The sequence below is a fragment of the Dysgonomonas sp. GY617 genome (assembly GCF_015233815.1).
Taxonomy (GTDB): Bacteria; Bacteroidota; Bacteroidia; order Bacteroidales; family Dysgonomonadaceae; genus Dysgonomonas_A.
In genome coordinates this window covers 230,687-334,200 of sequence record NZ_JADCLR010000023.1, presented here as the reverse complement: position 1 = coordinate 334,200, position 103,514 = coordinate 230,687, and the positions used below count along the sequence as shown (strand labels likewise).

Annotated in this window: 87 protein-coding genes and 1 tRNA gene (1 of these 88 cut by a window edge); 38 read left to right on the top strand and 50 right to left on the bottom strand. The window is 35.6% G+C overall.

Annotated elements, in window-relative coordinates; translation table 11 throughout:
• Positions 1-449 precede the first annotated feature (449 nt).
• The gene (locus tag IR022_RS14220) at positions 450-1,709 is read left to right on the top strand and encodes a Gfo/Idh/MocA family protein (protein ID WP_194204204.1); all 1,260 of its coding nucleotides are present in this window, start codon (positions 450-452) and stop codon (positions 1,707-1,709) included.
• 83 nt (positions 1,710-1,792) lie between these two features.
• Here the strand turns inward: IR022_RS14220 and IR022_RS14215 are convergent, their stop codons facing one another.
• The gene (locus IR022_RS14215) at positions 1,793-2,500 is read right to left on the bottom strand and encodes a hypothetical protein (protein ID WP_050711197.1); all 708 of its coding nucleotides are present in this window, start codon (positions 2,498-2,500) and stop codon (positions 1,793-1,795) included.
• 2,378 nt (positions 2,501-4,878) lie between these two features.
• Between IR022_RS14215 and IR022_RS14210 the strand changes: the two genes are divergently transcribed.
• The 13 genes from IR022_RS14210 to IR022_RS14150 all read left to right on the top strand — a co-directional run bounded on the left by IR022_RS14210 (position 4,879) and on the right by IR022_RS14150 (position 25,315).
• Positions 4,879-8,397 (top strand): SusC/RagA family TonB-linked outer membrane protein, encoded by a 3,519-nt coding sequence (locus tag IR022_RS14210; RefSeq protein ID WP_242053260.1) that lies wholly within the window; start codon positions 4,879-4,881, stop codon positions 8,395-8,397.
• 18 nt (positions 8,398-8,415) lie between these two features.
• On the top strand, positions 8,416-10,293 hold the full coding sequence (locus IR022_RS14205; protein WP_194204203.1) for a RagB/SusD family nutrient uptake outer membrane protein: 1,878 nt from the start codon (positions 8,416-8,418) through the stop codon (positions 10,291-10,293).
• Positions 10,294-10,407: 114 nt separating this feature from the next.
• Positions 10,408-11,892, top strand: coding sequence for a glycoside hydrolase family 10 protein (locus tag IR022_RS14200; protein ID WP_194204202.1), 1,485 nt, complete (start codon positions 10,408-10,410; stop codon positions 11,890-11,892).
• A 38-nt stretch (positions 11,893-11,930) separates the two neighbouring features.
• Positions 11,931-13,100 (top strand): exo-beta-N-acetylmuramidase NamZ domain-containing protein, encoded by a 1,170-nt coding sequence (locus tag IR022_RS14195; protein ID WP_194204201.1) that lies wholly within the window; start codon positions 11,931-11,933, stop codon positions 13,098-13,100.
• A 118-nt stretch (positions 13,101-13,218) separates the two neighbouring features.
• Complete coding sequence (locus IR022_RS14190; RefSeq protein ID WP_194204200.1) at positions 13,219-14,679, top strand: sodium:solute symporter; 1,461 nt, start codon at positions 13,219-13,221, stop codon at positions 14,677-14,679.
• Between the two features lie 71 nt (positions 14,680-14,750).
• A complete protein-coding gene (locus IR022_RS14185) occupies positions 14,751-16,211 on the top strand; it encodes a glycosyltransferase family 2 protein (RefSeq protein WP_194204199.1) in 1,461 nt (486 codons plus the stop codon).
• Positions 16,212-16,297: 86 nt separating this feature from the next.
• A complete protein-coding gene (locus IR022_RS14180) occupies positions 16,298-17,248 on the top strand; it encodes a DUF4922 domain-containing protein (protein WP_194204198.1) in 951 nt (316 codons plus the stop codon).
• Between the two features lie 26 nt (positions 17,249-17,274).
• Positions 17,275-19,149 (top strand): MFS transporter, encoded by a 1,875-nt coding sequence (locus tag IR022_RS20385; RefSeq protein WP_194204197.1) that lies wholly within the window; start codon positions 17,275-17,277, stop codon positions 19,147-19,149.
• Between the two features lie 17 nt (positions 19,150-19,166).
• On the top strand, positions 19,167-20,402 hold the full coding sequence (locus tag IR022_RS14170) for an exo-beta-N-acetylmuramidase NamZ domain-containing protein (protein ID WP_194204196.1): 1,236 nt from the start codon (positions 19,167-19,169) through the stop codon (positions 20,400-20,402).
• Positions 20,403-20,465: 63 nt separating this feature from the next.
• Positions 20,466-21,635, top strand: coding sequence for an acyltransferase family protein (locus IR022_RS14165; RefSeq protein WP_050711087.1), 1,170 nt, complete (start codon positions 20,466-20,468; stop codon positions 21,633-21,635).
• A complete protein-coding gene (locus tag IR022_RS14160) occupies positions 21,632-22,483 on the top strand; it encodes an ATPase (RefSeq protein WP_194204195.1) in 852 nt (283 codons plus the stop codon). Before IR022_RS14165 ends, IR022_RS14160 begins: the two co-directional genes overlap by 4 nt.
• A 105-nt stretch (positions 22,484-22,588) precedes the next feature.
• Positions 22,589-23,407 carry an N-acetylmuramic acid 6-phosphate etherase gene (murQ, locus tag IR022_RS14155; RefSeq protein WP_194204194.1) on the top strand — a complete coding sequence of 273 codons (819 nt, stop codon included), beginning with the start codon at positions 22,589-22,591 and terminating at the stop codon, positions 23,405-23,407.
• A gap of 66 nt (positions 23,408-23,473) precedes the next feature.
• The gene (locus IR022_RS14150) at positions 23,474-25,315 is read left to right on the top strand and encodes a PQQ-binding-like beta-propeller repeat protein (RefSeq protein ID WP_194204193.1); all 1,842 of its coding nucleotides are present in this window, start codon (positions 23,474-23,476) and stop codon (positions 25,313-25,315) included.
• A gap of 172 nt (positions 25,316-25,487) precedes the next feature.
• On the opposite strand, the gene IR022_RS14145 is transcribed toward IR022_RS14150, so the two are convergent.
• From IR022_RS14145 to IR022_RS14060, 18 genes are all read right to left on the bottom strand, one after another.
• A complete protein-coding gene (locus IR022_RS14145; RefSeq protein ID WP_050711200.1) occupies positions 25,488-26,675 on the bottom strand; it encodes a cation:dicarboxylate symporter family transporter in 1,188 nt (395 codons plus the stop codon).
• A gap of 85 nt (positions 26,676-26,760) precedes the next feature.
• The gene (locus IR022_RS14140) at positions 26,761-28,380 is read right to left on the bottom strand and encodes a RagB/SusD family nutrient uptake outer membrane protein (protein ID WP_194204192.1); all 1,620 of its coding nucleotides are present in this window, start codon (positions 28,378-28,380) and stop codon (positions 26,761-26,763) included.
• Positions 28,381-28,448: 68 nt separating this feature from the next.
• Positions 28,449-31,562: a SusC/RagA family TonB-linked outer membrane protein gene (locus IR022_RS14135; protein ID WP_194204191.1), complete on the bottom strand. Its 3,114-nt coding sequence runs from the start codon at positions 31,560-31,562 to the stop codon at positions 28,449-28,451.
• 708 nt (positions 31,563-32,270) lie between these two features.
• Positions 32,271-32,341, bottom strand: a tRNA-Cys gene (locus tag IR022_RS14130).
• Positions 32,342-32,429: 88 nt separating this feature from the next.
• The gene (gene hisB, locus IR022_RS14125; protein ID WP_194204190.1) at positions 32,430-33,545 is read right to left on the bottom strand and encodes a bifunctional histidinol-phosphatase/imidazoleglycerol-phosphate dehydratase HisB; all 1,116 of its coding nucleotides are present in this window, start codon (positions 33,543-33,545) and stop codon (positions 32,430-32,432) included.
• Positions 33,546-33,641: 96 nt separating this feature from the next.
• Complete coding sequence (locus IR022_RS14120) at positions 33,642-34,484, bottom strand: SPFH domain-containing protein (RefSeq protein WP_194204189.1); 843 nt, start codon at positions 34,482-34,484, stop codon at positions 33,642-33,644.
• A gap of 1 nt (position 34,485) precedes the next feature.
• Positions 34,486-35,517 carry a histidinol-phosphate transaminase gene (hisC, locus tag IR022_RS14115; RefSeq protein WP_194204188.1) on the bottom strand — a complete coding sequence of 344 codons (1,032 nt, stop codon included), beginning with the start codon at positions 35,515-35,517 and terminating at the stop codon, positions 34,486-34,488.
• Between the two features lie 38 nt (positions 35,518-35,555).
• A complete protein-coding gene (locus IR022_RS14110; RefSeq protein WP_050708729.1) occupies positions 35,556-36,134 on the bottom strand; it encodes a DJ-1/PfpI family protein in 579 nt (192 codons plus the stop codon).
• Positions 36,135-36,287: 153 nt separating this feature from the next.
• Positions 36,288-36,737 carry a hypothetical protein gene (locus IR022_RS14105; protein ID WP_194204187.1) on the bottom strand — a complete coding sequence of 150 codons (450 nt, stop codon included), beginning with the start codon at positions 36,735-36,737 and terminating at the stop codon, positions 36,288-36,290.
• A gap of 5 nt (positions 36,738-36,742) precedes the next feature.
• Positions 36,743-37,180, bottom strand: a complete 438-nt coding sequence (locus IR022_RS14100) for a GNAT family N-acetyltransferase (RefSeq protein ID WP_199330317.1) — start codon at positions 37,178-37,180, stop codon at positions 36,743-36,745.
• Positions 37,180-38,457, bottom strand: coding sequence for a histidinol dehydrogenase (gene hisD, locus IR022_RS14095; protein WP_194204186.1), 1,278 nt, complete (start codon positions 38,455-38,457; stop codon positions 37,180-37,182). Before hisD ends, IR022_RS14100 begins: the two co-directional genes overlap by 1 nt.
• A 32-nt stretch (positions 38,458-38,489) precedes the next feature.
• Positions 38,490-39,017: a GNAT family N-acetyltransferase gene (locus IR022_RS14090; protein WP_194204185.1), complete on the bottom strand. Its 528-nt coding sequence runs from the start codon at positions 39,015-39,017 to the stop codon at positions 38,490-38,492.
• The gene (locus IR022_RS14085) at positions 39,014-39,484 is read right to left on the bottom strand and encodes a hypothetical protein (protein ID WP_050708724.1); all 471 of its coding nucleotides are present in this window, start codon (positions 39,482-39,484) and stop codon (positions 39,014-39,016) included. The genes IR022_RS14090 and IR022_RS14085 overlap by 4 nt, the downstream gene beginning before the upstream one ends.
• An 11-nt stretch (positions 39,485-39,495) precedes the next feature.
• A complete protein-coding gene (hisG, locus tag IR022_RS14080; RefSeq protein WP_194204184.1) occupies positions 39,496-40,347 on the bottom strand; it encodes an ATP phosphoribosyltransferase in 852 nt (283 codons plus the stop codon).
• Positions 40,348-40,563: 216 nt separating this feature from the next.
• Positions 40,564-41,031 (bottom strand): hypothetical protein, encoded by a 468-nt coding sequence (locus IR022_RS14075; RefSeq protein WP_050708722.1) that lies wholly within the window; start codon positions 41,029-41,031, stop codon positions 40,564-40,566.
• A gap of 15 nt (positions 41,032-41,046) precedes the next feature.
• Complete coding sequence (locus IR022_RS14070; protein ID WP_050708721.1) at positions 41,047-41,397, bottom strand: hypothetical protein; 351 nt, start codon at positions 41,395-41,397, stop codon at positions 41,047-41,049.
• 48 nt (positions 41,398-41,445) lie between these two features.
• Positions 41,446-41,997 (bottom strand): RNA polymerase sigma factor, encoded by a 552-nt coding sequence (locus IR022_RS14065; protein WP_050708720.1) that lies wholly within the window; start codon positions 41,995-41,997, stop codon positions 41,446-41,448.
• 112 nt (positions 41,998-42,109) lie between these two features.
• The gene (locus IR022_RS14060; RefSeq protein ID WP_050708719.1) at positions 42,110-43,147 is read right to left on the bottom strand and encodes a tetratricopeptide repeat protein; all 1,038 of its coding nucleotides are present in this window, start codon (positions 43,145-43,147) and stop codon (positions 42,110-42,112) included.
• A 268-nt stretch (positions 43,148-43,415) separates the two neighbouring features.
• On the opposite strand from IR022_RS14060, the gene serS reads away from it, so the two are divergent.
• The 5 genes from serS (at position 43,416) to IR022_RS14035 (ending at position 47,708) form a co-directional block, all read left to right on the top strand.
• Entirely contained in the window at positions 43,416-44,687 is a 1,272-nt protein-coding gene (serS, locus tag IR022_RS14055; RefSeq protein ID WP_194204183.1) for a serine--tRNA ligase, read from the top strand.
• 54 nt (positions 44,688-44,741) lie between these two features.
• Complete coding sequence (locus IR022_RS14050; RefSeq protein ID WP_194204182.1) at positions 44,742-45,152, top strand: lipocalin-like domain-containing protein; 411 nt, start codon at positions 44,742-44,744, stop codon at positions 45,150-45,152.
• A gap of 108 nt (positions 45,153-45,260) precedes the next feature.
• The gene (locus IR022_RS14045; RefSeq protein WP_050708716.1) at positions 45,261-45,782 is read left to right on the top strand and encodes an SPOR domain-containing protein; all 522 of its coding nucleotides are present in this window, start codon (positions 45,261-45,263) and stop codon (positions 45,780-45,782) included.
• Positions 45,783-46,034: 252 nt separating this feature from the next.
• On the top strand, positions 46,035-46,796 hold the full coding sequence (locus IR022_RS14040; RefSeq protein WP_194204181.1) for an MBL fold metallo-hydrolase: 762 nt from the start codon (positions 46,035-46,037) through the stop codon (positions 46,794-46,796).
• A gap of 123 nt (positions 46,797-46,919) precedes the next feature.
• Positions 46,920-47,708, top strand: coding sequence for an aspartate dehydrogenase domain-containing protein (locus IR022_RS14035; protein WP_194204180.1), 789 nt, complete (start codon positions 46,920-46,922; stop codon positions 47,706-47,708).
• Between the two features lie 102 nt (positions 47,709-47,810).
• On the opposite strand, the gene IR022_RS14030 is transcribed toward IR022_RS14035, so the two are convergent.
• The 18 genes from IR022_RS14030 to lepA form a co-directional block, all read right to left on the bottom strand.
• On the bottom strand, positions 47,811-48,506 hold the full coding sequence (locus IR022_RS14030) for a YjjG family noncanonical pyrimidine nucleotidase (RefSeq protein WP_050708713.1): 696 nt from the start codon (positions 48,504-48,506) through the stop codon (positions 47,811-47,813).
• A 200-nt stretch (positions 48,507-48,706) separates the two neighbouring features.
• Positions 48,707-49,579 (bottom strand): hypothetical protein, encoded by an 873-nt coding sequence (locus tag IR022_RS14025; RefSeq protein WP_050708712.1) that lies wholly within the window; start codon positions 49,577-49,579, stop codon positions 48,707-48,709.
• A 109-nt stretch (positions 49,580-49,688) separates the two neighbouring features.
• Entirely contained in the window at positions 49,689-50,369 is a 681-nt protein-coding gene (gene rsmI, locus IR022_RS14020; RefSeq protein ID WP_050708711.1) for a 16S rRNA (cytidine(1402)-2'-O)-methyltransferase, read from the bottom strand.
• Between the two features lie 5 nt (positions 50,370-50,374).
• Positions 50,375-51,625, bottom strand: coding sequence for a nucleoside permease (locus IR022_RS14015; RefSeq protein ID WP_050708710.1), 1,251 nt, complete (start codon positions 51,623-51,625; stop codon positions 50,375-50,377).
• Positions 51,626-51,752: 127 nt separating this feature from the next.
• A complete protein-coding gene (locus tag IR022_RS14010) occupies positions 51,753-52,772 on the bottom strand; it encodes an endonuclease/exonuclease/phosphatase family protein (protein WP_194204179.1) in 1,020 nt (339 codons plus the stop codon).
• A 198-nt stretch (positions 52,773-52,970) separates the two neighbouring features.
• Positions 52,971-54,221: an aminotransferase class V-fold PLP-dependent enzyme gene (locus IR022_RS14005; RefSeq protein WP_194204178.1), complete on the bottom strand. Its 1,251-nt coding sequence runs from the start codon at positions 54,219-54,221 to the stop codon at positions 52,971-52,973.
• A gap of 62 nt (positions 54,222-54,283) precedes the next feature.
• Positions 54,284-55,624, bottom strand: a complete 1,341-nt coding sequence (gene sufD / locus IR022_RS14000) for a Fe-S cluster assembly protein SufD (protein WP_194204177.1) — start codon at positions 55,622-55,624, stop codon at positions 54,284-54,286.
• A gap of 101 nt (positions 55,625-55,725) precedes the next feature.
• Entirely contained in the window at positions 55,726-56,487 is a 762-nt protein-coding gene (gene sufC, locus IR022_RS13995) for a Fe-S cluster assembly ATPase SufC (RefSeq protein ID WP_050708707.1), read from the bottom strand.
• 214 nt (positions 56,488-56,701) lie between these two features.
• Positions 56,702-57,469, bottom strand: coding sequence for an exodeoxyribonuclease III (locus IR022_RS13990; protein ID WP_194204176.1), 768 nt, complete (start codon positions 57,467-57,469; stop codon positions 56,702-56,704).
• Positions 57,470-57,517: 48 nt separating this feature from the next.
• Positions 57,518-58,291, bottom strand: coding sequence for an ABC transporter ATP-binding protein (locus IR022_RS13985; RefSeq protein WP_050708705.1), 774 nt, complete (start codon positions 58,289-58,291; stop codon positions 57,518-57,520).
• Positions 58,288-59,037, bottom strand: coding sequence for an MlaE family ABC transporter permease (locus IR022_RS13980; protein WP_050708704.1), 750 nt, complete (start codon positions 59,035-59,037; stop codon positions 58,288-58,290). Before IR022_RS13980 ends, IR022_RS13985 begins: the two co-directional genes overlap by 4 nt.
• A gap of 235 nt (positions 59,038-59,272) precedes the next feature.
• A complete protein-coding gene (locus IR022_RS13975) occupies positions 59,273-59,962 on the bottom strand; it encodes an EcsC family protein (protein WP_194204175.1) in 690 nt (229 codons plus the stop codon).
• Positions 59,963-60,265: 303 nt separating this feature from the next.
• The gene (locus IR022_RS13970) at positions 60,266-61,627 is read right to left on the bottom strand and encodes a glycoside hydrolase family 28 protein (protein ID WP_194204174.1); all 1,362 of its coding nucleotides are present in this window, start codon (positions 61,625-61,627) and stop codon (positions 60,266-60,268) included.
• Between the two features lie 46 nt (positions 61,628-61,673).
• Positions 61,674-62,063, bottom strand: coding sequence for a VOC family protein (locus IR022_RS13965; RefSeq protein WP_194204173.1), 390 nt, complete (start codon positions 62,061-62,063; stop codon positions 61,674-61,676).
• A gap of 269 nt (positions 62,064-62,332) precedes the next feature.
• On the bottom strand, positions 62,333-64,225 hold the full coding sequence (gene speA, locus IR022_RS13960; RefSeq protein WP_050708701.1) for a biosynthetic arginine decarboxylase: 1,893 nt from the start codon (positions 64,223-64,225) through the stop codon (positions 62,333-62,335).
• Between the two features lie 124 nt (positions 64,226-64,349).
• Positions 64,350-64,856, bottom strand: coding sequence for a flavin reductase (locus IR022_RS13955; RefSeq protein WP_194204172.1), 507 nt, complete (start codon positions 64,854-64,856; stop codon positions 64,350-64,352).
• 20 nt (positions 64,857-64,876) lie between these two features.
• Entirely contained in the window at positions 64,877-65,539 is a 663-nt protein-coding gene (locus IR022_RS13950; RefSeq protein WP_242053258.1) for a GDSL-type esterase/lipase family protein, read from the bottom strand.
• Positions 65,540-65,607: 68 nt separating this feature from the next.
• Positions 65,608-67,395, bottom strand: a complete 1,788-nt coding sequence (lepA, locus tag IR022_RS13945) for a translation elongation factor 4 (RefSeq protein WP_050708699.1) — start codon at positions 67,393-67,395, stop codon at positions 65,608-65,610.
• Positions 67,396-67,814: 419 nt separating this feature from the next.
• Between lepA and IR022_RS13940 the strand changes: the two genes are divergently transcribed.
• The 4 genes from IR022_RS13940 (at position 67,815) to IR022_RS13925 (ending at position 71,704) form a co-directional block, all read left to right on the top strand.
• Complete coding sequence (locus IR022_RS13940) at positions 67,815-68,444, top strand: YhcH/YjgK/YiaL family protein (RefSeq protein ID WP_194204171.1); 630 nt, start codon at positions 67,815-67,817, stop codon at positions 68,442-68,444.
• A gap of 176 nt (positions 68,445-68,620) precedes the next feature.
• Positions 68,621-69,397: an energy transducer TonB gene (locus tag IR022_RS13935; RefSeq protein WP_194204170.1), complete on the top strand. Its 777-nt coding sequence runs from the start codon at positions 68,621-68,623 to the stop codon at positions 69,395-69,397.
• A 38-nt stretch (positions 69,398-69,435) separates the two neighbouring features.
• Entirely contained in the window at positions 69,436-70,518 is a 1,083-nt protein-coding gene (locus IR022_RS13930; RefSeq protein WP_194204169.1) for a hypothetical protein, read from the top strand.
• A gap of 70 nt (positions 70,519-70,588) precedes the next feature.
• On the top strand, positions 70,589-71,704 hold the full coding sequence (locus tag IR022_RS13925; RefSeq protein WP_194204168.1) for a TlpA family protein disulfide reductase: 1,116 nt from the start codon (positions 70,589-70,591) through the stop codon (positions 71,702-71,704).
• A gap of 100 nt (positions 71,705-71,804) precedes the next feature.
• Here the strand turns inward: IR022_RS13925 and udk are convergent, their stop codons facing one another.
• Together udk and IR022_RS13915 are read right to left on the bottom strand one after the other, a co-directional pair.
• Positions 71,805-72,413 carry a uridine kinase gene (gene udk, locus IR022_RS13920; RefSeq protein WP_194204167.1) on the bottom strand — a complete coding sequence of 203 codons (609 nt, stop codon included), beginning with the start codon at positions 72,411-72,413 and terminating at the stop codon, positions 71,805-71,807.
• 81 nt (positions 72,414-72,494) lie between these two features.
• On the bottom strand, positions 72,495-73,079 hold the full coding sequence (locus IR022_RS13915; protein ID WP_194204166.1) for a DUF4294 domain-containing protein: 585 nt from the start codon (positions 73,077-73,079) through the stop codon (positions 72,495-72,497).
• Positions 73,080-73,360: 281 nt separating this feature from the next.
• On the opposite strand from IR022_RS13915, the gene IR022_RS13910 reads away from it, so the two are divergent.
• The 7 genes from IR022_RS13910 (at position 73,361) to IR022_RS13880 (ending at position 80,334) form a co-directional block, all read left to right on the top strand.
• Entirely contained in the window at positions 73,361-73,945 is a 585-nt protein-coding gene (locus IR022_RS13910; protein WP_194204165.1) for a YceD family protein, read from the top strand.
• Positions 73,946-73,988: 43 nt separating this feature from the next.
• Positions 73,989-74,174, top strand: a complete 186-nt coding sequence (gene rpmF / locus IR022_RS13905; RefSeq protein WP_082204055.1) for a 50S ribosomal protein L32 — start codon at positions 73,989-73,991, stop codon at positions 74,172-74,174.
• A gap of 63 nt (positions 74,175-74,237) precedes the next feature.
• Entirely contained in the window at positions 74,238-75,230 is a 993-nt protein-coding gene (locus IR022_RS13900; protein WP_050708693.1) for a beta-ketoacyl-ACP synthase III, read from the top strand.
• Positions 75,231-75,451: 221 nt separating this feature from the next.
• A complete protein-coding gene (gene era / locus IR022_RS13895) occupies positions 75,452-76,333 on the top strand; it encodes a GTPase Era (protein WP_050708692.1) in 882 nt (293 codons plus the stop codon).
• A 110-nt stretch (positions 76,334-76,443) separates the two neighbouring features.
• Entirely contained in the window at positions 76,444-76,953 is a 510-nt protein-coding gene (locus tag IR022_RS13890) for a hypothetical protein (RefSeq protein ID WP_050708691.1), read from the top strand.
• A 101-nt stretch (positions 76,954-77,054) separates the two neighbouring features.
• Positions 77,055-79,181, top strand: a complete 2,127-nt coding sequence (locus tag IR022_RS13885) for a M3 family metallopeptidase (RefSeq protein ID WP_194204164.1) — start codon at positions 77,055-77,057, stop codon at positions 79,179-79,181.
• 328 nt (positions 79,182-79,509) lie between these two features.
• Positions 79,510-80,334 (top strand): ROK family protein, encoded by an 825-nt coding sequence (locus IR022_RS13880; protein WP_194204163.1) that lies wholly within the window; start codon positions 79,510-79,512, stop codon positions 80,332-80,334.
• A gap of 49 nt (positions 80,335-80,383) precedes the next feature.
• Here IR022_RS13880 and IR022_RS13875 read toward each other — a convergent pair whose 3' ends face one another.
• On the bottom strand, positions 80,384-81,196 hold the full coding sequence (locus IR022_RS13875; protein WP_194204162.1) for a nuclear transport factor 2 family protein: 813 nt from the start codon (positions 81,194-81,196) through the stop codon (positions 80,384-80,386).
• A 252-nt stretch (positions 81,197-81,448) separates the two neighbouring features.
• On the opposite strand from IR022_RS13875, the gene IR022_RS13870 reads away from it, so the two are divergent.
• Positions 81,449-81,808, top strand: coding sequence for a winged helix-turn-helix transcriptional regulator (locus tag IR022_RS13870; protein ID WP_050708687.1), 360 nt, complete (start codon positions 81,449-81,451; stop codon positions 81,806-81,808).
• A 14-nt stretch (positions 81,809-81,822) separates the two neighbouring features.
• On the opposite strand, the gene IR022_RS13865 is transcribed toward IR022_RS13870, so the two are convergent.
• Positions 81,823-83,982: an elongation factor G gene (locus IR022_RS13865; protein ID WP_194204161.1), complete on the bottom strand. Its 2,160-nt coding sequence runs from the start codon at positions 83,980-83,982 to the stop codon at positions 81,823-81,825.
• Between the two features lie 445 nt (positions 83,983-84,427).
• Positions 84,428-86,080, bottom strand: coding sequence for a peptide MFS transporter (locus IR022_RS13860; protein WP_194204160.1), 1,653 nt, complete (start codon positions 86,078-86,080; stop codon positions 84,428-84,430).
• Between the two features lie 414 nt (positions 86,081-86,494).
• Here IR022_RS13860 and IR022_RS13855 point away from each other — a divergent pair, with 414 nt between their 5' ends.
• From IR022_RS13855 to IR022_RS13840, 4 genes are all read left to right on the top strand, one after another.
• Positions 86,495-87,958: a PKD domain-containing protein gene (locus IR022_RS13855; protein ID WP_194204159.1), complete on the top strand. Its 1,464-nt coding sequence runs from the start codon at positions 86,495-86,497 to the stop codon at positions 87,956-87,958.
• Positions 87,959-88,260: 302 nt separating this feature from the next.
• Positions 88,261-88,974, top strand: a complete 714-nt coding sequence (locus tag IR022_RS13850) for a hypothetical protein (protein ID WP_194204158.1) — start codon at positions 88,261-88,263, stop codon at positions 88,972-88,974.
• A gap of 186 nt (positions 88,975-89,160) precedes the next feature.
• A complete protein-coding gene (aroC, locus tag IR022_RS13845; RefSeq protein WP_194204157.1) occupies positions 89,161-90,225 on the top strand; it encodes a chorismate synthase in 1,065 nt (354 codons plus the stop codon).
• Positions 90,226-90,325: 100 nt separating this feature from the next.
• Positions 90,326-91,318, top strand: coding sequence for an FAD:protein FMN transferase (locus IR022_RS13840; protein WP_194204156.1), 993 nt, complete (start codon positions 90,326-90,328; stop codon positions 91,316-91,318).
• 6 nt (positions 91,319-91,324) lie between these two features.
• Here the strand turns inward: IR022_RS13840 and IR022_RS13835 are convergent, their stop codons facing one another.
• Positions 91,325-91,696 (bottom strand): nuclear transport factor 2 family protein, encoded by a 372-nt coding sequence (locus IR022_RS13835; RefSeq protein ID WP_194204155.1) that lies wholly within the window; start codon positions 91,694-91,696, stop codon positions 91,325-91,327.
• Positions 91,697-91,995: 299 nt separating this feature from the next.
• On the opposite strand from IR022_RS13835, the gene glyA reads away from it, so the two are divergent.
• From glyA to gap, 3 genes are all read left to right on the top strand, one after another.
• Entirely contained in the window at positions 91,996-93,276 is a 1,281-nt protein-coding gene (gene glyA, locus IR022_RS13830) for a serine hydroxymethyltransferase (RefSeq protein WP_194204154.1), read from the top strand.
• A 122-nt stretch (positions 93,277-93,398) separates the two neighbouring features.
• Positions 93,399-94,385 (top strand): endonuclease I family protein, encoded by a 987-nt coding sequence (locus IR022_RS13825; RefSeq protein ID WP_194204153.1) that lies wholly within the window; start codon positions 93,399-93,401, stop codon positions 94,383-94,385.
• Between the two features lie 311 nt (positions 94,386-94,696).
• Positions 94,697-95,701 (top strand): type I glyceraldehyde-3-phosphate dehydrogenase, encoded by a 1,005-nt coding sequence (gap, locus tag IR022_RS13820; RefSeq protein ID WP_050708164.1) that lies wholly within the window; start codon positions 94,697-94,699, stop codon positions 95,699-95,701.
• A gap of 84 nt (positions 95,702-95,785) precedes the next feature.
• Here the strand turns inward: gap and IR022_RS13815 are convergent, their stop codons facing one another.
• The 7 genes from IR022_RS13815 to atpB all read right to left on the bottom strand — a co-directional run.
• Positions 95,786-98,434, bottom strand: coding sequence for a glycoside hydrolase family 78 protein (locus tag IR022_RS13815; RefSeq protein ID WP_194204152.1), 2,649 nt, complete (start codon positions 98,432-98,434; stop codon positions 95,786-95,788).
• 205 nt (positions 98,435-98,639) lie between these two features.
• Positions 98,640-99,548 carry an ATP synthase F1 subunit gamma gene (gene atpG / locus IR022_RS13810; RefSeq protein ID WP_194204151.1) on the bottom strand — a complete coding sequence of 303 codons (909 nt, stop codon included), beginning with the start codon at positions 99,546-99,548 and terminating at the stop codon, positions 98,640-98,642.
• A 7-nt stretch (positions 99,549-99,555) separates the two neighbouring features.
• Entirely contained in the window at positions 99,556-101,142 is a 1,587-nt protein-coding gene (gene atpA, locus IR022_RS13805; RefSeq protein ID WP_050708161.1) for a F0F1 ATP synthase subunit alpha, read from the bottom strand.
• An 84-nt stretch (positions 101,143-101,226) separates the two neighbouring features.
• Positions 101,227-101,781, bottom strand: coding sequence for a F0F1 ATP synthase subunit delta (locus tag IR022_RS13800; protein WP_194204150.1), 555 nt, complete (start codon positions 101,779-101,781; stop codon positions 101,227-101,229).
• 6 nt (positions 101,782-101,787) lie between these two features.
• Positions 101,788-102,288 carry a F0F1 ATP synthase subunit B gene (gene atpF / locus IR022_RS13795; protein ID WP_194204209.1) on the bottom strand — a complete coding sequence of 167 codons (501 nt, stop codon included), beginning with the start codon at positions 102,286-102,288 and terminating at the stop codon, positions 101,788-101,790.
• A gap of 17 nt (positions 102,289-102,305) precedes the next feature.
• Positions 102,306-102,560 (bottom strand): ATP synthase F0 subunit C, encoded by a 255-nt coding sequence (gene atpE, locus IR022_RS13790; protein WP_050708158.1) that lies wholly within the window; start codon positions 102,558-102,560, stop codon positions 102,306-102,308.
• Between the two features lie 138 nt (positions 102,561-102,698).
• A protein-coding gene (atpB, locus tag IR022_RS13785) for a F0F1 ATP synthase subunit A (RefSeq protein ID WP_194204149.1) crosses the window boundary here: on the bottom strand, positions 102,699-103,514 show its 3' portion. Its footprint extends 276 nt past the window's final position; only the last 816 of its 1,092 coding nucleotides appear in the window; its start codon lies beyond the right edge, outside the window; the stop codon is at positions 102,699-102,701.

Here is a 103,514-nt window from a genome sequence, read left to right as displayed (position 1 = left end):
TTAAAAGACTCTGATTAGTGCAAACTAGTCAGAGTCTTTTTTTTGTTTTTATACATATCAAATACAAAAGAAAGGTTCCCGTTAAATATAACAGTACATACATGCACATACTAGACGAGAGCTAGCTTCTTTAGATTTCTCCCAAGTTTAAGGATGAGAACAATAACCAAACACAATACAATACAGCTACTATATACACTAGATTACCTCATGAACTCCCTACCTGTAAAGAATAAGAAAAAACATATAGACTCGAAAGGAAATATAAACAGTCACTCGAATTTAGAAAGGCTCTGATATTTTTGTTGAAAGAAAGAATCTTTTCTGTGTAGAAAAAATGGCTAAATAGAGATCGCCAGTGAAATGGATCTCTAATAATACAATTTGGTAGATATTTAGACTTTGAGTAAATTTGTAATGATACTTTAAATTTAAAAAGCTATAGATTAATGACATTATCCCGTCAAGAAGATGTTTTATTATTAACATCTAAGCCTCTAAATATTGTTCGAGTTGGTTTTGTTGGGCTAGGTGTGCGTGCATTTAGAGCAATTAATCGTTTTCTTCACCTTGAAGGAGCTGAGATTAAAGCAATATGTGATATAGAATCTGATGCAATTGATAATATACAAGATCTGCTATTAAGGAATAATAGATCTAGGGCTGTTTCGTATTCAGGGCTGAATGGCTGGAAAGCGCTCTGCGAAGATCATAATCTTGATTTGGTTTATATTTGTACTGATTGGGTTTCTCATACTCCAATTTCTGTATATGCTATGGAAGCAGGTAAGCATGTCGCAGTTGAAGTTCCTGCAGCTATGACTATTGATGAATGCTGGCAGTTAGTTGATACAGCAGAGAGCACGAGAAAGCATTGTATGATGCTTGAGAATTGTTGTTATGATTCTTTTGAACTCTCTACTTTGAATATGGCTCAGAAAGGTTTGTTTGGAGAAATAATTCATGGAGAGGGAGCATATATTCATGATCTTCGTCCTATATTGTTTAGTGATAATATTCCAAATGGTAAAGAGCATTGGCAAAATCAATTTAATAAGGTACATACAGGTAATCCTTATCCAACTCATGGTTTAGGACCTATTTGCCAGGCTATGAATATACATCGTGGAGATAAAATGGATTATTTGGTATCGATGTCATCAATTGAAAGAGGTATGACTGCTTTTTCGAAAGAACGATATACGGAGTCATCCTTTGATCCCAACTTAAATTATACTTTAGGAGATATGAATACAACTTTGATCCGTACTCATAAAGGCTATACTATAATGCTTCAGCATAATATTGCGAATCCCAGACCATACAGTAGAATACATTTATTAAATGGAACTGAAGGTTTTTGTCAAAAATATCCATCTGAGCATATATTAATTAATTCAGTGCTGGAAAGAGAAATCCCAACGGAAATTTTATTATCTCAATTTGAACACCCTTTTATAACTAAGCTGTGGAAAAAAGGATGTAAAGTTTCAGGAATTAGAGCAAAAGATTTTTTGATGGATTATAGACTTATTTATTGTTTGAGAAATGGTCTTCCTCTAGATCAAGATGTCTATGATGCAGCAGAGTGGTCTTGTATTGTAGAACTTAGTGAAAAATCAGTTTTAAATAAAAGTATGCCTATCGAAATCCCAGATTTTACTCGTGGAGCTTGGGGAAAATTACAAGGCTTAAGATTTTTCGAATAGTTTTTATTATTACTTTGTTATGTAGGTAGCTAAAATAATAAGAGTCACGAATTATTCGTGACTCTTATTATTTACTTCAAATTTTATTTTATAAAGCCGAGGCCAACGTCAAGTTTTACATCTTTATTTTCTGATAATTCTTGTAGCCATTCTGGAATAAAGTCAAAACCTTCTGGTAATAGTCCCATTTCTCCTACTACAGTTGCCACTTTAGCTAAATAATCTTTTTTAAGATAGAATTTAGCATAATTGTTTTCAATCTCAAGATTTAGAGGAATAGAGTAATATTTATCCGATTCGACCAATATACTTAAGAGTTTACTAGCATCTATATTAGAGCCTAGCAGTGGTAGTAACTCAGCTACAACCTCTTTTTCGACTCCTATATATACAACTTTACCATCAACACTGGTGTAGTAATGTAGATCTACAAATTTGGAAAGATTGGTTTCTTGCGAAGCCCCTGTTTCTTTGAATGATATATTGACCTTACCATCTTCTTGGAACTGTGCTTTAACGTAGTCTATTTTTTTAGCTAATCCTTCACCATTGACTCCGTATTGAGCTAGGGCACCTTCTATGATAGCTCCTAAAACAGCACCATCTTCACCAAACTCAAAGTCGGTTATCATATCTGCTACTTTAACTCCAGCTTCATTTGTTGTAGTTTTTAGATTCCAAGTTCCAATAATCGGAGCTTTTTCATTGTCATCGTTATCACTACATGATGTAAAACCAGAAAATAAGCAACTAACAACTGTTAGTGCAATAAGTAAATTTTTAAATTTCATGTTAATTATATTTTATTGAGTTCGACTATATGCTCGAAAGAAACGATATATTACAGTTACTTATTCCTTAATCTGTTTATACAAATAATATTGGCATTAAAACCAGCAGAAGTAAATTCATTACATCACTTCTGGTTATTTATTTTTCTTGATAATACTTCTGTTTATTACAAATATACCCAAGAAATAAATCTAGTTCATTTTTGAGAACTGTGGAAATATTAGAGATCGTTTGTTTCAAAATTTAAGTAAAGCTAATAAAAAGAAAGATTAATAGTCTAATGTAGGGTTGTTAATGTTACTTTTAGGCTTCTAATTTAACCTAATTTTGTAATTGACTTATTTAATATATTTCTACTAGTGTTTAAAGCTTTTTTGATTTCTTAATATGGTTTTCATTATTGTGCTGGACTTACAAGTACCATACTTAATGTTTGTTATAGTTTTATTTACTAAGAAAGTATTCAAGAATAAGTCGCATATGGTATTATTATATTTTTTGTAAATATTGACAACTTTAAAATATTGAATCTCTTTGAAAAGAAAGTTGTGTTTCTTTTGTCTAAAATAGGATGTTACTTTTTTTTAGCTGAAAAATAAATAGTAGTACTTGGTCTATTTGAGGAGATGGTTATTTAAAATAGCTTTATCCATTTTTTTATAAAGTGGTAATTTTACTTAATGAAAAAACTAAATAGAGATATTTATTAATTAAGCAGGTGAGAGTCTAGAATTTATGTGTAAATTATGACAAATAGCATATTGTTCTTGTATGCAATCGTTTGTTTTTTTATTAGAGAGTTTGAATTATGTTTGGCGAAAAATTTGTTTGCGTAGTTTAAAACCTTCTTTTTTCAAACATATGAATTCTTATATTTTTAAGAGTGTCATAAAGAATTGCCAGCTTTTAGATATAAAGCGTCTAAATTATATTGATAAGATTGGGAGTTGATTATTCATGGTCTTAATTGTCTAATAATATGTATGAAAAAATACATATCTATTGGATTGCAGTCTCAAAATAGGTTTAGAATATATATTCTGAAAATTAGTACTTTGCAGGGAAAAGTACTCAATACTATTAAATATAAGTTACGCTATTGGTGTTAAAGCGATTGATTTTGTGATGAAATCAGCATATCTGAGTAAGGAGGATAGTTATAGAAGGATAAGAGGATAAGTAAACTTTTCTTTTGAACAGATAATTTCTTTAGCTAAAAATTTAAAATTGTCTTCGGCTAGTATTACCAATACAAAGGTTTAGAATAAAGCAGTTTTTGATGTGAGATTTCTTGATGGTGGAAATTAGGAAGAAGCATCTTCTCGAATTGTTGACTAAAAGACGAATGGTGTATATTCTAAAAAGTGATTTATTTCAGAGAACTGTTATGGATACTAATTATTTTAGAAAATTGAATCTGTTAAGTTCTGAGGAGCTGAATGTGTTGATGAAAGAATTATTGAGAATTGTTGATGAATAGGAATATATGGCAATGAATTCTAGACGAAATAGGAAAAGAATTTTTAATATACTTATCTCATGTCTTTTGGAGACAGTATATTGAGCATGACGACATGAGTATGTCAGCACTTAAAGTATATTCTGTAAATACTCTATTTGCTAGTAATCCTAAAATATATGAGATAGAAAAACGTGGTAACAATGTATGAAGAAATATAGCACTTTAATAATTCAGTCGAGAGAAACCTGTTGAACAAGCTTTGGCTCTAAGGAAAAAGAGCGAATTAATGCACTCGGAGATTATTCCTAATAGCTGTGTATTTATCCTGTGTAATAGGATTTAATCTGTGTTCTTCTTCTAAGTATAAGATTAGATAAAACTATAAACCAATTGATTGATAAATTTTTCTATAATTATAATGTGAGCTATTTGTTTAGTTTATTTGTATATTATGTATTCTACAATATTATTTATATACTAAAATAAGTATATAAATAATAATAATAGTTAATCATCCGATTGTTTACTTCTTTTTTTTATTTTAGTTACAAATATTATTATACATTTGAAAAAGAACTTGTATGCTATATTAAATGATAATATACGATAATCTGAAATTATTAACTATTTCTTATTTTGCTATTAATTCTATCTATTGAATCAGTATGACTCTTATTTCTGATATTTAGTGATATTATGAAAGTATTTTGGTTTTGTTCCTCTTTTTTTGATTTTGTAGAGAAGAGAGATTGACCGATACTTTGATAGTATGTCTAAATACATTAAGCTCTTATTTATTTATGTTAAAAAAAACTTTTATTTGACTCTGAATATTAAATGTGAACCTTAAATATAAACCTTCTCTATGTTGCTATTGTGGAATTATAATTTTATTAAAATTAAATCAACTAGTGTATGAATGCATTAAGAAAAATGACAAATTCTTTGTCAAAGAAATGGCTGCTCTTGCTGTCTGTTTGCTTTTTTGCTTTAATATTGGGTACTCAGCCCGTATTGGCTAATCCTGAGGGATCAAATACTTCTTTTGAGTTGCAACAAACAATTCAAAAAGTAGAAGGGGTGGTAAAAGACAATAAGGGAGAACCATTAGTGGGTGTGAGCGTGATTGTTAAAGGAACAACATCAGGAACTGTTACAGATATTGATGGGAGATATACCTTAAATATTAATACACCTAATCCTATTGTTGTATTTACTTATATTGGCTATAAACAACAATCGATTACGCCGACCAAAACAGTTTTGAATATTGTTATGGAAGAAGATTCTAAAATGATGTCTGAAGTTGTTGTGGTAGGCTATGGTCTTCAAAAGAAGGAAAACTTAACAGGTGCTGTATCTTCTGTAAGAGTTGATGAGACATTAGGTAGTCGTCCTATTGCTGATGTGGGACGAGGATTGCAAGGTGCAGTTCCTGGACTTACTGTTACAATACCCAGTGGTGAGGTGGGATCCGATCCTACTATGAAGATTCGTGGACAAGTAGCATCACTGGTTCCCGGTTCATCATCTGCACCATTACTTCTTGTAGATAATGTGGAAGTTCCAAGTATACAAATGATAAACCCTGATGATATAGAATCTATATCTGTATTGAAAGATGCAGCATCAACTTCAATTTATGGTTCAAAAGCTGCATTTGGTGTTATATTAATCACTACGAAAAGAGGTGCAAAAACCGAATCGTTAACCGTTAGTTATTCGAATAACTTTGCATGGCAAAATGTTGCAAAGAAAATGGAAATGGCTGGTATTGATGGTATAGAGTATAGTTTATTAGCTATGGAGAGAGTGGGCGCATCTACTACTTCTGGTGTATTCTGGAAGATAGACAGAACTAGCTTTGAAAGATCAAAAGAATGGTTATCTCAATATGGAGGTTCAGTCAAAGCTACTGATCCACTAATTTATGGAAGAGACTGGTACAGACAAGGCTCTTCTAATATGGGAGTTCGCTTGTATGATCCTTATGAAACAATGGTGAGAGAGTGGTCTCCTGCTCAGACACATAATCTTTCGGTAAATGGTAGAAGTGGTAAAACCGGATATAATATAGGATTGGGATATTTACTTCAAAATGGTATGACAAAACCAGCTGAGCACGATGACTTTAAACGTTATAATGCTTCTGTAAATGTAACTACCGATATCAATAAGTATTTCAGTGTTAGAGCTGGTACAATTTATTCAGATCGTACAAAACGTTATCCAGGTTCGGCTTCTTCGACTTCCGATCCATGGTATTACATGTATCGTTGGGGTCCTATTTCTCCTGTTGGAGTTCAAGAGGATGGAGTGGATTTGAGAGAGCCAGTTGCTGAAATTCGTAATACGAAAACTGCAAGTATTAGAAATATATACCACAATATAAATTTAGGAGCAACGGTTAATTTTACTAAGAACTGGGATTTCAAGTTCGATTATACGTATGCTAATCAACAGGATATAACAAGTAGAGCTTTAGTTGATTTTACAGCAAGAGATTCTTGGGCTAGTATTGCTGCTCCGGTATTAAGAACAGATGGTCAAGGTAATCAAGTATATGTAAATACAGCAGGACAACAAGTGGCTAGTGATGCACCTGGAGCGATGCCTGCATACCAATTATCTTTGATTACATATAATCCTCCCGGAGGAGCAGGAAATACTCAAAATCACATCTATCGCAGATCAAGAAATACTGATGAAGGAATTATAAATGCCTATTCTACCTACAATTTAAAATTGGGAAGAGAAACCGAACATGTATTTAAATTTATGTTAGGTCTGAATAGGGTAACTAAAAAATATGCAGAGAACTGGACTCAAAAAACAGGATTACTTGATTTTTCTAATCCTCAATTCCCTTTAGCTACTGGTAATGTTACAGGTAGTGGCGAAGAGTATTGGGAAAGTCAGTTAGGATATTTTGGACGTATCAATTATGCGTATATGGATAAGTATCTATTAGAAGCTAATTTACGTTACGATGGATCTTCTAAATTTCCAACAGATTTGAGATGGAGATGGTTTCCTTCTTTCTCTGCCGGCTGGATATTAAGCAATGAGAAATTTATAGAATCGTTAAATTTAAATCCTGTTTTGAGTTTTACAAAATTCAGAGCATCATGGGGATCGGTAGGAGATCAGTCTGTACCTAACAACTTGTATGTACCTATCTTAACGAATTATACAACTACTTGGTTGAATGGTGATACACAGTTCGAATCGTTCCGTAATCCTTTAGCTGTTCAGTCAAATATTACATGGCAAAATATCGAGAATCTAAATCTTGGTCTTGATCTTAGATTTCTTAAAGATAAAATAGGTGTGTCTGTAGATTGGTTTCAACGTAAAACCAATAATATGATTATTCCGGGAGATGCTTTACCATATACATTTGGTACACCTGCGCCTCAAGGTAATTATGGTAACTTAAGAACAAGAGGTTGGGAAGTAGCAGTTGATTTTAATCACAGATTTTCAAATGGTCTATCAATAAATGGATTGGCTACCTTCTCTGATGCATCTACTTATATAACTCAAAATGCAGATCATTTACTTCCAATGGAAGACAGATCAATAGATGGACAATTTACAGGTAGACGCTATGGCGATATATATGGTTATAAAACGGATAGATTGTATCAGTGGGCTGATTTTGAAACGGATGGAAATGGTAATTTGTTAACAACTACTGTAAAAGTTGACGGAGTGGAAAGAACAGTTTATAAACTTAAAGGTGACAATCCTGTGTATCAGGCAAAGCTTGAAGGTGGTAACTTTAAATTTGGTCCTGGTGATGTCAAGTATGTTGATTTGAATGGAGACGGTGCAATAAACGATGGCTCAAGAACTGTTGGTGATATGGGTGACTTAACAGTCATCGGTAACTCAACTCCACGTTACGAATATGGATTCCGTTTGGGAGCAGATTTTAAAGGATTCGATATGTCGGTATTCTTCCAAGGAGTTGGAAAACGTGATGTTTGGGGTAATGGACCTTTGGCAATAGCAGGTTTTAACTCCAATGACGGAGCCATGGCTCAGGCTATAGCAGGCGATTTCTGGACAGAAGACCGTACTGATGCATTTTATCCTCGTGCTTTCAATTTAGCGGGAAGTTCAAGCATATATAATATGCAACAACAATCGCGCTATTTGTTAAATATGGCTTATTTGAGAATGAAGAATCTAACGTTTGGGTATTCAATACCTACACCTACACTTAAAAAGTTGTACTTGACAAAAGCACGTTTTTATGTTTCATTTGAAAATTTAGTGACTTTTGATAAACTAAGAGGCTTGCCTATCGATCCGGAAGCGGTTGCAGGATACTCAATGTTCAATGAGACTAACTATAACGGAGGTCGTACGGGAGCAGGTATTCCAACATTCAAAACAGCTTCATTTGGGATTCAACTAAGTTTCTAACTCTAAACTATAAATACAATGAAAACTAAGATAATATTATTTACCTCAATCGTCTTTATACTTTTTTCGAGTTGCGAAGACGTACTTGATCGACCTCAATTGTCGTCGGCAAATGATGATACTTATTGGGTTAATGAAAATAATGTTCGTCTCTTTATGAACGAATATTATCCCTACCTCTTTGTAGGATATAATGTTAACTGGGGAGTAAATTATACGCCAATCACGGGGTATACCTTTAGTGATGATGTGATGACTGCTGCTAAACAAAAGAATTTTGATGTTTCGATACCTGCTTCTGTTGGCTCTAGCGCACCGCCTACATCTACTACTTATACTGATTTTCCTGCTTGGTTGGCTAATTATACTGGTCCGACATGGAATTTCTATTGGGTGCGTAAATCGAACTTGATGATTGATCGTGTTGAAAGCAGAATGTCTACGATTCTTAATGAGGAACAAAAAGCACATTGGATAGGTGTTGCCAAGTTTTTCAGATCAATGTATTATTCAACATTAGTACAAACATTTGGCGATGTACCCTATTATGACCGTCTTATATTAGACAATGAATTGGATGAGTTATACAAAGACAGAACTCCAAGGGATGTGGTAATGGATGCAGTTTATGATGATTTTAAATATGCTTTGGAGAATGTTCGAGTAAATGATGGTGAGCAATCAGTAAACCGATATATTGTAGCTGGTTATGCAAGTCGATTGATGTTGATAGAAGGTACTTGGCAAAAATATCATTACAACAATACTGCCAGAGCTCAGAAATTTTTACAATTTGCTAAAGAAGCATCTGAATTTTTGATGAATAGCGGCAAGTATGATATTGTAACAGATTTCCGCAGCTTGTTTGGTTCAGAAGATTTGAAAGGCAATAAAGATTGTATATTGTTCCGTCATTATAGCAGTGCTAAATTGGTAACACATTCGGTTGCATCAAATTCTAATTTGAATGAGTCTATGGCAATAGGAGCAAACCTTGCATTGTTAAAAGCATTTACATGTAGTGATGGTAAGACTTGGCAAAATTCAACATTAAGCAATGCCAATAAATTTGATCTAGCCAATCTGGTTAAAACCCGTGACCCTCGCTTCGAAGCTACATTCTTTTATAAGCCAAGAATGCAAGCGGTGAGTTCTGCTATTTATGCTACTAAGTTTATTAGTAGAGAAGGTACAAGCTACGAAGGCGTTAATCTTCCCGCTAAGTTTACTTCAACTAATAATACCAATGATTATCCAGTTATCCGTTATTCGGAAATACTTCTGAATTGGATTGAAGCTAAAGCCGAACTAGCCACTTTAGGTGGTGCAGCCGTTACACAATCGGATATTAATCTATCAATAAATAAAATACGAAACAGACCTTTGGATGCAGAAGCTATTGCTAGAGGTGTAAGTAAAACTAAAGCAATGGAGTTGACTGCTATTACTGACTCTTATGATCCTGCTCGTGATTCAGATGTACCTCCTTTGATTTGGGAGATACGCCGCGAACGCCGTATGGAATTCTTCTTGGAGCATTCGCGTATTGCAGACCTTAGACGTTGGAAAAAAATAGGATATATGAATGGAACTACACATCCTGATATTCTGAAAAGTATATGGATAGATATTCCTGCTGAATTACCTGGTTTGTTGACTGCAAGTAATAAAGGTAAAGTGTCTGTTATAAAAGAAAATGGAACACGCGTTATTTATGATGGAACTAATAACAGCGATATGGTAGGATATTTTAGTCCTGCGGGAGTTGTAGATAGAGATCCGTTCGAAAATATAGCAGGTGTGAATGTTTACTTGGCTCCGGTTGGACTAAATCAAATAACCGATTATGAGACAAGAGGATATACTCTTAAACAAACAAGAGGATGGGGTGAATAATCCTAAACACAAATAGAAGAAGCTCTTCTTTGTAATATTTATGAAGAAGAGCTCTTACTAAAAGATTACTTTATAAGATAGGTCTTAGACCTTCAACTTAAAAGCCTATTATCAATGAAAAAGACCATAAGCTTATTACTAATACTATGTAGTTTTGTAACCTATTTATCTGCTCAGACTAATAAAAGAGCTTTGCGTGGATTGTGGGTAGCTACCGTAGATAATATTGACTGGCCTACAAAACGAGGGCTTCCTATTGAAACGCAACAAGAAGAGATGGTTACGTTATTGGATAAGATGCAATCGTGCAATATGAATACGGTCATTTTTCAAATACGACCAACTGCTGATGCCTTTTATAAATCGAAGTTTGAGCCATCGAGCTATTGGTTAACTGGAGAGCAAGGGAAAGATATGGGATATGATCCTCTACAATTTGTAGTTAATGAATGCCACAAAAGAGGGATGTATCTACATGTTTGGTTGAATCCATATCGTGTAAATTACGATACTGCGGTTAATAATAGTTATGCAAAAGATCATATTTTGAATAAACATCCCGAGTGGATTATTAACTATGGTAAAGCCAAGTATTTTAATCCTGGATTGGATGAAGTACGTCAATTTACCTGCAAAGTAGTAAAAGATATAGTTGGTAATTATGATATTGACGCTATTCATATGGATGACTACTTCTATCCTTATAAAATAGCAGGTGAAGAGTTTCCCGATTCATTAACCTTTGTACAACATCCTCGTGGATTTACGGATAAAGGTGATTGGAGAAGAAATAATGTAAACCTTATTATCAAGGAAGTGAATGAGGCTATCAAAGAAGAAAAACCTTGGGTAGAATTTGGTATCTCTCCATTTGCTATCTGGCGAAATAAGACAGAAGATCCGAGAGGTTCAGAGACTAAGGCTATGAGTAACTATGACGGTTTGTATGCTGATATACTGCTCTGGCAAGAAAAAGGATGGATAGATTATGTGCTGCCTCAATTATATTTTAATATAGGATATCCTATTGCCGATTATGCAATATTAGCCGATTGGTGGTCTAAATATAACTATGGTGCTAATGTATATGCGGGTTTAGCTCCTTATCGAGTGTCTAAAACCGCAAAACAAAAAGAATGGCACAATCCTAAACAACTGGTTAAGCAGATTCGTCGAAATATGAGTGATCCTAATTTACAGGGAGAAATATATTTCAGTGCAAAATCGTTCTTTAATCCCGAATATAATATTCCGAAGTTGATTAGAAATGAGTATAAGACATTGACAATTTCACCAGAGAATAATAGAATTGAAAGAATAGAACCTCAAAATCCTCAGAATGTATCTATGAAATTGGAGCAAGATAAGTATCTGCATTTAAGATGGGATAGGGGAGACAATGCAAAACGTTTTGTAATATACAAGTTCAAGAAAGGCGAGCCAGTTAATAAAAATAATGCTGAATATATTGTTGCTGTAACTGGTTTAACGGAAGTAAAATTACCTTATAAGGATAATAAGGATTTGAAAAAATATCGTTATGGTATAACCAGTTTGAGTCCTACTCATGCCGAAAGTGCAATTGTTTACTTTGAATAACATATATTAGATTACTTATCTGTCAAATTAATAGAACCATGAAAATAATCAAGATTGTTATCATCTTATTTTTTAGTAGTATTTTACAAGTATATTCGCAGTCTGCGGAGGTATTGGTAGGAGCCGAATCTACTAAAGAATACTTTCCCTTGTTGAAAGGAAAACGGATAGCCGTTATGTCTAATCACACTGGTATGGTTGGTAATGAACATTTGGTTGATCTTTTGGTAAAGAGTAAATTCAATGTGGTCGCCATATTTTCGCCCGAACATGGTTTCAGGGGCAATGCAGATGCAGGCGAGCATGTCTCAAGTTCGGTAGATGAAAAAACAGGTGTACCCATTCGCTCATTGTACGATGGAGATGCAGGTAAACCGAGTAAAGAATCTATGGATCTTTTTGATGTTATGATTATTGATATTCAGGATGTCGGCTTGCGTTTTTATACCTATTATATTACAATGGCTAAGTTGATGGACGCCTGTGCAGAATATAATAAGAAAATGATTGTTTTGGACAGACCTAATCCCAACGGGCATTATGTGGATGGACCGATATTAGATATGAAACACAAATCGGGGGTAGGTTGGCTTCCTATTCCGGTGGTACATGGAATGACATTGGCTGAATTGGCTCTCATGATAAATGGTGAAGGATGGTTACCCGAGTCGCGAATATGCGATGTAACGGTGATTAAGTGTAAGAATTATACACATCAAACTCTGTATCAATTGCCGATAGCTCCGTCTCCAAATCTTCCGAATATGAAGTCTATCTATTTATATCCTTCTACTTGTTTGTTTGAGGCTACACCTGTAAGTTTGGGGCGTGGTACTTCCTTTCCTTTCCAAGTGTACGGCCATCCCAATATGAAAGGCTATAGCTTTTCGTTTACACCGAGAAGTATTGAGGGGGCAAAAAATCCTCCACAGTTAAACAGACTGTGTTATGGTGTGGATTTGAGGAGTGTATCGGATGAAGAAATTTTTAAAAATGGTTTTGATTTATCATATGTTATAGATGCTTATAAAAATCTTAATTTAGATGATCATTTTTTTCGTCCATTCTTCGAAAAGTTGGTAGGTGTTGACTACATTCGAAAAATGATAATAGAGGGGAAATCAGCTCAGGAAATTAAAGAAATGTGGCAGGATGATGTTACTAAGTTTAAGAAACAACGAGCCCCCTATTTATTGTATGAAGAATAAAGGTTGTAGACCTTTGATGTAGTAGGGGAAGCTTTATATATTCAGCCAGAGAAAGCATTATATAGGTTTGTTCTTGCAACAAGAAACAGATCATTAAATATTTTTAGATCAAACAACTATGGATCCTATATTAGTATTACTAACTATTGCCTCTTATTTTGTTGTCCTTTTTGGTATATCCTATGTTACAGGACGTAGAGCCGATAATCAGGGCTTCTTTGTAGGCAATCGAAAATCGTCGTGGTATGTTGTTGCTTTTGCAATGATCGGATCGGCTATTTCGGGAGTCACCTTTGTGTCTGTACCGGGAATGGTGGCAACAAGTGGCTTTGCATATCTGCAAATGGTAATGGGGTTTGTAGTGGGGCAATTGATCATTGCATTTGTATTGATACCTCTTTTCTATAAGATGAATCTGACTTCTATTTACGAATATCTTGAAACTCGCTTTGGCATATCAACTTATAAAACGGGAGCATGGTTTTTCTTTATATCCAAAATGTTGGGTGCTGCCGTGCGTCTGTTTTTGGTTTGTCTGGTATTACAGTTTTTAGTATTCGAATCTTTTGGGCTATCCTTTTTTATAAATGTAATATTTACAGTGGGACTTGTATGGCTTTATACGTTTAGAGGTGGAGTGAAATCGTTGATATGGACAGATTCGCTGAAAACTTTCTGTCTTATATTTTCGGTTGGATTGTGTATTTACTATATCGCCTCTAATTTAGGACTCAACTTTTCGAGCACATTGTCTACGATCTACGATCACGATTACTCTAAAATATTCTTTTTTGATGATGTAAACGATAAGCGTTTCTTTTTCAAACAATTTCTTGCAGGAATATTTACGGTGATTGCCACAACGGGGCTCGATCAGGATATGATGCAAAAGACTTTGAGTTGTAAGAATTACAAGGATTCTCAAAAGAATATGGTTACCAGCGGAGTGTTACAGCTCTTCATTATTCTTCTGTTCCTTATGTTGGGAGTTCTGCTTTATACATTCGCAGCACAAAACAATGTGCCTTTACCTACCAAGAGTGATGAGTTGTTCCCCATGTTGGCAACTAAAGGATATTTCCCCATTATTGTAGGAGTATTGTTTGTGATAGGTCTTATATCGGCTGCTTATGCTGCAGCGGGGTCGGCACTCACCGCACTTACTACTTCATTTACGGTGGATATATTGGAAAGTCCGAAGACGAAAACCGAGGAAGAAGTAGCCAAAATCCGTAAAAAAGTACATGTGGGTATGGCTGCTGTAATGGGTATTGTAATCATTATAATTAATGTCTTAAATAATACTTCTGTTATAGATGCTGTTTATATTCTTGCCAGTTATACATACGGACCTATTTTAGGACTCTTTGTATTTGGTATTTTGACGAAGAAAGCGGTAAAGGACAAATTCATTCCACTTGTAGCAATCGTGGCACCAATACTTTGTTTTATTATCGATAAAAACTCGAAGGAGTGGTTCAATGGATATCAGTTTAGTTACGAACTTCTGATAATGAATGCTTTCTTTACGTTTATAGGACTCCTGTTATTAGTAAGAAAAAAAGAGAATATGATATAAGTAGAGGTGTATAATATATACTTCTACAACTAAGAAATAATAAATTTTGTATTACATAATTTCAAAAAAATATGAAAGTAAATATTAATTGCTTTATTCCATTTCAAAGTGCAAATCAAGTAAAAGAGACTGTTGAAACTTTGAAAGCATCACAGCTGGTAAATAAAATCTATTTACTGACCGATAACGATTGTAAAGATAAAGTAGAGGGTTGCGAGGTTATTTCGATCGACTCATTAAAATCGACAGATACAATCAAAAAAATAGCTGCAAAAGCAGATACAGCATATACATTGATCTATACTAAATCGGCAGATCTTAGATTAGGTTATTTTGCTTTGGATCGTATGATTCAATTGGCACAAGATTCTGATGCAGGACTTATTTATGCAGACCATTATCAAGTTGTAGGTGACGATAAAAAGAATTGTCCAGTGATAACTTACCAAAAAGGAAGTTTAAGAGATGATTTTAACTTCGGGTCTGTTCTTATTTACAAGTCGGATGATTTAAAGAATGCTGTTTCTCAAATGGACACAGCTTATAAATTTGCAGGATTGTATGACCTAAGATTAAAGGTTTCGCAAATAGCAGAATTGGTACACATCAACGAATATCTATATACCGAAATAGAAAACGATACGCGTAAAAGTGGCGAAAAGATTTTCGATTATGTAGATCCTAAAAACAGGGAAGTACAGATAGAAATGGAGAAAGCTTGTACCGATCATCTAAAGAAAATAGGCGCTTACCTTAAACCTCAATTCAAGAAGATTGAGTTTAATAAAGCTGATTTTGAATTCGAAGCATCAGTTATAATTCCCGTTCGTAATCGTATCCGTACTATTACAGATGCAGTGAAATCTGTATTGAGTCAGAAAACTAACTTCAAGTTTAACCTTATCATTGTAGATAATTATTCTACAGATGGAACAAGCGAAGCTATTGAAAAATTTGCTTCTGATGAGCGTTTGATTCATGTTATTCCCGAAAACAAAGAATTGGGTATTGGTGGTTGCTGGAATGCAGGAGTACACCATCCGAAGTGTGGAAAGTTTGCCGTGCAATTGGATAGCGACGATGTATATTCGGATGAAAATACGTTACAAAAGATTGTAGATGCTTTCTATGAGCAAAACTGTGCTATGGTTGTTGGTACATATATGTTGACCGATTTCGAGATGAAGATGATTCCTCCTGGTATTATCGATCATAAAGAGTGGACTCCCGATAATGGTCGTAATAATGCACTTCGCATCAACGGGCTTGGTGCTCCGCGTGCTTTTTATACTCCTTTGTTGAGAGATATTAAAGTCCCTAATACAAGCTATGGCGAAGATTATGCACTTGGTTTATATTTCTCTCGCGAATATCAGATCGGACGTATATATGATGTCCTGTATTTGTGTCGCCGTTGGGATGATAACTCGGATGCTTCATTGGATATTGTGAAAATGAATGCACACAATACTTATAAAGACAGAATACGTACATGGGAAGTACAGGCACGTATCAGTTTCAATAAAAAATAATAAGGTTACCGTAGGGCAGGCTTATGTGTCTGCCTTCTAAGGTGGTCGTATAAATAAGTTAGCCCCTACAATAAAATAATAATTGAATGAAAACACATGTAACATCCGATGATGCTAAAAGTCTACTTTTGGAACAATTACAAGAGTGGGAGCAAGCCCGATTAAACTATGAGGCTTTAGCAAATGTCGAATCAAAAGATTTCTCTTTTGATGGGTTTGTAATTAAAGTGCAATTTAATCCGGGACGAATTCAATCGTCAGCAGCAAAGGTAGATACAAAATCCATTCAGGAGAGAAAATGTTTCTTGTGTCCGGCAAACTTGCCATTGGTACAGAAGGGTATACCGTTTGAGAATACTTATCAGATATTAGTCAATCCATTTCCAATATTTCCACAACATTTTACAATACCTACTTATGAGCATGTAGATCAATTAGTTTTAAACAGGTATAAAGAGATGCTGGCTCTGGCGAAGGACTTGAATGAGTATACCTTTTTTTATAATGGACCCAAATGTGGAGCTTCTGCACCCGACCATGCTCATTTTCAGGCAGGGAGCAAAGGACTTATGCCTATCAAAGAAGATATTAAACAAATAGATAAAGAAATAGTATTAGAGACCGAAGGTTTAACCGTTTCTGCATTTAAAAAATATCTAAGGAATGGTTTCTTAATTGAAGCCGAAGATAAAGATAGAGCTGTTGAATTCTTCAATAAACTATATTCTTTACTGGAAATAAAAGAAGGCGAAAAAGAGCCGATGATGAATATTATTTCTTGGTATGAAGATGGGAAATGGTTCAGTTGTATTTTTCCTCGTGCGAAACACCGTCCGGCTTGCTTCTTTGCTGAAGGTGACGATAATATCTTAATCAGCCCTGCATCGGTCGATTTGGGAGGTGTACTAATCACTCCGCTCGAAAAAGATTTTAATAAGATTACTTCTAAAGATATAGAAACGATATTAAAAGAGGTATGCATAAGTGATGCCAATATGCTGATCTTAATAAAAAAAATAAAGGACTTACCAAAGTAAGGTCTGAAACCTTAAGAGATAAAACTATGCAAGAAAAGAAACAAAAATCGCCTTGGGCGTGGATTCCTACTCTTTATTTCGCCGAAGGTCTTCCCTATGTTGCCGTAATGACTATTGCCGTCATTATGTACAAACGTATGGGAATATCTAATACCGATATTGCATTATATACTAGTTGGTTGTATTTGCCATGGGTTATAAAACCCTTTTGGAGTCCGTTTGTCGATTTGCTGAAAACTAAACGTTGGTGGATTGTTATCATGCAGTTACTTATAGGAGCGGGCTTTGCGGGAATTGCTTTTACTATTCCTTTGCCATTCTTCTTTCAGGCTACATTAGCATTTTTCTGGCTCTTGGCATTCAGTTCGGCAACACACGATATTGCGGCAGATGGCTTTTATATGCTGGCACTAGATACCAATCAGCAGGCAATGTACGTGGGTATCAGAAGTACTTTTTACCGTGTGGCAACCATTATGGGACAAGGTATTCTTATTATATTGGCTGGTTTTCTGGAAAGTACATCGGGTAGTGAACCTATTAAAATAGATATTGATGTATCTCCACAATATACACAGTCAACAATGTATATTCCTCAGAATACCATTTCTCAGGAGCAAGAAGGTAAGATCACTTTTATTGTAGATAAAGAGACTGTGAAAATGGGTACGCAGGGTGTTGACAAAGATAGCCTTAGTGTATTTATGAAGTCAATTACAGCATCTAATGAAAACAATGGATTTGTAATTAAAGAAACAGAAGCGCATAAAGCTGAGGTTGAAAAGAATAAAGCTAGTTGGTGGACATTATATGTATCTCAGCCGTTAGGTAATTGGATTCGAGATTCGTTTGGTGAAAAAAGAGAGGTTGATGAATCTACTTCTAATCAGGCAGGTAATGTGGCGGTGGTAGCAGTACGACTTTCGAAGCAACCCGATTTGGGCAAAGAAATGGTACTGAATACAACAATGAATAAAGGGGACAGAAGTATTTCTCTTATATCGGGAGATAGACTTTCCTTTAACGAAAAAAACTGGAATAAACCGGCGTATGTAGTTTTTCAGGTCGATCCAAAGCTGTCTGAAACCAGTAGAGCAGAGTATAAAGGTTTGTCAGGGAATATTCCATTTGCGTGGTCTATCACATTCTTCGTATTAGCAGGCTTATTTGTATTTTTCAGCTTTTATCATCGGGTATTTTTACCCCGACCAGCTTCCGATGTAGCACATACACATGTTACGGCAAGTTCCATATTCAAGGAGTTCTCTAAAACTTTCGTGTCTTTCTTTAAGAAACCACAAGCATTGGCTGCAATTTTCTTTATGTTGACCTATCGCTTTTCAGAAGCTCAATTACTTAAGTTAATAAATCCGTTTTTGCTTGATTCTCGAGAAATTGGAGGTTTAGGGCTTACTACGGGCGAAGTTGGCTTGGTATATGGTACTGTTGGTATTATCGGGCTTACAATTGGTGGTATTATCGGAGGTTTTGCTGCGGCACGTGGTGGACTAAAAAGATGGCTTTGGCCTATGACCTTAAGCATGCTGCTTACAATACTTACATTTGTTTACTTAAGTTTTGCACAAACCGAAAGTTTAATACTAATTAATATCTGTGTATTTATTGAACAGTTTGGTTACGGTTTTGGTTTCACTGCTTATATGCTATATCTGATGTACTATGCTGATGGAGAGCAAAAAACTGCTCACTATGCAATTTGTACAGGATTTATGGCATTGGGTATGATGATTCCAGGAATGTTTGCCGGTTGGTTACAAGAATTACTAGGGTATAACCATTTCTTTGTATGGGTTATGATTTGTAGTATCATCCCGATCATAGCGGTATCATTGTTGAAAATAGATCCTAACTACGGTAAAGCAAAAGAAGAAAAAAAATAACAATCATAATATAGAATATGAAAAGAGGATTAGCAATATTACTTGTTCTCTGGGCTGTGATTGCAAATACTTATGCTCAGAAAATAACGATAAAAACAGGAATAGAGGTTCTGAAAGAACAAAAATTCAAAGTGCTAGAAGGAAAACGTGTCGGCTTAATTACTAATCCGACGGGTGTTGACAATCATATGAAATCGACCATCGATATTTTGCACGAAGCACCTAATGTAAAGTTAGTAGCCTTGTTTGCACCCGAACATGGTGTACGTGGCGATGCTCATGCAGGAGATCATGTGGATAATGTAACTGACCCAAAGACAGGTTTACCTGTTTATTCATTGCACGGAAAAACAAGAGTGCCTACACCCGAAATGCTTGAAGGTATTGACGTTTTAGTGTACGATATTCAAGATATAGGATGCCGTTCGTTTACTTATATCAGTACAATGGGGCTGGCTATGCAGGGCGCTGCGGAGCAAGGAATAGAATTTGTTGTTCTCGACAGACCTAACCCTTTGGGTGGATTAAAAGTTGAAGGTGGATTGGTAGACGATGAGTTCATTTCATTTGTCAGTCAGTTTAAGATACCGTATGTCTATGGACTTACTTGTGGCGAATTGGCTTTGTTACTGAATGGAGAGAATATGTTGAAAAAACAATGCAAGCTACAAGTGGTAAAGATGAAATCGTGGAAAAGAAAAATGAGATATGAAGAAACCGGCTTACAGTGGATTCCTTCTTCACCTCATATTCCACAACCTATTTCCGCTGTTTTCTATCCCGTATCGGGTATCTTGGGCGAATTGGGTTATATGTCTATCGGTGTTGGATATACTATTCCGTTTCAGATGTTTGCTGCTGAGTGGATTAAAGCTGAAGATTTGGCTGCCAACCTCAATAATCTGCACCTACCCGGTCTTTATTTCAGACCTATGTACTTGAAACCTTTTTATTCGTTTGGACAAGGTAAGCAACTAGAAGGTGTACAGGTTCATATAATGAATTATGAAAAAGCTCGGTTATCGGAAATACAATTTTATGTGATGCAGGAAATTGCAAATCTCTATCCCGATAAGGCTGTATTTGACAATGCTAATGATAAGCGTTTCAGAATGTTCGATCAGGTATCAGGTAGTGATTATGTTCGATTAAATTTTGCTAAGAATAACAAGTTTGCAGATATTTCTGATTTCTGGTATAAAGAAGTAGCTCCTTTTAAGCAATTATCGAAAAAGTACTATCTATATAAGTAAGAGGTTACAGACCTGTTGTGTTAATCTTTAAATGAATACTAATGTGCAGAAATAGAGTAAAGTATGACTGATCAATCTAGCCATAGACTTTTAGCATTGGATGTGATGAGGGGGATTACGATTGCCGGAATGATAATGGTAAATAATCCAGGCTCGTGGGGAAGTATTTATGCTCCTCTGGGACATGCCTCATGGAATGGACTTACACCTACCGATCTGGTTTTCCCGTTCTTTATGTTTATTATGGGAATATCAACCTATATATCGCTTCGCAAATTCAATTTTGAATTTAGCATGCCTACTTTATTCAAAATATTGAAAAGAACAGCAGTTATATTCCTTATTGGGTTAGGGCTTGGTTGGTTTTCTCTTTCGTTGAGGACATTTAATAAACTATCGGTTGAGGAATTAAGTTTTATAGATAGACTCATACAATCGGTAACTAATTTTGAGCATCTCCGTATCTTGGGTGTGATGCAACGTTTGGCACTCACTTATGGTATAACATCATTGATCGCTATTTTCGTAAAACATAAATATATCCCTCACATTATTGTGATTACATTGATTGGATATTTCTTGATTCTATTATTTGGCAATGGATTTGAGTTTAGCGAGAATAATATAGTATCGGTGGTCGATAGAGCTATTCTAGGAGTAAATCATATGTATGTAGACAGTGGGGTGGTGCTCGATCCAGAAGGATTATTGAGTACCATACCTTCAGTGGCTCATGTATTGATTGGTTTTTATTGCGGTAAAATACTCTTAAATAAGAAAGACAATAATGAAAAGATACAACAGCTTTTTATTATTGGTACTATACTAATGTTTGCAGGTTTTCTATTAAGCTACGGTTGTCCCATAAATAAAAAAATATGGTCTCCAACATATGTTATAACTACCTGTGGGCTGGCTTCTTTATTATTAGCTCTTCTTATCTGGATTATTGATATTAAAGGATATAAGAAGTGGAGTGTCTTTTTTCAGACATTTGGTGTTAATCCACTTTTTATTTTTGTAGCAGCAGGTGTGTTTGCTATTTTAATGGGCAATATTTCATTTGTATATGATGGAGCAGACATAACTATAAAAACGTTTATATATAAGATTTTCCTACAACCTTACTTAGGTGATTATTTAGGTTCATTAATTTTTGCATTACTCTTCCTTGTATTTAATTGGATGATAGGTAATGTGTTGTATAAAAAACAAATTTATATAAAGATATGATATTATTGGCAGATGGAGGGTCAACTAAAGTTGATTGGTGTTTAGTTGATAAGGGACAGCTGGTAAAACAGGTTTTTACTAAAGGCATAAATCCGTTCTTCAGATCGCGTGAAGATATCAGTGACGAGATAAGAACGGCATTATTACCCCAGCTTACTGGCTATACTATTGATAAGGTCTATTTCTATGGAGCAGGATGTGCATTTCCAGATAAAAATGAAATAGTGAGAGCGTCAATAGCTGATCATATCAAGGCTTCGAATATAGAAGTTGGTAGCGATCTATTAGCTGCAGCTAAAGGTTTATGTGGTAAAAATAAGGGTATTGCCTGTATTATTGGCACAGGGTCCAATTCGTGTTTCTATGATGGTCAAAAGATAGTCGAAAATGTATCTCCCTTAGGATATATACTTGGAGACGAGGGTAGTGGTGCTGTTTTAGGACGGTTGTTTTTGGGAGCATGCCTGAAAAACCAATTAACTCCAGGATTGAAGGAAAAGTTTCTGGAACAGTTTAAACTTACTCCGGCTCTCATCTTAGAAAAGGTATATAAAGAGCCTATGCCCAATCGTTTCTTAGCAAGCTTGTCACCTTTCTTGAAAGAGAATATCAATGACGAGACGGTATATGCACTGGTATATAATGCCTTCAAAGATTTTTTTGTGAAGAATGTGATGCAGTATGATTATAAGAATAATGTAGTACATCTTACAGGTTCGTTATCTTATTACTATCAAGATGTGATAAATAGAGTAGGGGCTGACCTAGGTCTAAAAATTGGAACTATTGTTCAGTTACCCATGGAAGGGCTTATCAAATATCATTCTGAACATTATGTTAGAGTATAATACGCACAGGCATATCATTGGTATAACAGATTATGTGGGTGTATAGAAAGGAAAGAATATTAAAGGGAAACAAGTGTCGCTTTATTGATACAAAATAAAATAGCTATGACTTTTATAAAAATAACAGAACAACCGTCTTTATATGACGATTTAGAAAAGAAATCGGTGCATGAACTTTTGGTTGATATAAATAAAGAAGACCAGAAAGTTGCATTGGCAGTAGAGAAAGCTATTCCTGCCATTGAAAAATTAGTATCACAAATTGTTCCAAGGATAGAACAAGGAGGTCGAATTTTTTATATGGGAGCAGGTACAAGCGGACGTTTGGGGGTCTTGGATGCCTCGGAAATCCCTCCGACTTTTGGAATGCCTAATACACTTGTAATAGGGCTTATTGCAGGAGGTGATACTGCGCTTCGCAATCCTGTGGAGAAAGCCGAAGACAATATGGAGCGAGGATGGGAAGAACTAAAAGCATATAATATCAACGAAAAAGATACGGTTATAGGTATTGCTGCATCAGGTACAACACCTTATGTTATAGGTGCTTTACGTGAGTCCCGTAAACATGGAATATTAACAGCGTCAATCTCTAGTAATCCCGATTCGCCTATTGCTCAGGAAGCCGAAATAGCTATTGAAATGATTGTTGGTCCTGAGTTTGTAACAGGTAGTTCTCGTATGAAATCGGGAACAGGACAGAAGATGATTCTTAATATGATTACAACTGCTACTATGATTCAATTAGGAAGAGTGAAAGGTAATCGCATGGTAAATATGCAATTGTCTAATGAAAAGTTAGTTGATAGAGGGACACGTATGCTTATAGACGAGTTGGGCTTAGATTATGAAGAAGCTAATCGTCTTCTGTTATTACATGGTTCTGTAAAGAAAGCTACTGATGCTTATCGGGCAGAAGATTGAGGTTTCAGACCTTTTATTGAATTCTTTTACAATTTTATTATAGCCAATTTTAAATAGCCTAATACTATGAAAAAGCAATGTTTACTATTAATCTTGTTATTGCTTTCTGTTGTTGTTTCAGCTCAAGATTTTCGTTTTGCTCTGATAACAGATTTACATGTGAGAAGCAACGATTCGTTGGCATATAATGATTTGAGACGTACTGTCAATCAATTGAATAAAACGCCAGATATCAGTTTTATATTAGTGACAGGAGATATAACAGAAGAAGGAGACAGAGCTTCGTTACTGAAAGCAAAAGGATTGTTGGATCAGTTGAGTGTAAAGTATTATATAATATCGGGAAACCACGAAACGAAATGGAGCGAATCGGGTTCTACTGATTTTGCCCATGTGTTTGGTTCGGAACGTTTTCAATTCGAATACAATGGGTTTAAATTCTTAGGATTTGCTACAGGACCTATTATTCGTATGATGGACGGGCATGTGGCTCCACAAGATATCGTTTGGCTAGAAGAAGAACTAAGTCTAAACCCTAAGCAGCCAACAATTTTAGTAACACATTATCCTCTGTTACCTACTGATGTTGATAATTGGTATGAAGTAACAGATGCTGTTCGGAAATATAATGTAAAAGCATTTTTGGGAGGGCATTATCATAGCAACCGATTGTTTTTTTATGATGGAATACCCGCATTTATAAATCGTTCCAATCTGCGTGATAAAATGGATGGTTTAGGTGGATATTCTATCTATGATGTTACAAAAGAATTTATTATAGTTTCAGAACAAAAAATAGGACAGGAGCTTCGTCGATGGGGAGGATACTCTCTTACAGAGAAATATTATACTGAAGATAATTCGATTTATGAGCGTCCTGACTTTTCTATAAATAAAGAGTATAGTAATACTAAGGAAGTCTGGGTAACAGATATTGGTAAAACTATCTACGCATCGCCCGTAGTATCGGGTAACAATGTGTTTATTGGTGACGATACGGGAGCTTTCTATTCTATATCAACCAAAAGTGGAAATGTAAACTGGACTTTTCAGTCAGGTAATCGCATCATAGGAACCGCCGCTGTCTCCAATGATATTGTGGTTTTTGGTTCAGCAGATGCAACTATTTATGCTTTAAATACTACGAATGGTAAGCTTATTTGGAAATATTCGGCAAAAGAACCTGTTTTGGGAAGTGCAACTATTGATAATGGTACTATTTATATTGGAGCGAGTGATCATACTTTTCGAGCTCTAAATCTTAAAACCGGAAAGTTGATTTGGGAATACACTGAAGTAAAAGGCTATATAGAAACTCGACCACTGATATATCAAGATAAAGTTATTTTCGGTGCATGGGACAATATCATGTATGCGTTAAATAAAATAACAGGTAAACTAATCTGGACTTGGGATGGAGGACTTACTCGTATGCACTTTTCTCCTGCAGCAGTATGGCCGGTAGCAGCACAGGAGAAAATATTCTTTACTGCTCCTGATAGGGTGATGACAGCTATAGATGCAGAAACAGGTAATACTGTCTGGCGTACAAAAGAGTCAATGGTAAGAGAAACGATAGGTTTATCGGAAGATGCAACCAGAGTATATAGCAAGACCATGCAAGATAGTGTCGTTTGCTATTCTACAGTTGGGAATGAACCTAAAAGGCTCTGGATTACAAATGTTGGGTATGGTTATGACCATGCAGCATCGATGCCCGTCGAAAAAAATGGCGTTGTTTTTGGCAGTACAAAAAATGGAATAATCTTTGCCTTAGATGCTCTTACTGGTAAGCTTTTGTGGAAACACAAAGTTGGTAATTCGTTGATTGGTACGATATATCCTTTAAGTGCATCAGAATGTATATTTGTAAGTAGTCATGGATTAGTTGGGTTGTTGAAAAATTAGAATGGGGAGTGCTACCATAAATAGCAAAAGTGAAGTACATATATTGATTTATGAACTAAATAATCTCACCACTTGATCGGGCATATTACTATACACCCGATCAAGTGGTGAGATACTTCTTTATTCTTACATAGAGCTGTTATTAATTAAAAAAACTCCATATATAAGGAGTTTAGCTTTCTGCAATTTCAGAACTTGTTATCTTGTGTTTATCTGCGTATGAACTTAAAAAAAGAGTCAGCGCACCATCGCTCGTGATATTATGAGTAGTGCCAAAACTATCTAATAGAGCAAAAATAGATATCATTAATGCTGTTCCTGCATCGTCAATACCTAAAACTACATGAATTAATCCTAATGAAGTAATGAGAGTTCCACCGGGTAATCCGGGTGCAGCAATTGCAAAAATACCAAGTAGAGGTATAAAAATAAGCATCTTATCTAGACCTGGCATTGTCCCATACAATAATTGAGATACAGCTAATGAAAGAAAGACAACGTCTAATATAGAACCTACAAAATGTATATTTCCAAATAGAGGAATAGCAAAATCTCTCACATCGTTTCTCAGTACCGGACTCTTTTTAGTTTGTTCTATTGCAATACTTAGGCTTGCTGCCGAAGATTGAGTACCTAATGCTGTGAGAACCACCGGTCCATAATATTTAAGAACTTGCCACGGATTCTTCCCGGAATATATTCCAGCTGAACTATAGAGAATCACCATCCATGTAATATGGCATAAGATAGTAATAATCAAGATAGCAAAAAAGATGGGGAGTCTCGAAGCTAACGCTCCTTCGTAAGCTAATACACTAAAGTTTGTAGCTATGAACAGTGGTAATATGGGGATTAAGAATTTTTTCACCATTGTAAATACGAGACTTTGAAACTCGTATAATGCACTTTCTATTTTATCGGCTTTTGTCCATATTATGGATAATCCTAACATGAATGCTAGAACTAATGCACTTAGTACCGACATTAAAGGGGGAATATCTAATTTGAATATCATTTCCGGAAGCTCTTTTAATGTTTCCGTAGTGGGAGCAATATTTAACAAGGGTATTGTTTTGTAGCCAACTAAAGCAGCCAAAGAGGCACTCCCAACACAAGAAACATAAGCTAAAATCAAGGATACACTTAATAATTTCGATGCATTCTTTTTTAAGCGTGTTATTGATGGAGTGATAAATCCAAAAATAAGGAGAGGTATCAGAAAAAATATAATTTGTCCTAATACATGCTTTAAAGGCAGAATAACACTTATCACCTCTTTATTGGCGATCTGCCCAATCAACAACCCTATAAGTACAGCTAAAAATAATCTGAAAGTAGTATTTGAAAGAATATTTCTCATTACAAGTTTAATTAGTCTCTTAAATTCAAAAATAAACAAAGAATCCCACAAAATGTAGGATTCCCTGATTTCTTATAATATATTTTTAATATCCCGGATTCTGAGGGGTTATACCTAAATCTTCACCTTTTTCTCCCGTAGGTATTGGGAAGCGGTAATGTTTGCCTCTCACATTGTCATATTTTGCATGCAAATGTTTGTATACTTTTGCAAAAAAAGCACTAACAGTACTGCCGTCTCTTCCTGTTCCTCCTGCTGTTTTATATGAACTGTCGAAATGTTCGAAGTCTTTCACTGTTTTTACTGTCGCTATTAATGTTTTCCAGCGCACTAAATTCAGCCAGTTTTTTTGCTCATACACAAACTCATATCCCCATTCTTTGCGGACATCATTAACTGTAAGTGATTTCAGATTATGTGATGTATTACCATAGGCTCTTTCTCTAACTTGATTAACAAGAGGTAGAGCTTCACTAGTTTTTCCCGACTCGGCTAATGCCTCGGCTTTAATAAGTAACACCTCGGCATAGCGTATCTCTATGCGATCTACTTCATTTGTTGTGATTGCATGGTTTACACTGTTTTCATAACTGCGATCAATACCTTTGCCAAAGCGTGGTAGGGTAACAGGAGGCAAGAAATAATATCCTTTATTATTTTCTTGTGGATTTTCCAGATAGGTTGTATATGAGAACTCTCTGCGTGTATCAGCTACATCCCAATCATCGTGTTGCTTTACATTTGAAGGCCCTATGTGGTTATCTTTAGTAAGGTCAAAAGCAAAGGTAAATGCACAGTGAGTCTGATGATTGCCTTGTGCATCTACAGCATCACCATCATGACGTATTGTAAAGATATGCTCGGGTGCTTTGCTTTCATTCGATCTACCAAATAGTTTGGTGTAATCTCTCAACAAACTGTACTTTCCACTCTTGATCACTTTATCGGCATACTCTACAGCCTTGGCAAGTTTCGGATTATCAACATGAACATGTACAGGGTCGGAAGTGCTGTTGGCTATCTCAGCTAGTTGATCTTGTGTCAATGGATTGTGTCCCCATGCAAGATATACCCTCGCTAGAATGGCATTCGCAGCTCCTTTCGATGGAATAATAGGGCTGCTGTCATATTCGGGTAAATCAGCCTCAGCTTCGGTTAGGTCTTTTACTATTTGAGTATATACATCATTAATAGATGAGCGTGTTTTAACTGAAGTTCCGGTTTGTAGTACTAATGGAACTTCTCCAAATAGTTGAACCAGATATGAGTAAGAAAGTCCTCTTAAAAATTTAGCTCTGGCAATAGACACTTTTTTGGTTGCTTCAGAAACAGCAGTCGAAACACTAATTTTTTCTATCGCATCGTTTGAAGTGCCAACAGCTTGATACAATCGGCTATAAACTTTAACAGGATACCATGTTGTAGGTTTTGTTTCGAAGCGGCTTACCTCCGGCCCTGCCTCGTTTTCTTCTCCTTCGAAACTGATGGTACCCTCTGTAGCCGATTCTATAAGAAAGGAGAAAGAAGAACTAACTGTCTGAAGTGGTCCATATGCACCATTGACAAGGGCAACAGCCTCTTCGTCACTTTTAACAACGCTTGAACCACCAACAATAGAACCTTCGTCGTCTTTATCGTTGCAGGAAGAGAATGCAACAAGCAATACTAAGGCTAATAAAGCCTTGGATAACACTAACTTTTTCATACTTGTAAAATTGTTAAATTATTAAGATATATGTATTAAATTCAAATCAAAGTGTGATTTTTTTTAGCCTAGAATGAAAGTTCCATCCCAGCCATAAATGTGCGTGCAGTAGGATATGCACCTATGTCCAAACCGCTTGATATTTCGGGATCGTAGCCTTTGTAATTTGATATTGTTACAAGATTCTGAGCAGCCGCAAATAGGCGAAGCTTTACTGGATATTTCTTGAATTTAATATTATAGCCTACTGTCAGATTATTGATCTTGAGGTAGGAAGCATCTTCAACATACCGACTGTCGATATAAGAATAAGGGCGGGTGCCTGTAATATATGGAAGTCTGTTGGATGGGTTTGACGGCGTCCAGCTATCAAGTAGTGCTGTCGACATATTGTAGCTATCGGTCGGATGTTCCAATGTACGACGTAATGAATTATAAACCTTATTACCCTTAGAACCTTGAAGAAGAAGAAAGAAATCGAAATTTCGATAGATCAATGAAGTAGAAAAACCATATATAATATTGGGTTGTATACTACCCAATACTGTTCGATCATATTGATCTATCTTGCCATCAGGTGTACCGTTGGGACCACTTACATCTACAAATTTAAGATCTCCAGCTTTAGGAATTCCGTTGGTTGTAGTAGGAAGTTTGGATACATCTTCACCCGTCTGTACAATTCCGTCGAAGATAAGCCCATAGAATGACCCCAAAGATTCGCCGACTTGTAATATCTGCTCCGAATTATTGCCTTGAAGCAACCTCTTGGTACTTCCCATATCTGTTATTTTATTTACATTGTGGGCAATATTTGCATTAGCGATCCATGTAAGATTTTTGTTATCAATCAATGTTGCATTTACAGCAAATTCAATTCCTTTATTGGTTACATTTCCTATGTTTTCTAATTGTTCAATTACTCCTTGTGAGGCATCTACAGGTACATTCAATAATAAATCGGATGTTTTTTTGTAATAAATGTCTGCAACTAGATTCAGGCGGTTCTGAAAAAATCCAGCATCAGCTCCGATATTATATTGAGTGGTAGTTTCCCATTTTAGGTTTGAATTTCCTAAATTGTCTTTTTTATATGCAGCTCCACCATTATAATGGTTTGCTTTGTAGCTTTGGGCATATTCATAGTCTCCGATCTCTTGATTACCAACTGTTCCCGCAGACATTCTTAATTTAAGATTATTAAGAGAGTGCTGGTTCTTTAGAAAATTTTCCTGTTCCAGATTCCACGATAAACCGATAGAAGGAAAGTAGCCCCAGCGGTGATCTTTTGCAAAGCGTGAAGAATTATCGGCACGAATAGTTGCTGTAAGATTATACCTTTGCTCTAAAGTGTAATTAACTCTGCCTATAACCGAATGCAATGAAGCTGTTGATGTGCCTGATACGGGAGGGTAAGCCACAGCACCATCCGCCAAATTATTGTGTTTTAATGATTCGTTTGTAAAATGGGTTGCAATAGATGTAACATAATTTATATCTGACTTCTGATAGGTATAGCCACCTAATAAATCGATATAATTTGCATCGTTTATCTGCTTGGTGTATCCCAATGTATTTTCAGTTTGAAACGTTTCATATCTTTTTGATCCGATGCCACCAATACCTTGTTCTGCAAGACCGATGGCAGTGTAGGATGGAGCGAAGAAATTTTGTGTAATATTACTAACATCCGTCCCCAAACTTACTTTTGCAACCAATCCTTCAAGAATTGTATAACGGAGAAGGAAGTTACCCAACAATGAGTTGTTGATGGTTTCGGCTACGCTATTTTCTAAATCTGATACTGGGTTTACCGCTTTGCTGCCTATCGCAAAATAGGCATACTCATATGGATTCTTGTAATTATAGCTACCATCGCTATTATAGATAGGTACCACAGGAGGCATAAACAATGCATAGGTGAGAGAATTGGTAATTCCTGCCGAGAAAGGTGAAGAATTGTAGTTCACAGGTTCAGTAGTAGTGAGGCTGTTTTGAGTACTTTTTCCAAAAGTAACAAAAACACTCGCTGTAAGATTTTTGTATAAATTTCTATCTAGATTTACACGAGCATTGTAACGTTTAAATCCTGAATTTATAATGATTCCTTCTTGGTCTATGTAGTTTCCTGATATCAGATAACGTGTTTTATCGTCTCCTCCGCTGATAGATAATTCGTGATTTTGAGTTGTTCCTGTTCTTAATACAGCATCTTGCCAGTCATAGCCTTTGCCCAACTTTAGGATTTCATCATCAGTGAAATTTCCTTTGTTATTGAAATAGTCTTTTTGAACTCTTGCCCACTGGCTGGCATTCATTAAATCTAGCTTTTTAGCAGGTTTGCTCCATCCCGTAAAATGTCTGTAATTGACAGAAGTTTCGCCTCGCTTACCTTTTTTTGTAGTAATAATAATTACTCCATTGGCTCCACGTGAGCCGTAAATGGCAGTTGCAGAAACATCTTTTAGTACTTCAATGGATTCGATATCAGCAGGATTGATGGATGCTAAAGGATTTATGCTGCTTTCGATGCTGCCCAACCCAGTCTTAGTAGAACTGGCATCTCTATAAAAAATAAAGCCGTCGATTACATACAGAGGATCATTATTAGCATTAATGGAATTGCCTCCCCGAATGCGAATAGAAGCTGCTTCGCCAGGTTGTCCTGAACCCTGCTTTACGTTTAGACCAGCTACTGATCCGGCTAACATTCCATCGATTGTTGGTGAGACATTATTCTCTAACAGAAGTTTAGGCACCGAGGAGACTGCTCCCGTTAGTTCTTGTCTTCTCTGAGTACCATAACCGACAACAACAACTTCATTTAAACTATTTACATCTTCAATCAGAGCTATCTTAATTGATTCTTTTTCCTCAGAAATATTTATCTCTTGCGATTTATAACCGATAAAGCTTATAACTAATGTTATTGGTAGTTTATTGGGTGATCGGAGTATAAAAGTTCCTTCACCATCAGAGGTTACTCCATTTGTTGTTGATTTTTCTGCAACAACAGCACCAATAATAGGCTCTTTGGTCTTCTCATCGAAGATATATCCTGTCAGAGATGTTTGTGAATAAAGGGTAATTGAGTAAAATAATAACCCTAAAAAAACATAAATATATTTATTAACACTTGAAAAGGGGCTTTTTACCCTAAAAAAAAAGATTACTTTTGTCATGATAATTTTTATCAAGAGCACTTCCAATACCAATTGCCGTCGGAGGAGGAAGTGTTCGTTTTTTATTGAAACTTCATATTATTTTAACTAGCTACACGATATAATTAGTCATACCAATAGTTTGAAGATCTATTGTAAAGACATGTATATAGAGTATCTAAATTATTTGAGATCTACAGTGAGAGCTTCTGCCTACTAGACAAATTTAGCAGCGCATTCGCATTCGTGAAGAAGAAAGGGAAAGAGTTAAGTTTGTGTAGATAAATGTAAAAGGGAATTTGGAGATAATCGAAATAAGATTCAGATTATTCAAAGGTGCCCATAATTTGTTTTTCATTCCAGATAATATTTTCATTCCAGTTTTTTTATTATCACCAGTTAATTCATAGTGCAAATTTATTATTTGTTAACGAACCTTGAAATACCATAATCGCGGTATTTTATTAACCTAAATATGGTATTTTTTATTGTATAGGTTTATTTGGGTCTACCCTATAGACGATCAATGGAAGCTGGACGAAATGTATATTGAACTGAAAAAGATGAATTTCCGATACTGCTTTTTTCGATTAACTTAGGATCTAATCAATTAATTTACAACATTTCCGAAATCAATAGATTCTTCCAAAATGTTATTAATGAAGCTTTAACCGTTCTTATGAAAAAACTCCAAAACTGTTTTAATAAACAATTTTGGAGTTTTAGTTGAGGTTCCTGGCGGATTCGAACCGCCGTAGACGGTTTTGCAGACCGGTGCCTAGCCACTCGGCCAAGGAACCAATTTTGGGCTTAGCGAGTGCAAATATAAGTCAATATCTTGATTTAGCCAAAACAATTGATCGAATTTAGCCCAAACTTTTTAGAATGTTAAATAATGCCCTTTGTACTAGGTAGTTCGTAATTAAAGATATCTCGTTGTTTTGCCATTTTTATTGATCTAGCCAAAGCTTTGAAGATTCCTTCTATTTTATGATGCTCATTTGCACCTTCCGCTTTTATATTCAGATTCATTTTTGCAGCATCACTTAATGATTTGAAAAAGTGTAAAAACATCTCAGTTGGCATATCTCCAACCTTCTCACGTTTAAAATCGGCATCCCATACTAACCACGGTCTTCCTCCAAAGTCAATAGCCACTGTACACAGGCAATCATCCATTGGTAGGCAATAACCGTAGCGCTCTATACCTCTTTTGTCACCTAAGGCTTTAGCAATGGCTTCTCCGAGGGCGATAGCTGTATCTTCTATAGTGTGGTGTTCATCTACGTTCAAGTCACCATTTACCTTTATTGTAAGATCTATGTTGGCGTGTTTTCCTATTTGTTCCAACATATGATCAAAGAAAGACAATCCGGTGTGAATATCACATGCACCTTTTCCATCCAAATCAAGAGATACGTGTATATCAGTTTCTTTGGTTGTACGTTTTATTTCAGCTTTACGTTCACCTGCAAAAAGAAACTCACTTATGGTGTCCCAGTTTTCAGTTTGTAATACACAATATTCTTTTAATTCGGAAGGAAGCTCTATGTCTTCTTTCAGAAAAATACCTTTGCAACCTAAATTTTTAGCTAGTTCAATATCTGTAAGTCTATCACCTATTACAAATGAATTCTGCAAATCATAGTCTCCCGAAAGATATTTTGTAAGCATACCTGTGCGAGGTTTTCGTGTAGGCGCATTGTCTTCAGGAAAGCTTCTGTCTATTAGAATGTCACTAAAAGTAATATTCTCGCCTTCTAATGTTTTCATCATTTTGTTATGTGCAGGCCAGAATGTCTCTTCGGGAAAGGATGAAGTTCCTAATCCATCTTGATTGGTAACCATAACAAATTCAAAATCCAGATTTTTCTGTATGAAAAATAAATTTCTAAGGACTTTGGGATAGAATTCTAATTTTTCGAGGCTATCCAATTGATAGTCAATAGGGGGTTCTACTACAATTGTACCATCTCTATCTATGAATAAGGCTTTTTTTTTCATTAGTAAGTATATAAAAGTATTTAATGATCTATTTAGGATTTATAACAGTCTATTGATGTTATACTTGCTAAGGTTTTAAATAGCTCTAAGACCTTATTATTCAGTTATGTTTTTGTAGATTTTAGGGGTGTCACCATACACGGGTAATTTGCCATCCCATTTCTCAATAAACATTTTTTGAATTGCAAGATTAGTCATTGCCGAATTTTTTAAGGAATCTTCTTTGCTTTTTGTTCTCGCTTCCAGTAATTGTATTTCGGCTTCAGCTTTGGCTTGCTTCATCTTATCTTCTGCCAAGATCGCATTTTGTAGAGATTGGCTACGAAGGGCAATTATGTCTTTTATTTTTTGAGGAATCTCTAGATTTGAGTTTGTATTTTTTAAAATCAAACCGATTTCTCCCATTTTCAAAGCTAATATTCTATTCACTTCGATTTCAAAGGCATTTTTATTACTCACAAGAGAGTCAGAGCTGAAAGTGCCAGCAGCAGTTGAATAGGAGTGCGCTACAACTTCTTTAAGATAACTGTTGTTTATTTCTCTTAAACTCTTCTTTTCGTTTTTATAAAGAAGTTCAGCTTTAGATTCGTCGAGTAAATACGATACTCTAGGTTTTACTATAAATTCGGTTCCATCCAGAGCATTTACTTTAATAGAATCGTATGCTGCGGTTTGTATCGTAGTAGGATAAACGATTATTTCTGTATAAAGAGGCATAAATATAACGTACCCTTTTACTAACTTTACCTCGTAATCTACGCTATTGTCAAGGGGATTTCCTATGCTCGATTTTACACCAATATATCCCGAAGGTATATGTTTTATTTGCATAAAAAACTTACTGAATACTCCACCTATAACTATTATTAATAGTAAAATGAGTAGGAATTTCCATTTTTTGCCACCTTTCTTTACTTTTTTCTCTTCTTCTACTGGCATGTTATACTATATGTGATAATGCTTCTATTAGTGTATTGTTTTCGGATTCTGTGCCAATAGTTATACGGAGGCAGCCGTTACATAATGATATTGTATTTCTGTTGCGTATGATGATACCACGATCTACTAACTTATTATATATCATATTTGCATCATCAACTTTGACTAATATAAAGTTAGCATCGGAAGGGTATATTTTTTTAACAAGAGCTATTTTGCTTAATTCTTTCTCAAGGTGAGTTTTTTGCGTTAAGATCGTTTTAACCCACTCTTCTTTTAACTCTAATTTGTCTAACTCTAATTGTACGAAATTCTGAGTTAAGATATTGATGTTATAAGGATATTTTACTTTGTTGAATAGGTTGATGATCTCAGGAGACGCAAATGCCATTCCCAATCTTACAGCAGCTATTCCCCATGCTTTAGAGAATGTTTGTAAGATTATGAGATTTGGGTATTTGTCTAATTGAGGTACCCAGCTTGCTTCGGGAGCAAAATCGATGTAAGCTTCGTCTAAAACTACAATTCCTGAGAAGTTTTGGATTACTTTCAAGATCTCATTTCTGTCTAAGAGATTACCTGATGGATTGTTTGGTGAGCAAAGAAATATTATTTTGGTATTATTATCTGTTGCTTTTAAAACACTATCGGCATCTAGCGAAAAGTTATCATTGAGCAGTACTTGTCTATATTCGATATTGTTGATATCTGCACAAACCTTGTACATCCCATAAGTAGGGTCAATGGCAACAACATTGTCAACAGCTGGTTCGCAAAAAACACGAATAACAAGATCTATGGGTTCATCACTTCCATTGCCAAAGAATATGTTTTTTATATCCACATGTTTTATCTCAGATACCTTTTCTTTGAGTTTCCATTGTAAGGGGTCGGGATAGCGATTGTAAGGACCATTTAACGGATTTTCATTAGCATCTAAATAAACAGAGGCTTCTCCTTTAAATTCATCTCTTGCCGAAGAATATGCTTTGAGATTCCATATGTTTGTACGAACTAGCTGTTGTAGATTCATTATATTTAAGAATAAAAATTAAATAAAGTCTAAAGGTCTTATATTGATATTTTAACGCCTAACAATTTGTAAAACTCAGCCAATATTGCCTGATGTCCTGGCCAGGCTGGTGATGTTGTTAGATTACCATCGGTAATTGCTTCTGCGGGAGCAATGTTTTTATAGTTGCCTCCGGCTAATTCTACTTCGGGAGCGACGGCAGCATAACAAGTCAAAGTTTTGCCAGCAACTACTTTTGCTGCAGTTAATATTTGTATACCATGACAGATCGCTGCAACGGGTAAGTTCTTTTCGAAAAAGTAACGTGTGTATTCCAGTACTTTTTTATTTAGTCGAATATATTCGGGAGCTCTTCCTCCTGTAATATATAATCCGCTGTATTCATCGAGTCTCACATCATCGAAGTTTTTTGTGATAACAAAATTATGTCCTCTCAATTCGATATATGTTTGAAATTCAGTAAAATCATGTATTGCTGTAGCAATCTTATCTCCTGCCTTTTTATCGGGGCAAACTACGTCTACATGAAAACCCAATGATTCTAATGCCTGATATGGAACCATTAATTCATAATCTTCAACGAAATCTCCTGCTAACATTAAAATTTTCTTTTTCATACCTGTAATGTTTTAAAAGTTAGGGTCTCAGACCTTTTTATTGTTTTGTAAGTGTAAGAACAATTGATTGTAATGAATTGAAAATGACTTGTCCAATATCTGAGATTGCTTACTGTCTAAAGATAAGAGTTCTGATAGGATTAAAAAAACGTCTTACTTTGCTTCGTATGTAGTGACTACAAATATAATTAAGGGCTCGTCACTTGTATTTATAATCGAGTGATAATTATTATCTCCCTGAATACAGGTTACATTTCCTTTTTTAAGATCGAATTTGCGTGTTATATTGTCTTCGCCAATACGCTCAATGTATTCGCCTTGACCGTGTACTAATACATATAATTCTTGCTCTTTTTTACTTCCATGCTCATGAAAACCTGCTTGATCGCCATTATTCATCAGTACCATGTAGACGCCGATGCGGTTGTTGACTAATTCGTCTTTTCCGAAAAGAGAAAGCATATATACTACACCATTTCCGCCATACATCGGGTCTCTCTTTTCTACGTCAATTACCGTTCTTTGTGGTTTACCAAAAGGGGTAAGTGTAATATCTATATATTTAGAAACAGTATCTAATATATGTTTTTTTTCGCTATCCATATTTCTTAGTTTAATTGTTTCAACATTTCAAAGTGTGGAATACCCACTTCTGTAAATTGATCGCCTTCTATTGTATAATTGTGTTTCTTATAAAAATCGACAGCTATTTTTCGAGCATGGAGATAGATGTATCTATGCTGAAGATCTTTTGCTGTATTTTCAGCAAATTGAAGGAGTTGAGCTCCTAAACCTTTACCCTGCATAAAAGGGGCTATCGCCATTTGACGTAATTGAACAGTATGCTCATTAAGGGGTGTCAATATACAACAGCCTACTATCCTTTCGCTTTTAGGCAAACATGCAACTAATAACAAATCATTTTCATCTTTTAGCAGATCCTCTTTGGTAAAGACCAAACCTAGTGGTTCTCTCAATACACTATATCGAAGAGCAACCATTTCGTCATATTCCGGCGACTGATATGTAATGAGTTTTAGTTCCATTATTTCTTCAAGCGAAGTGTTATTGCATTTTTATGAGCAAAAAGCAATTCGTTTTCTGCCATAATTTCAATAGTAGCTCCTAGATTTTGTATTCCTTCTCTGCTGATTTCTTGGAATGTAATTTTTTTAATGAAACTGTCCAAATTTACTCCACTATATGCTTTGGCATGACCATTTGTGGGCAAAGTGTGATTGGTTCCCGAAGCATAATCTCCGGCACTTTCGGGTGTGTAATGACCTAAGAATACCGATCCAGCATTTACTATTCTATCCGCTAAGTCGTTGTAATTTTTAGTCTCGATGATGAGGTGTTCGGGAGCATACTCGTTAGTTAGCTCAATTAGTTCGTCATCATTATTTACTAAGATAGCTATACTATGTTGAAGGGCTTTTTCTGCGATTTCTTTCCGCGGTAATTCTGCTAACTGTTTCTTTATTTCAGATATAACAGATTCTATAATAGCCTCATTAGTTGTAGTTAGTATAACTTGACTATCAATTCCATGCTCTGCTTGAGATAATAAGTCAGAAGCTATAAAAGCGGGATTTGATGTTTCATCGGCAATTACTTGTACTTCCGATGGACCTGCCGGCATATCTATGGCGACGTCTTTAAGACTGACCAATTGTTTTGCAGCCATTACATACTGATTACCTGGTCCAAATATTTTATAAACTTTAGGAACGCTTTCTGTTCCATATGCCATTGCTCCAATAGCCTGTACTCCACCAATCTTGAAAATTTTGCTAACTCCTGCTACTTTAGCAGCATATAGTATGGCAGCATTCACATTTCCGTCTTTGTCGGGAGGAGTGCATAGTACTATTTCTTTACATCCAGCAATAGTTGCAGGTATAGCAAGCATTAATACGGTAGAGAATAATGGTGCTGTACCTCCAGGTATGTATAGTCCTACTTTTTGGATGGCTACTGCCTTTTGCCAGCAAATAACGCCTTTAGTAGTTTCTATTTTCTTGGTTTCTATTTTTTGAGCTGAATGGAATTTTTCAATATTGCTTTTAGCAGTTCTTATTGCAGACTTAAGCTCTTCGGAAAGATACTTTTCCGAATCTTCAATTTCTTTGCTAGATACTGCAAGAGAAGATAATTGTACTTTATCAAATTTTTCCTCATAGCTGATAACAGCCTTATCTCCGCCTGACTTTACTTCAGCCAAAATAGAGCTAACGGTTGCATTCAGTGAAGATGTGTCGAATGTTGGGCGAGCCAAAATCTTGTCCCAATCGTTCTTTTGTGGATATTTTATGACTTTCATTTTTGTAAGTATAAAGTATATCTTATAAGATCTTAGACCTTAAATTCTTTTTTTAATAATCCGTAAACAGCTAAATCGGTATACTTATTATCAACAAGTAATTCGCCATCACGTTCAATGCCTTCTAGTATAAATCCAAGCTTCTCAGGAATACTGCGACTTTTAGCATTTTCTACTCCAGCTTTTATTACAATCTTATTTAAATTGAAATCGGTAAAGCCTAATATCAGCAATTCTTTTACTGATCTCGTTACTATACCTTTTCCTTGTGCTTCTTCTATAATCCAATAACCTATCTCAGCTTTATGATTGAGAGCATCCATATGGTTAAATCCTATGCGACCGATAAACCTATCTGAATCATAAATACTATATTGAACTTCTTCATTATCAATTACACCTTGAACGTATTCAAGTGTATTGCTTTCATCCTGAGTCCAGTCAACAAACGGTAACCATGTTCTCAGGTAATCTCGTTCTCTGGTTATTGCCTCATAAATATCAGAAGTAGATTCTAATGTTGTTGGGCGTAGGACTAATGTTTCTGTGATTTTTATCATATAGCCGATTTTGGATTTTCTAAAACTCGTTGTTCATCTTCTTGCAAATCTAGCCTTATTATGGCATTTGATACATTGGGCTTATTAAGAAATAAAACAGCAAGAGAAAACAGTGTTATGCATACAAAAAAAAGTTCTCCTGTTATTATATAACAACCGATAGAAAATAGTGCAACAGTATCTAAGATCGTCCAAGGGATAAGTAGTCCTTTTCTATATTTAGATAGCTTTTCATGCAATCCTCTTTTCTGTTTTGCTTCTTTAATACTTTTCTGAGCGTAAAAATAAGCCAGCGTAAAGCCAATAATAACAATAATTCCGTCAGCTATGATATAAGGTATATCATGTTTTGTGAAATTATTATGTTTCTTGTACATCAATGCAAAAAATAGAAATATACAAGGGAGCAAAAGCATAATTATATATACTGTATATAGTATTGTGAAATACTTTTTTACTGTACTCATCAGACTGCTTTTTATAAGATCATTTTCTCAATAGGAATCACTAGTATTCCTTCCGCTCCTAAGGCTTTTAATTTTCCTATTATATCCCAAAATTGTTTTTCTGAGATTACAGAGTGTATAGAACTCCATCCCGATTCTGCCAGAGGCATTACTGTTGGGCTTTTCATTCCTGGTAGAAGAGATATAATATCTTCTACTTTTTCGTTAGGTGCATTAAGCAAAATGTATTTTTTACCTTCTGCAAATTGTACAGATTCTATTCTGAATATTAATTCGTCTAATATCTGTTTTTTATCTTGTGATAAGTCGTTATTTGCGATAAGCAATGCTTCTGATTGCATCACAACTGCTACTTCTTTCAGTCGGTTACTAACTAATGTGCTACCAGAGCTGACAATATCGAATATAGCATCAGCAAGTCCTATACTTGGAGCTATCTCAACAGAACCGGAAATAACGTGTATTTCTGATTCAATAGAATTATCTGCTAGGAATTTTTTTAAGATATGAGGGTAGGAGGTAGCAATAGTTTTGTTGTGGAACCAATTAACGTCAATGTAGTCTATGTCTTTTGGAATGGCTAACGATAGGCGACATTTGCTGAAACCTAGGCGTTTGGTTATGAGCGATCCTTCTTTTTTCTCTACGAATTCATTTTCTCCAACAATACCAACATCGGCTACGCCTGTAGCAACAGCCTGAGGAATATCGTCGTCTCGGAGAAATAGAATTTCTACATCAAAACCTTTTACGGGAACAAGTAATGTTCTCTTCTTATTATTAAGTTTGATACCAGCCTCTTGTAGAAGTTCCATTGTTTCTTCAAATAGACGACCTTTTGATTGGATAGCAATGCGTAGCATATATTTATTAAAGTAATTAGGTTAAAAAAAAAGACTCACCTATATGTAGGTAAGTCTTTACTTCTTGTGTTATTTTGAAAATACATCATAATAAGACCTCACTTACCAAATGAAGAGAAATAGAGGTGATGATGATGTAATTGTCTTGTCATTATTAATATTTTTATATAAAGGCAAATATAGTAAGAAAAAATAAAACACAAAGAGATTTCCTAATTATTTTCTTTTTGATCTTTCTTTGTCAGACCTATTGCCTACCAATTCTTTCATGTATTGGGTCTCTGCTTGCTTGTATCTATAGATTTTCTCGGCAGATAATACTTTTTTGAACTTCTGAAGATATTCTTGTTCTAATTGCGCCTCTTTTATTTTAACAGAGCTGCTAGCCTCCAGTAATCGTTCGTAATCGGCATTTGTTTTATTGCTTTTTTTGCGAAGTTCTCTTGATTCTTTTCTGATTGCTCTGTTCAACTCAAAACGTTTATCCATTAACTCGTTGGTTAGGGGAATAAAAGCTTTGGCTTCAGCATCAGTCAAATTTACCTTCTCTATGATAAATTCGGCTCTTTTCTGTTTAAAAGCTTCTATGTCAAAATCTCCTCGGTGCGAATGTTCTTGCGCCGATAAAGGGAAATATGAAAATATAGAAAGCAGGGCAAGAAGTAAGATATTTTTATATTGCATAATCTTGTTTTTGAATTATTCTACACTATAAATTGCGTCTTTATAAACTAATTGAGTTGCATCGTCTTCAAGAAATTGGTAATAATCATTCTCAAAAGAAGCCAAATTGTCGTCACCTGATATATAATTCTCTTTTGCAAAATTACTAATATCAGGAGAATGGTTCTCCATGTAATTAGTTCCCAATATAGCAATGCCTGTAACCACAGCTGCCGCAGCTACCCATTTGCCAACAGACCTCCATAGAGGAACAATTTTCTTTTGTTTCTTCTTTTCCGGTAAATTATTCATTATTTCTTCATTGAAATTCTGAAAGTAATTTTCCGGAACTCTGAATGGGCTATTTTTTTCGATATTGTTCAACATACTACTAATCTTTTGAGTATAATATAGACTCTTTAAAATGAAAAAGGTTTAATTGGATTGTGATAAAAAATCTTCTATTTTTTTCACTGCATGATGATAAGAGGCTTTGAGAGCTCCTACCGAGGTGTCGAGCACTTCAGACATTTCCTCATATTTCATTTCTTCGAAATATTTCAGATTGAATACTATCCTTTGTTTTTCGGGTAAAGTCAAAATAGCTTTTTGAAGTTTCAGTTGGGCTTCATCACCATCGAAATAAGAATCGCTTTCGAGTTTTGCTTCCAGAAAGTTGTCGCTATCATCCAACGGTACATTTTGCTGTTGTCGTTGTTTGTTTATAAAAGATATACTTTCGTTGATAGCTATTTTATATAGCCATGTAGTCAATTTAGAGTCACCCCTAAAGCTGTCGATATTTGTCCAGATTTTGATAAATGTATTCTGTAAAACATCATTAGCATCTTCGTGAGAGATAACAATCTTTCTGATCTGCCAGTAGAGCCGTTCGCTGAACGACTTCACCAAAACAGAGAAAGCATCCCTTTGGGTTTTCTCATCCAATAGTCTTTTAACTAATAGAGCTTCTTCCGTTTCTGTCATTTTATATTAAGTGCTAATATATTTATATACATATGGGGAACATATCTAAGTTTACCCTAATGATAAAGATATAAACAGTTTTCAGTTTAATTGTAAAATCAGTTTGTAATTATTACATCTCCGAATCGTCTCCGAAATCATCTTCATTATCAACTGTAGAACCTTGTCCATCCTCAAACCAAGAGATAAAGCCATCTACTTTGGTTGTATTGTTATTCCACCATTCGAGAGACACGGGGAAATAAGAAACACTTACATATCTGCAATATGTCTCAAAATATCCTGATTCTAGTATCTCTGTATAGATAGGGACATAAAAATCCCACAACATACCTTTACGAGTATCGTTCTGCATTTGGCTCAAAGTGAAAAAGATGGTTCGTGATGCTTGTTCAAAATAAGCATATTGAAAGCGCTGATCTTCAACCTTGGGTTGCATTGTACGGAGTTGATCGTATATTTTTTGTCTGTCAATGCCATCTTCGGGAGTTAACAGAGGAGAATTTGCCGGAATTTTTTGTGTGATAATATCATACATTTCACCGAATGCGTCTTTAGATCGATCTGTATTTGGTTCAAGTAATAAGAAGAAGTGAAACGATAGAAAGCTTTGTATCCATCTGTCCGAATCGCTTAACACATAGGCGTATAGTAAAAATGCACTGGGGTGAGTGGTATCTATTTCAATAGCTTTTTGCAAATGGAAAATAGATAGCTTTAAGTTTTTAGCTTTAAAATAACTCAATCCAAGATTGTAATGGAGGAGGTATTCATCTCCGCATCTTTCCAATGCCTCATTTAGTAGCTTTACCGACTGATCTATTTTGTTCATATCGGCAAGAGCAGAACTCTTTACACAGTATGCATCTACAAGAAGGGGTTTGAAGTTGGCATTAATAACCTTAGTGCTATATTTTAGAGCATTATCATAATCTTTAAGATGAAGATAAGATAGAGCCATCTCATAGGTTGCTGACATCGAAGACGGATTAGCCTTTAGTGCTTGTTGATAGTAACTAATAGCATCCTGATAGCGTCCTTTGTCGTGGAGGCTAACTCCTTTTCTGATTAATTTGTCAGATGTAGGCTGTGTGTATGATATAGTTGAACAAGAAAATAAGAGGATAATTGTAATGACTAATAACCGCATTCTAAATAAAAATTATATTTTGGAGAAGTAAAAGTACTAAAAAACTCCATAGCGCTCTATATTACTTGTAGGAGTTTATGAATTTTTCGGAATATTCACCGATTTTACTTTTTTCTTATTTATATATACTAACCTCTTAGAAGTGACTTAAAATATTTATACCTTTGTTCGTCAAATTGATAATAACACGCAAGTTAAGGTTCTAAAATTTCTTGTAGTATTGCCAGTTTTGATAAATATTTCCAATATCTAAATATTAAAGAATAAGATGTTAACGATCAAGACTATTAATGATAACCCTGAGGCAGTTATAAAAAAATTGGCTAAAAAGCACTTTGATGGAAAAGAAATCATCTATAAAGTGTTGGGCGAAGATAAAAGACGTAGAGATATACAAACTGAGTTAGATGGACTTCTTGCGGATGTTAATGCCAAGTCGAAGAGCATAGGCGCTTTGATGAAAGAAGGAAAGAAAGACGAAGCCGAAAACCTGCGTTCTTTTGTACAAGAGGTTAAAGGTCGTATTCAAGTATTGGAAGCAGATCTTAAAGATGCTGAGGTGCAGGTGCAGGAAATGCTTGTACTTATACCTAATCTGCCTGCGGATGAAGTACCGGAAGGTAGGGTTGCAGAAGATAATGTTGAGATTAAAACAGGAGGTACTATTCCTGATTTAGGAGACGAAGCTCTTCCTCACTGGGATTTAGCGAAAAAGTATGACCTTATCGATTTTGAATTAGGTGTTAAAATTTCAGGAGCAGGTTTTCCCGTTTATAAAGGAAAAGGAGCCCGTTTGCAACGAGCGTTAATCAACTATTTCTTAGATAAAGCACGCGATGCGGGTTATTTAGAGATTCAACCGCCTTATGTGGTAAATGCGGCATCGGGTTATGGTACGGGTAATCTTCCCGATAAAGAAGGTCAAATGTACCATGCGACTTTGGATGATCTGTATTTGATACCAACAGCCGAAATACCTGTAACAAATATATATCGTGATGTAATTCTGGAAGAAAAAGATCTTCCGATCAAAAATACAGCTTATTCAGCATGTTTCAGACGTGAAGCAGGTTCTTACGGAAAAGATGTTCGCGGATTGAACCGCTTGCACCAATTCGATAAAGTAGAGATTGTACGTATAGATACTCCTGAGCATTCATACGAATCGCTGAAAGAGATGGTAAGCCATGTGGAGTCGTTGGTGACCGAACTTGGACTGCCTTGGCGTATACTTCGTCTTTGTGGTGGTGACATGAGTTTCACATCGGCATTGACATTCGATTTCGAAGTGTTCTCTGCTGCGCAAAAACGATGGCTAGAGGTAAGCTCCGTTTCTAATTTCGAAAGCTTTCAGGCTAACCGTCTAAAATGCAGATATCGAAACACAGATAAGAAAACTCAATTGGTGCATACTTTAAATGGTAGTGCTTTGGCTCTTCCTCGAATAGTGGCTGCTTTGCTTGAGAATAATCAGAAACCTGATGGAATACATATTCCTAAGGTGTTGATTCCTTATACAGGATTTGATATAATAGATTAAGATCTGAGATCTTTTTATGGCTATACTACTATTTTACAAAATATAAATTGGCTAATGAATTTTCGAAAATTAAGTCTGCTAATTCTGATCTTCTCTTTATTGGGGTTTTATTCTTGTAGTGATGACGAGAATTCAAATCTGGAAGGTAGATGGCAGCTAAACCAAATAGAGACTTCGGATGGAAAGAAGCAGGATGTAGATACCATCTTTTATTCTTTCGACAGAAAGGTCTTTCAATATTTGAAATTAACTTCAGATACTGAAACCTTTATGGGATTTGGTAATTATACTGTATCAAACGGTGAAATTAAAGTCGATCTGATTTGGGAGAGTTTCCGTCCTTATGAGTGCGATAGCTGCTTAGGATGGAATAGTCTGTCTCGAAATTTTATAATAAAAAGAAATACGTCATCATCGCTCCAATTAGAATCAGATGGAGAGATTTTATATTTCAAAAAATACTAAAAAACAGTTATGTATACCTTAATAGGTTAAACTATTTTTAGTATTCATCTGTTATTTGATATAGGAGAAATTATTATCTTTGTAAAAATAACTTTTAACAATGAGATTATGAATAAACTACTGGGATTTGGATTAGCACTGTCATTATTGGTGGCTTTTGGTTCTTGTAAACCAAAACAAAGTGCTTATAAATCTGTATATGAAGCAGCGAAGGAAAGAGAACTTGAGGAAAATAAAGCTCAACCAGCAACTCCGGTTACTAAACCAGCTTATCCTGCTTACACAGATGCATCAAACGAAAAAGTAAGAACAGAAAAAATTACACCAGTATATGATGCTGACGCTTCGGGACTTAGAGCATATAGTGTGGTTATTGCCTCTTTGAGTGTGAAACCTAATGCTGAAGCCTTGAAAGCCAGAATGGAACAAGAAGGTTACAGAATTATCTTAGCTCAAAACGAACAAGGTATGTATCGTGTAATTATTGCAAGCTACGATGATAAAGCGGCTGCTGTAAACGAAAGAAATAGTATTCGCGATAAATATTTGGCTAGCGGTTCTAGCGATGTTCTTAGAAGAACATACGGTATACCGTTTGACGATCTTTGGATATTGCAAAGACAATACTAATAAAGTCAAAATGTAAAGACCTAAAAATGGCTATTTCAGATTCTGAAATAGCCATTTTTTTTATAGGTAGTTTTCTTCGTTTTTTTGTTGAAACAGATTGTGACTATAATGTTTGGCTAAGCATTAAAATGTTTGAGACCCCTAAATACCGTAAAATATTTAATGAATTTATTGCTCTATCTTTCAATCATAGCTATCTTTGATAGATATATTTACTAAAATAATAAAAGGCCTGATGCCTTAATGTAAATTATGCGTGTAAGATTTTTAGGCACAGGAACTTCAACGGGGGTACCCGAGATTGGCTGCGAGTGCGATGTATGTAGATCAACAGATAAACGAGACAATAGATTAAGAGCGTCGGTTATTGTTTATATTGAGGGAAAGTCTATATTGATAGATTGTGGTCCCGACTTTAGAGAGCAGATGTTGGGGATTGCTTTCCTGCCGATTGATGCGCTTTTAATAACCCATGAGCACTATGATCATGTAGGAGGTATTGACGATTTACGCCCTTTTTGCAAATTTGGAGATATTGAGATCTATTTAGAACAATATGTTTCAGAAGCATTAAAGTCAAGAATCCCTTATTGTTTTACAGAATACAAATATCCGGGAATACCTATTATTGCTTTAAATGAAATTAGTTTAGAGCCTTTTAAGGTTGCAGGAAAAATAGAGATTATTCCTATCAGATTGATGCATGGTACACTTCCTATTGTTGGTTATAGGATCGGGAATTTTGCCTATCTTACCGACCTTAAAACTATTCCCGAAGAAGAATATCATAAACTAGAGGGTTTGGACGTTTTGGTGATAAATGCTCTTCGGATAAGGGAACATATTTCTCACCAAAATCTGGATCAGGCTTTGGAAAAGATAAAACGGATAGCTCCAAAGAGAACTTACCTTACGCATATGAATCATCATTTCGGATTACATGCTGAGATGGAGAAGATATTACCCGAAAATGTATTCGTGTCTTTCGATGGATTAGAGTTAGATATACTATAAAGTCTATATAAGTAATAGTAATTATACTGTACAAGTATTTTGAGTCGTAATACGATCTGTTGTATTAACGCTTGTCTAAGTAATAAATAGGTCTGAGACCTGAATAAAGATACCTTTGTTTATATGAAAAAGTTAGTAATTGTTGGATGTGGACATCTTGCCGAAATAGTTGCGGATGCAGTTGTTAGTGGTTTGTTAGCTGAATATGATTTGGTTGGCGTTTACTCGCGTACAGCTTCGAAGGCTGATCGTATTGTAACAAAGATGCAACAACATGGAAAACCTTGTGTAGCATGTGAAACTTTAGAAGACTTATTGGCTTTGAAGCCTGATTATTTAGTAGAGTCTGCTTCTCCTACAGCTATGAAGGCTCTTGCTCTGCCTACATTGAAGAATGGAACTTCTATCGTCACCTTATCTATTGGAGCTTTTGCTGACGCTGCATTTTATCAGGAAGTAAGGGAAACTGCAAAAGCACATGGTACACGTGTATATATTGCGTCGGGTGCTACGGGTGGTTTCGATGTTTTAAGGACTGCTGCTTTAATGGGTAATGCTTCAGCCAGATTCTTTAACGAGAAAGGACAAGCTGCATTGAGACGGTCAGTAGTATATGATCCATCTTTAGAAACAGAGAAGCGAGTAGTCTTTTCTGGAACAGCTAGAGAGGCAATAGGTGTTTTTCCTACGGGACTTAATGTTTCGGTCGCTGCTTCGCTGGCTTCGGTTGGTCCCGAAGATATGCATGTAACTATGCAATCCACTCCCGGTTTCATAGGAGATACTCAAAGAGTTGAAATTAAGAACGATCAGGTACACGCAGTGGTAGATGTATATAGTGCCACACCCGAAATTGCAGGATGGTCTGTGGTGAGTACTTTGATTAATATTGTTTCACCTATTGTATTCTAATAATAGATTAAGCAGATGTTTAACCATAGCCAAAAAGGGGTTTGTACATCGTTCTAGATAGTAAAAAGAAAAAGTGGTATTATATAATACCACTTTTTCTTTTTAAAGAATAGTCTTTATATCATTTAAAGTCTTTACTGTATATGTTGGTGCTACATTGCTTGAGTCAACCATACTTTTAGGGTTAAACCAAATCTGATCTATACCAATGTTTTTAGCTCCTATAATATCTGTATTGATGTTATCTCCAATCATAATACAATCGGTACTGCTGGTACTAGATTCTTTCAGAGCATAATTGAAGATCATAGGATGAGGTTTATTTTTCCCTACATGATCTGAGAGAAATACATCTTTAAAGTATGAATCTAGTCCTGCATTTTTGATCTTCTTGTCTTGTACTTCCAGAAATCCGTTTGATATTATATATAGGTGATATTTAGGTTGTAGATATTCAAGTATGTCTTCTACTCCCTCAATAATATTCTTTTTATTGGATACTCTACCCATAAAATCATTGTTCATTTCTAAAGACTGCTCAGTAGAGATAGAAGTGAAGTCATTCAATGCTTGTTTGAATCTTCCCGTCTTTAGTTCTTCTTTACTTATTAGATTTTGCTCATATTGATCCCATAAGTGAAGATTGATGCTTTGATATTTTTGGTAGAAATCGTTGAAACTAGGATAATACTTATCGATGGTGTAGTCTGTGTAAACTTCTTCCAGTACTTGTTTACTGTTAAGAGCTGTGTCGATAAGCGTATCATCTAGATCGAAAAATATAGTTGTATATTTCATCTGTTTTAATTAAATAAGCCTTTGCGAAGCTATTGAGCGTAATAGCTATAATTTACTATAGCTATAAACTGTTTGTTAGTTCTTCTTTTATTACCGATAGGTATGTATTAAAACAATAAAAAGGTCGTAGACCCTTTAATAAACAGTGGCAAAGAGAAATCTTTACCACTGTTTTTATCTTATGTAAGAATTATTAAAGCTTAATCAACCTGTATAATAAGGAATTGACCTAGGCTCCAGAATCTTTTGTAATCATTAATTTTAATTACTACCTGACTGTTTGCATCTTTAGCAATAGTGTAGCTGTCTTTAGGTTGATCAGATAGTACTTTTGCTTTCTTAGCATATACAGGAATTTCTTTTACATCACGAATGTCAATCTTGATGAAAGTTGATTTGTCGATAGACTCTTTCAAAATTTTAGGAGAAGAGATAAAACCGCCTGTAACAACTTTGGCTTCTTTAAGCTCTTTTGATGTACCGAAGATATAATAACCGGTATTCAATGCTTTCTCTTGTTCTTTTATTTTGTTAGACTGTTCTACATTCTTATTAGAAAGATCTTCAACATTAGTATTCAATTTTTCAACTTCACCTGTTAATGATGCAATTTGAGCATCTCTTACTGTAAGAGCTTCTCTAAGCTCGGTAATTGCAGCACTTCTTTGTTCAAGTTCGGCAGTAAGTCTTTCTACTGTTTGTTTAAGCTGTGCAGATTGTCCTCCTGAACTCTTTAGTTTTTTGTTTAGAGTTTCTATATCTGCCTTATTCTTTTTAAGAATCTCATTAATCATATTAAAATCACTAGTGATACGAGATTTGGTATCAGAAGACATTTCGCCTTTAGATCTTGACTCTATGGTTAAGAATTTCTCAGCCTCTTTAATTTGAGCGAAGTTTTCCTCCACTTGGTTTATCATTGCCATTAAATCGGATACATCTGATTGCCCCTTAGTCGAGACTTGTAATAAAGAATCTCTCTCAGCTTGCAATGCTTTATATTCGTCAGAGTTCTTTACATTACATGATGCTAACATGCCAAGGCATAGACATCCTAAAATTACTTTTTTCATAATTATCTACTTTTACTTTTTCCTATTTAACACTAAACCCTCTTGTTTAGTTTTGGTTCAATTCATCAAATTTAATTCTTTTCCTAAATAAATAGCTTATTTTTAGAGTTTATTCGTTTTTCGCAGCAATAATTATAACAAATTCACCTCTTGGAGCCTTTGTCGTAAAATGCAAAATAAGTTCTGCAAGAGTACCGCGTAGAGTTTCTTCATGCATTTTTGATATTTCTCTACAAGTAGCAGCTTGTCTGTCCTCTCCCATATATTCTGCTAATTGAGTTAGCGTTTTTAATACACGATGAGGTGATTCGTATAAAACAATGGTAGTCGGTATTTCTGCAAGTTCTTTAAATCGGGTCATTCGTCCTTTCTTTTGAGGAAGAAAACCTTCGAAATAAAATTTATCACAAGGAATACCTGATGAAACTAATGCTGGAATTAATGCTGTTGCTCCTGGAAGACATTCTATTTCGATACCCGCTTTTATACACTCTCTACCAATAAGAAAACCAGGATCAGAAATACCGGGAGTTCCGGCATCTGAAACAAGACCTATATTCTCGCCCGCGCTTAGTCGGTCTATGATATGAGATATAGTTTTATGCTCGTTGAATTTATGGTACGACTGCATCTTATTTTGAATCTCAAAGTGCTTCAGCAGAAAACCTGTTGTGCGAGTATCTTCTGCAAGAATAAGATCTACCTCTTTGAGCAGTCTTATTGCTCTGATAGTCATATCTTCTAGATTTCCGACGGGGGTCGGTATAATATATAGTTTACCTAGTGACATCTTTTTTAGACTGTTTTTTGTTCAGTTTTCTTATACTTAAAGACAATGCTAAATACAATGGCTAGAACTAAAGCGTAGGCTGCGAAACTAAACCAAATGCTTGGCCAGTCTTTTATGCCATCGCTTGACGTGAATAGATCTACAACGTATCCGCTACCCATTGTTCCTACAATAGTACCAATTCCGTTAGTCATAAGTATGAATAAACCTTGAGCACTTGCTCTGAACGATGGATTTGTTTCTGTCTCCACAAAAAGAGATCCCGATACATTGAAGAAATCGAAAGCCATTCCGTATACTACCATAGATAACATGATGAATATGATGCCGCTATCAGGGTTTCCGATACCAAACAAGGCAAAGCGCAATACCCAAGCTAGCATACTGATGAGCATTACATTCTTGATTCCATAACGTTTCATGAAGAATGGTATTGCCAGAATAAACAAAGCTTCTGATATTTGTGATAATGAAGTCAAAATACCCGGATGCTGAACAGCAAAAGAGTCTTTGTATTCTTCAGTAAGAGCAAAGTCATTTAAGAATTGTTGTCCGAAAAGGTTGGTGATTTGCAGTGCAGCACCTAGTAACATGGAGAAGATAAAAAATATAGCCATCTTCTTTTCTTTGAAAAGAACGAAAGCATCTAGTCCAAAAGTTGAAACCCATGAAGAATTTTTAGTTGCATGAGTCGGAGGACATTTAGGTAATGTAAATGCATATAAGCCTAATATAAGTGCAGCAGCAGCTCCTAAATACAATTGATTGGCGCTGGCAGTCCATTTCATTATATCAACCATCCACATGGCAACAATAAATCCTACTGTACCCCAAACCCTAACGGGTGGGTAATGCTTTACTATATCGAAGTTTGATCGTTCCATTGCATTGTAAGCAATAGTATTAGTCAAACCTAGTGTAGGCATATAGCACATAGTAACGAGTAGCATAATAAAGTAAACCTGACTATATTCTGTAACATGCGGTAGATAAAACAGCAGTGCAGCTCCCAAAAGATGGCACATTGCATATACACGTTCGGCATTGAGGAATCTGTCGGCAATAATACCAAGCAAAGCTGGCATTATAAGTGCAGAGATACCCATGGTTGCAAAAATACCTCCGATTTCTACGGCATTGAAATGAAGTGTTACGGAAAGATATACCCCTAGAGAAGTAAGCCATGTACCCCATAAAAAGAATTGTAGGAAATTCATTATTATAAGGCGATACTTGAGGTTTAAAGAACTACTCATCTGTAATTAGTTATTTATATGATTTATTAGCCAAAGATAATATAAATATGTTTTTTCTTTTGTAAAAAAGAAGGAGTTTAAGTGTTATAGATTACCTATTTCTCTATAATTTCTAAAGAAAAGAACATTATTTGTCTAATGATAGGTAGATTAGGGTAGGGAAGTGGTCGCTATACCCATTTAAGAAAGTATTTCCGGAGAAAGTACGCAGTGGATATCCTTTATATTTTCCCGATTTTTGGAAGAGAAAATCTTTATTGAATACTTCCGCTTTTTCAAAATTTAATTTGCTTTTTCCTGTACTTAATAGGCTCTGCGAAATTATAATTTGATCGAACAAATTCCATTGGTCTTTATAGCATAAAGTACCTGTACCACTTTCGTGTATTTTCCACATAGTATTATATAGTCCGCCTTTCTGTACCTCTTCCTTGTTCTTTTTAGCATTAAGTACTATTCGTGTACTTTTATCTTTAGGATCATCATTCATATCTCCCATAATGATAACGCCAGCTTTAGGATTAGCTAGGTAAATAGAATCGCTGATGTGTTTACAGATGGCAGCCGCACGTTCTCTAAGAGGCGAGGAGTTATCTCCTCGGCGCGAAGGCCAGTGATTAACTAATACATTAAGAGGTTGTCCTGCTAGTAATCCGCTAACGACAAGAATGTCTCGGGTTTTTATATCATTTGCTCCTGGAAGTGTAAAAGGATACACTTTGTATGAGGTTACTTTGAATAACAATGGATTGTAAATAAGTCCGACGTCAATACCACGTGCATCAGGTGAATCTTGGTGTACAATCTGATATTTTCGACTGGCTAAATCTCCGGTATTGATAAGGTCTTCTATTACCTTTTTATTTTCAACTTCAGCTACACCTATTATAGCCGCACCCGCAGGATTTGTTTCTTTTCCGAGTAAATTGATTACGTATGCTAAGTTTTTGAGTTTCTTTTTATATTTATCGTCTGTCCAATTATTACGTCCCGCAGGTGTAAAATCTTCATCCTGAATATTGGTGTCTCTTTGTGTATCAAATAAATTTTCTACATTATAGAATGCAATAGGATATATTTCCTTTTTGTTTTGAGCAAAGCCAGCTACTGCCAATAAGGCCAAGCAGATCAATAAATATTTCTTCATAAATGATATTATAATATAGGTGAATGAAAGCATTTGATGATATACTTTCGAGTTATAACAATCTATAATTGTTTTACATGTTACAATATTGATAAGGGCTACGACTTACTACCTTATAAAGTGTAAATTTAGCAATAAAAAAAGACTACTTATGAAATTGATTCATAAATAGTCTTTCTGTATATAGGGTGCTTAATGTCATCCAAACATAGGAACAATTCGTTTTATTCCTGCAATAAGTTGATCTATTTCATCCTTTGTATTATAAAATGCAAAAGATGCTCTAACTGTTCCTTCAATACCTAGTTCTTCCATCAATGGTTGAGCGCAATGGTGTCCTGTACGTACAGCAATACCCATTCTGTCTAGTAACATACCCATATCGTAATGATGGATATTCTTTACAAGAAATGATACTGCACTACTTTTGTGGTCAGATGTTCCGAAAATACGCATACCGTCTATTTTCATCAACTCCGAAGTACAATACTCCAAAAGTTCATCTTCATAGGCGCGAATATTGGATAGTCCTATTGAACTGACGTAGTCTAAGGCAGTTCCCAAAGCAATAAAATCTACATAATTGGGAGTACCTGCTTCAAACTTGAAAGGAAGTTCGTTAAAAGTCGTTTTCTTAAACGAAACCGAACCTATCATTTCCCCTCCTCCCTGATATGGAGGCATCTTGTTAAGTAGGTCTTCTTTTCCATATAAAATACCTGTTCCCGTAGGACCATATATTTTATGTCCCGAGAAAACCAATAGATCACAATCTAACTTTTGCACATCTATATTGATATGCTGTATAGATTGAGCTGCATCTACCAAAACAGGAATATTTTGCTTGTGTGCTATCTCTATGATTTTTTCAAGCGGATTTATGGTTCCCAGAACATTCGATACGTGCATTACCGAGATCAAGCGAGTCTTAGGTGTAATCAGTTTCTCTAGTTCTTCAAGAATAAGTTCTCCCTTTTCGTTGATAGGAATTACTTTGAGCTTTACACCCGTAATGCTTTCCTGTATTTGCCAAGGCACAATGTTGGAATGGTGCTCCATGGCAGAAACAATAATCTCATCACCTTCTTTGCAAAACTCACGGCAAAAACTAGAGGCAACCAAATTTATACTTTCGGTTGTTCCCTTTGTGAATATTACTTCGTGAGCATGTTTTGCATTGATAAACTGCTGAACTTTTTTGCGGGCGTTTTCAGTCAGTTCGGTAGCTTCTTGACTAAGATGGTGTACTCCTCTGTGAATATTTGCATTAACAGAACCGTATACTTCACTTATCTTATCTATTACACATTTAGGTTTTTGTGTAGTAGCTCCATTATCCAGATAAATGAGAGGTTTCCCATATACTTGAGTTTCAAGTATAGGGAAATCAGCTCGTATTTTATTTATATCTAAAGGGGTAGATGTCCCTGTCGCTTTTGTAGTTGTCATAACAAATTTATTATTACCTGATATTGTTATGAATAATTGAAATTACCCAAACAAAAGAGGGCTTATTTACATATAGCGCAATCTCCACATCTGGCTTCTTCTCCACGGAAGCGTTTTTCTACCAATTCTTCAAGACGGTCTCTTAGTACGTCAATATGAATTAGTTTAAGCACATCCGCAGTAAATGCTTGCATTAGTAGCAATTTAGCATCCTCTTTGGCTATACCTCTTGCTCGTAAGTAGAAAAGAGCATCTTCGTCCAATTGTCCGGTAGTTAAACCGTGCGAACATTTTACGTCATCTGCATAAATCTCAAGTTGAGGTTTAGAGTACATACGAGCGTCGGGCGAAGCACAAAGATTGTTATTTGTTTGATACGCCATTGTTTTTTGTGCATCCTGCTCTACAAGAATACGTCCACAGAAAGAGCCTACGGCTTGCTCCTGCAATACATATTTAAATAGCTGAGTGCTTTGGCAATGAGGTTTTGCGTGATCTAAGAATGCAAAGTTATCAACATGTTGCACCTTATCGGCAATAACAACACCTGCAATAGTTGCTTCGGCGTTTTCTCCGTTAAGTTTTACATGATAATTATTGCGTGTAAAACCACAGTTCAGAGTAATATTGTTAACCAAGACGGTTGATGATTTCTCTTGTTGAACGTAGGTCGAAGCTAATCGGGTTACTTGATTAGAGTTTTCCTCTAATTCGTAAAATTCGATATGGGCATTCTCTTCAGCAAATATTTCAGTAACCTGAGTTGCCAGAAACTTATGGCTGTCAACAGTATGGTCGCAAGCCAACAATTTTACCTGAGAGCTTTTTCCTGCAATAATAAGTAGACGTCTGTTTACCAGAAAATCTACATTTGCAGTAAGTATGTTTATTAATTGCAGAGGCTGTTCAATTACAATGTTATCAGGAATGTATATTACAAATCCATCTTGTACAAACATCGTGTTGAAAGCAGCTATAGCATTGTTTTCTAATTGAGCTACTTTGCCATAATATTTTGAAGCTATATCAGCATGTTGTTCCGCAAAGTCATTTAAGCTCCCGATAAATACACCCTTTGGAAAATCAGTTTTTGGCTGATGCTCTTTGTGGAATGTATCATTCATTAAAAAGAATAAATTAGTCGAAAGTTCGGGTACATTGCATTTATATGCGTTGTATGGATTTGTTTGAGTAGATAATCGGCTTAGATTAAATCCATAATCAGGAATAAATTCCTTTACAACATCCGAATATTGATAATCTTCAAGACTACGATCGGGAAAACCCAGCGTCTTGAAAATTTCAAAAGCCTTATTCCTTTCATCGTTCAGAACCTTTGTCGATTTGCTGTCGATAAGGCTTCTGTGTTCGGTGAATAAGTCTATATATTGAGTTTCTATCATTGAATTCTGTATATTTTACTGTAAAACATTGCTTCTGTATTCTTGGTATTGCAGGAGATAAACCTCATTCCTGCACCAAAACAACAGATAGGTTTATGACCTTAATCTTGGAAATCTTTAATAATCCAATCGTATCCTTTTTCTTCAAGTTCAAGAGCCAATTCAGGTCCTGCACTTTTTACTATTTTTCCTTTGTATAATACATGTACAAAGTCTGGTTTGATGTACTCTAAAAGACGTTGGTAGTGGGTAATCACAATAGTAGCATTGTCTTTACGTCTCAACTTGTTAACGCCTGCTGCAACAATACGAAGAGCATCAATATCCAAACCTGAATCAGTTTCGTCCAAAATAGCTAATTTAGGATCAAGCATTGCCATTTGGAAAATCTCGTTGCGTTTTTTCTCTCCACCAGAGAAACCTTCGTTTACCGAACGGCTTGCAAGGGTGCTGTCAAGATCAACTAATTCACGTTTTTCTTTCATCAATTTCAAGAAGTCCGATGCTGCAATAGGCTCTAATCCTTTGTGCTTGCGAGTCTCATTTACTGCTGCACGCATAAAGTTGACCATGCTTACTCCCGGTATTTCTACTGGATATTGGAAACTAAGGAATAAACCTTCGCATGCTCTTTCTTCTGGAGCAAGTTCCAATAAGTCTTTACCTTCGAAAGTAACTTCACCTTCGGTTACCTCAAAATTGGGATTACCTACAAGTACCGATGCTAATGTGCTTTTACCGGCTCCATTAGGACCCATAATTGCATGTATCTCTCCGTTATTTACTTCAAGATCTAGTCCTCTTAATATTTCTTTGCCATCAATGTTGGCATGCAAGTTTTTTATACTTAATAAATTCGCCATTATTTTGTTTAAAATAAAATAATTAAATAATATAGTGTAAGCCTTTTAATAATCGCTTATTCAGCTTATTAATAACTTTATTACTCGTTGTTTTTTAAATTATTAGTTATCTACTAAACATAGCCGAGGCTATATATTTCAATACAATGAACAATAGTTGAGAGAAATTGTTTATTTCTTTTCGGCTATATCTGATCTAAAAAATCTATAAAGATTATATATCTGCCTCAATAGATATCGGACAATGATCGGAATAACATACTTCGTTGTGAATGGTTGCACTTCTTACTCTTTCTCTTGCTTCGCTCGAAATCATATGATAGTCTATTCTCCACCCCAAATTCTTAGGTTTGGCGCCAGCTCGGTAGCTCCACCACGTATATTTCTCACCACTTTGATCATATTCTCGGAAAGTATCTATCATGCCCGTTCCAACAAATTGGTTGAACCACTCTCTTTCTTCGGGTAAAAACCCAGACGAAGTTAAGTGTTTTTCGGGATGATTTATATCAATAGGCTTATGACAGATATTATAATCGCCACAAATCAATATTTCTTTACGTTCTTTTCTTAATTCTTGGATGTATTCAGAGAAGTCTGCTAGAAACTCCATTTTGAAAACTTGACGAAGTCCTCCAGTAGTTCCCGACGGAATATATACACATATTATTGTAACATTGCCATAGTCGACACGTATTACGCGACCTTCTTTGTCGTATTTTTCGATACCCATTCCAATTTTCACAAAATCGGGTTGGATTTTAGTTATGATTCCGACCCCACTGTAACCTTTCTTTTCTGCCGGGTGAAAATAACAGTATTCGTATCCTAGAGATTTTAAGGTTATGAGATCTATCTGATCTTCTTGTGCTTTGAGTTCCTGAAAACATACTACATCAGGGTTTTCTTTGCTTAGCCATTCGGCTAGTCCTTTATTGAATGCAGCACGTATACCATTAACGTTATATGAGACAATTTTCATTATTAGGAAATTAAAAAGGCGATGAATGTTTTAGTTATCCACCATTCGTCATTTATTATTTATTTCGTCCATTTCAATTGCTTTGACCTTTTTGAATAGATCAGAAGCAAAGACGAAATCGTTAAGAGCTTCATTTTTAGTTGTTAATATCTGCTTGTTGGTGCCTTCCCATTCAAGATTACCTTCTTGGATAAAGAATATCTTATCTCCAATATTCATCACAGAGTTCATATCATGTGTATTGATGATCGTGGTAATTTTATATTCTTTGGTAATATCGCTTATCAATTCATCGATAACCAGAGATGTTTGAGGATCAAGTCCTGAGTTGGGTTCATCACAAAATAAGTATTTTGGATTTAAAGAGATGGCTCTAGCGATAGCTGCACGTTTCATCATACCTCCACTTATTTCAGAGGGGTATAAGTGACCTGCATCCGATAAGTTTACACGATCGAGACAGGATGCTGCACGTTTTATCTTTTCACTCTTAGAGAGTGATGAAAACATATCTAATGGAAAATACACATTTTCGAATACAGTCATTGCATCAAATAAAGCTGATCCTTGAAAGATCATACCCATCTCCTGACGCAAGGCTTTCATTTGATCCGAAGATAATTTTGTTAAATCCCTGTTGTCGTATAAGATGCTACCTTTAGTGGGTCTCATCAACCCGATTAGGTTTTTGAGTAATACTGTTTTACCCGATCCGCTTCGTCCTATGATAAGATTGGTCTTACCTTCCTCGAAAGTCATGCTTATTCCTTTAAGCACTTCGCGACCATCGAATGATTTTACTAAATCTTTAACTTCTATCATCCCATCATCAAATCAGTAATTAATAAATCGGAAATCAAGATCAAAATACTGCTCACTACAACGGCATTTGTACTTGCTTTCCCTACATCAAGCGAACCTCCTTTGGCAAAATATCCATAATAGGCTGCTATCGAGGAAATCAGAAAGGCGAAAAATATTGTTTTTATTATGGCGTACCATATATAATATGTTTTGAAAAAGGATTGTAACCCAAATTCGAAATCGGCGACAGGTACGGCATTTGTAAAATAGCAGACACCAAATCCTCCTACAATACCAAAAAACATACTTAGTATAACTAATACTGGTACGAAAGTCATCAGACCCACAACTTTAGGTAAGATGAGGTAATTTGCAGAGTTTACTCCCATTATTTCGAGGGCATCTATCTGCTCGGTAACACGCATGGTCCCAATCTCGGAAGATATGTTAGATCCTACTTTACCAGCCAGAATAAGACACATAATGGATGATGAGAACTCGAGCAAAATGATTTCACGCGAGGTATATCCTACGGTATATCTGGGTAATAGCGGATTGTTGATATTAAGTGCAATCTGTATAACTATTACAGCACCGATAAAAAACGAAATGATGATAACGATACTTATCGAGTCAACTCCAAGTTTACTTATCTCTTTTGAAAGCTGTTGAAGAAATACTCTCCACTTCTGAGGTTTTGTTAAGACCTTGCGCATTAACATCGCATATTGTCCTAATTTTTCTAACGAACTTATTAATAGCATACCTTTAAATTAACTTTTAAGTACGGTGAAATATCTAAGGTCTCAGACCTTTTTATTGTTTTGGTAAGTACAATAATCAAAGATAGTTATAATGATAAAACATAGCAATAAATAGTTAAAGCAGTTTTATGCCTGTATCATTCAAATATAACAGTCTGTTGTGTTATACCTCGAAAAGCAATAAATAAGTTTACAACCTTATCTGCCTTTTCTAGATAACAAATGTACAAAAAAATTAGAGAAGTGAAGGGATTCCGCTTTCCTCTCTCTCAAGAATTGAAAATGATTTATCATTATCAATAAATATTTTCTTGGCTACCTTTCCTATGATTTGTGTTGATGCGGCGTCAAAACCTCCACCAATAAGTCCTCCCACTAAAGGTACTGCTTTTCCCAAACCTGATAAGCCCTTGCTGCCTAATTTTGAGGCAATGTTTACACTCACTTTTTCATTTACGGAAAGGAGCATTTTTTTCGAAGATTGTTCAATAAAGCTTCTTACGAATTTTTCACCTGCTTTGATTCCCATCTCCTTAAATATCTCTTTTGTACCATTACCTAGCATACAGACATAGATGACCGATTTTACCTGATCGCTTTGTATGTCGTGACCACCCATATAGGCAATCGCAGAGATCATTCTAACTTGGATATACATCACACTGGCTATGTTGGCAGGCAAGGCAAAAGGCATTATAGCCCATCCTCCCAATCCTGCAAAGAATCCGCTGGATGCAGCCTTTGTTACTTGCCATTTGATAAGTTGATCGACTTGTTGATCGATGCTTCCTTTCGATTTTAGATAATCGTTTCCTAATTGATATGCTGAGTCTACCCCTCCAAAACCATTTATGGCTCTGGCGTATGTCCATTCTAGAACTTTTGAGACGATGCCGCTTTTGGCTGTTGTTATTATTTTACTCATGTTAAGTATATTGAGGTCTTTGGCCTATTTATAGCTTTGGTAAGTATAGATACACTATCGAGTATATGTCTTTATATTGTATTCGCTACTTACCGTAACTTGATTATTTATAATATCTGGGTTTTATAACAAACTCCTAATAAGCTTTGTTTATAATATCTATTATTGTAAATAGATATATCTATAAATTAAACCTCGCAATATACTCCTTAAAATAGATTATAGTGGTTTTTGTTAATACTATTTAACCCGAAACTTTATTTCTTAAGGTCTCGGGTTTTATTGTTGTGATGAACATGTAGCTTATTCGTTTTCTTTGGTGACGAGTTTTCCGTTTACTTTTACATTGTCGAGAACTAGGTTAACTACGTTCTGCATTTGGGTTGCTTTAGGTGCTTGCTTTACATCAATATTACGTAATGTGATGTCGTAAAGTTTAGCTTCGGGAACACCATTCGCCATAATGGCTACGCTGTCTACACGGTTGCATGTTATGTTTTCGATGGTAATGTTTCGAAATTGTGTAGGATAATTTCCTCCGCGATAGCCGTGATAGTCTGTGCGGAAGTTGATTACTCCCCATAAGCAAACATCAGCTTCGATATTTCGCATATGAAGATTTTCGAAGAATCCTCCACGATCAAGATTCGATTTGAAGTAAATGCCATTTCTACAACTGTCTATTTTACAGTCTTCAATGAAAATATTGCGTACTCCTCCCGACATTTCGCTACCGATGGTAATAGCCCAGCGAGCAAAATAACAGTTTCGGATAATTACATTCTCTGTTGCTTGTCCTACACGCCATCCGTCTTGGTCGCGTCCTGATTTGATCGCAATACCATCATCGCCAACATTGAATTTTACATTCTCGATGAGTACATTGGTTGACGATTCGGGGTCGCATCCGTCATTGTTGTAATTGTTACTGTCGATATATACATCACGTACAATTACATTGTCGCAATAAACGGGATGAATAATCCAGAAAGGCGAATCGTATATCTTTACACCTTCGATCAATACATTTTTACAGCCAAAAAATTGTATCATACATGGACGCAAATACCAACCTTCTCCAAAAACACGTTCGTAGACGGGAATAGAATCGTTACCCATTTGGCGAAGTCTATCCATTGCAGGTTTTTCTTTAGGTTTCCAAGTGTTGAATGTTACTGCTCCATTACCATCAATTTCACCTTTGCCAGTGATAGCAACGTTTACACATTGATAGCTGTAAATAAATGGCGTATAGTTGAAGCATTCTGTACCTTCCCATTTAGTTAGTACCATAGGGAGATAATCGGTAGGTTCTGTCGAAAATTCGAGCCGGGCTCCTTCTGCTAAATGAAGATTTACATGGCTTTTTAAGATAATAGAACCTTTAAGGTAGTATGTGCCTGCGGGAACTAATACTTTGCCTCCACCTTGCTGATTACATTCATTTATTGCGGCAATTATTGCAGGAAGGCTATTGAATGTGGAATCGTTTTTTGCTCCAAAGTCTACGATATTGAACGTCTTGTCTTGAAATTTAGGTTCGGAAATATTTTTCATAATTTCAGGAACCATTCCCCATCCGTTATCTGTAACTGTAGTTATCGGACGGCTGCACGATAAGAATAGAGCAGCCATCAAGAGTATGGGTGTAATCTGTTTTATCATAATATTGTGTTTGGTTTCTCGTATTTAAGGTATATTCGGGAGCGGATTACGTGTTGCTTTGCGAAAATGTAAGTATATATCCGTTGCAATCTTCTATTGCAAAGTCTGTTGATCCGTAAAATGTGTCATGTAGATCTTTTGCTAAGGTTACTTTGTTTTTCAATTTTTCATAAAGAGCATGTATGTCAGATACATGTATGTAGAATGTAAGTCCTCCTCCCTGAGGAAATTTAGATAGCTGAGGATACTCTTCTTTGATACTGTTCTCTTCCTGAAACATAAACATAACGTCTCCCGATTTTACTATTGCGAATACCCATTGTCCGGTTTCGGGTACACTATCTATTTTAATAAATCCTAAGATATTAGTATAAAAATCTACTGTCTTGTTTACATCTTTAACCATAAGGTTAGGTGTTGAATCTTTTAAAACCATGTTTGTTTATTTTTTAGTAAAGAAAGCTATAAGTAATATGCTTTCAGGTTATAGTTGTTGCACTTGTCAAAATATTAAAAAGGTCTGAAACCTTAAATATATAGATTGTTTTCTAAAATAGTAAATGTTTACGAAAAGAATAGACTGTTTGTAGACTCTAAAAAGAAGATGTTGAGCTTTGTAAGAGAAGATTAGTCTGTATGAAACAAAATAGGCTGAGAAAGATTATCTTTCTCAGCCTATTTATATAGTTTATAGACTGAAGTCTTTTACTCCAAATACGTATATCCGTATAATCCCGAACGATAATTCGATAAGAATTCTTTACCTTCTTCAACAGTAATAGATCCTTGTTTAACGCAAGTTGTTACCCAAGTTTCTACTGTGCGAACCAGTTTTTTAGCATTGTATTGTGCATATTCCAATACTTCAGCTACAGTTTCTCCATCTAATATCTGTTCTATCTTATATCCGTTTTCGTCAACTGCTACGTGAACGGCATTGGTATCACCAAAGAGGTTATGAAGATCACCCAGAATTTCCTGATATGCTCCAACCAAAAATACTCCTAAATAATAAGGTTCATTCTTTTTCAGGCTGTGTACAGGTAAATATCCTGTTTGATTGCCTGTTGGTATGAAGTTGTCAATCTTTCCGTCCGAATCGCAAGTGATATCCTGTAATGTAGCAGTTCTATCAGGTCTTTCTGACAAACGGTGTAAAGGTATGATCGGAAATATCTGATCAATAGCCCAAGAGTCAGGCAGAGACTGGAAAAGAGAGAAGTTGCAGAAATATTTATCAGGAAGCAATTTTGCCAATTGTTTCAATTCGTCAGGAGAATGTTTCATACGTCCTGCCATCTGATATATTTCACGTGCGATAGAGAAATAAAGACGCTCTACTTGTGCTCTCGTTTTCAGATTAAGCATTCCTAAGCTGAATAAATCAAGTGCCTCTTCTCTGATCTGTTGCGAATCGTGCCATGCTTCAAGCATGCGGCGTTGATTAAGATCGTCCCATATTTGATATAGCTCACGAACAAGTTCGTGATCTTGTTCTGTAATCGCATCACTTTCTTCCCATTCGGGTAGAGTTGCTGTTTCGAGAACTTCAAATACAAGTATAGAGTGATGGGCTGTTAATGATCTTCCTGATTCGGTAATGATATGAGGATGTGGCAAACCATTCTTGTTGGCAGCATCTACCATCGTCGAAATAGAGTCGTTTACATATTCTTGAATAGTGTAATTAACACTACTTTCGCTGTGTGACGAGCGTGTACCATCGTAATCAATACCAAGACCTCCGCCAATATCAACAAATTCAATATTGAAGCCCATGCTATGAAGTTGCACATAAAATTGCGAAGCTTCACGTAATGCTGTTTTAATACGTCTGATTTTTGTTACCTGACTACCGATATGGAAGTGGATAAGACGCAGAGAACCCTGCATGTTATTCTTTTCAAGAAAAGATAGAGCCTCTAATAGTTCACTCGAATTTAATCCGAATTTACTAACATCGCCTCCCGATTCTTCCCATTTTCCGCTACCGCTACTCGCTAATTTGATACGTATACCAATATTCGGAACTATCTTTAAACGTTTTGCTGTTTTTGTAATAAGTGGTAATTCATTCAGTTTTTCAACTACAATGAATACTCTTTTTCCCATTTTTTGAGCAAGAAGAGCCAATTCTACATAACTTTCGTCTTTGTATCCATTACAGATAATTAAAGAGTTAGGGTCTGTATTGATGGCTATAACTGCATGTAATTCGGGTTTAGAACCAGCCTCAAGACCGATGTTAAACTTTTTACCATGACTCACAAGCTCCTCTACTACGGGTCGCATTTGATTCACCTTTATAGGATATATAATGTGATTCTGTGCTTCGTAACCATACTCTTTGGCTGCTTTTTTAAAGCAGGTAGAAATCTTTTCGATGCGGTTATCCAGAATATCCGGAAAACGAACCAATACAGGTGCTGCTACATCGCGAAGCTGTAGTTCATCTATCAGCTCTTTCATGTCCACAGCTACACCGTCTTTTCGGGGAGTAACTATTACGTTCCCCTTTTCATTGATTGAAAAATAATTAACACCCCAACTGGAGATGTTGTACAATTCTTCCGAATCTTCAATGCGCCATTTTCTCATTATTGCAAATACGCCTGTTTTAAAATTGTTTGTAAATAGAGTGATCTTAAGTAAAAGTTAGATTTGTAAAATCATAACTTGCAAGTATACCTATACTTAGGTAGATATAAATAGGTCTTCGACCTTAATTTGTTGTTAGAACCTTTGTGATCTCTCCTATATATAAAATATGGAAATCGTTTTGAGGGAACCACTTTGCAATTATTTCCTTATCCAGAAAATATTCACCTCCCATTGGTTGAGCATATAATTTTTTAATGAAAATGGCTGTGTGAGCTTCCTCAAAGTAAGGAATCTCTCCTTCGTGAGTAATTGTCAGTTCAGCTTTTTCTATTTTATTTTCATCTCTGCCCGATGCTTTACCCAGATAACCAAGCTTTTTCAGATAGCTTTTATCAAAGAAGGTAAGTGAAAAAGAGTCTGCATTATCAACAAATTCTTTAGTGTAACGTTGCGGACGTATAACAATAAAGGCTACTTGTTTGTTCCACATAATTCCGAAGCCTCCCCAGCTGGCAGTCATAGTATTTACTTTTCCTTCTTTTTCGGCAGTAACTAACATCCATTCGTCCTTTATGTCAAAAGGAGCGAATGTAAGTTCTTTAGCCGATATTTCCTTGAAGTTATTCATATCTGTTATACCTCTTTTACTTAGTTAATATATTTATGAAGTTCATTCACCCATATATCATAAGAAGTTTCGGTAAGATGTAAACCGTCGTTTGTATATTTTGTATCTAATTTTCCTTGTACATCCATGTATAATGGATTAATATTTAGAAAACTGACGCGTTCCTTTGATGCTAATTTTTTTAGCTCTTTATTGAGCTTTCCAATTTGCTTCTCTTTTCCTAGCAATCTTTTATACCGTTCGAAGTCGTTATTTATTGGAAGCAAGCTTTGTATATAAATAACTGTATTGGGAGATTCTTTTTTTACCTGTTTTATCATAGAACGATACTGTTTTATAATTTTTTTGTTAGGTGAATCTTGGGAGATATCATTGATACCTGCGAGTATAAATAGAAATCTTGGATGCGATTCTGCAATCTCATCTATTCTGTTAAGCATCCCTTCGGTGTTATCTCCTGATATACCTCTGTTGACAGGTGCAGCTTCGGGAAAATATTTATCCCATTGTCCACCTTCGGTCAAGCTGTTTCCTAAAAAGACAATTTTGTTCTCGCCAATCGGGTTTTGCTCAAAATAAGCCATACGTTCCCTGTAATGATCGGTGTCATATTCCTTTCTCTCTTGCGCTTGAGTAAACAATGCTGTCAAAAAGAAAAATACGATGAGAATGTTTTTTGTCAAATTAAGTAACTGTAAATGCTTATCGCAATATTGCTTGATTATGAATTGAAATTAATAGGTCTAAAACCTTAATCTAGTTTTAGTACTGCTAAGAATGCTTTTTGAGGCACTTCTACGTTACCTACTTGTTTCATTCTTTTTTTACCTTCTTTTTGTTTTTCAAGAAGTTTACGTTTACGAGAAATATCACCTCCGTAGCATTTTGCCGTAACATCTTTACGAACAGCCTTTATTGTTTCGCGAGCTATGATTTTAGCGCCGATAGCTGCTTGTATCGCAATGTCAAACTGTTGACGTGGAATAAGTTCTTTTAATTTCTCGCACATTCTACGACCAAAGTTTACTGCATTGTCTACGTGAGTAAGTGTTGAAAGAGCATCCACAGGTTCTCCGTTTAAGAGAATATCCATTTTAGCCAACTTAGCTTCACGATAGTCGTGCATTTGATAGTCGAATGAAGCATATCCTTTTGATATACTTTTCAATTTATCGTAAAAGTCGATTACAATTTCACCAAGAGGTAAATCATAAGTGATTTCTACACGATCTCCTGAAATATATTCTTGTTTTAGAAGTATACCACGTTTACCTAAACATAGCGACATGATAGGTCCGATGTATGCTGTACTGGTAATAACCGATGCACGTATATATGGTTCTTCTATATAATCGATAAGGGTAGGGTCGGGTAGCCCCGAAGGGTTATGTACTTCTTTTACTCCTCCTTTTTTGTCGTATACTAAATATGAAACGTTGGGTACTGTTGTTATAACGTCCATGTTGAACTCACGTTCCAAACGTTCTTGTATGATCTCCATATGTAAAAGTCCCAAGAATCCGCATCGGAAACCAAAACCTAAGGCAATAGACGATTCGGGTTGGAAGGTTAGTGAAGCATCATTCAATTGAAGTTTTTCTAAAGAAGCTCTCAGGTCTTCAAAGTCTTCACTTTCGATAGGGTATACCCCTGCGAAAACCATTGGTTTTACTTCTTCGAAACCATCTATCGCTTTCTCACAAGGATTTTTCACATGAGTAATTGTATCACCTACTTTTACCTCTTTAGAAGTCTTGATTCCTGATATAATATAACCTACATCTCCACAAGTAACTACATCGCGGGGTGACATGGTTAGTTTTAAAACACCAACTTCGTCAGCGTTATATTCTTTTTCAGTAGCAAAGAATTTTACAAGGTCGCCTTTTCTTATAGAACCGTTTAGAATTTTGAAATAGGCTATGATTCCTCGGAAGGAATTAAATACAGAGTCAAAAATCAAAGCTTGCAAAGGTGCTTCTGGATCTCCTTTTGGAGCAGGAACACGTTCTATAATAGCGGCTAAAATATCATATACTCCTTGCCCCATTTTTCCACTGGCACGGATAATTTCCTCGCGTTTACATCCTAAAAGTTCGATGATCTGATCCTCTACTTCGTCAGGCATAGCACTTGGAAGGTCTATCTTATTTAGGATTGGAATAATTTCCAAGTCATTATCGATTGCCATATAAAGGTTGGAAATCGTTTGAGCTTGTATTCCTTGAGCTGCATCAACTATAAGTAGTGCCCCTTCGCATGCAGCAATAGAACGCGAAACTTCGTAAGAGAAGTCAACGTGTCCCGGAGTATCAATGAGATTCAGTATATATGTTTCGCCATTGTACAGGTATTGCATCTGGATGGCGTGACTTTTAATTGTGATACCACGTTCACGTTCCAAATCCATATTATCAAGGACTTGAGCTTGCATATCTTTGCCTTCTACTGTTTTAGTATATTCGAGTAGACGGTCGGCTAATGTGCTCTTACCATGATCTATATGCGCAATAATGCAAAAGTTTCTTATTTTATTCATTCTTAAACAATGGTGTGACTAGTTTGTTGCTTGGAGATTATAACCCCAATTTACGGGATGCAAATATACGGAAAGAATTGTACTATTGAAAGATATGTTTTGTAAGATTTTATTAAATCGAAAATGATTTCTTTTTAAGAGAGCAAACCTCTTTGTCTCTTCGACGCGTCTAATAATCAAATGTAGCTATAATTGGAATGTTACCCTTTGGATATTTAACGTTACTTTATTGAGAATTTATCTTCTTTTTTAGAGCACATATCTTACATTTGCTGTGCTTATGGTTGGTATGGATGTGTATCTCTTGTTGATACGTATGTGGGAGTTTCTTTTCTTTTTGCAGAAAACGAGTATATCGGTCTGCCACTGTAAGTCGGTTTGTTAGTGAAAATTATTAACGTTACTTAAATACTAAATCAATGAAAAAGAAAGTGTGTTTCTTTCGTTTTGTACTCATTGCTTCATTTATTCTATTATTTCCTTTTGTGAATTTGATTGCGAAAGATGGGGTGAAGACAAAGCGATTATCTAAACAGCAGCAAGAGTGGTATGATTCTAAAGTATGGATGCAAGGTGTTGATGCATCGCCTGATGCTGGTTTGGATGTGATGACATTTGTAAATCATTATGAAAAACATCCCGAAAGATGGGCGAAAGTGTTTAAGTTTATAAAAGAAAATGATTTGGAAACTCTTCCTCTCGGAAAACAATCTTTGGGAGATGATGTTACAGTTAACGTGCAAGAATATATTACCCGTGAGCCGGGAAATGAGCAGTTGGAAGGTCATCAAAAGTATATCGACTTGCAATATGTGGTTGATGGTTGTGAATTGCAAGGTTACGCAAAGTTGTTTACTGCAACGGAGACTGTAACCCCGTATGATGCAAAAAAAGACATTGCTCATTTTAAAGTTCCGGTGATAAATTATCATGTAATACGCCCCAATCAATTTACTATTTTTTTTTCTGATGATATTCATATGACGAATATTCAATATGGAGAAAAGACTAAAGTGCGTAAAGTTGTATTTAAAGTGGAGGTTGATTGATTCGTAACTCTTAGGTTGTGAGAATTATATGTCGTTAGAAATAGATCCTTTTTGATCTAATGATGAGGAATGTTTGCAAAGTAGAGCAATAAATGTTATTTTTATTGTATCTAAAGTTTTAGACCTTTTTATTGTTTTGATAAGTGTAGTCGGGATGATTCGTAGGTTTAGCTTCGATGATAAGCAGCAATAAAATAAACAGTTGGGAGTTTTTATTTGTAATTGATAAGGCTATGGGACGAATTTTATCTTTGCTATGTTTTCTATTTGTTTTCGTGCTTCAAGGGAGAGCGGGACAAGAGGTTTTGTCTGATTCTTTGAAAAGAAATGAAATGTATTTGGTCTGGAATTCTGACTCTTCGTTAAGGGATTCTTTAGAGATCAAAAAAGTAATACCTCATTATAATGAAGCTCGTTATTTGGATAGGGTTGTTGAAGATGGTGTTGTAAAGCATCTTGTGTCGGTGAAAAAACTGTCTCGTTTTCAAAAAGGAGACGAAGGGCGTTTTATGTTTCTTTTTAATGATCCTAATTTTGAACCGAGCGAAACCCGAACTGTTGCAGCTATATCTTTTCAAGGAGAAGAAACTCTCTTTGATGTCTTAGGTGAAGTGCGATATATAACTTTAAATACTAAGTTTCGTCCATTGATCAATGCCGAGTTTATGCCATCCTTTAATGGAGGTTATAATGCGATGATGAAATATCTTAACGAAAAAGTGAATTTAGCGGAAGATATTGATTTGCCAGAATCATGTGGTGCGGTAATGGTGGGTTTTGTTGTAGGAAAAGACGGCTCAATAAAAGATTTAAAGGTAATAGAGGGATGTGATGAGGTGTTGGATGAAGAGGCTTTTAGATTAGTGAAGTCTATGCCTAAATGGCAAGTGGGCAAACAGGCAGGTGCACCAGTGTCGGTGTTTGTTGTGTTGCAGTTGATTTTTAAACTTTGAGGTTAAAGACCTTTTATAAAAAATAAAGAGATAATTTTATGAATGTATCATTTAAGGAAAGAGTAGCGAAATTTTGGGATCTCTTTAGTGAAAAAGAATCCGAAGTCAGAAAAATGATAGATGACAAAGTCGAAACTGATACATTGATAAAATATGTTGACGATCTATTGTCTGTTGCTTTTAGTAAAGCATTTTTCGAATTGGGAGTTAATGAGGATGGAAAATATGAACTGATTTTGACTCCTGAGGGAGATCGTTCAAGATTGTTTCAATTGGAGTACTGGTTGAAACAAGTTCCGGAGGCATTGTTAGAAAAATGGAATTTTTACTCTACTAAGCCAGCTAAGGCTAAAGGCGATTTTACTATAAATATGTATGATACATCTCTTTCTGCAGATAGTATTGTATTATATTATAATGTGGATGAAAAGCATCAGAAAGTAAATTTGCAGGTTGAATGCCCTCAGTTGATGAAGTTGGAAGAGAATAAAAAATACAGCATGTTGTTTATTTATCTGGATCAGCTCATTGGTGAAGCTTATACAATGGAGTATATCGGTTCTATTGATTTTGTAGCATCTTCAGGTAAAGGGTTTAGAGAAATAGCTGCCGGCGATCTTAAGAAGTTGATGGATGATACTATTGTAGCGCAAAACTGGTTTAAAATCGAGAATATTTGCGAAAGGTGTGCTGGTTATGAAATGGTTCCATCAAAGGCTAAAGATTGGCAGTTGAGAGAGGATATATATATAGCTTATTCGTCTTGTTTTCCGGTATTGAATGCCTTTTATAATAAATCAACCGAATTGTTCGGTAATTTTTATGCTGATGGTGTTGTTTTCGGATTCTTGTTTTATGAAAATATAAATGTGCCTAAAGATCGTATGGTTCCTTTCAGAACTGAAATTGAAGATCAGATACTGACGCAGGCAAAAGCTGAAAGGGTTGCCGATTCGATAGGTGGTGCAACGGGTTTCTACTTTTCGTATATGGATTTTATAATTTATGATATTGAAGCTTTCTTGGCTATCACAAAAGAAGTTTTAGCTAAATACAAATTTAAAGAGGCGGGATTCTCTAATTTCATATTTGGAGATACACCTATGTTTTTTAGAGATTGAATAAAGTAGAGTCTAAAAAACGTAATTCTTAACATTAAATAATTAGTTGTTTTTAGAATAAACATAAGTTATGAGAAACTTTACAACAGTTGTCTTGCTGTTATTTGTTCATATGGTGGTTTATTGCCAAAATCATAATATACGAATACAGTTAGATGGAGTTTGTTATGAAAAGATGGAGGCAGAGTTTAGTTCTTTCCTTGTTGCTGGTGTTGAACTAGAAGATAGAAGTTGGCTTTTTGTAGTTCCTGATAGTATATTTTCGACATATACATCTACGAGTTTTGTTGGATATAAAACGAATCAAGATTCTGTTGCGTATCACATCAACTTTAATATTGTATTGGACGAATATCCTTTTGAAACAAGCAGTAATGTTTTCTTTTTTAGTGATATTCCTGATACATATATAAAAGCATGCTTTCAGAAGCGTACTGATGTTCTGTCTGAAAAGTATTGTAAAGATGAATTTTTTATATATGAAGGAGATTCTGAGGTTTTCAATTCGTTGAAAATGGTTGAAGAGTTTGTGCATGCATTGAGGACTTTGCCGGGGGAAGAATCTGCTAAAGTATATTTGAATATTTTGCGAAAATACCCAACAACCCGGAGTGCTTTAACTCTTTCATCGATAGGTGTTAATCTTAATTTGTCGATGTTAGAAGATGTTTATTCTATTATCTCTCCTGAATTAAAAGATTCTTATTATGGGAAACGAATATTAAGAGAGATTTCAAAAAAGAAAAGCCTTCAGGTCTTTAATAATATGAGTCTTCCCGATTGGCAAACCGGAATTGAAGAGAATATTGTAAAAGATAGTAGTAATTATACTTTGGTTGTGTTTTCAGCTTCATGGTGTAGTCCTTGTCATAAGCTGATACCTGTGTTGAAACAAATATATAATGATTTACATCAATACTTAGACATTGTTTATGTGTCGGTAGATGATGATAAAACGGAAAAGCATTGGAAAGACTTGATGATAAAAAAAGATATTCCTTGGCGAAGCTTACTCGCGGCGAAGCAGTACGCTGGAGTCATTGAAAGATATTTCGCTGAAAGTATACCTCGTTTGTATTTTGTTGACAAAGAGAGGAAAGGTAGGATGTTAGATTTTGCTAGGGGTGAGGATTTAGAATGGTTATATAGTAGTGTTCTAAGTGTCAATAATAATGCTCCTCAATAAGGAAAGAGAGTTGAAGAGCTGATTAACTTATTGAAAATTTTAATTTTTCAAGTCAAGGTTCTTCTATAATTAAATGGATTTTTATCGTTTAATAATAAAATTATCTGAGCTTTTCAAGGATTGCTGCTGCTATAAATTCAGCAGCTTTTTCGTTTAATCCTCCACCCATTACAAGCATGTCAGCTTGTTGGCGGGAAGGTTCTATGAATTCTTCGTGCATAGGACGAACTGTTTTGTAGTAACGATCTATAACTTCTAATGCAGTACGTCCGCGTGAATCCATATCTCGTTGGATAATACGAGTTAAGCGTTGATCTGCAGGGACTTCAAGGAATATCTTCATGTCCAATTGGTCACAAATCATTTGAGATGTATATATTAATATGCCTTCTACTAATAATATGTTTTTTGGAGTGATTGGTATTGTTTCCTCCAAACGTGCACATGTCAGATACGAATAGGTAGGGCAGTTAATCGTTTGTCCCGATTTTAGCAACTCAATATCTTTACTCATCAATTCCCATTCGATAGAATCCGGATGGTCATAGTTTAATTTGAATCGATCTTCTAATGGTATGTCGCTATTGTCTTTATAATAGGCATCTTGTGGTAAAATAGCAATTTCCTCTCGAGGGATGCGGCTTAATATGCCATCTACTAAAGTTGTCTTTCCTGAACCCGATCCTCCCGCAATACCTATTATATACATGAGTTGTTTTTATTTGTAAATACTGTAATCGTTACAAAAGTATTTGTATTCTTTGGATTGTGAAACTCTTGGAGAGAAAATTTATAGTGTGCCTTGTTCTATTTCTATCACAATACGTTCTATCATCTTGTCTTTACCATTAGGTTCGTATTGAGTTTTAAGGTTGTTGCCAAAAACTCCAGCGAAGGTGTTGTATACGGTTGCTTTAAAGCCTCCCGTAAGAGATTTTACAATGTCATATGCTGAGGAGTTTGTTTGCCTGTCAATAAGTTTCACTAGAATCTTCCCTTGATTTTTAGTTAACTTCTTCATTCTGGGCTTATAGGAGTCCATTATGAATTTTTGAGTCTGTTCTAGATGCTTTTGTTTTGTTTTCTTATCGGGTAAAGTCTCCATAAATTCGTAAGTCTCAATGATATTTTGCGCTACCTGTTTGGCATAGGGTAGGGTTATCTTTACGTCACGTACAAGTTTGGTGTACTCTAATCTTTCCTTTTCGCTTTTGAAATAGAGTGGGGGAAATATGATAGCTTCGGGGAGATATGCATTAAATAGAGTGTCGCCTTTTACTACTTCGAACGTATAGCGAATGATTCGATGTTCTTGTGCCTGTGTATAAAACATACATAGGATATAGAGTAGTATTATAGATGCGAGTTTTTGCATTGAGTAAACAGTTCTGGTCGTAAACCTATTTATTGTTTCTTATTAGTGAGTTGAAATTATTATATTTTGATCTGAAAATTTGATGTTGTTTTATTTCTTGCTAATTTTAATAAGACAGTCAAAGATAATAATTACAACAAAATAAATATATAAAAATAAGATCTGAATACAATGCTCAAATATTAACTATATATCTGTGTGTCTTTTTTTAGTTAGAAAGAAATATGGTAATTAGGAAAAAGTTTTTTATCTTTGCGACCATTCTTTTATTAATTGAAAAAGTGGGAAAATTTAGTCTCTATAATATTCCGTTAAGGAATCTGGCAGATGGTCTTCATAAGTTCGAGTACGTTTTGGATGATCAATACTTCAAAGCTATTGGCGACGCCGATTCTGATATTAGAAGAGGTAAAGTTAATGTAGATGTCACAGTGAAAAGTGTATCTTCAACATTCGAGTTTAGTTTTACTCTGGGTGGTGAAGTCTCGGTTCCTTGTGATCGTTGTTTGGATGATATTCAGATTGAAACGAACTCTACCAACCGTCTGGTTGTGAAATTTGGTCATGAATATTCGGAAGAAAGCGATGAGATTGTAATTATACCGGAAGAAGAAGGTGAAATTAATATTGCATGGTTCTTATATGAATTTGTAATGTTGAGCCTTCCGATGAAGCATATTCATGCACCGGGTAAATGCAATAAAATGATGTCTTCGAAACTTAATAAGCACAAAGCTGTTGCAGCAGATCCAGATGATGCTTTTGAAGCAGATGACGATGCTGGTTTTGATGATTCGGTTGAAGAAGAATCTAATGAGGCTACGGATCCCCGATGGGATACCTTAAAGGGACTTGTTGAAGAGTGAGATAATAAATAAAGTAAAAATTTAAATTAAATAAACAGATAAAATGGCACATCCAAAGCATAGACAATCAAAGTCTAGATCAGCGAAAAGAAGAACTCATGATAAAGCTCTAACTCCAACATTAGCTGTATGCCCTAATTGCGGAACATGGCACGTTTATCACACAGTATGTGGTGATTGCGGTTATTACAGAGGAAAATTAGCAATTGAGAAAGAAGTCGCTCTTTAATTGTCTAAACAATAAAAGCCCTAATCAAATAGGGCATTTTTTTTATAATTTTACTTTGAAAATATGATTCAAGCAGCGATAACAGGCATCGGAGCTTATGTTCCCGAAGATGTCATCACTAATGAAGATCTTGAGAAACTCGTAGATACTAATGATGAATGGATCATGAGTCGCGTTGGAATCAAGGAACGTCATGTACTTAGAGGTGAAGGTAAAGGCACATCCGTAATGGGTATACGTGCTGTACAAGAGTTGTTGGATAAGACAAATACAAAACCTGAAGATGTTGAAGTAATTATTTTTGCAACAACAACACCCGATTTTCAGTTTCCTTCAACAGCAGCTTTAGTAGCTGATGGTTGCGGAATAAAAAATTCTTTAGCTTTTGATTTGCAAGCAGCTTGTTCAGGTTTCCTTTTTGGATTGGAAACCGGATCGAATTATATAAAATCAGGAAGATACAAGAAAGTAATAGTAGTTGCGGGAGATAAAATGACTGCAATTACAAACTATAAAGATAGAACTACTTGTCCTTTGTTTGGTGATGCAGTAGGTGCTGTAATGTTAGAGCCTACTACAGAAGATTATGGTATTAAAGATACTATCTTGCATACCGACGGGTTTGGTGCACCACACCTTCATTTATGTGGTGGTGGATCAGCTTTCCCAGCATCAGCAGAGACTATTGAGAAAGGTATGCATTATGTATATCAAGAGGGTCAGGTTGTATTTAAGCATGCAGTATCTCGTATGGCTGATGTTTCAGCAGAGATAATGGAGCGTAATCAACTGACTAAAGATGATGTAAGCTGGTTTGTACCACATCAGGCTAATCTAAGAATTATAGATGCAGCAGCTAATCGTATGGGATTGTCTCGCGATAAGGTAATGGTGAATATCGAAAGATATGGTAATACTAGTGCAGGAACAATTCCTATTTGTTTATGGGAATGGGAGAGCCAGTTGAAAAAAGGTGATAATATTATTCTTGCAGCCTTTGGTGCCGGATTTACATGGGGTTCTGTGTATTTGAAGTGGGCGTACGACGGAAAATAATAGAAAAAATATAAATCTTATATAGATAGAAAAGCGCATCTTTGTCAGGTGCGTTTTTTTATTCTATATTTGTTGTCTAATGAGGTGTTTAAGTATTGGGAAATATTTAATTGCTCTGTTTTGAAAGAATAGAGCCTATTCTTATCAGTATATATTCCCGATACTAAAATAATAAACAAGTCTTAGACTTTAAAACTAAATTTTTGAGAGAAGAAAAAAGAATGCATAAATCAGGCTTTGTAAATATTGTAGGAAATCCCAATGTTGGAAAATCAACGTTGATGAATGAGTTAGTTGGCGAAAAGATATCAATTATCACGTCGAAGGCTCAAACTACCCGTCATCGTATTTTGGGAATTGTAAATACAGAAGAATATCAAATTGTATATTCGGATACCCCCGGAGTACTTCGCCCCAATTATAAGTTGCAGGAATCGATGCGTAACTTTTCGGAATCGGCTTTAGGCGATGCTGATGTATTGCTGTATGTAACTGATGTTGTGGAAAAAACTTCTAAAAATGAGGATTTCTTGCAAAAAGTACAGAAAGTAGAAGCTCCTGTATTGCTGCTAATAAATAAGATAGATCAAACGAATCAGGATGATTTGGTAACTTTGGTAGAGGCTTGGAAAGAGTTGTTACCAAAGGCTGAGATATATCCTATCTCGGCGTTGAATAAGTTTAATATCGATTTTGTAAAACGTCGTATTATTGATTTAATACCTGAATCACCTCCCTATTTTGAGAAAGATGCTTTAACTGATCGTCCTGCACGATTTTTTGTTACGGAAATAGTAAGAGAGAAGATCTTGCTTTATTATCAGAAAGAAGTGCCTTATTCGGTAGAAGTGGTAGTTGAGGAGTTTAAAGAAGAAAAAGATATTATTAATATACGTATTCTTATTATTGTGGAACGCGATTCTCAAAAGGGAATTATTATCGGGCATAAAGGTGCAGCTTTGAAGAAAGTAGGTGCAATGGCACGTCATGATATGGAACGCTTTTTCGAGAAGAAGATATTCCTTCAAATGTTTGTAAAGGTCGAAAAAGATTGGAGAAGCAGAGATAATATACTAAGAACATTCGGGTATCGTCTCGATTAAAAAAAGAAAAGTGTAAGATCTCAGACCTATATATACTTTGAAAAGCATAATAACAATAGTTTGTTAAAATTAGAAAGTATATTATTGAATACTTTCATTTACTTAATATTATGATTAAAAAGATTGGTGTTATAGTATCATTTATGTTGTGTTGTATCATATATATGAAAGGACAAGATATTGATATGAGTCAACAGTTAACTTCTCAAGGTGCTTGGTTTTTGTTTTCTGTGAGAACTGAGGAAAAAGTGGGTGACGAGGTGCTGACTCAGGTTGAGTTTTACAAGAGAGATGATATCTCAAGTATCTTTTTTGATGAGGAAAATAAATTATACTCCGTTTTCTCAAAATATAGTTCCGATGTATATGAAGACCGATGGAAGTTGGTAGATGATACTCATTTTGTAATGGTTAGTCCTACTGATGGAGCATCGCAAATTGTTGAAATTCTGGAAATAGATAATACTAAGTTAGTATTAAGAAATTGCGGAGATATAGAGAATGGAACTTCTTGTTCTTTATATACTTATTTTTCAACAAAGGAAGGCTGGTTGCCTGATAGTGAGATAGATGATTTGAATGAAGCTGGAGTTATTCAGGTAGATGAAATGACTCCCTGATTATCTGTGATCTCACAATAAAGTGATATATCTATTTACTATGTTAATAGGTATAATTAATTGAAGGTATTTACTAATCTAAATATAAATTACGCAAGTTTATGATCAAAAAGTTTTTATTTCTCTTTAGCCTGGCTATAACGACATTGAGTTATGCGCAAGATAATCAGAATAATATTAAACAAATGGATACAAAGAATCCTTTCCTCGAGGCGTTTAAAACACCTAACGGTACACCTCCTTTCGATTTAATTAAAAAAGAAGATTACAAGCCTGCTTTTGTTAAAGGTATCGAACAACAAGCTGCTGAAATAAATGCCATCACTAGAAAAAGAGATGTTGCTACTTTCGAAAATACAGTGGTGGCTTTGGACGAAAGTGGTGAGATATTAGATAGAGTATCGTCAGTATTTGGAGCCATTCGTGGAGCTCAAAGTGATCCGGATATTCAAAAAATAGCTGAGGAAATATCTCCACTGTTGTCGGAGCACGATGATAATATTTATTTGAACGAGCCTCTTTTTGCACGTATAAAAATAGTATATGCTGATAGTTTGAATCCTGCCAGAACTACAGAGCAAAAACGTTTAGTTGAAAAATACTATAAGAGATTCGTTCGTTCGGGTATTGCATTAAATGCAGCTCAAAAAGATCGTTTACGTGAAATAAATAAAGAGTTGAGTTTACTTTCTCTTTCTTTTGGTAAGAATCTTCTGGCAGAAACAAATAACTATGAGTTGGTAATAGATAATTCTAAAGACTTATCAGGATTATCATCTGATGTTATTAATATCGCAGCAAAAACAGCTAAAGAAAAAGGAATGGATGGTAAATGGGTATTTACTTTGAGTAAACCTAGCTGGTTGCCTTTTCTTCAATATGCAGATAACAGAGATTTACGCGAAAAATTGTACAAGGCTATGTATAGTCGTGGCAACAATAATAACGAATTCGATAATAAAAAGAACATCAATAAAATTGTGAATCTGAGATTAGAGAAAGCTAATCTTTTAGGATATAAATCTCATGCAGATTATGTTCTTGATGAAACAATGGCTAAAACTCCTGATAATGTATTCGGATTATTGAATAATATTTGGGAATATGCTTTACCTCAAGCTAAAAAAGAAGCTGCTGAACTTCAAAAGATGATTGATAGTGAAGGTGGTAATTTCCAATTAGCTTCTTGGGATTGGTGGTATTATACTGAAAAACTTCGTAAGGAGAAATATGCTTTAGATGAAGAGGCATTGAAGCCTTATTTTATGGTTGATAATGTGCGTGATGGAGCATTTCTTGTAGCTAATAAGTTATATGGAATTAGATTTAAACCATCGTCGGAGATTTCTATTTATCATAAAGATGTTCAAGCTTTTGATGTAATAGATGCTGACGGATCTTTTATTGGTGTGCTTTATCTGGATTACTTCCCTCGTGCAAGTAAACGCAACGGTGCTTGGATGGGTAGTTTCCGTAAACAGAGTGTAAAGAATGGTGAGTTTGTGAATCCTATTATTTATAATGTAGGTAATTTTGCTTTGCCTACTGAGGATAAACCTTCTTTGTTGACATTGGAGCAAGTAACAACTCTTTTCCATGAATTTGGACATGGATTGCATGGCTTACTATCGAATGTAAATTATAATGGACTGTCGGGTACAGCTGTATCTCGTGACTTTGTAGAACTTCCTTCTCAAATATACGAACATTGGGCATTGCATCCTGAGGTATTGAAGCTATATGCTAAACATTATCAAACAGGTGAAGTAATTCCTGATGCTTTGATTGCTAAAATGCAAGAGGCAACAAACTTTAACTCAGGCTTCGAAACTACTGAAATTGTTGCTGCTGCTCTTCTTGATATGAAATGGCACGTAATAACTGAGAAACAAGATTTTGATGTAGATGCATTCGAATCAAATGAAATGAATAAAATAGGTCTTATCTCAGAGATTATCCCAAGATATAAGAGTACTTATTTTGCTCACATCTTTGATGGTGGATATTCTGCCGGATATTATAGCTATTTGTGGTCTGAGGTATTGGATGCTGATGCTTTTGAAGCTTTTGTAGAAAAAGGTGTTTTCGATAGAACAACAGGACAATCGTTCCGTGATAATATCTTGTCTAAAGGTGGTTCTGAGGATCCGATGACTTTGTACAAGATTTTCAGAGGAGCTGAGCCTAACCCTATTTATTTGTTGAAAAATAGAGGTTTTATCAAATAAGGTTGTAGACTTTATCAACTATCTATATAAAAAAGGGGAAGTATTAATACTTCCCTTTTTTTGTGCTATTTTGATCTGATTATATATTAATTGGTTTCGATTTGAAATATGTGTGTTTAGCTGGCTTTACACCATGTTAAATGGCTGTTGTAATTACACCCAATTTGATATTTTGTTTATATTTGTATTGAATTTTACCAGGAAGAAGGAAAATCAAATAAATTTAATATTATATCAGTTTTCAACTGAATAAGTTTTTTAACCTTTAATTTAGAGTATATCTTTTTTTTCGAAGAATCTATTCTCTAAAGTCTTTAACAGAAAAAATATGACAATAGGAGTTGACTTAGGTGCTACGAATATAAGAGTAGGTATAGTTGAAGGTGGAGTGATCTACCGTAAAATATCGGAACCTTTTCCGTATGATAAAACAATTGATGAAACAATAGACTTCTTGATTACTACTATTGGCAGATTGATGAATTCAAATATCAAAGGAATTGGTATAGGAGTTCCTTCGGTTGTTGATTCTAAAAAGGGAATTGTTTACAAAGCAGGTAATGTTCCTTCGTGGAAAGAGGTACATTTGAAAGACATTCTTCAGTCTGAGTTTAAAATACCGGTACGTGTAAATAACGATTGTAATTGCTTTGCTTTTGGCGAAAGATATTATGGCGAATGTACGCCGTATCGCAATATCGTAGGCGTAACTCTTGGTACAGGTTTGGGGGCAGGTATCGTTATTAACGATGTTTTGTATGAAGGGCTAAATACCGGCGCAGGTGAGATTGGTTTAATACCTTATCTGGATAGTAATTACGAACACTATTGTGCAGCTAAATTTTTTCAAAGATATAATACTACCGGTCACATTGCCTATTTGAGAGCTGAGAATAACGAGCAGGAAGCACTTGATATGTGGGAGGAGTTTGGACATCATATTGGTAATATGATTCAAGTGATTATGCATATGTATGATCCCGAGGCTGTGATTCTTGGAGGAGGAATATCCAAGGGATATAAATACTTTGAAGGAGGTATGAATAAAAATCTGGATACTTATCCTTACCCTTTGGCTTTAGAGAGAATGAAAATATTGCTTTCGTCTAAGGAGGATATTAGCTTGTTGGGAGCAGCATCTCTTATTCCCTGATAAATAAGAGATATCTGCATCATAATTACTAGAGTGTCTATTTAGAATTTTATAGGTTTAAATTGGCATACACATACATACGACAAATTAGTCCATTTTTGATTTCGAATACACTGCAAAATCGTTTGTTCACAAAGCTATTATTACTATTTGCATAGGTGCCACTCTCTATTCCTTCTACAATTATCCTATTGCCGGAAATAGTATAGACAAAGTTGTTATAGTCGTAGCTGATTTTATCTATTGATTCTATTAGGCTCTTGTTAAGTTTAAGCAGGTTGTTGATGCTTTTTAAAACTCCCGATTGAGGAAAATAAACTTCTATATCTGGTGCAAAAAGAGAATTTATGGTATCCATATTTCGGGTACTAACATGCTTAAAGTATTTTTTGATAATATCGATATTTTCACTTGAATTGCCTTTCGTATATTCTTCATAGTTATCTATAGTCAATGCTTTTGCTAGTTCAAAGCTATCCTCCAAAAATAGATATTTTGTTATACGTTTATCAGAGACCGTAAAATGTGCCATAAAGTAACTATTGAATATTTTATTAGTTTTCAATATAATGGTTGATACATACCCTAGTGCAACAGCATGCTGATCGTTTATAAATAATTCATCAACTTTGAATATCAAATTCTTAGTGTTTTTATTTAATAAAGTATAGAACTCGTTTACACCGGACTTTCCTTTTTTTAATCCTACCCAAGGAGCTAAACTTTCATTTCCGGGAATTTCCCATTCTATACCATCTGACATTAAATCTATAATTCCGGCTACGTCTCCCAGAGTAGTTTTATTATAAAAACTTTCAACTATTTTACGTGTTTCTTCGGTAGATTTATTTATTGTTTCCATCTTTATTGTTTTAAGTGATTGATTTTTAAAATTCAGATCTACATCTTGACTAAAGGTGCTTTGTGTTATACAAAAATTACTAGCCAATAATAAAATAAATATGTTTGTTTTCATTTCGAAGACTTAAAATTTATACTTTTGAATGATTAAAAGTAGTCACTTATATATTGTAAAACAACAACTTACGTGTGTGTGATCCGCTAACCTAAAGGTTAGTAAAGTTGATAATGTAGGGGTTAGAACAAAAGAAAAATGAAAAAAAGAATAGTGATAGAAGGTTGTCCGTTGAGAACCGTGATGGATAGGTTTGGCGATAAGTGGTCTATTCTTGTTTTGCAAACCTTAGGTGAAGAAGAAACCCCCATCCGTTTTAATGATTTGGATAGGGGTATTGAGGATATATCTCAAAAAATGCTAGCTTCTACTCTGCGAGTACTCGAAGAGTGTGGTCTAATCTCAAGAGAGGCATTTCTGGAAATACCTCCCCGAGTAGAGTATCAGCTAACTGATATGGGCAAAAGCTTATTGCCTTTAATTAAAAATCTCGTAGAATGGTCTACTGATCATCTGGAAGCAATAAATAGTGCATGTATGGCAAAATCGAAAGCATAAAAGGTAAGTGACCTTTAATCTTCGGCTTTTTGGGTTTCTTCATACTCTTTCAATAGCTTTTCTTGTACATCGGCGGGTACTAATTCATACTTAGAGAATTTCATAATGAATGAAGCCCGACCTCCGGTAAGAGAACTAAGAGTTATAGAGTAGTTAGACATTTCTTTTAAAGGTACTTTAGCATTTATGACTTCAATGTCTTTGTCGCTTTCCATCCCCTGAATTATACCTCTTCTGTTTTGAATATCACTCATTACATCTCCCATTTTATCGGAAGGAACAAAAACGGTAACATCCGATATAGGTTCGAGAATCTTAGGACCTGCATTTTTGAAAGCTTCACTAAAGGCATTACGTCCGGCTAGCATGAAAGATATTTCATTAGAATCTACGGGGTGCATTTTCCCATCATATACGATAACACGTACGTCACGTGCGTATGATCCGGTAAGAGGTCCTTGTTCGAGTCGAGCCATAATACCTTTGATAATAGCGGGAACAAACCGTGTGTCGATAGCTCCACCTACAATACTATTGACGAAGACAAGTTTTCCTCCCCAATCAAGATCATAAGTCTGAATGTCTCTTGATTGTACTTTAAATTCCTGCCCGTTAAATTTATAGGTGTCAGGTACAGGCATACCTTCAATATAAGGTTCTACAATCATATGTACTTCACCAAACTGTCCTGCACCGCCCGATTGTTTTCTGTGACGATATTCGGCTCTCGATGGTTTTGTGATAGTCTCACGATAGGGAATCTTAGGTTCAGAATATACTATTGATATTTTATCGTTATTTTCTATTCTCCATTTTAGAGTTTTTAAATGGAATTCACCTTGTCCCGATACTATAAGTTGTTTTAGTTCTTTAGAATTTTCGATAAGCCATGTGGGGTCTTCTTCGTGCATTCGTTGCAAAGCTTCGCTCAGTTTTTCAGAGTCTCTTTCGTTAGCAGCTTTTATTGCTCTGCGGTATTTGGGGTTGGGGTATTTAATGAAGTCGAATTGATTGTCGGTTCCTTTTCCGTTCAGTGTGTTTCCTGTGCGTACATCTTTTAGTTTTACTGTTGCACCTATATCTCCGGCAACAAGTTCTTCTACTTTGGTACGTTGCTGACCTGCAACCATGAATAATTGTCCAATACGCTCTTTTGATCCTCTGTCTGCATTTATAAGATCATCTCCTTCTTTTACTTTTCCGCTCATTACTTTAAAGTACGAAATGTCGCCTACATGAGGCTCTACTGTCGATTTGAAGAAGAATAAACTCGTCGGGCCATTCACATCAGGTTTTATTTCCTCGCCTTCTGTATTCTCGGGGAAGGGCATGTCTACAACATAAGGTACTACATTCCCTAAGAATTCCATAGTTCGTCTTACACACATATCTCGTTCGGCACAAACACAAAATATGGGAAAAATATCTCTTTGTACAAGACCTTTACGTATTCCGAAACGCATTTCTTCTTCGGTAAGTGTACCTTGCTCAAAGAATTTTTCCATCAACGATTCTTCGTGCTCTGCGGCTGCTTCAACTAATTTTTGGTGTAGTTCTTCGGCTTTATCTTTTTCTTCTTCGGGAACTTCGAGTACTTCGGGAACGCCTCCTTCGGGTTTCCATCTGTACATTTTCTTTTTTAGAACATCAATTATGGCATTAAAACTTGGTCCGCAACTGATAGGGTATTGTATGAGTACTGCTTTTTCGCCGTAATTACCTTTTAACTGGGCTACAACATTGTCAAAATCGGCTTTTTCCTGATCGAGCTGATTGACGATGAACATTACCGGTTTTTGAAATTTCTGAATATATCTTAGTTGGTTTACTGTACCAACTTCAATCCCATATTGAGCATTTAATACCATGAGTGCTGTATCCATCACATTGAGTGATGTTACTACATTGCCTATAAAATCATCAGCGCCGGGGCAGTCAATAAAGTTGAGTTTACGGTTCATCCATTCAACAGAAAAGATACTCGAAAAGACCGAATATCCATACTCTTTTTCAACCGGAAAGTAATCGGTAACCGTGCTTCCGGCTTTCACAGTACCTCTGCGTTTTATAACACCTGCCTCGAAAAGCATTGCTTCGGCAAGAGTGGTTTTCCCGGAGCCGGAGCTCCCAAGAATTGCAATGTTTTTGATTTCGTTAGTTTGGTAAGTTCTCATGGTAATAAATATTTATAGGATTTATATAAAATATTCAACTTCAATACCAGATTTGGGTTTTCAACCCTTTATTGCTTTGACTAAGGATAAGTATACCCTTTGTTTGAATAACTGTAAGGTTTATTCAAACGTCTAGAAAATATGGCAATAAATATTACACTACTTTTATAATCGAGGAATGAATGCTCTTTTGCATTTTCTCAAAATTAATAAATGTTCTTTTGATGAGACTATAATCTGAAATACAAAATTGTATGTTCTTTAGCATGTTAATCTCTATGAACTTTTTATGGATTTGAGAAAAGAGATTTTCCAGTTATTTCTTACAGAAAAAAATAATTGTAAGTGTTTTATCGTATTTAGTTTGGCGAGTTTCAAAACAAAAAGAGGTCGGCATTTATATAATACCGACCTCTTGTATGCTGACTGAAATATTTGTTTCTTTTTACGAATGTTGATTGATAATGTTTCTTAACCATTTTACGAGCATCATAATGGCTAGGGCAGCTATAACACATGCCCCGAAATTCATGAGGAAGTAATATTCTTTGTTATCAAACATGTCCCACATTCCGGCAACCATTCCACTCAATTTATTTCCGATAGAGGTTGACAAGAACCATCCACCCATCATAAATGAGGTAATGCTTTTGGGGCTGACTTTTGAGACGAGCGATAAACCTATGGGGCTTATTAATAGCTCTCCAACTGTGACTACTCCGTATGTACCAATGAGCCAAAGCGCCGAGGCTTTGTCGCTGTAAATATCAGTATAGATAACCGATGCAGCCATCACGAGTGACGAAAGCCCCGTTATGAGTAATCCCCATCCCATTTTTGCAGGAGTTGAAGGTTCTCTTCCTTTTATACGAAGTCTAGAAAAGAATCCGAGTACAACAGGGGTGAGTATAACTATAAAGAATGGGTTTATAGATTGGAATATTTCAGTAGAAATTAAGTTAACCTTTTCGCTCTCCTTAGGTAGGTTTTCAGGAGATTCGTTTATGAAATAATGTGGATAATCGTACGATTTTAGAGTGTTACCATCAGCATCTGTAACAGCTTTTAAAGTATGATCCATTGTAATTACTGAATCTTTTTTATACTCCAATTCTTGTACCATTCCAACGGGTTTTACCAATTTGGCTGTGGCAGGAGTTATAGATCGCTCAGTATAACTTTCGGCAAAGGTAGTAAGGGCTGTTGCATTTTGTTTAAATACTGTCCAGAATACTACCATGATAAGGAAGATACTCAAAAGTGCTTTAATTTGTGATCGTTCTTCTTTGGGTGATCTGAATATCAATGAGGCATAGAAGAATATAACAGGAATACATCCGAATAGGAATGCATCATTAGAATCTGAACCGAATACATTTCCGGGGATCAACCATCCTAGTGCTCCAAAAGCAATAGCAGGTGCAAATACATAAAGTAATACTTTAGTGATATCAGAATTGGAGTCGTTGGTCTTTTTGATAATATCGGCTTCTTTTATATGGCGTGTACCCATCAGAAAGACTATCAAACCAATAAGCATACCTATACCGGCTGCGATGAATGCATAACCCCATCCATAATTGTTACGCATATAGGCTGCAACGAAATTACAGATAAAAGCTCCTACATTGATACCCATGTAGAAAATACTGTAACCTGCATCTTTCTTAGCTTTATATTTTTCTTCTGTATATAGATTACCTAATAATGTAGAGATATTTGGTTTGAAAAAACCATTACCTATAATAATAAGAAGTAGGGCTATCCACATGGCTGTACTTCCCGGAATGGCTAGTGTACAATATCCGGCAGACATAAGAACTGCTCCTATAATGATAGATTTGCGATACCCCAGAAGTTTATCAGCAATTAACCCTCCCAGAAACGGAGTTATATATACCAATCCTAAATAAGTACCTACAATATCATAGGCATCTTTTTTTAAGAGTCCCATGCCTTCTGAGTCGATAAGGTAAAGAGCAAATATGCCAAGCATAAGATAGTATCCGAATCGCTCCCACATTTCGGTGAGGAATAGGTATTTGAGTCCTTTCGGGTGTGATGTGCTTTCTTTTGGAGTGGATAAATTTTCCGTCATTTTGTATTTAGGTTTTTTCAGATTTATGCAAAGATAAAGTTCTGACTCGGAAATGAAAAGGTATAGTTGTAAAAATGGTAATTTAGTTTTTGTTAGCTAGAAAGAAAGATGGATAATAGTTTTGTTTCCAATTTAATGTTTTATATTTTTGCCAGTGAAGAATTTGACAACTTTTCACATTTGAGACGACGACAAATTTAACTAATGTATTCTGAGTGATAATTCTAATTATGCTTATTTGGACAGCTTAGTATTCTGAGCTATTGGGCTGTGTGCTTTAAAATCAAATAATTAACAATTAGATAATGTCGCTATTTATTCGTTATGCCATTCCTTGACTTTTTTGAGGTGGGAGCATAACGAAGGTGGGGTGTAATCATTTTATACAAGAAATAACTATATAAAAACATATTAATGAAAAGAACAATATTAATACTTTGTTGTATTTTCTGCACAATAGCTATCTATGCTCAAAAAGAAACCAATTGGTGGTATTTTGGGTCTGGTTCGGGTTTGAATTTTAACGAACTGAGTACTATTAATGGTGTTGAAAATATGCCAAAGGCTGTTAGAGGTCCTTTAAATACTAGTGAGGGATGTTTTACATTATCGGATTCGGGAGGAAATCTACTAATGTCTTCAGATGGAATCACGGTTTATAATAAACAAAATCAGCAAATGGAAAACGGTTCAGGACTATTGGGACATTCATCTGCGACTCAGTCAGGAATTGTGATTCCTAAACCGGGTTCTTCTACCGAATATTATATTGTTACAGTGGCTGTAAGAATAGGTGAAAACGCAAATGCTAAAGGAATCAATTATTCGATAGCCGATTTAAGTGCAAACGGGGGATTAGGAAAAATTACAACTAAAAACGTACAACTGTTGCCGAGTCCTTTGGATGAAAATATTGCTGGTATATTAAATGCTAATGGCAAAGATTTTTGGCTGGTACACAATACGGGAAGGTATTTTTATGTCTGGGCGATAACCGCTGAGGCTGGTTTTTCGGCAACACCTCAGATATATGATATTGGATTTACTCCTGTAATTGATGCTAGTGCTGCATTGGGGACCCTGAAATTTTCTTCTGACAATACACGCTTTGCTCGTCCGAATTATACCGGTAAGCAAATGATAACTGGTTTTTTTGATACATCAACAGGCGTTGTATCTGGTGTGAAAACTACAAATCTGGCATCGATATCAACTAAACCGTATGCATTGGAGTTTTCACCTTCGGGAGAATATATTTTCTACAATACTTCAGAAAGTGGTCCTATGTATAGAGTGTCATTCAACGACGTACGTAATGGTTTGTTTGGGATAAATACGACTTTGCCTATCTCCAACGTTCAGTTATCTCCTGATGGACGAATTTATGGTATAAAAATAAATACTAGTACCCTGTATGTGATAATGAATCCTGATGAAGGAGGCACTGATATTAGAACAATGGATAATTTCTTGGTTGCGAATGCTGGCTATGGGCTTCCAACTTTTGCAGCTTCCTTTTTTAATGCAAAGCCTGTATCACCTAAGGCATTTACTTGTGCAGGATATGCAGCTAAGTTAAGTATCGAAACCTCTTTTGCGGGTATAGATGTTCCAACCTACTTTACATGGGATTTTGGAGATGGTAGCTCGTTAGTTACTCAGACTTTTACAGCGGGAACCACGACCTATACTCAGAAACATACTTATGATACAGCGGGTACTTATAATATTACGGTAACGCCCTATAAAACAGGAAGTACAATGCTGGCAGATAAGGTGGTGACCTTTAGAGCGAATATTGTTAATTGTAATATAGTATCTAATCGTATGATTCGCGATGATATGCTTAATACGGCTAGAATGAATCAGAATCAATAATATCTATCTGAAAATATTGGATTTTAATTTTAGGGACAAATAATTATTTGTCCCTAATGTGTTATAATAAGAGTCTTTTCTCTATAGGAGAAAAGACTATAGTAAAGTTTAATTGTACATTTATTTAGGTCTGCCATATTTAAGTGCATCTGCAGGAAAGTCTATTATCAATGCAAAGTAACGAAACCTACTATTGTGACCTTATTAGAACTTTAGTTACTTTTGTAAAATAAATCTGAACTTATTTAATATACAGAATGTTAATAAAATCAGCTAGTAAACACATAACTCCATCTAAGTATATGAAAAGTTTAATTCTTTCATTAGTGACCTTCATTTTAGGAATATCAAATTGTTTAGGGCAAACCGAAATGAAAGCCTTTCGTTATGATACGATTCCTGCTCCAGCAAAGAATGAAGTACAATTGTTTCGTTATGATACAGTTGCTGATCCAAGGGCAAATCAATCTCAGGAACCTTTGTACAAAATTGAGCAGCCTGTGAAACAACAAAGATATCAGTCGAAGCCTACGCAACAGCCACTAAGCTACAATGAGGGACAAGGGAGTCAAGGCCGAATGGTATTCGGAGGTGCATTTGGTATGGCATTTAGTAGTGGTTATGTGTCTGTCAATATCTCTCCGCAGATTGGTTATGAGTTTAATCGTTACTTTACTGCCGGAGGCGGAATCGGTTATTTTTATTATAGAGACAACTCTCATGGGAATGATTTTTCGCAAAACTATTTGGGAGTGAACGCTTATGCCAGATTTCACCCGATTCGTTTTATCTCATTGCAGGTACAACCCGAACTTTATCAGATGTGGGGAAGTGCAGGAGGGCAGTCTCTTGATTCACAAACCGTTCCTTGTGTATTAGTTGGAGGTGGTGTGAATATTCCTTCTGGACGTAATGGAGCTGTCACTATGATGATTCATTATGATTTGGTTCAGAATGATTGGAGTCCTTATGGAAATCAGATGTTTTATTCAGTCGGATATATTTTCGGATTTTGACGTGTGTAATATCTCCTTAAAGTAGTGGTAACATCTATTGCTTCGAGGAGGCTTTTCGCATTATTATGTATAGTTGAAGTTGTGATTTGCTTTCATTTTTATCTATATTTGTAATAGTTAAGATGGCAGGCTTATTGATATTGATATGTCAACTTAAATTATTTACTATTATTACTTAATAAGGATATGAATACTTTTGGCAATATATTTCGTTTAACGTCTTTCGGAGAGTCTCATGGTGCAGGCATAGGAGGCATAATTGATGGCTGTCCTGCAGGCATTGAGGTAGACATGGATTTTATTCAGAATGAATTGAATCGTCGTCGTCCGGGGCAATCAAAAATAACTACACCCAGAAACGAAGCTGATAAGGTAGAATTTCTATCGGGTATTTTTGAAGGAAAAACTACAGGTACTCCCATTGGTTTTATTATTTGGAACGCTAATCAGCATTCGTCTGATTATGATAATATGAAAGCTTTGTATCGTCCGTCTCATGCGGATTATACATACCAACAAAAATACGGAATAAGAGATCATAGGGGAGGAGGTCGTTCTTCGGCTCGTGAGACTATTGCCCGTTGTGTAGCCGGTGCTTTGGCTAAATTGGTCTTGAATCAATTGAATGTCTCTATTACTGCATATACTTCTCAGGTAGGTGGTATTAAATTAGAGAAATTATATTCTGAATATGATTTGAATACTATTGAAGATACTCCCGTTAGATGTCCCGATGCTGCGAAAGCAGAGGAGATGATAACGTTGATAAATGAAGTGAAATCGAAAGGTGATACAATTGGTGGGGTTATTACTTGTGTAGTCAAGGGAACTCCTGTAGGATTGGGCGAACCAGTGTTTGGTAAACTGCATGCAGCTTTGGGAAATGCTATGCTTAGTATCAATGCCGTTAAAGGTTTTGAGTATGGCGATGGCTTTGATGTGAATCACAGAGGCTCGGAAGTGAACGATGAGTTTTATGACAAAGATGGAGCAATAGATACTCGTACCAACCATTCGGGAGGTATTCAAGGTGGAATCTCCAATGGACAGGATATTTATTTCAGAGTAGCATTCAAGCCAGTTGCAACTATATTAATGCAACAACATACGGTAGATCAGGAAGGAAACGAAGCAGACCTTAAAGCTCGTGGACGTCATGATGCGTGTGTACTTCCTCGTGCAGTACCTATTGTTGAGGCAATGGCTGCTATGACAATTCTCGATTATTATTTATTGAATAAAGCTCGCTGATTATATAAGGGCAAAGATCAATTTGTTCCTTCAGAAAATGTTGTAATTAGAGATAGTTATGACTGGTAGATAGTATAATAATTTTTGAACTCTAAGTTGTATGTGGAAACAGTGCTTTATGCTTTTTATTATATCGCTATTTCTTATTTCTTGTAATAAGAAGCAAGCAATTTATATTGAAGATAAAGGAGATGTTTTTCATACAACCTATTCAATAAAATATAAATATACCCATTCTCTTAAATCAGAAATAGAGGCAGAGTTAGCAAGGTTTGATGATTCACTGAATCCATTTAAGGCTACTTCTATCATATCTAAAGTGAATAACAATGAGGATGTTGTATTGGATAGTTTTTTTGTGAATGTGTTCAATAGATCACAAGCTGTCTCTAGGGTTTCTGATGGACTTTTTGATATAACAGTGTCTCCACTGATTAATGCTTGGGGTTTTGGGTTTAAGAATCTAGAGAATGTAACCCCCGAAATGATTGATAGCCTTAAATCAATTGTAGGGTACGATAGAATACAACTTCAAGATGGGCAGGTAATAAAAAATGATTCTCGTATTCAGATAAATACATCTGCTATTGCTAAAGGTTACTCAACTGATGTTATTGCAAAGCTGCTCGAATCATACGGTATAGCCGATTACATGATTGAGATTGGTGGAGAGGTGACTGCAAAAGGCACAAATGCAAAGGGTGAATGTTGGCATATCGGGATAGATAAACCGATTGATGAAAAAGTGCCCGAACACAGAGAGTTACAGACCATTATACAATTGTGCGACAAATCAATGGCCACATCTGGCAGTTACCGTAACTTCTATATAAAGGATGGAAAGAAATATGCACATACAATTAACCCTAAAACAGGTTATCCATCGGAATCTAATATCTTAAGTGCAACTGTTATTGCTGATGATTGTATGACAGCAGATGCCTATGCTACGGTCTTTATGCTTGCCGATACTGCCGATATAAGGCGTATAGCATTACAAGAGCAAATTTCGTATCTGCTGTTCTTAGATTCGGGTAATGATAGTTTATCTGTTGTAAAATCGTCAGATTTCGAGAAATATGAAGTCCGATAATCTTATTTATATCATTACACTGCTTCCTGCTATAATTTGCCAGTTATTATTGAACTGTTTCCATACTCTAAGGAAACGAACTTTTCCTGAAATAGGTTGAACTCCGTATTCTCCGTTCATGTCTATTGTTACTGCAACTACTGCTGTATCTCCAATTATATTAATCTGCTGATTGGTCGCACTGATGTTGTGCACTTTCATGAGACCACTGCTGTATGATTGCAAATCTATTTCTTTAGTGACAGTTTGCCCCATAGCACTATTAAAAAGGAGATCGGGATGTATAAGTTTATCTAATGTTTCTACATCAGCATGTAGCATAGCATCCAGTAATTGATTTTCAAGTTGCTCAATTGTATTTTTGATCGTTGTGTTCATATCTTCTGTGTTGTTTTATGTATTCTACAAAAGTAGCGTTTTTCTTAAATGAAAAAATGAATATTAAGCAAAACCCTCAATTTTCGTATTATATGCCGATGAGTTTTCAGAATGGTTGTTAAGGTTGAAAATATTGTTCATATAGTCAGCGAAATGAAAAATAATATAGTAAATTTGTAAGCGTATTTTTAGTATTGTCGAATAACTCTATTCTTAACAATACAAGTAATAAAGAGGTCAACGACCTTTAATCAGAAAAATAATAAACAGGTCAGCGACCTTTAAAACTTTCTTATATAATGAAAAGAGATACTGCAATTTTTGATATTATTGAAAGAGAACACCAGCGCCAACTAAAAGGAATTGAACTTATTGCTTCAGAGAATTTTGTGAGCCAGCAAGTAATGGATGCTATGGGATCGTGCTTAACTAATAAGTATGCCGAAGGATACCCAGGCAAACGTTATTATGGAGGCTGCGAAATAGTTGACCTTAGCGAGCAATTGGCTATAGATCGTTTGAAACAAATTTTTGGAGCAGAATGGGCGAATGTACAACCTCACTCAGGTGCTCAGGCAAATGCTGCAGTATTTTTGGCATGTCTTCAAGCAGGCGATAAATTTTTAGGATTGAATCTTTCTCATGGAGGCCACCTTTCACACGGTTCGCCCGTTAACTTTTCGGGGTTGATGTTCCATGCACTAGAATATAATGTAAGACAAGATAACGAAGAGGTTGATTATGATCAGATGGAAGCTGTAGCTAAGGCTGAGAAACCAAAATTGATTATTGCAGGTGCTTCGGCATATTCTCGTGATTGGGATTATGCTCGTATTCGTCAGATTGCAGATTCTATCAATGCTATTTTCTTGGTTGATATGGCTCACCCTGCAGGACTAATTGCTGCGGGTCTTTTAAACAACCCTCTTCAATATGCACATATTGTAACTACTACAACTCATAAAACTCTACGCGGACCTCGTGGTGGAGCTATATTGATAGGTAAAGATTTCGAAAATCCTTGGGGTAAGAAAACTCCTAAAGGCGAAACTCGTATGATGTCGGCTTTGTTAGATTCTGCTGTATTCCCAGGAATACAAGGTGGACCACTAGAGCACGTTATTGCAGCTAAAGCGGTATCTTTTGCTGAGGCATTAGACCCATCATATAAAGTATATCAGGCACAAGTTCAAAAGAATGCTGCTGTAATGGCTCAGGCTTTTGCCGATAAAGGATATAAAATTGTATCGGAAGGTACAGATAATCACTTGATTTTGATTGACCTTAGAAAGAAATTCCCTGAATTGACTGGTAAGGTTGCTGAAAAAGCTCTTGTGGCAGCAGATATTACTACCAATAAAAATATGGTACCTTTTGATAGCCGTAGCCCATTTCTTACATCGGGTTTACGTTTTGGTACTCCAGCTATTACAACTCGTGGAGTTAAGGATGGTTTGATGGGTGATATTGTAGAAATGATTGATACAGTATTGGCTAATCACGAAGACGAAAAAATAATTAAAGCTGTACATGATAAAGTAAATCAAATGATGAAAGATTACCCATTGTTTGCTTGGTAATTTGATCAGAGATTCATTATACATACAAAAAAACGCAGTTGAGGTTTAAAGGCTTCATCTGTGTTTTTTTATTTAGAGATAGTTAAAATAATAAAGAGGGTCTTTTGACCTTGCAGTAATAAGTGGCAAAGAAAAGAAAAAAGAAAAAAGGAAGAAGTAAAGGCTCAAACTTTGGTAAAAAGCTGTTGTGGGTGATTCCTCTATTAATAGCAATTGCTTCTTTATTTATCAAAGATATATCAATTGGATATTACAATCGGGCAAATGGTTTATACGGCGCAGCTTTAAAGACTGCTATGCATGATATTATAAGAGATCATGAGTCTCTGAATTTTGATGAAAATACAACAGCTCGCTATTGGTGGGACAATTATTTTAAGAAGACAGATTGGAGTTTGCAAGGTTATTTTCTAGATATGTATTCTAATGAAAAGCATACAACCTATGTTGGAGGGAATGTCCAGAATCGCGAACATTGCATGCCACGTAGTTGGTGGGGAAAGAGAGATAAGTATTCTTCGTATGATGCTAATGGCGATCTTCATAATATATTCCCTTCCGATTATAGCGCTAATGCAGCTAAGAGTAATTTGCCACTAGGGGAGGTTGGAATTGCTAAATTTGATAACGGAGTGTCTAAGGTTGGAAGCAATACTTATCCCCATGGATATAGAGGACAAGTATTTGAACCAGCAGATGAATATAAAGGAGACTTTGCCCGTGTTTACTTTTATATGTTAACTTGTTATGAAGATTACTCATATGATTGGAAGGATGATGCTAAGAAGTCAATGTTGCAGATAGAAGCTTATCCTGGACTTCAACCGTGGGCTCTTGAAATGTTAATCAAGTGGAATAATGAAGACCCTATAAGTGACAAGGAAATAGCTAGAAACAATGCGGTATATAAAATACAAGGCAATAGAAACCCCTTTGTAGATTGTCCTGAATTAGTGAGTCATATTTGGGGAGATAGTAAAGATCAACCGTTTTTTATTTCTGAAGATGATAAGATAAATAGACAACCTCAAATAAAAGATTTGGTCTTTTCCTATGTGTTGGAGGCTAGAGATATAGCCGATCGGGTTCTGCTTAAAATTAAAGAATAAATTAAAAGTATTAGGCATAGTTTCGAGTTTTGGAATGTAAAGTCTAGTATTCGTTTTCTTTGGATTTTGTAATATATACTTAGCATAATTCTTTCAGGCTCATAGTCAATACTAAATTATACTAAAGAGGGTATCCAGAAGTGTAATTTTGAAAGAGAATAATTAGTGAAAAATATATTTTTTGCGTATTTTTGTAAAGGTCAAAATGATTAATGTTATATGTCATTTTGGTAATTGTAGAAATACAATGGTGTACTTATTAAGTTAATTTCGGATTAATAAATTTTTTAACCCATAAAACTTTTAATAAAATGATTAAAGTAGGTATTAATGGTTTCGGACGTATTGGTCGTCTAGTTTTCCGTGCAGCTCAAGGTAGAAGTGATATTCAAATTGTTGGTATCAATGACCTTATCGATGTAGAATACATGGCTTACATGCTACGTTATGATACTATCCACGGAAGATTCAACGGAACTGTTGAAATTAAAGACGGTAAATTAGTTGTTAACGGTAATGCTATCCGCGTAACTGCTGAGAGAAATCCAGCTGACCTAAAATGGAGTGATGTTGGTGCTGAGTATGTTGTTGAATCAACTGGTCTTTTCCTAGATAAAGCAAGCGCTCAAGGTCACATTACTGCTGGTGCTAAATATGTAGTTATGTCTGCTCCATCAAAAGACGATACCCCTATGTTCGTTTGCGGTGTAAATGATAGCAAATATGTAAAAGGAACTCAATTTGTTTCTAATGCATCTTGTACTACTAACTGTTTGGCTCCTATCGCTAAAGTATTGAATGACAAATTCGGTATCGTAGAAGCGTTAATGACTACAGTACACGCTACAACTGCAACTCAAAAAACAGTTGATGGTCCTTCAGCTAAAGACTGGAGAGGTGGACGTGCTGCTGCTGGTAACATTATCCCTTCTTCTACAGGTGCAGCTAAAGCTGTAGGTAAAGTAATTCCTGAATTGAATGGCAAACTTACTGGTATGGCATTCCGTGTTCCAACTTTGGACGTTTCAGTTGTTGACTTAACTGCTCGCTTAGCTAAAGAAGCTACTTATGCTGAAATCTGTGCTGCAATGAAATCTGCTGCTGATGGCGAATTGAAAGGTATCCTTGGATATACTGACGAAGAAGTTGTTTCTTCTGACTTTATCGGTGATGCTCGTACTTCAATTTTCGATGCAAAAGCTGGTATCCAATTGAGCCCAACATTTGTGAAAGTTGTTAGCTGGTATGACAATGAGTGGGGTTATTCAAACAAAGTTCTTGAACTAGTTGCTAGAATGGCTAAAGTTAATGCTTAATTAAATTAAGTATCTTATAGATATTAAAAAGCCGAGATTCCTAAAGGAGTTTCGGCTTTTTCTTTTGAAGTATAGCTTGATGTTTTATTTTTTGATCTCTCTCAATTCAAGGTCATAAACTCCGGCAGAGAGTTGTATTGTTTTATCTCCTTCTATATTCTCTGGAAGATATAATGTGGCTGAACTGTTAGCAGGAATTACCAGATGATAAAGTATCTGTTTATCTGTACGTTTCCACGATGATACAATTTCGCCATAGGGAGAAGTATGCTTTGCCTCGAATTGATTGAGTGCCTTTACAAAATTAGGGCGAAGTTGTATGTGTTTAAATCCTGCCTTATTCTCATCCGGGAATAAACCTCCAAGAGCTCTGTACATCCAAGCATTGATATCGCCGAACATAATATGATTCATAGAAATGTCATTTTCTGCATCTATGTTCCAATTTTCGTATAATGTAGTTGCTCCGTTTACAATCCACCAACCCCATGAAGGATATGTTTCTTGTGATGCAATAGTATACGCTGCTTCTGCATACCCATTTTCAGAGAGAGCATTTAATAAAGCTTTAGCTCCTAAAATACCGGTATCAATGTGAAAATTATCTTCTTCTACTTTTTTGTAAAGATTGGCTGCAACTTTCGACTTGAGCTTCTCTGGAACTATTCCAAAATAGAGAGGTGCAGCTAGTTCGGTTTGTGATCCCGAACAATATATACCGGTTTTGGTATTCAAGAACTTCTTATTTATAGCATTGCGTATCTTATGAGCCAAACGTGTGTAATGCTCATGGTCTCGTTTCTTTCCGAATATCTTAGCAGCATTGGCTAGTATTGTTACATCCTTATAATAGTACAGAGACGACGTCAGTTCCTTATTACTAATTGTTTTTACAGGAACCCAATCACCGAGCCCCCAATCAGTAGTTCCATGAGGACTGATAGATGCTATATGATCTACATATAACTTGATGTTGCCATACATTTTGTGAAGTAAGCGACTATCACCATAGAATAGATATATTTGCCAAGGAATGATGGCTACAGCGCTAGTCCAGTCAGGACCATTTCCCCAGTCGTATCCCCAACCATGAGTCGGCACTATACTTGGTAATACTCCATTTGACTTTTGTTCATCTTTGAAATCATTCATCCATTTCTCATAAATAGTGATGGCATCAAAACTATATAAGCCTGTTTCTATGGCAATGTGAGAATCGCCTGTCCATCCGTTTTTTTCTCGCTGAGGACAATCAGTCGGATAGCCGAATAAATTCGACAAATATGAGTTGTTAGTAGCTTCCCATATTTTATTCAAAGTCGGGTTCGATGATTTAAGACTCCCTATCTGGGGAACATCACTGTGCATTTCTAAAGCCGTTATGCTTTCTTTATTCAAGTCTATTGGTTTTGAAGAGGTAACTTCTACATACTGAAAACCTTTATAGTTGAATTTGGGTGAGAATGTTTCTTTAATTCCTCCTCCTTTTAAAATGAAGATATCTGTTTGGAAAGGATCGCTATCATCAGTTGGGCGATAATGAACATCTATATTAGACATATCAGCTCTACCATCAGGATAGAGACGTTCAGTGTGTTTAATACGTAGCTCTGTGTCTTTATCTCCTTGAACACGTATCTCTATAACTCCTGCGATATTTTTAGCAAAACTAAAGACATAGCAAGTATCATTCTTTTTATCTACTTTGATTGGTTCTAATCGTTCAGTTACACGTATTGGATGTAATTGTTGGCTTGTAATCAGTTTTGAAGGAGCGTCTACGACAACTGCAGTTTGCCAGTCAGTAGTATTTAGACCGGGCATATTCCAATCCTCTATTTCTTTACGAGCATCATAGTGTTCTGCTGTATAAATGCTGTTAAATATAATAGGGCTCTCATGAATTCTCCAAGTATTATCGGACGCAATTGTGTCGGTCGTTCCATCTTCATAGTTAATTCTTATATTAACAAGGAAGCGAGGTCGGTTACGCCAATGAGCTTTATCAAAATCCCATACAGCTGTTGACTGATGATTGTACCATCCATTACCGAGTATAACACCAAAAGTGTTGTCTCCTGCCTGTAATAATGAAGTTATATCAAGAGTTGAATACAAACTTCGTTTATCGAATCGGGTGTACATAGGATCTAACATGCGATCGCCCGCCTTAAGTCCGTTTACAGAGAGCTCGTATAATCCAGCTGCTGTTATATAAGCTCTTGCCGATTTGACTACTTTATCCTTACTAATATTTGTATCTTTCCTGAAATAGAAAGTTGGTTTATAATCTACATCTTGTCCATCAGATATCCATTTTCCCTGCCAGTTTTTAGAGGTCATCAATCCCGTTTCAAAAGAGGTAATATCCGAAGCGTTAGATTGATTACCCTTCCCATTCCATGTAGTTACTCTCCAATAATATTTAGTAAATGGATTGAACGTCTGACCTTTGTAAGCAACCAGACAACTGTCTGAATCAATTTTGCCCGAATCCCATATTTCAGCTTTGTTGTTGGAAAGCTTTAGAGAATCAGTACTAACCATTATTTGATAGGCACTCTGTGCAAGTTCTGTTTGTGCTACTCTCCAACTCAAGCGAGGAGAAGTACAATCTATGCCTAAAGGTTTTTCTAAATATTCGCATTGCAAATTTGTTGGAGGATCAGTCTTTTTTGTACAAGATACCAAGCATGTACTAAGTATTATAAAATATATGAGAAGATTTTTCATCCTGCTATGTAGGGGGTGTTAAGTTATATAATTAAGTAATTACATTCTTTATTATTCGAAGGTAATCATAATTATAATTTTTCAAATAATCATTGTAGTAAAAAAGAAAAGAGCATTTGATAATTTCAAATGCTCTTTCTATTCTATTGTTTGAAGACTGTTTCAGTTCCTAACTTCTATTAAAGTGATCTAATAGGTTATGATCTTATTTGCTCAAAGCAGATGCTCCGCCGATTATATCTAGTAACTGATTTGTAATAGCTGCCTGACGATTCTTATTATACTCAATCGTCAAATCACCTACTAATTCTTCAGCATTATCTGTCGCAATCTGCATAGCAAGACTACGTGCAGCATTTTCCGAAGCATTAGAGTCTAATAAAGCCGCAAACAGATTCGATGCTAATACCTTTGGAATAAGATGTGATAAAAGCTCTCCTTTCTCAGGTTCTAAAATATAATCAGTTGTCTGATTGATGTTTGAAGCCCCAGAGTCAAGATTAGCTTTCTCTATAGCTCCTTTCAAATCAAAAGGCAGATACACATTACTTTTAATTTGTTGAACACCCATTGATTTGAAGTGTGTATAAACTAATATAATCTGATCTATCTCTTTAGATAAGAACTTATCTACAAGCTCCTTCGATATTTGTAATATTGGAGGAAAAGCAGGTCTATCTGTTATCTGTTGAAATGTAGAATTACTTTCAATCGCAAAATTAGATTTTCTAGCAAAATCTGCAATCTTTTTTCCAAAAGGATAAACTATAATATTTTCTTTTCCTACTATCTTAGCACATTGAGATGCGACCGAAGAAAATTCTTTAACAACATTCGCATTGAAACCTCCACACAAACTAGAGTTAGAAGAGAAAGCCACAATGGCTATTTTCCTAATTTCTCTTTCTTGTGCATAAACAGAATCAATACTGCTGTCAGAAGCCAAAAGATTGGTCAGAATCTCATTCAATTTGGTAGAGTAGGGTAGAAAAGAGTTTATTGCCTGTTGAGACTTTCGCAACTTTGCTGTTGCAATCATCTTCATGGCCGAAGTTATTTTCTTCGTGCTTTTTACCGAATCTATCCTATCTTTTACTTCCTTCAATGATGCCATAGCTCAATTATTTTTTGTATTTGCCTGAAATTTCTTCGGCAACCTTTTCGATGATAGCTGTTACGCTCTCATTTATAACTCCTTTTCTAAGAACGTCCAATACAGTCTCTTTGTATTGCATTTCCAATATTTGAAGGAAATCCGACTCAAATTCGTGAACCTTATCTACAGGTACATTATTCAACAGACCATTAGTTCCGCAATATAATATAGCAATCTGTTTTTCAACAGGTACCGGAGAATATTGAGGTTGAACCAATAATGCAGCATTCTTTTGTCCTTTATCTATGGTCAATGCCGTAATTGGATCCATATCTCCACCAAACTTAGTAAATGCTTCAAGTTCACGATACTGAGCTTGGTCGATTTTCAAAGTTCCCGCTACTTTTTTCATAGCTTTAGTTTGAGCACTACCACCTACACGAGAAACCGAAATACCTACGTCAATTGCAGGACGATAACCTGAGTTGAAGAGGTCAATATCCAAAAATATCTGACCATCGGTAATAGAGATTACGTTAGTCGGAATATATGCAGATACGTCACCGGCTTGAGTTTCGATAATTGGAAGAGCTGTTAGGGAACCTCCACCTTTTACTCTGCCTTTCAAACTTTCAGGTAAATCATTCATTTGCTCGGCCACCTCTTGCTGATCGATAATCTTAGCAGCACGTTCCAGTAGACGAGAGTGTAGATAGAAAATATCTCCCGGATATGCTTCACGACCCGGAGGTCTTTTCAATAGCAACGAAACTTCACGATAAGCAACCGCTTGTTTCGACAAGTCATCATAAACTACTAAAGCATGACGACCGGTATCTCTAAAGTATTCACCAATAGCAGCTCCTGAGAACGCTCCGAAATACTGCATCGCAGCAGGTTCGGCAGCTGTTGCTGCAATGATAATTGTATATTCTAATGCACCTTTTTCTTTCAGAGTTTCAACAATGTTGGCTACAGAAGAAGCTTTCTGACCAATTGCAACATAAATACAGTATACAGGATCTCCTGCATCGTAATTTGCCTTTTGGCTAATAATAGCATCAATTGCAATTGCAGTTTTCCCTGTTTGACGGTCACCAATAATTAACTCACGTTGCCCTCTACCAATTGGAATCATGGCATCAATAGCCTTAAGACCGGTTTGTAAAGGTTGAGTTACTGGTTGACGGTAAATAACTCCCGGAGCTTTACGTTCCAGAGGCATTTCCAACAGTTCTCCTGTTATATCTCCTTTTCCATCGATAGGTTCTCCTAGTGGTGTAATAACACGACCGAGTAATCCGTCACCGACTTTAATTGAAGCAATAAGGCCTGTTCTTTTGACATTAAAACCTTCCTTAATCTGACTACTTGATCCAAGTAATACTGCTCCTACATTATCTTCTTCGAGATTCATCACAACAGCTTTTACACCATTGTCGAATTCTAATAATTCATTGGCTTCTGCGTTATTGAGACCATAGATGCGAGCTACTCCGTCTCCTACCGAAAGGACAACGCCTACCTCGTCTAATTGAATACGGTTGTCAATCCCATCCAACTGCATCTTCAACACATCAGAAACCTCACTAGCTTTTATATTTTCAGACATATTTATTTCCTTGTATTAAGGTCTCAGACCTATTTTATTGCTTTGGTGGACATTGTAACCAAAGCCTGTTACAACATAAGGTTACTATGCAATTTTTTTATTCTTACTCATCAATTGACTCTTTATTCTGGTCAATTGAGAAGCCACACTGGCATCAAGTCTATAAGTACCAATATATAAAATAAAACCACCGCCTAGTTTAGGATTCACTTCGGTTACAAACTCAATTGTACCCTCTTCTTTATCTTGAACCAGTTGTTTAATTTTATTTATAGTAGTATCATCGACAGGACATGCCGTTACTAATTTTCCGACACTTATATTCTTATATTTCCTGTATAAATCTAAGTATACTAAACTGATCGTTTGCAGATGGTTTTCTCTTCTCTGATGCAATACCAATTGGATAAACCGAACAAATACATCGCTTACCTTTTCACCGGCAGCAAGTTTTATAAGTTCCAGTTTTTCCCTTGTACTCAGTACAGGATTATCTAGTGTTGCCCGAAGTTGTGGCCTACTGGCTAAGGTTTCGGATAGAATCTTCATTTCTGAAAATATCATATCCTCCGCTTTATTTTCCAAAGCATAGCTAAACAAAGCTCGTGCATAACGCATAGATACCATTCCTGAATTCATAATATATTAAGATTTAGATACCATACTTTCGTCAATCAAACGGTCTATCATAGCCATTTGCTCAGTATTGCTATTCAGATTGTTGCGGATTATTTTTTCAGCAATGTCTACCGAAAGGTCTGCAACTTGGCGACGTATGTCTTTAATTGCATCCTCTTTTTCGAGTCTCATTTGCTTTCTAAGTTCCTCCAATTCTTTCAATCCTTCGGCACGAGCCAATTCTTTCGATTCGTTGATTATACGTGTTCTGGTGCTTTCAGCATCTTTTAAGATTTTCACCTGCTCTTCACGGGCTGAAGCTAAGATAGCTTCGCTTTGTTCTTTTATATGAGCCAATTGTTTATTGGCTTCTTTGGCTGCATCTAAAGATTTTTCGATGTACGCATTGCGATCCTCGACCATCTTTGTAATAATGGGAAAACCGAATTTTGCCAATACGGCAAAAACAATCCCAAAAGATAGAAACATCCAAAATAAAAGACCGGCTTCAGGTTGTAAAAGCATAATTTTTTAATTTAATTGTTTTATAGGATAAATCCACAAACTACTACAGCAAATAGAGCCACACCTTCAATTAGGGCTGCTGCAATAATCATAGACATACGAATATCCCCACTAGCTTCGGGTTGACGAGCAATACCTTCCATTGCAGAAGCACCAATTTTACCGATACCCAGACCTGCACCGATAGCTGCTAAACCTGCTCCTAGAGCTGCACCGAAACCTGTAAGTCCTGCACCAGCTTCAGCTGCTGCTTGTAGAATAGTTGATAGTAACATAATTTTATTCTTTTAGTTATTTAATTATTTATTTTCTATTTTGATACTAAGTAATGTTTATATACTTATTTCTATATTTTGTAATTGATTCTTTATCTTATTAATATACTCTCCAAAACCCTAAAAAGGTCTATTACCTTAATCGTGTTTTTTAGCGTGATGTGGTTCTGCTTGTGCTAAACCGATAAATACTGCAGATAGCATGGTGAATACATATGCTTGGATATAAGCTACCAAGATTTCAACAAAACTGATAAATATTGTCAAGACAACAGACACCACAGTCATTGATGAGTTGATTGCTACTCCTAGTTTTACAGTCAAAAAGATCAAACATACTAATCCCAGTACTATAGAGTGTCCTGCCAAAATATTTGCAAAGAGACGAATCATCAATGCGAATGGTTTTGTAAATACACCCACAATTTCAATAGGTATCATAATCGGTTTAAGCCATGTAGGCACTTCTGGCCAAAATACTTCTTTCCAGTATTCCTTTGTCCCAAATATATTTACTATAACCAGAGTAAACAATGCCAATACTAAAGTAACAGCTATATTACCTGTTACAGTAGCCCCGAAAGGAAAAATTGGAATTAACCCCGCTATATTATTGATGAAGATAAAAAAGAAAGTTGTCAACAAATAAGGTGCAAATTTTTTGTAGTTTTTACCCACACATGGTTTTATGATATCATCATTCACACTCATGATAAACATTTCCATGAATCCTATAAAACCTTTAGGGGCTTTAGGATTTTCTGCTGTAGAATTCTTTTTATACCATCTTGCAACAGACATTATAAGAACAAGAGTTATTATACTGCAAACAATTAAAGCAAAGGCATTTTTTGTGATAGATATATCCCATGGTCTTATTTCTTCACCTGATGCATTCTTTTCTACAATCTTCCCTTTATAGTCGCCCTCTTGAGCAATGTAGAAGCCTTTGTA

Bases quoted from the DNA above. Each gene is read 5' to 3' on its own strand.
- IR022_RS14220 (WP_194204204.1), top strand. From the start codon at position 450: ATGACATTATCCCGTCAAGAAGATGTTTTATTATTAACATCTAAGCCT.
- IR022_RS14215 (WP_050711197.1), bottom strand. From the start codon at position 2,500: ATGAAATTTAAAAATTTACTTATTGCACTAACAGTTGTTAGTTGCTTA.
- IR022_RS14210 (WP_242053260.1), top strand. From the start codon at position 4,879: ATGAATGCATTAAGAAAAATGACAAATTCTTTGTCAAAGAAATGGCTG.
- IR022_RS14205 (WP_194204203.1), top strand. From the start codon at position 8,416: ATGAAAACTAAGATAATATTATTTACCTCAATCGTCTTTATACTTTTT.
- IR022_RS14200 (WP_194204202.1), top strand. From the start codon at position 10,408: ATGAAAAAGACCATAAGCTTATTACTAATACTATGTAGTTTTGTAACC.
- IR022_RS14195 (WP_194204201.1), top strand. From the start codon at position 11,931: ATGAAAATAATCAAGATTGTTATCATCTTATTTTTTAGTAGTATTTTA.
- IR022_RS14190 (WP_194204200.1), top strand. From the start codon at position 13,219: ATGGATCCTATATTAGTATTACTAACTATTGCCTCTTATTTTGTTGTC.
- IR022_RS14185 (WP_194204199.1), top strand. From the start codon at position 14,751: ATGAAAGTAAATATTAATTGCTTTATTCCATTTCAAAGTGCAAATCAA.
- IR022_RS14180 (WP_194204198.1), top strand. From the start codon at position 16,298: ATGAAAACACATGTAACATCCGATGATGCTAAAAGTCTACTTTTGGAA.
- IR022_RS20385 (WP_194204197.1), top strand. From the start codon at position 17,275: ATGCAAGAAAAGAAACAAAAATCGCCTTGGGCGTGGATTCCTACTCTT.
- IR022_RS14170 (WP_194204196.1), top strand. From the start codon at position 19,167: ATGAAAAGAGGATTAGCAATATTACTTGTTCTCTGGGCTGTGATTGCA.
- IR022_RS14165 (WP_050711087.1), top strand. From the start codon at position 20,466: ATGACTGATCAATCTAGCCATAGACTTTTAGCATTGGATGTGATGAGG.
- IR022_RS14160 (WP_194204195.1), top strand. From the start codon at position 21,632: ATGATATTATTGGCAGATGGAGGGTCAACTAAAGTTGATTGGTGTTTA.
- murQ (WP_194204194.1), top strand. From the start codon at position 22,589: ATGACTTTTATAAAAATAACAGAACAACCGTCTTTATATGACGATTTA.
- IR022_RS14150 (WP_194204193.1), top strand. From the start codon at position 23,474: ATGAAAAAGCAATGTTTACTATTAATCTTGTTATTGCTTTCTGTTGTT.
- IR022_RS14145 (WP_050711200.1), bottom strand. From the start codon at position 26,675: ATGAGAAATATTCTTTCAAATACTACTTTCAGATTATTTTTAGCTGTA.
- IR022_RS14140 (WP_194204192.1), bottom strand. From the start codon at position 28,380: ATGAAAAAGTTAGTGTTATCCAAGGCTTTATTAGCCTTAGTATTGCTT.
- IR022_RS14135 (WP_194204191.1), bottom strand. From the start codon at position 31,562: ATGACAAAAGTAATCTTTTTTTTTAGGGTAAAAAGCCCCTTTTCAAGT.
- hisB (WP_194204190.1), bottom strand. From the start codon at position 33,545: ATGAAAAAAAAAGCCTTATTCATAGATAGAGATGGTACAATTGTAGTA.
- IR022_RS14120 (WP_194204189.1), bottom strand. From the start codon at position 34,484: ATGCCAGTAGAAGAAGAGAAAAAAGTAAAGAAAGGTGGCAAAAAATGG.
- hisC (WP_194204188.1), bottom strand. From the start codon at position 35,517: ATGAATCTACAACAGCTAGTTCGTACAAACATATGGAATCTCAAAGCA.
- IR022_RS14110 (WP_050708729.1), bottom strand. From the start codon at position 36,134: ATGAAAAAGAAAATTTTAATGTTAGCAGGAGATTTCGTTGAAGATTAT.
- IR022_RS14105 (WP_194204187.1), bottom strand. From the start codon at position 36,737: ATGGATAGCGAAAAAAAACATATATTAGATACTGTTTCTAAATATATA.
- IR022_RS14100 (WP_199330317.1), bottom strand. From the start codon at position 37,180: ATGGAACTAAAACTCATTACATATCAGTCGCCGGAATATGACGAAATG.
- hisD (WP_194204186.1), bottom strand. From the start codon at position 38,457: ATGAAAGTCATAAAATATCCACAAAAGAACGATTGGGACAAGATTTTG.
- IR022_RS14090 (WP_194204185.1), bottom strand. From the start codon at position 39,017: ATGATAAAAATCACAGAAACATTAGTCCTACGCCCAACAACATTAGAA.
- IR022_RS14085 (WP_050708724.1), bottom strand. From the start codon at position 39,484: ATGAGTACAGTAAAAAAGTATTTCACAATACTATATACAGTATATATA.
- hisG (WP_194204184.1), bottom strand. From the start codon at position 40,347: ATGCTACGCATTGCTATCCAATCAAAAGGTCGTCTATTTGAAGAAACA.
- IR022_RS14075 (WP_050708722.1), bottom strand. From the start codon at position 41,031: ATGCAATATAAAAATATCTTACTTCTTGCCCTGCTTTCTATATTTTCA.
- IR022_RS14070 (WP_050708721.1), bottom strand. From the start codon at position 41,397: ATGTTGAACAATATCGAAAAAAATAGCCCATTCAGAGTTCCGGAAAAT.
- IR022_RS14065 (WP_050708720.1), bottom strand. From the start codon at position 41,997: ATGACAGAAACGGAAGAAGCTCTATTAGTTAAAAGACTATTGGATGAG.
- IR022_RS14060 (WP_050708719.1), bottom strand. From the start codon at position 43,147: ATGCGGTTATTAGTCATTACAATTATCCTCTTATTTTCTTGTTCAACT.
- serS (WP_194204183.1), top strand. From the start codon at position 43,416: ATGTTAACGATCAAGACTATTAATGATAACCCTGAGGCAGTTATAAAA.
- IR022_RS14050 (WP_194204182.1), top strand. From the start codon at position 44,742: ATGAATTTTCGAAAATTAAGTCTGCTAATTCTGATCTTCTCTTTATTG.
- IR022_RS14045 (WP_050708716.1), top strand. From the start codon at position 45,261: ATGAATAAACTACTGGGATTTGGATTAGCACTGTCATTATTGGTGGCT.
- IR022_RS14040 (WP_194204181.1), top strand. From the start codon at position 46,035: ATGCGTGTAAGATTTTTAGGCACAGGAACTTCAACGGGGGTACCCGAG.
- IR022_RS14035 (WP_194204180.1), top strand. From the start codon at position 46,920: ATGAAAAAGTTAGTAATTGTTGGATGTGGACATCTTGCCGAAATAGTT.
- IR022_RS14030 (WP_050708713.1), bottom strand. From the start codon at position 48,506: ATGAAATATACAACTATATTTTTCGATCTAGATGATACGCTTATCGAC.
- IR022_RS14025 (WP_050708712.1), bottom strand. From the start codon at position 49,579: ATGAAAAAAGTAATTTTAGGATGTCTATGCCTTGGCATGTTAGCATCA.
- rsmI (WP_050708711.1), bottom strand. From the start codon at position 50,369: ATGTCACTAGGTAAACTATATATTATACCGACCCCCGTCGGAAATCTA.
- IR022_RS14015 (WP_050708710.1), bottom strand. From the start codon at position 51,625: ATGAGTAGTTCTTTAAACCTCAAGTATCGCCTTATAATAATGAATTTC.
- IR022_RS14010 (WP_194204179.1), bottom strand. From the start codon at position 52,772: ATGAAGAAATATTTATTGATCTGCTTGGCCTTATTGGCAGTAGCTGGC.
- IR022_RS14005 (WP_194204178.1), bottom strand. From the start codon at position 54,221: ATGACAACTACAAAAGCGACAGGGACATCTACCCCTTTAGATATAAAT.
- sufD (WP_194204177.1), bottom strand. From the start codon at position 55,624: ATGATAGAAACTCAATATATAGACTTATTCACCGAACACAGAAGCCTT.
- sufC (WP_050708707.1), bottom strand. From the start codon at position 56,487: ATGGCGAATTTATTAAGTATAAAAAACTTGCATGCCAACATTGATGGC.
- IR022_RS13990 (WP_194204176.1), bottom strand. From the start codon at position 57,469: ATGAAAATTGTCTCATATAACGTTAATGGTATACGTGCTGCATTCAAT.
- IR022_RS13985 (WP_050708705.1), bottom strand. From the start codon at position 58,291: ATGATAGAAGTTAAAGATTTAGTAAAATCATTCGATGGTCGCGAAGTG.
- IR022_RS13980 (WP_050708704.1), bottom strand. From the start codon at position 59,037: ATGCTATTAATAAGTTCGTTAGAAAAATTAGGACAATATGCGATGTTA.
- IR022_RS13975 (WP_194204175.1), bottom strand. From the start codon at position 59,962: ATGAGTAAAATAATAACAACAGCCAAAAGCGGCATCGTCTCAAAAGTT.
- IR022_RS13970 (WP_194204174.1), bottom strand. From the start codon at position 61,627: ATGATAAAACAGATTACACCCATACTCTTGATGGCTGCTCTATTCTTA.
- IR022_RS13965 (WP_194204173.1), bottom strand. From the start codon at position 62,063: ATGGTTTTAAAAGATTCAACACCTAACCTTATGGTTAAAGATGTAAAC.
- speA (WP_050708701.1), bottom strand. From the start codon at position 64,225: ATGAGAAAATGGCGCATTGAAGATTCGGAAGAATTGTACAACATCTCC.
- IR022_RS13955 (WP_194204172.1), bottom strand. From the start codon at position 64,856: ATGAATAACTTCAAGGAAATATCGGCTAAAGAACTTACATTCGCTCCT.
- lepA (WP_050708699.1), bottom strand. From the start codon at position 67,395: ATGAATAAAATAAGAAACTTTTGCATTATTGCGCATATAGATCATGGT.
- IR022_RS13940 (WP_194204171.1), top strand. From the start codon at position 67,815: ATGAAAAAGAAAGTGTGTTTCTTTCGTTTTGTACTCATTGCTTCATTT.
- IR022_RS13935 (WP_194204170.1), top strand. From the start codon at position 68,621: ATGATAAGCAGCAATAAAATAAACAGTTGGGAGTTTTTATTTGTAATT.
- IR022_RS13930 (WP_194204169.1), top strand. From the start codon at position 69,436: ATGAATGTATCATTTAAGGAAAGAGTAGCGAAATTTTGGGATCTCTTT.
- IR022_RS13925 (WP_194204168.1), top strand. From the start codon at position 70,589: ATGAGAAACTTTACAACAGTTGTCTTGCTGTTATTTGTTCATATGGTG.
- udk (WP_194204167.1), bottom strand. From the start codon at position 72,413: ATGTATATAATAGGTATTGCGGGAGGATCGGGTTCAGGAAAGACAACT.
- IR022_RS13915 (WP_194204166.1), bottom strand. From the start codon at position 73,079: ATGCAAAAACTCGCATCTATAATACTACTCTATATCCTATGTATGTTT.
- rpmF (WP_082204055.1), top strand. From the start codon at position 73,989: ATGGCACATCCAAAGCATAGACAATCAAAGTCTAGATCAGCGAAAAGA.
- IR022_RS13900 (WP_050708693.1), top strand. From the start codon at position 74,238: ATGATTCAAGCAGCGATAACAGGCATCGGAGCTTATGTTCCCGAAGAT.
- era (WP_050708692.1), top strand. From the start codon at position 75,452: ATGCATAAATCAGGCTTTGTAAATATTGTAGGAAATCCCAATGTTGGA.
- IR022_RS13890 (WP_050708691.1), top strand. From the start codon at position 76,444: ATGATTAAAAAGATTGGTGTTATAGTATCATTTATGTTGTGTTGTATC.
- IR022_RS13885 (WP_194204164.1), top strand. From the start codon at position 77,055: ATGATCAAAAAGTTTTTATTTCTCTTTAGCCTGGCTATAACGACATTG.
- IR022_RS13880 (WP_194204163.1), top strand. From the start codon at position 79,510: ATGACAATAGGAGTTGACTTAGGTGCTACGAATATAAGAGTAGGTATA.
- IR022_RS13875 (WP_194204162.1), bottom strand. From the start codon at position 81,196: ATGGAAACAATAAATAAATCTACCGAAGAAACACGTAAAATAGTTGAA.
- IR022_RS13870 (WP_050708687.1), top strand. From the start codon at position 81,449: ATGAAAAAAAGAATAGTGATAGAAGGTTGTCCGTTGAGAACCGTGATG.
- IR022_RS13865 (WP_194204161.1), bottom strand. From the start codon at position 83,982: ATGAGAACTTACCAAACTAACGAAATCAAAAACATTGCAATTCTTGGG.
- IR022_RS13860 (WP_194204160.1), bottom strand. From the start codon at position 86,080: ATGACGGAAAATTTATCCACTCCAAAAGAAAGCACATCACACCCGAAA.
- IR022_RS13855 (WP_194204159.1), top strand. From the start codon at position 86,495: ATGAAAAGAACAATATTAATACTTTGTTGTATTTTCTGCACAATAGCT.
- IR022_RS13850 (WP_194204158.1), top strand. From the start codon at position 88,261: ATGAAAAGTTTAATTCTTTCATTAGTGACCTTCATTTTAGGAATATCA.
- aroC (WP_194204157.1), top strand. From the start codon at position 89,161: ATGAATACTTTTGGCAATATATTTCGTTTAACGTCTTTCGGAGAGTCT.
- IR022_RS13840 (WP_194204156.1), top strand. From the start codon at position 90,326: ATGTGGAAACAGTGCTTTATGCTTTTTATTATATCGCTATTTCTTATT.
- IR022_RS13835 (WP_194204155.1), bottom strand. From the start codon at position 91,696: ATGAACACAACGATCAAAAATACAATTGAGCAACTTGAAAATCAATTA.
- glyA (WP_194204154.1), top strand. From the start codon at position 91,996: ATGAAAAGAGATACTGCAATTTTTGATATTATTGAAAGAGAACACCAG.
- gap (WP_050708164.1), top strand. From the start codon at position 94,697: ATGATTAAAGTAGGTATTAATGGTTTCGGACGTATTGGTCGTCTAGTT.
- IR022_RS13815 (WP_194204152.1), bottom strand. From the start codon at position 98,434: ATGAAAAATCTTCTCATATATTTTATAATACTTAGTACATGCTTGGTA.
- atpG (WP_194204151.1), bottom strand. From the start codon at position 99,548: ATGGCATCATTGAAGGAAGTAAAAGATAGGATAGATTCGGTAAAAAGC.
- atpA (WP_050708161.1), bottom strand. From the start codon at position 101,142: ATGTCTGAAAATATAAAAGCTAGTGAGGTTTCTGATGTGTTGAAGATG.
- IR022_RS13800 (WP_194204150.1), bottom strand. From the start codon at position 101,781: ATGAATTCAGGAATGGTATCTATGCGTTATGCACGAGCTTTGTTTAGC.
- atpE (WP_050708158.1), bottom strand. From the start codon at position 102,560: ATGTTACTATCAACTATTCTACAAGCAGCAGCTGAAGCTGGTGCAGGA.